Origin of the sequence: Pectobacterium aquaticum, assembly GCF_003382565.3 — a bacterium.
Lineage (GTDB): Bacteria > Pseudomonadota > Gammaproteobacteria > Enterobacterales > Enterobacteriaceae > Pectobacterium > Pectobacterium aquaticum.
The window spans coordinates 2,015,253-2,130,595 of record NZ_CP086253.1; the positions used below are offsets into that span (position 1 = coordinate 2,015,253).

At 52.2% G+C, this 115,343-nt stretch carries 99 protein-coding genes, 2 tRNA genes, 2 pseudogenes and 1 riboswitch (1 of these 104 only partly in view); of the genes and pseudogenes, 59 read left to right on the plus strand and 44 right to left on the minus strand.

Features of this window, described 5'->3' with window-relative positions:
• Window positions 1-298: 298 nt before the first annotated feature.
• From licT to DMB82_RS09355, 4 genes are all read left to right on the plus strand, one after another.
• Window positions 299-1,162, plus strand: coding sequence for a BglG family transcription antiterminator LicT (licT, locus tag DMB82_RS09340; RefSeq protein WP_102116341.1), 864 nt, complete (start codon window positions 299-301; stop codon window positions 1,160-1,162).
• A gap of 506 nt (window positions 1,163-1,668) precedes the next feature.
• Complete coding sequence (gene bglF, locus DMB82_RS09345; RefSeq protein ID WP_116163394.1) at window positions 1,669-3,570, plus strand: PTS beta-glucoside transporter subunit IIABC; 1,902 nt, start codon at window positions 1,669-1,671, stop codon at window positions 3,568-3,570.
• A 35-nt stretch (window positions 3,571-3,605) separates the two neighbouring features.
• Entirely contained in the window at window positions 3,606-5,009 is a 1,404-nt protein-coding gene (locus DMB82_RS09350) for a glycoside hydrolase family 1 protein (protein ID WP_116163392.1), read from the plus strand.
• A 307-nt stretch (window positions 5,010-5,316) separates the two neighbouring features.
• Window positions 5,317-6,954 carry a carbohydrate porin gene (locus DMB82_RS09355; RefSeq protein ID WP_116163390.1) on the plus strand — a complete coding sequence of 546 codons (1,638 nt, stop codon included), beginning with the start codon at window positions 5,317-5,319 and terminating at the stop codon, window positions 6,952-6,954.
• Between the two features lie 104 nt (window positions 6,955-7,058).
• On the opposite strand, the gene DMB82_RS09360 is transcribed toward DMB82_RS09355, so the two are convergent.
• On the minus strand, window positions 7,059-8,282 hold the full coding sequence (locus tag DMB82_RS09360) for an anaerobic sulfatase maturase (protein WP_116163526.1): 1,224 nt from the start codon (window positions 8,280-8,282) through the stop codon (window positions 7,059-7,061).
• A 508-nt stretch (window positions 8,283-8,790) separates the two neighbouring features.
• Here DMB82_RS09360 and DMB82_RS09365 point away from each other — a divergent pair.
• Together DMB82_RS09365 and DMB82_RS09370 are read left to right on the plus strand one after the other, a co-directional pair.
• Window positions 8,791-10,485 carry a sulfatase family protein gene (locus DMB82_RS09365; RefSeq protein WP_116163387.1) on the plus strand — a complete coding sequence of 565 codons (1,695 nt, stop codon included), beginning with the start codon at window positions 8,791-8,793 and terminating at the stop codon, window positions 10,483-10,485.
• 194 nt (window positions 10,486-10,679) lie between these two features.
• Window positions 10,680-11,846 (plus strand): alpha/beta hydrolase, encoded by a 1,167-nt coding sequence (locus tag DMB82_RS09370; protein ID WP_116163385.1) that lies wholly within the window; start codon window positions 10,680-10,682, stop codon window positions 11,844-11,846.
• Window positions 11,847-11,976: 130 nt separating this feature from the next.
• On the opposite strand, the gene DMB82_RS09375 is transcribed toward DMB82_RS09370, so the two are convergent.
• Genes DMB82_RS09375 through DMB82_RS09395 form a run of 5 tightly spaced genes read right to left on the minus strand, consistent with a single transcriptional unit; the run spans window position 11,977 to window position 16,134 of the window.
• The gene (locus DMB82_RS09375) at window positions 11,977-12,603 is read right to left on the minus strand and encodes a tetratricopeptide repeat protein (RefSeq protein ID WP_116163383.1); all 627 of its coding nucleotides are present in this window, start codon (window positions 12,601-12,603) and stop codon (window positions 11,977-11,979) included.
• Complete coding sequence (locus DMB82_RS09380; protein WP_102116347.1) at window positions 12,600-13,406, minus strand: SDR family oxidoreductase; 807 nt, start codon at window positions 13,404-13,406, stop codon at window positions 12,600-12,602. Before DMB82_RS09380 ends, DMB82_RS09375 begins: the two co-directional genes overlap by 4 nt.
• Complete coding sequence (locus DMB82_RS09385) at window positions 13,393-14,058, minus strand: iron-containing redox enzyme family protein (RefSeq protein WP_102116348.1); 666 nt, start codon at window positions 14,056-14,058, stop codon at window positions 13,393-13,395. The genes DMB82_RS09380 and DMB82_RS09385 overlap by 14 nt, the downstream gene beginning before the upstream one ends.
• A gap of 2 nt (window positions 14,059-14,060) precedes the next feature.
• A complete protein-coding gene (locus tag DMB82_RS09390) occupies window positions 14,061-15,497 on the minus strand; it encodes an AMP-binding protein (protein ID WP_102116349.1) in 1,437 nt (478 codons plus the stop codon).
• The gene (locus tag DMB82_RS09395; protein WP_102116350.1) at window positions 15,478-16,134 is read right to left on the minus strand and encodes a thermostable hemolysin; all 657 of its coding nucleotides are present in this window, start codon (window positions 16,132-16,134) and stop codon (window positions 15,478-15,480) included. The genes DMB82_RS09390 and DMB82_RS09395 overlap by 20 nt, the downstream gene beginning before the upstream one ends.
• A 154-nt stretch (window positions 16,135-16,288) precedes the next feature.
• Here DMB82_RS09395 and cybB point away from each other — a divergent pair, with 154 nt between their 5' ends.
• Window positions 16,289-16,837 carry a cytochrome b561 gene (gene cybB / locus DMB82_RS09400; protein ID WP_102116351.1) on the plus strand — a complete coding sequence of 183 codons (549 nt, stop codon included), beginning with the start codon at window positions 16,289-16,291 and terminating at the stop codon, window positions 16,835-16,837.
• A 111-nt stretch (window positions 16,838-16,948) separates the two neighbouring features.
• Here cybB and DMB82_RS09405 read toward each other — a convergent pair whose 3' ends face one another.
• From DMB82_RS09405 to DMB82_RS09430, 6 genes are all read right to left on the minus strand, one after another.
• Window positions 16,949-18,583 carry a S53 family peptidase gene (locus DMB82_RS09405; RefSeq protein ID WP_102116352.1) on the minus strand — a complete coding sequence of 545 codons (1,635 nt, stop codon included), beginning with the start codon at window positions 18,581-18,583 and terminating at the stop codon, window positions 16,949-16,951.
• A gap of 24 nt (window positions 18,584-18,607) precedes the next feature.
• A complete protein-coding gene (locus DMB82_RS09410) occupies window positions 18,608-19,849 on the minus strand; it encodes a lanthionine synthetase LanC family protein (RefSeq protein WP_102116353.1) in 1,242 nt (413 codons plus the stop codon).
• Window positions 19,846-20,922: a T3SS effector HopA1 family protein gene (locus tag DMB82_RS09415; RefSeq protein WP_116163381.1), complete on the minus strand. Its 1,077-nt coding sequence runs from the start codon at window positions 20,920-20,922 to the stop codon at window positions 19,846-19,848. Before DMB82_RS09415 ends, DMB82_RS09410 begins: the two co-directional genes overlap by 4 nt.
• On the minus strand, window positions 20,912-22,033 hold the full coding sequence (locus DMB82_RS09420; RefSeq protein WP_116155593.1) for a phosphotransferase family protein: 1,122 nt from the start codon (window positions 22,031-22,033) through the stop codon (window positions 20,912-20,914). Before DMB82_RS09420 ends, DMB82_RS09415 begins: the two co-directional genes overlap by 11 nt.
• A 96-nt stretch (window positions 22,034-22,129) precedes the next feature.
• Window positions 22,130-23,347 carry a hypothetical protein gene (locus DMB82_RS09425; protein WP_228400061.1) on the minus strand — a complete coding sequence of 406 codons (1,218 nt, stop codon included), beginning with the start codon at window positions 23,345-23,347 and terminating at the stop codon, window positions 22,130-22,132.
• Window positions 23,348-24,118: 771 nt separating this feature from the next.
• A complete protein-coding gene (locus DMB82_RS09430) occupies window positions 24,119-25,159 on the minus strand; it encodes an FHA domain-containing protein (protein WP_102116357.1) in 1,041 nt (346 codons plus the stop codon).
• A 709-nt stretch (window positions 25,160-25,868) separates the two neighbouring features.
• On the opposite strand from DMB82_RS09430, the gene nrfA reads away from it, so the two are divergent.
• From nrfA to ccmI, 16 genes are all read left to right on the plus strand, one after another.
• Window positions 25,869-27,242 (plus strand): ammonia-forming nitrite reductase cytochrome c552 subunit, encoded by a 1,374-nt coding sequence (nrfA, locus tag DMB82_RS09435; protein ID WP_226893094.1) that lies wholly within the window; start codon window positions 25,869-25,871, stop codon window positions 27,240-27,242.
• A 48-nt stretch (window positions 27,243-27,290) separates the two neighbouring features.
• Window positions 27,291-27,860 carry a cytochrome c nitrite reductase pentaheme subunit gene (gene nrfB, locus DMB82_RS09440; protein WP_010276443.1) on the plus strand — a complete coding sequence of 190 codons (570 nt, stop codon included), beginning with the start codon at window positions 27,291-27,293 and terminating at the stop codon, window positions 27,858-27,860.
• Entirely contained in the window at window positions 27,857-28,528 is a 672-nt protein-coding gene (nrfC, locus tag DMB82_RS09445; RefSeq protein WP_116163377.1) for a cytochrome c nitrite reductase Fe-S protein, read from the plus strand. Before nrfB ends, nrfC begins: the two co-directional genes overlap by 4 nt.
• The gene (nrfD, locus tag DMB82_RS09450) at window positions 28,525-29,487 is read left to right on the plus strand and encodes a cytochrome c nitrite reductase subunit NrfD (RefSeq protein WP_116163375.1); all 963 of its coding nucleotides are present in this window, start codon (window positions 28,525-28,527) and stop codon (window positions 29,485-29,487) included. The genes nrfC and nrfD overlap by 4 nt, the downstream gene beginning before the upstream one ends.
• Before the next feature lie 21 nt (window positions 29,488-29,508).
• Window positions 29,509-31,383 carry a heme lyase CcmF/NrfE family subunit gene (locus DMB82_RS09455; protein ID WP_116163373.1) on the plus strand — a complete coding sequence of 625 codons (1,875 nt, stop codon included), beginning with the start codon at window positions 29,509-29,511 and terminating at the stop codon, window positions 31,381-31,383.
• Window positions 31,376-31,777 (plus strand): heme lyase NrfEFG subunit NrfF, encoded by a 402-nt coding sequence (gene nrfF / locus DMB82_RS09460; RefSeq protein ID WP_116163372.1) that lies wholly within the window; start codon window positions 31,376-31,378, stop codon window positions 31,775-31,777. The genes DMB82_RS09455 and nrfF overlap by 8 nt, the downstream gene beginning before the upstream one ends.
• Entirely contained in the window at window positions 31,774-32,634 is an 861-nt protein-coding gene (gene nrfG, locus DMB82_RS09465; protein ID WP_102116362.1) for a heme lyase NrfEFG subunit NrfG, read from the plus strand. Before nrfF ends, nrfG begins: the two co-directional genes overlap by 4 nt.
• Before the next feature lie 202 nt (window positions 32,635-32,836).
• Window positions 32,837-33,469, plus strand: coding sequence for a cytochrome c biogenesis heme-transporting ATPase CcmA (gene ccmA / locus DMB82_RS09470; RefSeq protein ID WP_116163371.1), 633 nt, complete (start codon window positions 32,837-32,839; stop codon window positions 33,467-33,469).
• Window positions 33,457-34,113, plus strand: coding sequence for a heme exporter protein CcmB (gene ccmB / locus DMB82_RS09475; protein WP_010305762.1), 657 nt, complete (start codon window positions 33,457-33,459; stop codon window positions 34,111-34,113). Before ccmA ends, ccmB begins: the two co-directional genes overlap by 13 nt.
• 68 nt (window positions 34,114-34,181) lie before the next feature.
• On the plus strand, window positions 34,182-34,922 hold the full coding sequence (locus DMB82_RS09480; RefSeq protein ID WP_044205278.1) for a heme ABC transporter permease: 741 nt from the start codon (window positions 34,182-34,184) through the stop codon (window positions 34,920-34,922).
• Complete coding sequence (gene ccmD / locus DMB82_RS09485; protein ID WP_116163370.1) at window positions 34,919-35,140, plus strand: heme exporter protein CcmD; 222 nt, start codon at window positions 34,919-34,921, stop codon at window positions 35,138-35,140. The genes DMB82_RS09480 and ccmD overlap by 4 nt, the downstream gene beginning before the upstream one ends.
• Window positions 35,137-35,619 carry a cytochrome c maturation protein CcmE gene (gene ccmE / locus DMB82_RS09490; protein WP_116163368.1) on the plus strand — a complete coding sequence of 161 codons (483 nt, stop codon included), beginning with the start codon at window positions 35,137-35,139 and terminating at the stop codon, window positions 35,617-35,619. Before ccmD ends, ccmE begins: the two co-directional genes overlap by 4 nt.
• Window positions 35,616-37,571: a heme lyase CcmF/NrfE family subunit gene (locus DMB82_RS09495; RefSeq protein ID WP_116163366.1), complete on the plus strand. Its 1,956-nt coding sequence runs from the start codon at window positions 35,616-35,618 to the stop codon at window positions 37,569-37,571. Before ccmE ends, DMB82_RS09495 begins: the two co-directional genes overlap by 4 nt.
• Entirely contained in the window at window positions 37,568-38,125 is a 558-nt protein-coding gene (locus DMB82_RS09500; RefSeq protein WP_116155580.1) for a DsbE family thiol:disulfide interchange protein, read from the plus strand. The genes DMB82_RS09495 and DMB82_RS09500 overlap by 4 nt, the downstream gene beginning before the upstream one ends.
• Window positions 38,122-38,580, plus strand: a complete 459-nt coding sequence (locus DMB82_RS09505; protein ID WP_116163365.1) for a cytochrome c-type biogenesis protein — start codon at window positions 38,122-38,124, stop codon at window positions 38,578-38,580. The genes DMB82_RS09500 and DMB82_RS09505 overlap by 4 nt, the downstream gene beginning before the upstream one ends.
• Window positions 38,577-39,446: a c-type cytochrome biogenesis protein CcmI gene (gene ccmI, locus DMB82_RS09510; protein ID WP_116163364.1), complete on the plus strand. Its 870-nt coding sequence runs from the start codon at window positions 38,577-38,579 to the stop codon at window positions 39,444-39,446. The genes DMB82_RS09505 and ccmI overlap by 4 nt, the downstream gene beginning before the upstream one ends.
• A gap of 591 nt (window positions 39,447-40,037) precedes the next feature.
• Here the strand turns inward: ccmI and napC are convergent.
• Genes napC through napF form a run of 7 tightly spaced genes read right to left on the minus strand, consistent with a single transcriptional unit; the run spans window position 40,038 to window position 45,967 of the window.
• Complete coding sequence (napC, locus tag DMB82_RS09515) at window positions 40,038-40,640, minus strand: cytochrome c-type protein NapC (protein WP_102116368.1); 603 nt, start codon at window positions 40,638-40,640, stop codon at window positions 40,038-40,040.
• Between the two features lie 8 nt (window positions 40,641-40,648).
• Window positions 40,649-41,086 (minus strand): nitrate reductase cytochrome c-type subunit, encoded by a 438-nt coding sequence (gene napB / locus DMB82_RS09520; RefSeq protein WP_116163362.1) that lies wholly within the window; start codon window positions 41,084-41,086, stop codon window positions 40,649-40,651.
• Entirely contained in the window at window positions 41,083-41,946 is an 864-nt protein-coding gene (gene napH, locus DMB82_RS09525; protein WP_116163360.1) for a quinol dehydrogenase ferredoxin subunit NapH, read from the minus strand. The genes napB and napH overlap by 4 nt, the downstream gene beginning before the upstream one ends.
• Window positions 41,933-42,625, minus strand: a complete 693-nt coding sequence (gene napG / locus DMB82_RS09530; protein ID WP_116163359.1) for a ferredoxin-type protein NapG — start codon at window positions 42,623-42,625, stop codon at window positions 41,933-41,935. Before napG ends, napH begins: the two co-directional genes overlap by 14 nt.
• A gap of 5 nt (window positions 42,626-42,630) precedes the next feature.
• The gene (gene napA / locus DMB82_RS09535; RefSeq protein WP_116163358.1) at window positions 42,631-45,117 is read right to left on the minus strand and encodes a nitrate reductase catalytic subunit NapA; all 2,487 of its coding nucleotides are present in this window, start codon (window positions 45,115-45,117) and stop codon (window positions 42,631-42,633) included.
• Window positions 45,114-45,434: a chaperone NapD gene (gene napD, locus DMB82_RS09540; protein ID WP_039467826.1), complete on the minus strand. Its 321-nt coding sequence runs from the start codon at window positions 45,432-45,434 to the stop codon at window positions 45,114-45,116. The genes napA and napD overlap by 4 nt, the downstream gene beginning before the upstream one ends.
• The gene (gene napF / locus DMB82_RS09545) at window positions 45,431-45,967 is read right to left on the minus strand and encodes a ferredoxin-type protein NapF (RefSeq protein WP_116163356.1); all 537 of its coding nucleotides are present in this window, start codon (window positions 45,965-45,967) and stop codon (window positions 45,431-45,433) included. The genes napD and napF overlap by 4 nt, the downstream gene beginning before the upstream one ends.
• A gap of 250 nt (window positions 45,968-46,217) precedes the next feature.
• Between napF and narQ the strand changes: the two genes are divergently transcribed.
• On the plus strand, window positions 46,218-47,936 hold the full coding sequence (gene narQ / locus DMB82_RS09550) for a nitrate/nitrite two-component system sensor histidine kinase NarQ (RefSeq protein ID WP_116163354.1): 1,719 nt from the start codon (window positions 46,218-46,220) through the stop codon (window positions 47,934-47,936).
• An 87-nt stretch (window positions 47,937-48,023) separates the two neighbouring features.
• Window positions 48,024-48,656 carry a nitrate/nitrite response regulator protein NarP gene (gene narP / locus DMB82_RS09555; protein ID WP_116163353.1) on the plus strand — a complete coding sequence of 211 codons (633 nt, stop codon included), beginning with the start codon at window positions 48,024-48,026 and terminating at the stop codon, window positions 48,654-48,656.
• Between the two features lie 250 nt (window positions 48,657-48,906).
• On the opposite strand, the gene DMB82_RS09560 is transcribed toward narP, so the two are convergent.
• Window positions 48,907-48,983, minus strand: a tRNA-Val gene (locus tag DMB82_RS09560).
• A 618-nt stretch (window positions 48,984-49,601) separates the two neighbouring features.
• On the opposite strand from DMB82_RS09560, the gene katG reads away from it, so the two are divergent.
• Window positions 49,602-51,776, plus strand: a complete 2,175-nt coding sequence (katG, locus tag DMB82_RS09565; protein ID WP_116163351.1) for a catalase/peroxidase HPI — start codon at window positions 49,602-49,604, stop codon at window positions 51,774-51,776.
• A gap of 70 nt (window positions 51,777-51,846) precedes the next feature.
• On the opposite strand, the gene DMB82_RS09570 is transcribed toward katG, so the two are convergent.
• Window positions 51,847-52,110, minus strand: coding sequence for a DUF3861 domain-containing protein (locus DMB82_RS09570; protein ID WP_116163350.1), 264 nt, complete (start codon window positions 52,108-52,110; stop codon window positions 51,847-51,849).
• Window positions 52,111-52,191: 81 nt separating this feature from the next.
• Here DMB82_RS09570 and DMB82_RS09575 point away from each other — a divergent pair, with 81 nt between their 5' ends.
• The 8 genes from DMB82_RS09575 (at window position 52,192) to uca (ending at window position 60,912) form a co-directional block, all read left to right on the plus strand.
• The gene (locus DMB82_RS09575; RefSeq protein ID WP_116163349.1) at window positions 52,192-52,605 is read left to right on the plus strand and encodes a MarR family winged helix-turn-helix transcriptional regulator; all 414 of its coding nucleotides are present in this window, start codon (window positions 52,192-52,194) and stop codon (window positions 52,603-52,605) included.
• Window positions 52,606-52,799: 194 nt separating this feature from the next.
• A riboswitch (guanidine-I (ykkC/yxkD leader) is annotated at window positions 52,800-52,901 on the plus strand.
• Between the two features lie 59 nt (window positions 52,902-52,960).
• The gene (locus DMB82_RS09580) at window positions 52,961-54,019 is read left to right on the plus strand and encodes a putative urea ABC transporter substrate-binding protein (protein WP_103860477.1); all 1,059 of its coding nucleotides are present in this window, start codon (window positions 52,961-52,963) and stop codon (window positions 54,017-54,019) included.
• A 22-nt stretch (window positions 54,020-54,041) separates the two neighbouring features.
• A complete protein-coding gene (locus tag DMB82_RS09585) occupies window positions 54,042-54,857 on the plus strand; it encodes an ABC transporter permease (protein ID WP_102116381.1) in 816 nt (271 codons plus the stop codon).
• Window positions 54,854-55,645, plus strand: a complete 792-nt coding sequence (locus DMB82_RS09590; RefSeq protein ID WP_116163346.1) for an ABC transporter ATP-binding protein — start codon at window positions 54,854-54,856, stop codon at window positions 55,643-55,645. Before DMB82_RS09585 ends, DMB82_RS09590 begins: the two co-directional genes overlap by 4 nt.
• Window positions 55,646-55,658: 13 nt before the next feature.
• Window positions 55,659-56,417, plus strand: coding sequence for an urea amidolyase associated protein UAAP1 (locus tag DMB82_RS09595; RefSeq protein WP_208644327.1), 759 nt, complete (start codon window positions 55,659-55,661; stop codon window positions 56,415-56,417).
• Window positions 56,418-56,428: 11 nt separating this feature from the next.
• Entirely contained in the window at window positions 56,429-57,064 is a 636-nt protein-coding gene (locus tag DMB82_RS09600) for an urea amidolyase associated protein UAAP2 (protein ID WP_116163345.1), read from the plus strand.
• Complete coding sequence (locus DMB82_RS09605) at window positions 57,055-57,198, plus strand: hypothetical protein (RefSeq protein ID WP_165572341.1); 144 nt, start codon at window positions 57,055-57,057, stop codon at window positions 57,196-57,198. The genes DMB82_RS09600 and DMB82_RS09605 overlap by 10 nt, the downstream gene beginning before the upstream one ends.
• A gap of 108 nt (window positions 57,199-57,306) precedes the next feature.
• The gene (gene uca, locus DMB82_RS09610) at window positions 57,307-60,912 is read left to right on the plus strand and encodes an urea carboxylase (protein ID WP_116163343.1); all 3,606 of its coding nucleotides are present in this window, start codon (window positions 57,307-57,309) and stop codon (window positions 60,910-60,912) included.
• A 210-nt stretch (window positions 60,913-61,122) separates the two neighbouring features.
• Here uca and DMB82_RS09615 read toward each other — a convergent pair.
• Both DMB82_RS09615 and DMB82_RS09620 read right to left on the minus strand, forming a co-directional pair.
• Window positions 61,123-61,199, minus strand: a tRNA-Val gene (locus DMB82_RS09615).
• Window positions 61,200-61,359: 160 nt separating this feature from the next.
• Window positions 61,360-62,733, minus strand: coding sequence for an MATE family efflux transporter (locus DMB82_RS09620; RefSeq protein ID WP_116163341.1), 1,374 nt, complete (start codon window positions 62,731-62,733; stop codon window positions 61,360-61,362).
• A gap of 248 nt (window positions 62,734-62,981) precedes the next feature.
• Between DMB82_RS09620 and DMB82_RS09625 the strand changes: the two genes are divergently transcribed.
• The gene (locus DMB82_RS09625) at window positions 62,982-63,617 is read left to right on the plus strand and encodes a riboflavin synthase (RefSeq protein ID WP_039515838.1); all 636 of its coding nucleotides are present in this window, start codon (window positions 62,982-62,984) and stop codon (window positions 63,615-63,617) included.
• Between the two features lie 117 nt (window positions 63,618-63,734).
• Here the strand turns inward: DMB82_RS09625 and purR are convergent, their stop codons facing one another.
• Complete coding sequence (gene purR, locus DMB82_RS09630; RefSeq protein ID WP_039471672.1) at window positions 63,735-64,760, minus strand: HTH-type transcriptional repressor PurR; 1,026 nt, start codon at window positions 64,758-64,760, stop codon at window positions 63,735-63,737.
• Between the two features lie 389 nt (window positions 64,761-65,149).
• On the opposite strand from purR, the gene cydH reads away from it, so the two are divergent.
• A complete protein-coding gene (gene cydH / locus DMB82_RS09635; protein ID WP_102116387.1) occupies window positions 65,150-65,239 on the plus strand; it encodes a cytochrome bd-I oxidase subunit CydH in 90 nt (29 codons plus the stop codon).
• A 217-nt stretch (window positions 65,240-65,456) separates the two neighbouring features.
• Here cydH and DMB82_RS09640 read toward each other — a convergent pair whose 3' ends face one another.
• Entirely contained in the window at window positions 65,457-66,308 is an 852-nt protein-coding gene (locus DMB82_RS09640) for a C40 family peptidase (RefSeq protein WP_102116388.1), read from the minus strand.
• A gap of 341 nt (window positions 66,309-66,649) precedes the next feature.
• Here DMB82_RS09640 and DMB82_RS09645 point away from each other — a divergent pair, with 341 nt between their 5' ends.
• Entirely contained in the window at window positions 66,650-67,000 is a 351-nt protein-coding gene (locus tag DMB82_RS09645) for a Grx4 family monothiol glutaredoxin (protein ID WP_102116389.1), read from the plus strand.
• A 103-nt stretch (window positions 67,001-67,103) separates the two neighbouring features.
• Here DMB82_RS09645 and rnt read toward each other — a convergent pair whose 3' ends face one another.
• Both rnt and gloA read right to left on the minus strand, forming a co-directional pair.
• Complete coding sequence (rnt, locus tag DMB82_RS09650; protein ID WP_102116390.1) at window positions 67,104-67,775, minus strand: ribonuclease T; 672 nt, start codon at window positions 67,773-67,775, stop codon at window positions 67,104-67,106.
• Between the two features lie 148 nt (window positions 67,776-67,923).
• The gene (gene gloA / locus DMB82_RS09655; protein ID WP_010276601.1) at window positions 67,924-68,331 is read right to left on the minus strand and encodes a lactoylglutathione lyase; all 408 of its coding nucleotides are present in this window, start codon (window positions 68,329-68,331) and stop codon (window positions 67,924-67,926) included.
• Window positions 68,332-68,619: 288 nt separating this feature from the next.
• Between gloA and DMB82_RS09660 the strand changes: the two genes are divergently transcribed.
• Together DMB82_RS09660 and slyA are read left to right on the plus strand one after the other, a co-directional pair.
• The gene (locus DMB82_RS09660) at window positions 68,620-68,859 is read left to right on the plus strand and encodes a DUF1289 domain-containing protein (RefSeq protein ID WP_102116391.1); all 240 of its coding nucleotides are present in this window, start codon (window positions 68,620-68,622) and stop codon (window positions 68,857-68,859) included.
• A gap of 228 nt (window positions 68,860-69,087) precedes the next feature.
• Entirely contained in the window at window positions 69,088-69,525 is a 438-nt protein-coding gene (gene slyA, locus DMB82_RS09665; RefSeq protein WP_010276609.1) for a transcriptional regulator SlyA, read from the plus strand.
• A 131-nt stretch (window positions 69,526-69,656) separates the two neighbouring features.
• On the opposite strand, the gene DMB82_RS09670 is transcribed toward slyA, so the two are convergent.
• The gene (locus DMB82_RS09670; RefSeq protein WP_116163340.1) at window positions 69,657-70,124 is read right to left on the minus strand and encodes an outer membrane lipoprotein; all 468 of its coding nucleotides are present in this window, start codon (window positions 70,122-70,124) and stop codon (window positions 69,657-69,659) included.
• Window positions 70,125-70,473: 349 nt separating this feature from the next.
• Here DMB82_RS09670 and anmK point away from each other — a divergent pair, with 349 nt between their 5' ends.
• From anmK to pdxY, 5 genes are all read left to right on the plus strand, one after another.
• Window positions 70,474-71,586, plus strand: a complete 1,113-nt coding sequence (gene anmK, locus DMB82_RS09675) for an anhydro-N-acetylmuramic acid kinase (RefSeq protein ID WP_116163338.1) — start codon at window positions 70,474-70,476, stop codon at window positions 71,584-71,586.
• 98 nt (window positions 71,587-71,684) lie between these two features.
• Window positions 71,685-72,002: an MliC family protein gene (locus DMB82_RS09680; RefSeq protein ID WP_116163337.1), complete on the plus strand. Its 318-nt coding sequence runs from the start codon at window positions 71,685-71,687 to the stop codon at window positions 72,000-72,002.
• A 107-nt stretch (window positions 72,003-72,109) separates the two neighbouring features.
• Window positions 72,110-72,793 carry a pyridoxamine 5'-phosphate oxidase gene (gene pdxH / locus DMB82_RS09685; RefSeq protein ID WP_102116532.1) on the plus strand — a complete coding sequence of 228 codons (684 nt, stop codon included), beginning with the start codon at window positions 72,110-72,112 and terminating at the stop codon, window positions 72,791-72,793.
• A 235-nt stretch (window positions 72,794-73,028) separates the two neighbouring features.
• Window positions 73,029-74,306, plus strand: a complete 1,278-nt coding sequence (gene tyrS / locus DMB82_RS09690; RefSeq protein WP_102116394.1) for a tyrosine--tRNA ligase — start codon at window positions 73,029-73,031, stop codon at window positions 74,304-74,306.
• A gap of 84 nt (window positions 74,307-74,390) precedes the next feature.
• Window positions 74,391-75,251 carry a pyridoxal kinase PdxY gene (gene pdxY, locus DMB82_RS09695; protein ID WP_116163336.1) on the plus strand — a complete coding sequence of 287 codons (861 nt, stop codon included), beginning with the start codon at window positions 74,391-74,393 and terminating at the stop codon, window positions 75,249-75,251.
• 38 nt (window positions 75,252-75,289) lie between these two features.
• Here pdxY and gstA read toward each other — a convergent pair whose 3' ends face one another.
• Entirely contained in the window at window positions 75,290-75,898 is a 609-nt protein-coding gene (gstA, locus tag DMB82_RS09700; RefSeq protein ID WP_116163334.1) for a glutathione transferase GstA, read from the minus strand.
• 814 nt (window positions 75,899-76,712) lie between these two features.
• Here gstA and DMB82_RS09705 point away from each other — a divergent pair.
• From DMB82_RS09705 to DMB82_RS09715, 3 genes are all read left to right on the plus strand, one after another.
• Complete coding sequence (locus tag DMB82_RS09705; RefSeq protein ID WP_228400062.1) at window positions 76,713-78,011, plus strand: dicarboxylate/amino acid:cation symporter; 1,299 nt, start codon at window positions 76,713-76,715, stop codon at window positions 78,009-78,011.
• Window positions 78,012-78,288: 277 nt separating this feature from the next.
• Window positions 78,289-80,961 carry an aconitate hydratase AcnA gene (gene acnA, locus DMB82_RS09710; protein WP_116163332.1) on the plus strand — a complete coding sequence of 891 codons (2,673 nt, stop codon included), beginning with the start codon at window positions 78,289-78,291 and terminating at the stop codon, window positions 80,959-80,961.
• Window positions 80,962-81,264: 303 nt separating this feature from the next.
• Window positions 81,265-82,899 carry an ABC transporter substrate-binding protein gene (locus tag DMB82_RS09715; RefSeq protein WP_102116399.1) on the plus strand — a complete coding sequence of 545 codons (1,635 nt, stop codon included), beginning with the start codon at window positions 81,265-81,267 and terminating at the stop codon, window positions 82,897-82,899.
• A gap of 72 nt (window positions 82,900-82,971) precedes the next feature.
• Here the strand turns inward: DMB82_RS09715 and ribA are convergent, their stop codons facing one another.
• The gene (ribA, locus tag DMB82_RS09720; protein WP_010302319.1) at window positions 82,972-83,565 is read right to left on the minus strand and encodes a GTP cyclohydrolase II; all 594 of its coding nucleotides are present in this window, start codon (window positions 83,563-83,565) and stop codon (window positions 82,972-82,974) included.
• 313 nt (window positions 83,566-83,878) lie between these two features.
• On the opposite strand from ribA, the gene pgpB reads away from it, so the two are divergent.
• The gene (gene pgpB, locus DMB82_RS09725) at window positions 83,879-84,655 is read left to right on the plus strand and encodes a phosphatidylglycerophosphatase B (RefSeq protein WP_102116400.1); all 777 of its coding nucleotides are present in this window, start codon (window positions 83,879-83,881) and stop codon (window positions 84,653-84,655) included.
• Window positions 84,656-84,897: 242 nt separating this feature from the next.
• Here pgpB and DMB82_RS09730 read toward each other — a convergent pair.
• Window positions 84,898-85,074 (minus strand): annotated as a pseudogene (locus tag DMB82_RS09730) (sugar-binding transcriptional regulator); the annotation flags it as partial.
• Window positions 85,075-85,224: 150 nt separating this feature from the next.
• Here DMB82_RS09730 and DMB82_RS09735 point away from each other — a divergent pair.
• The 4 genes from DMB82_RS09735 to yciH all read left to right on the plus strand — a co-directional run bounded on the left by DMB82_RS09735 (window position 85,225) and on the right by yciH (window position 87,970).
• Window positions 85,225-85,530 (plus strand): LapA family protein, encoded by a 306-nt coding sequence (locus DMB82_RS09735; protein ID WP_010276674.1) that lies wholly within the window; start codon window positions 85,225-85,227, stop codon window positions 85,528-85,530.
• 12 nt (window positions 85,531-85,542) lie between these two features.
• Window positions 85,543-86,712 carry a lipopolysaccharide assembly protein LapB gene (gene lapB / locus DMB82_RS09740; RefSeq protein ID WP_116163330.1) on the plus strand — a complete coding sequence of 390 codons (1,170 nt, stop codon included), beginning with the start codon at window positions 85,543-85,545 and terminating at the stop codon, window positions 86,710-86,712.
• A gap of 182 nt (window positions 86,713-86,894) precedes the next feature.
• Window positions 86,895-87,638, plus strand: a complete 744-nt coding sequence (pyrF, locus tag DMB82_RS09745; RefSeq protein ID WP_102116402.1) for an orotidine-5'-phosphate decarboxylase — start codon at window positions 86,895-86,897, stop codon at window positions 87,636-87,638.
• On the plus strand, window positions 87,635-87,970 hold the full coding sequence (gene yciH, locus DMB82_RS09750) for a stress response translation initiation inhibitor YciH (RefSeq protein ID WP_116155563.1): 336 nt from the start codon (window positions 87,635-87,637) through the stop codon (window positions 87,968-87,970). Before pyrF ends, yciH begins: the two co-directional genes overlap by 4 nt.
• A 76-nt stretch (window positions 87,971-88,046) precedes the next feature.
• Here the strand turns inward: yciH and osmB are convergent, their stop codons facing one another.
• Entirely contained in the window at window positions 88,047-88,262 is a 216-nt protein-coding gene (osmB, locus tag DMB82_RS09755; protein ID WP_102116404.1) for an osmotically-inducible lipoprotein OsmB, read from the minus strand.
• Between the two features lie 334 nt (window positions 88,263-88,596).
• On the opposite strand from osmB, the gene araD reads away from it, so the two are divergent.
• Window positions 88,597-89,292: an L-ribulose-5-phosphate 4-epimerase gene (araD, locus tag DMB82_RS09760; protein WP_102116405.1), complete on the plus strand. Its 696-nt coding sequence runs from the start codon at window positions 88,597-88,599 to the stop codon at window positions 89,290-89,292.
• 370 nt (window positions 89,293-89,662) lie between these two features.
• Here the strand turns inward: araD and DMB82_RS09765 are convergent, their stop codons facing one another.
• The 5 genes and pseudogenes from DMB82_RS09765 to DMB82_RS09780 form a co-directional block, all read right to left on the minus strand.
• Window positions 89,663-90,667 (minus strand): IS110 family RNA-guided transposase, encoded by a 1,005-nt coding sequence (locus tag DMB82_RS09765; protein WP_228399994.1) that lies wholly within the window; start codon window positions 90,665-90,667, stop codon window positions 89,663-89,665.
• A 115-nt stretch (window positions 90,668-90,782) separates the two neighbouring features.
• Window positions 90,783-92,846, minus strand: coding sequence for a carbon starvation CstA family protein (locus tag DMB82_RS09770; RefSeq protein ID WP_102116406.1), 2,064 nt, complete (start codon window positions 92,844-92,846; stop codon window positions 90,783-90,785).
• 377 nt (window positions 92,847-93,223) lie between these two features.
• Window positions 93,224-93,354: pseudogene (locus DMB82_RS20790) on the minus strand (aldo/keto reductase); the annotation flags it as partial.
• 43 nt (window positions 93,355-93,397) lie between these two features.
• Window positions 93,398-95,332, minus strand: coding sequence for an exoribonuclease II (locus tag DMB82_RS09775; RefSeq protein ID WP_116162869.1), 1,935 nt, complete (start codon window positions 95,330-95,332; stop codon window positions 93,398-93,400).
• A 339-nt stretch (window positions 95,333-95,671) separates the two neighbouring features.
• The gene (locus DMB82_RS09780) at window positions 95,672-96,742 is read right to left on the minus strand and encodes a LacI family DNA-binding transcriptional regulator (protein WP_116162871.1); all 1,071 of its coding nucleotides are present in this window, start codon (window positions 96,740-96,742) and stop codon (window positions 95,672-95,674) included.
• Between the two features lie 320 nt (window positions 96,743-97,062).
• Between DMB82_RS09780 and DMB82_RS09785 the strand changes: the two genes are divergently transcribed.
• From DMB82_RS09785 to DMB82_RS09800, 4 genes are all read left to right on the plus strand, one after another.
• Window positions 97,063-98,373: an MFS transporter gene (locus DMB82_RS09785; protein WP_102116409.1), complete on the plus strand. Its 1,311-nt coding sequence runs from the start codon at window positions 97,063-97,065 to the stop codon at window positions 98,371-98,373.
• Window positions 98,374-98,407: 34 nt separating this feature from the next.
• Window positions 98,408-100,774, plus strand: a complete 2,367-nt coding sequence (locus DMB82_RS09790; RefSeq protein ID WP_116162873.1) for a glycoside hydrolase family 31 protein — start codon at window positions 98,408-98,410, stop codon at window positions 100,772-100,774.
• A gap of 337 nt (window positions 100,775-101,111) precedes the next feature.
• A complete protein-coding gene (locus tag DMB82_RS09795; RefSeq protein WP_116162875.1) occupies window positions 101,112-103,988 on the plus strand; it encodes a flavocytochrome c in 2,877 nt (958 codons plus the stop codon).
• Between the two features lie 114 nt (window positions 103,989-104,102).
• Window positions 104,103-105,089, plus strand: a complete 987-nt coding sequence (locus tag DMB82_RS09800; RefSeq protein WP_116162877.1) for an FAD:protein FMN transferase — start codon at window positions 104,103-104,105, stop codon at window positions 105,087-105,089.
• 139 nt (window positions 105,090-105,228) lie between these two features.
• Here DMB82_RS09800 and fabI read toward each other — a convergent pair whose 3' ends face one another.
• From fabI to sapA, 6 genes are all read right to left on the minus strand, one after another.
• Entirely contained in the window at window positions 105,229-106,017 is a 789-nt protein-coding gene (gene fabI, locus DMB82_RS09805) for an enoyl-ACP reductase FabI (RefSeq protein ID WP_010276729.1), read from the minus strand.
• A gap of 193 nt (window positions 106,018-106,210) precedes the next feature.
• Window positions 106,211-107,026 (minus strand): putrescine export ABC transporter ATP-binding protein SapF, encoded by an 816-nt coding sequence (gene sapF, locus DMB82_RS09810; protein WP_010276730.1) that lies wholly within the window; start codon window positions 107,024-107,026, stop codon window positions 106,211-106,213.
• Complete coding sequence (gene sapD, locus DMB82_RS09815) at window positions 107,026-108,018, minus strand: putrescine export ABC transporter ATP-binding protein SapD (RefSeq protein ID WP_102116413.1); 993 nt, start codon at window positions 108,016-108,018, stop codon at window positions 107,026-107,028. Before sapD ends, sapF begins: the two co-directional genes overlap by 1 nt.
• Window positions 108,019-108,034: 16 nt before the next feature.
• Complete coding sequence (gene sapC / locus DMB82_RS09820; RefSeq protein WP_102116414.1) at window positions 108,035-108,925, minus strand: putrescine export ABC transporter permease SapC; 891 nt, start codon at window positions 108,923-108,925, stop codon at window positions 108,035-108,037.
• Window positions 108,912-109,877 carry a putrescine export ABC transporter permease SapB gene (sapB, locus tag DMB82_RS09825; protein ID WP_102116415.1) on the minus strand — a complete coding sequence of 322 codons (966 nt, stop codon included), beginning with the start codon at window positions 109,875-109,877 and terminating at the stop codon, window positions 108,912-108,914. Before sapB ends, sapC begins: the two co-directional genes overlap by 14 nt.
• Entirely contained in the window at window positions 109,874-111,562 is a 1,689-nt protein-coding gene (sapA, locus tag DMB82_RS09830) for an ABC transporter substrate-binding protein SapA (RefSeq protein ID WP_116162879.1), read from the minus strand. Before sapA ends, sapB begins: the two co-directional genes overlap by 4 nt.
• Window positions 111,563-112,042: 480 nt before the next feature.
• Here sapA and DMB82_RS09835 point away from each other — a divergent pair, with 480 nt between their 5' ends.
• Window positions 112,043-113,569 carry a cellulase family glycosylhydrolase gene (locus tag DMB82_RS09835; protein WP_116162881.1) on the plus strand — a complete coding sequence of 509 codons (1,527 nt, stop codon included), beginning with the start codon at window positions 112,043-112,045 and terminating at the stop codon, window positions 113,567-113,569.
• 70 nt (window positions 113,570-113,639) lie between these two features.
• Here DMB82_RS09835 and pspF read toward each other — a convergent pair whose 3' ends face one another.
• Window positions 113,640-114,623 carry a phage shock protein operon transcriptional activator gene (gene pspF, locus DMB82_RS09840; protein WP_102116419.1) on the minus strand — a complete coding sequence of 328 codons (984 nt, stop codon included), beginning with the start codon at window positions 114,621-114,623 and terminating at the stop codon, window positions 113,640-113,642.
• 225 nt (window positions 114,624-114,848) lie between these two features.
• On the opposite strand from pspF, the gene pspA reads away from it, so the two are divergent.
• On the plus strand, window positions 114,849-115,343 hold the 5' portion of the coding sequence (gene pspA, locus DMB82_RS09845) for a phage shock protein PspA (RefSeq protein WP_010295838.1). It continues 171 nt past the right edge of the window; 495 of the gene's 666 nt are visible here — the first part of the coding sequence; the start codon lies at window positions 114,849-114,851; its stop codon lies beyond the right edge, outside the window.

Below are 115,343 nucleotides of genomic sequence, written 5' to 3' on the forward strand. Positions count from 1 at the left end.
GTGTTTTTACCTAACTTTGTTGCGCAACTGCCTAAGAAACCCACGGTATAAATCCGGTATTACGGTGGGCGACGGCAAGTGGTTGATTCTTGTAATGGCCGACAATAAATAAGGAAAACACGTGTAAGCAGCATGTTTTTCTGTCGATCCGTATCACGTTTTTGTGTCATGCTCCTTGAGAAGATGAATGCAAATGGTAGTTTACCTGCCATTGCGGATTGTTACTGCGTAAGCAGGCAAAACCAGATGCTCGTTCTTGTTGCGGGTGTCTGGTTTTTTTGTTTCCAGGGTTTTAAAAATGAAGATTGCCAAAATACTCAACAATAATGTCGTCACCGTAATCGACGAAAACAATAATGAGTCGGTTGTCATGGGACGCGGGCTGGGCTTCAAAAAGCATTCTGGCGATCGGCTTGACGAAACGCTGATTGAACGTGTGTTTGTGATGAAATCTGGCGAGCTGACATCGCGCCTGCAGGAACTGCTGTCAGCGATTCCGATGGATGTCATCACGACGGCGGACAAGATCATCCTGCTGGCAAAAGACCGTTTGCCCGGGAAATTGCAAAACAGCGTCTACATATCCTTAACGGATCACTGCCACTTTGCGATAGAGCGCCACAAGCAAGGCGTGGATATTCGTAATGTGTTGTTATGGGAAATAAAACGCCTGTATCCAAAAGAGTTCGCCGTTGGCCTAGAAGCACTGGATATTATTGAGCAGCGTCTGGAGGTGCGATTACCGGAAGATGAAGCTGGGTTTATTGCGCTGCATCTCGTGAACGCGCAGCTCGATAGTGAAATGCCTGAAGTCTTGCAGATTACCAAAATCATGCAGGAAATACTGAATATTGTAAAATATCAGCTGAGTCTGGATTATAACGAGCAGGCGTTAAGCTATCATCGTTTTGTGACGCATTTGAAATTTTTCGCGCAACGGCTAATAGGAAAAAATACGGTCTTTAGTGATGATGAATCATTGCACGATGTGGTGAAAGATCGATATCAGCAGTCATATCGCTGTGCGGAAAAAATACAGGCACACATTATTCAAAAATACCATTACACGTTAACAAAAGAAGAATTAATGTTCTTAACGATTCATATTGAACGCGTACGGACAGAAGGTCAGGATAAAATAGAACTCGGTGATGGAGAATAATTTCTGTTAATTTGCTTTTCGTCACAAAATAACAGTGTGGCAAGGTAAATGTCCTTGCATACGGTGAAAGTGAAAGCATAGAGTAGGTGGAAAGTAAATTATCAGATGAAGTTGGTTTTATTGTCGGCACATAAATCGCGCTGGCACATACCCTAAATAATTCGAGTTTCAGGACAAAACGTTAACGTTTTGAACAACGCGAAGCGTTAGCCCTTTAGGGCGATGCTCAGAGATGAGCATCGTAACGCGGCAAGGGAATGAATCCCGATGAGCTTACACAGGTAAGTGATTCGGGTGAGTGAACGAAGCCAACGCACATGCAACTTGAAGTATGACGGGTAAACAAGCAGGATTGTTACTGTCAGGCTAGTCTCGGCGGGCAGGCAAAACCTAAATCGTTTTCTCAATGCTTATTGGGAAAACGATTTAGGTTTTTTTTTGTCTCAAACAGAGTCGGCAATCTTAAATTATTGATATTTAGGTCTGTTTAGTATTAAGGATAGACAATGGAATACAAAGCATTAGCAACAGATATACTCGATGGTGTCGGCGGACGCGGCAACATCATTAGCGTAATACATTGCGCAACGCGATTGCGTTTTAAATTAAAAGACAACAAAAAAGCGGATGCCGTGGCGCTGAAAAATCATTCAGGCGTGATCATGGTGGTTGAAAGTGGCGGACAATTTCAGGTCGTCGTCGGCAATCATGTCAGTGACGTTTATCGCAGTTTACAGAATATTGCTGGACTGACCGATCAGGCAGACTCATCAAATAATGAAGATGGCGATGAGAAAAAAGGTAATCTTCTTTCTCGCTTCATTGATATTATATCTGGCATATTTACGCCATTAATTGGCGTCATGGTTGCCTCTGGTATTTTAAAGGGATTCTTAGCCCTGAGTTTAGTGTGCGGCTGGATGGTTGAAACCAGCGGAACCTATAAAGTTCTGTTTGCAGCCAGTGACGCATTATTCTTTTTCTTCCCAGTGGTGTTAGGTTATACCGCAGGGAAGAAGTTTGGTGGAAATCCATTTGTTACGATGGTGATTGGTGCGACGCTAGTGCATCCCTCCATGATCACCGAATTTGGTGCGATGCAGAGTGCGAATTATCAGCCGCTTTATTTTCTGGGCATTCCGATCACGTTTATTAATTATGCTTCATCCGTTATTCCGATCATTTTCTCGGCCTGGCTCTCTTCTCGCTTAGAAAAACCGCTGAATGCCATATTGCATATCAACATCCGCAATTTCTTCACGCCGCTACTGTGCCTCTGTATCACGGTCCCCGTTACGTTCCTGCTGATTGGGCCGGCGGCAACCTGGCTTGGGCATATGCTGGCCGGCGGCTACCAACTGATCTACGGGCTGAACTCCACGATTGCAGGCGCACTGATGGGCGCTCTGTGGCAGGTGTTTGTGATTTTTGGTCTGCACTGGGGCTTAACGCCGTTGATGATCAACAACCTCAGCGTGCTGGGACACGACACACTGCTGCCGTTGCTGATTCCTGCGGTGTTAGGGCAGGCAGGCGCAGTGCTCGGTGTGTTGTTGCGTACTCGTGATATGAAACTGAAAGGGATTTCTGGTTCGGCATTCTCGGCAGCCATCTTTGGTATTACCGAACCCGCGGTGTATGGCGTCACGCTGCCGCTGAAGCGTCCTTTCATTTTTGGCTGTTTAGGCGGTGCTATCGGTGCCGGTGTTCTGGGATATTTCAACACCACGATTTACTCCTTCGGTTTCCCAAGCATCTTCACCTTTACTCAGGTCATCCCGCCGACCGGTGTCGATAACACGGTCTGGGCCGCCATTATTGGTACGGCGATTGCCTTTACCTTCGCGGCTGCGGCGACCTGGGCGTTCGGGATTCCCGCGCAAGAAAAAACGACAGAAGTAAATGTACCTGCGGCGGCACCGCAAGCCACGCAGAATCAGAACGATGCAACGCGTAAGCAAGAGATAAACAGCCCGATTGAGGGAACGGTGCTGCCACTTGAGCAGGTCGGTGATGAAACGTTCGCCAGTGGATTAATGGGAAAAGGCATCGCGATTAAACCGCAGGCCGGACGCGTAGTTTCACCGGTGAATGGGACGGTTGCCTCGCTGTTCAAGACCCATCATGCCATCGGACTGGAGTCTGAAGACGGTGCCGAGGTGCTCATTCACGTTGGTATCGATACGGTGAAATTAGATGGCCAGTATTTCACTGCACACATTAAGACCGGCGATGTCGTGAAGCAGGGCGATCTTCTGGTGGAGTTTGATTATCAGGCGATTGAGAAAGCCGGCTATGACACGACAACGCCCGTCATTATCACCAATAGCGAAGATTACGTTGATGTTCTGCCTACCGCCGGAAACACCGTGCAGGAACAGGGCGCGTTGTTGACGTTAATCCGCTGACATTGAAATTTATGACCCAATTGGGAGGAGAAAAGATGAGCCATCAGTTTCCGAAAGAATTCTTGTGGGGCGGCGCGATCGCAGCCAATCAGGTTGAAGGCGCGTATTTAACGGACGGTAAAGGGCTATCAACGTCCGATTTACAGCCACAGGGTATTTTTGGCGAGATCGTCACGCGTACGCCGGGCGACAGCGGCATTAAAGACACGGCGATCGATTTTTATCACCGCTATCCCGAAGATATCGCGCTCTTTGCTGAAATGGGCTTCAAATGCCTGAGAATCTCGATTGCCTGGACGCGCATTTTCCCGCAAGGCGATGAGGCCCAGCCGAATGAGGCAGGACTGGCATTTTACGATAGCCTGTTTGATGAAATGGCAAAGTATGGCATTCAGCCGTTGGTGACGCTGTCCCACTATGAAATGCCATACGGTCTGGTGAAAAATTACGGCGGCTGGGGAAGCCGTGAAACGATTACGTTCTTCGAACGCTACGCCCGCACGGTATTCCAGCGCTATAAAGACAAAGTGAAATACTGGCTGACGTTCAACGAAATTAACTGTGCGCTGCATGCACCGTTTACGGGAGTCGGACTACCCACTGAAAGCGATAAACAGGCGGTTTATCAGGCGATTCACCATCAGTTGGTTGCGAGCGCCAAAGCGGTAAAAGCCTGCCATGAACTTATCCCTGATGCCAAAATCGGCAACATGCTGCTGGGCGCGATGATGTATCCGCTGACCTGTAAGCCGGGCGATGTGTTGGAAACTATGCAGCAGAACCGCGACTGGCTGTTCTTCGGTGATGTACAAACTCGAGGATACTACCCAGCGTACATGAAGCGCTTCTTTGCACAGCACGGTATTACGCTGACGGTAACGGAAGACGATCGTCAGTCGCTGAAAGAAACTATCGATTTCATTTCTTTCAGCTATTACATGACGGGCTGCGTGACGACTGATGAAGAAGTGAACCTGAAAGCCCGCGGCAATATTTTGAATATGGTGCCTAACCCGCATCTGGAAAGCTCCGAGTGGGGCTGGCAGATCGACCCGGAAGGGCTGCGCTATTTACTGAACTATCTGTATGACCGCTACCAAAAGCCGCTGTTCATTGTGGAAAACGGTTTGGGTGCCAAAGACAAACTTGAGAGCGATGGCAGCATTAACGATGACTATCGCATCAAATACCTGAACGATCACCTGTATCAAGTGGGTGAAGCTCTTGAAGATGGCGTTGAGGTTATGGGTTACACCTGCTGGGGCCCTATCGATCTGGTTAGTGCGTCAAAAGCCGAAATGTCGAAACGCTACGGCTTCATTTATGTTGACCGTGATGATGAAGGGAACGGTACGTTAGAACGCCGACGTAAGAAAAGTTTCTACTGGTATAAAGAGGTTATTGCAACACAAGGTCAGGCATTGACATCTTCACTGTAATAAATAGCCGCATGCCGGATAGGTGAAAAGGATTTCGCTTATCCAAATGTTTCATCAATAACCAAGAATGGAAAAAAGAAAAGTCACGCTTTTCTGAAAAATATCGCGCTGAACCATGTAATGGTTATTTACATGACCGTGTCGTTATTATTGAGCAAAAGGAAATGCTCCAGATTGGCTTGAGGGGAGGTCATTGGTTTTTTGAAAATAAATTTATGATTTTCACCTAAATATGATAACCGAAAATGTACCTGTAATTAGTGGTAGGTGTATTTGTTTTTCCACATAGAATGACTTGGGATAGAACATGCGTAAAAAAACATCTTTGAAGTTGATAGTTGTGCTGATTGCCTCAGCGATTGCTTCTAATAGTGCTATTGCAGAAAAATTAACAGTAGAAGAGCGTCTGGCCTTACTGGAAAAAGAGCTGGCAGATAATAAGAAAGAATTGCAATCAACGAAAGCTGAATTGAGAGAATATAAATCGATTGCGCAACAGCAACAGGTGCCGGTAAAAGAAAATCTCAATAAACCAACAGGAAAAGAACGCATTGTCGTTCAGTCTGTTGCAGCATCGCAACTCAACACATCGGATAAGACGCAGTCAGCTGTAGTCGCAAGTACACCTGCCACTGCGACGGAAAATAAATCTATAACGCTGTCTGACATCAGTAAATACGTCAAAGATGATATTGGTTTTACCTATTCTGGATATTTCCGTGCGGGTTACGCTACTGCTTCAAATGGTTCACCTGAGGGATGGGCACCAGGCGGGTTAGGGCGGTTTGGTAACGAACATAACGGCTGGTTTGATTTTATTTTTAAACAGCGCGTTTATCAGCAGGGCGACAAGAGCGCTCACGCGATAGTTAAATTAGATGGTGTTGTTGGACAGCAATATTCCGCAGGCTGGTTTGGTGAAACGCCACAGACAGAAAACAGGCTTCAATTTTCAGATCTTTATGTTACCACTAAAGGTTTCTTACCGGCTTTTCCGGAAGCAGACTTTTGGGTGGGCAAGCACGGTTTACCTGTGTATGAAATCCAAATGCTGGATTGGAAAAGCCACCGTTCTGGCGTTGGCGCGGGTGTCGGTATAGAGAATATTAATGCCGGTGTAGGGAAACTAGATATTGCTCTGACGAGAGAAGACCTTAATCTCAGAAAAGTGTCAGATAATACAACCAAGCAGGCGAACACCAATACAGTAGAAGTTCGCTATAAGAAAATTCCACTTTGGGATAAGGCTGATGTCACATTTACTGCTAAATATATGGCAGCAAATAAAAGCGACTCTCAAAAAAGTGGAGAGAGAAATGGCGAATATTTCAACCTGAAAGATACTTATCTTACCGGTGTTATTCTGAACCAGAAGCTGAGCCAGAAAGGGTTTAATGAATTTACATTCCAGGTTGCGAATAACTCAATTGCCAGCAATCTGTCTCGCTACACTAACTCTAACCCCTTTACAGGCGATGGTGCTTTACCCACTTATTCTGGCGAGCATAGTGGCACAGCATTTCGCTTAATTTCCCAAGGTGAGATGTATCTTGCTGATAATGTCATCATGGCGAATGCCTTGGTGTATACCCAAGGGAGTGATATTTACAGCCCTTACACTGGTGCACACAGTGACTTTAGTAACATCAGTGGGGCAATTCGTCCAGCTTATATCTGGAGCAATTATAACCAGACAGGTGTTGAGCTAGGTTACTTTAATCAGAACAATAAAGATAAATTAGGTGTTAATTACAAACAGTCTGGTGTTAAAACAACGCTATTCCATACCATTAAAGTTGACACCAGTATGTTATCATCTCGGCCGGAAATTCGTTTCTATGGTACATGGTTGCGTGTATTGGATAATGAGTTAGATAAATTCACATTTAGAGATGATAAACAAGATCAGCTAAGTGTAGGGGTTCAGGCCGAAGTGTGGTGGTAATTTATACTTCTCACCATCTTTAACGTGGCTCATTAAGCTAATAAAAAGCACAGTACGCTAAAAAATATTACGTACTGTGTTTTATTTTTTTAAATTGATTTTTACTAGTAATGCGTTGATTTTATTACTTTACGCATTTTGGTTGGGGTTGCACGATGGTTCAGCATGTCTAGTATTGTTTTCATTTTTGGCAATACGTGTGTGAGATGTGTTGAAAATCCGCTGCATAGATAGTGTTTATTTGGCCGGCCATCGATGGATAATTCGAAACGATGCTTGGGACAGCCACCATTACAGACTGGTTTAACTGGGCAATTGAGACAATCTCTACTGATATTGGTCAATTTTTTTTCGCCGAAAGCGATATTTTGGGGAGAGTTGACTAGTGTCAGAAGATCATCATCGTTCACATTCCCCAACTTATTTTCTGGGTAAACGAAATGATCGCAGGAATAAACATCGCCGTTCGATTCCACAATCAAATTTCCACCACATACTTCGTTGATGACACAAGAGCTTGGCATTCCGGCCATTTTTGCCATTGTCTGCTCAAAATTCATGACAAAAACGCTACCAAGATCTTTTTGTACCCATTCATCGAAAATGACATTGAGAAAACGCCCCCAGGCAGTCGGGGGAACGGACCAGGATTCGACACTGCATTGACCGGAAAAATCAGGTTGGATCAGTGTCAGCCCATTATCATCGGGTTGTGAAGCGCGTCGTTCTACCAATGGAATGAATTGCATATAACGGCTGCCGATACGTTTCAAGAAACGGTAAACATCGAGCGGACGTCTGACATTTTCTGAATTGACGACGGTTAACGTATTAAATTCGACATGGCGACGTTGCAACGCTTCTAAGCCTTTTATGACATCATCAAATGTACTTTTCCCTGACCGAGTCAAGCGATGTGCATCATTGCTGATACGATCGCCATCAATGGATAAGCCGACCAGAAAGTTATTCTCTTTCAAGAAGCGGGCCCAGTCGTCATTGATGTTTGTTCCATTGGTCTGGAAGTAGTTGTTAATTTGTTTATTGCCACGATAGCGATTTTGTAGCCGAACTGCCTCACGAAAAAAATCGATACCTAACATTGTGGGTTCTCCACCTTGCCAGAGAAAGTCAACCACATCCGCTTTTTGCCCTGCGATATTTTTTTTGACGTAATTTTCGAGGGTAGTGTTATCCATTTTCCAGTGACTTTTTCGTTCCGGATAGAGGTGTTCTTTCTCCAGATAGAAGCAATACGAGCAGTCAATATTACACACTGAGCCTGAAGGTTTTGCCATCAGTTGGAAATTTTGTATTTTCATACTCATACTGCCCTCATATAAATCTTGTTCTACGTAACGTGACATATCATGGACTGAAAATAAAAAAACCTGGCAGGTATTGGTTTGATTATAACCAACATCTGCCAGGTTTCGCCCAATATTATCGGTAACGATCTCAACTGGCATCATATCAAAAATATGACACATATCAATATTGCTGACGGATGAGTGCGAGCCTTTTCACATAATGCCAGAGAATGATTACTACGTTATTGATAGTTACAGGAAAATAACAGAGCGCTAGAGCGATATATATGGAGAGGATGTTAATTTTCAACCATTAGCGATGTCCTGTTGCAGTTTTTATATCTTTGAAAGTGATCAATCTCACAGATGTGCCGTAGCCATATTGAATTTAAAAAAAATCACGTCATCCTATAAATTCAAACAGGGCGTAACGCTGCATGAACGTGACCTGACGCAGGTTGAATATCAATTATTCAACCTGCGTCAGGTTTTTTTTTGATCTTCATCCGGGAAAGAGGAGTTAACTATGAATACCTTTGCACGTAGCGCAATCGCGTTATGTTGTTTACAGGCACTAAGCAGCCCAGTGCTTGCCGCAGACAATACGGCAGTTAACAAAGCCGGTAATAATGCCGAGTCACAACGTCCAAATATTGTTTACATTTTGCTGGACGACCAACGTTATGATGCATTTGGCTTTATCAATGAGCGTATTAAAACGCCACATATGGATGAAATTGCACACAACGGAACATGGTTTAAAAATGCGTTTGTTACGACGTCCCTTTGCTCACCGAGTCGAGCCAGTATTCTGACGGGGATGTATGTACATAACCACGGTGTGTCAGATAACAATCCGACAGATTTGTCAAAATTGAATTATTTTCCAGAAAAATTGAAAGAAAGTGGCTATCAAACCGGTTTCTTTGGGAAATGGCACTTTGGTGGTGCAGACTATACTGCTAAAGCGGGTTTTGCTGGTTTTGATCGCTGGGTTGGATTATTGGGTCAGGGTGATTACTACCCAATAAATATGTTCGGTGAACAGGCAAAACTGAATATCGATGGGAAAATGGTCCCACAAAAAGGCTATATCACCGACGAATTAACCGATTATGCTGTCAACTGGTTAGATGGTATTGATAAGAAAAAGCCTTTTATGATGTATTTGTCACATAAAGGTGTGCATTCGGACTTTTATCCGGCGATTCGACATAAAGGATCTATGGATAAAGTCACGTTCCCACTGCCGGATACGTATGCCGACACGCCAGAAAATTATGAAGGCAAACCCATGTGGGTTAAAAACCAACGTAATAGTTGGCATGGTGTAGATTACCCCTATAATAAAAAAATGGATATGCAGCAATTCCAGCGTGATTATTATGAAACGCTGCGCTCTGTTGATGATAGTGTCGGCCGTGTTCAGGAATGGTTGAAGAAAAATGGGCTGGATAAAAATACTATCGTAATGGTGATGGGAGATAATGGTTTCTCATTTGGCGAACATGGTCTGACTGATAAACGCTCTGCTTATGAGACCTCTATGCGTGTGCCACTTATTGCCTCGGGCCCTGGTTTTGGTAAGGGTGAAGTCGTCGAAGATTTGGTCGCTAATATTGATATTGCCCCGACATTCCTGGAAGCCGCAGGAGTAGAAAAGCCGAAGAACTATGATGGGAATAGCTTCCTGAATATGACGGCAGATAAAGAAAAACAAGAAAAACGCAAAGACTACTTTGCCTATGAATACTTCTGGGAGTATGACTTCCCTTATACTCCAACAACATTTGCCATTCGTACACCAGAATATAAATATATTCAGTACTATGGAATTTGGGATAAGGAAGAGCTGTATGACATGAAGAACGATCCAGATGAGAAGAAAAATCTGATTGATTCTAAAGATAAAAAATTGATTGAGACTAAGCTCGCTCTCCGTAAGAAATTGTATATGGAGTTGAAAGATCATGATGGCAGAAACGTTATCCCTTACAACCAACGGACAAAAGAAGGGCAAGTTTTCCGCTATCAAGAGACAGGCAAGAAAATGGCAGACTTCCCTGATGAGTGGTTGCGCGGTGATAACCCTCGTGACAAGTATTCAGGCATCATCCCAGAAACAGTAAATAAAGATGCTGAAGGGGAGAAAGTGTTTGCTTCATTTGAAAAAGCTGACCAAATGGTTAAGGAATTGATGAATAAAAAGGCTGATAAATAACTAGCAGAGCATAGTATGTTGCTAATATAGAGGCCTTAAAGATAGCCATTTCATATGGCTATCTTTTTTTCTAATTTACCCCGTGTATTTAGAGATTTCCGGTCTGTGAAAAGAAAAACCAGGTAATTACTCTCGACGAATCAAAAATATTATCCTGCTTTCCAGTTAAGTCTAGATAGTGAAAGGAGCTCAGAATGAAAATGAAATATTTCGCATGTTTGGTTTCTTTGGTGTCGGTGAATGCATTCGCATTACCTGCCGATTTTCCGGTTATGCCCGCGGCAACTGTCCCCGTGAGCCAGTATGTCACGGCGGTGAATGCCGATAGCAGTATTACTTTCCGCCTGTTTGCGCCAACGGCGAAGCAGGTCAGTGTTTTTACTGGTTCGACGCCCGATAGCATTGTATCCCATGCGATGACGAAAGATGACTCTGGCGTATGGTCGTTCAAAACGCCAGCGCTGGCACCGAACCTGTATGAGTATTTTTTCAGCGTGGATGGTTTTCGCACCATTGATACCGGCACGGCGTTTACCAAACCGCAGCGTCAGGTGAATACCAGCCTGATTCTGGTGCCGGGAAGTATTCTGGACGTGCGTCAGGTGCCACACGGTGAGCTGAGAACGCTGACCTATCACTCGAAAGCATTGAAATCAGAGCGTCAGGTGTATGTCTGGACGCCGCCGGGCTATAGCGAATCGTCAAAACCGCTGCCGGTGCTGTACTTCTATCATGGCTTTGGCGATACGGGCGCATCGGCCGTGGTGCAGGGACGGATACCGCAGATGATGGATAACCTGCTGGCGGAGAAAAAGATTGAGCCGATGCTGGTCGTCATTCCTGATACGGAAACGGACGTTCCCGGCATCATCCCTGAAGACTATCCGCCGCAGGAGCGCCGCAAGGTGTTCTATCCGCGCAATGCGCTAGCGGCGGACAAGGAACTCATCCATGACATTATCCCCGAGATCGGCAAACGCTTTAACGTCCGTCAGGATGCAAACGGCAGGGCGCTGGCTGGGCTGTCTCAGGGCGGTTATCAGGCATTGGTATCCGGCATGAGCCACCTGGATCACTTCGGCTGGCTGGCAACGTTCAGCGGCGTGACCACCGAAACGGTGCCGAACACGGCCGTTGCTGCACAGCTTGAACGACCGGAGCAGATCAATCAGCAACTGAAGAACTTCACGGTGGTGATTGGTGAAACCGACAACATCACGGGTAAGGATATTGCGGGCCTGAAAACGGCACTGGAACAGAAGAATATCCGGTTTGATTATCGCCATTATCCGAATCTCGGCCACGAAATGGATGTTTGGCGGCCAGCCTACAGCGAATTTGTTCAGAAACTGTTTAAATAGCGTCTTCGGAAGCGGGCTTGAGAAATCATGCCCGCTTCCTATCAGCCCCTGAAGAGAGCCGGCCGATTCCCTTACGACAGAAACTGGCTGGTACGTGCTCGTGGTTTAACGCTATCTGCCAGCAGGAGCGTTATTGAATGCTTGCCAGCGCGTTTCCTATCTCTCGACGACGACCATTATCGGCAATGTCACGCCCTTGCCGAGCCGGAGCGTGAAGTGCTTTTTCCAGATAACGTTTCGCCTCATCGACTTTTCCTTCTTTCAGCAGAAAGTCACCATAAAAATAATTGGCATCAATGCCATTAGGATTCAGCGTCAGCGCTTTTTTTAGCATCTCGTCGGCTTTTTTCTTGTCACCAAAACCGACGGGCCAGCCAGGAACCTGGTAATAAAGAACACCGAAGCTGGTCCAAGCCGAACCATCAAGCGCGTTGGGGTCAATAGCGATCGCTTTTTCAAGCGAGGTGCGAGCCTGTTTAACCAAGCTGAGCGCGCCCAGACCACCTTTTGCGCCAGCCCAACTGCTATCGATAATCCCTGACCAAATCAATAACGTTGCATCATCATCGTTTCTGGCATGACTCGCGTCATGGGCCCGCTGGCTTAACGTGCTAAAACAATTCTCCTTGTTAGCTTCTAATGTCTGGTACTGACAGACAGACCAGTCGTGTTGTAAATCTGCCAGAGGCGTATTTGCCAGCACGGACAAGGGTACAACCCCTGCCAAGACCACGATAAGCGCTTTGAGTGTTCTCATTGATTTTCTCCTCTGACCGTGCGTCGAGCGAACGCCTGAATGATCGGTAATTTCTTGTTTAACGCGCCGTCAACGACGGAGGGAAACCAGGCATTAATTTTGACAAACAGGCGTTCCATAACGCCGAAGCGGTATCGCTTTTGTTCCGTTTCGAGTAGTCGGACAATCCGAGTGGCCACAACGGTGGGGGTATCACTACCATTACCGAGTTTGCGGTTCAGGGCATAGACGGTTTCGCTGTTGAGTGCGGTTTCCGTCGAACGAGGAGCAACATACAGTACGGAAATACCGCTGCCCCGTAACTCACGATGTAGTGCTTCGGAAAAACGGTGCATAGCGGCTTTCGTCGCGCTGTAGACGCTCCAGGCAGGATGACCAATTTCCCCGAGAATGGAACCAACATTGAGAACAATGCCCGGCTGATTAACGGTGTGTAGCAATGCTCGAGTGAGTAATGTCGGTATTTCAATATTACTACGGATCTGTTCGCGAATATCATCAAACGATTGCTGCTCAAGCAGCGCAAAGTGGCTGCATCCTGCGTTATTAATCAGGATGTCCAGCTTTCCGCTTTCGTTAAGCTGAGCGGCAAGTGCGCTAATTTCAGCATCTGAGTAGGTTTTCATCAGAGCGATACAGTGCCGTTCTGGGTGGGGCAATTGCTGTTGCAGGCGTTGCATCGCCTGTTCGTTACGCCCCACCAGGTAGAGGTTTGCGCCTTTTCTCGCCAATGCGTGTGCCAGCGCCTGGCCAATTCCGCCACTGGCGCCGGTAAGCAGGACCGTCTTGCTATTCAGATTCACGTGCGTTATTCCCCAGTTGGTTGAGCATCTGTGTATACAGGTGATAAACGCGGCGGGCGGAGTGGATAATGGCGTCCTGATCTCGCTTGTCAGTGATGGTATCCATCAGCAAAGCAAAAAATTTCAGATGATCCTGGTCAAGTTCGCCATGTGAACGCAGATAGGTGGTTGCCTTTTTTGGCAGCCCCAGTCTCTGTTCAACCTGCGCGGCAATCGACGAGGCGATCGAGACGCTGGTGCCTTCCAGAACCAGCACCATGCCAAAGAGGCTCATCGGGTTGACTCGTTCAATTCGGTAGTAGAGAAAGGCAATCATCATTTCAATCGGCAGGCTGGGCGTGCCTAGTCTGACCTTTTCTGCATCCCCACCACAAGCGCGAATATCGTTCAGGATCCACTCCTGATGGCCATATTCTTCTTCGATATACTCGGTAATTGCGCCGCGTACTGACTCATGCGATGAAGGAAGTCGGCTGCCTGCGCACATCAGTAATGGGACGGTGTGGCTGACATGATAGTAAGCCTGAGTCAAAAACTCGATATACATCTCGCGTGAGATATCACCTTCACGGCAGCGGGTGATGGCCGTAGATGAGAGCAAACTCTGGCGTTCAGCGGTGGTCTTATTTTGTAATTGCTGATAAAAACTCATTATTACTCCTCCTCACTACATGTGAGAATCTGATGTTGTAGGGCTTGCCATATGGCATTTCGGCGAGGACGGCCATTGGCCGTTAACATATCGGGTGATGAAATCGTATGGGTAAACAGTAATCGGTGCAGTTGCGCGTAATCTGGCAACTGTGCAGAAAGAGCCATCAGTTGTTCCCGTGCCTGCTCCTGTTGCCCGTCAAACGCGTCGACCAGTGCCACATTACGCACTAATCCTTCACCGAAAATCACGATGCGGCGCACTGCCGGGCATGCCATTGCTTCTGCTTCTGGCCATTCTGGGGAAAAATTGCGGCCAAAGGCGTTAATTTGCACATTTTTTATTCGCCCCAGAATATGAACGAATCCGTCGTCATCGATTCTGCCGAGATCGCCAGTCGCTACCGTCAATGAGGGAGACTCTCCCCCCAGATAGCCCAGCGCGTTGGCTGGGCTAACGACGACCAGTTGCTGATTATCATCAACCGATATTTGGATGCCCGGTAATGGCCTGCCGACGCTGCCCTGATTTGTGACCCCAGGTAGGTTGAGTGCCACGACGGAACCACATTCTGATAGTCCATAACCTTCAAAAATAGGGAGCCCGCTGCAAGCCGCAAGCTCAAGCAACTGAGCAGCGATTTTGCCACCCCCCGCCGCGATAAAACGGAGTGACTGTGTGCTGTCCTGAACGTGCTGGTGCAAATGTAACAGCACCCGTAATAACTCAGGCACCAGCACCAGACTTTCTGGATGCCAGCGCACAAGTGCCTGCGAAAACTGAACAGCATTGAAGCGGCTAGAGCCTTCAAAACCTATGTGTGAAGGTGGCAACACCACGGTTTCAGCCCCCAGCAGCAGCGGGATGTAAATGCCACACAGATTCTCAAGCAGAATACTGAGCGGTAATGTCACCAAATGCTTTTGTAAGTGAAGGGGTTGCAGCGCTGTAGCAAGCGCTTGTGCCGTCCATACCATGCCGCTCAGACTCAGGCAGACACCTTTAGGCTCACCCGTAGTGCCAGAGGTATAGGTGATTTTGGCCGTACCGGAAGGTAAGGGAATGGGGTCATCGACCGTTCTGGTTTGCAGTCTGCCTAGTGGGAAATCGCACGTATGCCACTCTTCCAACGCGTCGCCGCCGATTCGCGCATCAATCGATGCCGACGACAGCACCCAGGCTTTTTGTCCGTCGGTGAAGAACGGGGGGACCGGTACGATCACAATCCCGCTAACGAGACAGGCAAGGTCGATGATGGCCCATTCAGGACTATTTTCTGACTCGAGCGCTAACCGTTTTACGCCGAGTGACGTTAATTGCCTGGCGACATCCATGACCGACTCATGGTATTGCTTCCAGCTCCATGCTCGGGCTTCACCATGCAGGGCGACAGCATCGGGATGACGTTGTGCTTGCTGTTCAAGCATGTCCAGAAACATAGGGTTCTCCCGTAGTTGCAATCCAGGGGGCGTCAGGCAACGCGGTGAATAGGCTAAGCAGTATGCTTGTCTGACTTAACGTGGTTTTCCCGCCAACGAGTTCACCGGCCATGACCTGTGGATCGTGCAGGTAATATTCCCCCCATTCCTGTGCGGCATCACCCAGTCTTTCCGCGCTGGCAGGGGTGAGTAGGGTTGGTTGCAGATTCAGTCGATGAAAGATGTTGCGGATCTTCTTGGTGCCGGTAAACACAATCCACGAGTAATGGTATTGATTAAGCAACAAGCAGAGAGCGGCATACATGACGCGTGCAGAAGCACCGTCACTGGCGGAAAAATTTCCCACTTCGACAATCCCCTCCCGTGAAACAGGCAGGTTAAGCCGCGAGGACAATACCGTTTCAACGGGAGCATCGAGATACTGCTCTAGGTAAAATACGCCTTGCGAAGCTGTCTGGACGCCACAGGCTGCTCTCAGTTCACCACCGGCATCGTACATGCCGAGAAGCCAAGGCATACAGTGGGAAAGTGAGGCGTTGTAAATCTGATGATAGCTGTCACGTATTGACGCTGAGATATCATTCTGTTCGTATCCGCCATGTAACCATTTTAATGTGTAGGGTGACATTATTCGCATGATATAACCTCTGATGGAATAAACGCATTCTGGCAGAGGATTATTATGTCAACCTTAAGATCGTAGCGTGGGACTAAAAAATTTATATTAATTTATGCTTAAGATTTTCATTCTATAACCGTTAGACGATCTATTTATTCTCTGGTATTTGAAAATGAAAAAAACTTATGCGTCCAGCCAAATTATTTTTCACTGGCTTGTGTTTATCATGGTTGTTATTACCTATTCTGCAATGGAGTTTAAAGGATTGACACCAAAGGGAAGTTCTGCACGTGCTATGATGGCTCTGGTTCACTATACGGCGGGTTTGGGGGTGTTATTACTTATGATGGTAAGGATAGTATTGAAATATATCCATAGCACCCCCGAGATTGTTCCAATGCCGCCACGTTGGCAAATTGTAGTGGCGAAAACAGTACATATTATTTTATACATTGTTTTTCTCGCCTTGCCGCTCCTCGGTCTATTTTCGCTTTATTTCGGTCAGGTAGAGTGGTCTTTTTTGGGAATAACAATGCCCGTTGCTGGCGTACTGAATAAAGATATTCAGCACAATCTGAAAGAGTTGCATGAATTGATAGCCAATACCGGCTATTTTATCATTGGTCTTCATGCCGCGGCGGCGTTATTTCACCATTATATCGTGCGTGATAATACGCTGGACAGAATGTTACCCCTTCGCAAGGGCAGGATGCCTGAGTAGCGTCAGGCGTTTGCCCACTATCGGGTGGGGGAGGGTCAGTACGCTCGCACATATTTTGGCAAGCGTACCGAGACATCACCATGGTGCTGGCTAATGTGGTACATGGGATGACTATTCCCAGTAACTTTCCGCCTGTTTTATCAAACCCAATAGATTGACGCCATTTGGCGATCCCAAACCAGTACAGGGATCCCATCCGGCAGCAGCGGGCAACCCGTTGGTGCCTGGAATGTTACTGTTAAAGGCGTTCGACCCTATAAGCTGGTACAGAAAGCTGTTGATATTGCCAACTCGGTATGAAAGCGCCGTATTTAAGCGTGCAATCAGGCCAGCAATAATCGGGGTGGCGGCGCTGGTTCCTGCGGCTGGAAACACTTTGCCATTGAAAATCATGGTCGTGTAATTCACTCCGCTGGCATTGACTGAGAGATCGGGCGTAGCGCAGGCGTTTTTTGTATACACTGGATATTGGCGGAAATAGTTTGACAGTGCGCTGTACTGGTATGCTGGTGCAGGTGAAATGACGCTGAACCCTCCTCCGGAAGCATTGGTATTTTCATGCCAAACCTGTTCATTTCCATTGCGAAACAGGTCTGTGCCGCCACAGGCAATTACGGAATCATAGGCTGCGGGAAGATTAACCCCTACGACTTTATTATTAGAACCTACCTGATAAACACCATAATCTCCCGATGCGGCGAGAACCGTGATGCCACGTTGGCTAAGTTGCTGAAGCAGCATAGCGGACTGTACTTTTTCTGCCTGAGAAACATTGCTTTCGCCATTAGCCCAACTGGTGCTGATGACGCTCACCTCATTTTCCGTGTCATTCAATACAGCGCGGAATCCGTCTGGAAAGGATCTGGCGTAATACACGACGATTTTTGCTTTAGGCACGATCCCGGCCACCATTTGTACATCCATGTTAATTTCTAAATTGTTGATGAGTTTCGATTGAGGTGGCTGCCAGGGTTCGGTCCCTATGATTTGCACTTCGGGTTTTTCAAGCTGAAATTGGGTACAGAAGGCGGCGAGATCGCTGGGGTTAAAGGTGCCCCCTAACGCAATAATCCCCACCGTTTGTCCTTCTCCCTGATTGTTGGGAAAATGATAGAGCGCCGTCAGCTCTTGCGGTGAATATCCTGCTAATGGCTGCTGTTGTTCCTGGAGATCGCCTAAATCAGTCAGACTTTTTGGTTTTTGGATAAAAAGCTTTACGGGGGAGTCATCCTCCACCGTCGGCAGCGTTTTTAAGCGTTTGGAGGGAACGTATCCAGCCTGTAAGCCCACATTTAATCCATCAATGCCGGTAACTCTGGCCCGCAAATCGTCGGGCAGTTGGATATGTCCATGATAGGCCAGGAATGGGTTGCCGTTCTCATCCTGATAGATATGGAAAGAGACGCCAAACAATTGAGAAAACTGCAGTATGGTGCCAGTGACCGTCACGTCAAGGTTGTCGGCGTTGCTGCTGACCTTTTTCCCTCCAGCTTGTTCTGTAAGCGTAATAACTCGCTCGATAGCATTGTCATTCGTCTCAGAGCGCGGTTTCAGGTCGGAAGCAGCAAGATATTGGCGCTTTTTCGGATGGATATTACTGAGATCGCCAGTAAACTGCAGCGCATTTTCAGTGGCATCAGGCGCAAGATGAAAGGTTAACGTTAGCTCAGCATCACCATCCGCATCAGTCTGATAAACCGCGGTAGGAGGGAGTGTTTGAAAGAAATCATCGGTATAGGTATTCATCGTTTTATTCCTCTTTATCACGCATTAACGAATGTGCAGCACGGTTTCCACTCTTTCGGGGTCGAATAAACGCAGGTAATACAGCCCTGTTCCCGCCAGACCTAACATCAATCCCGGCGTTTCTTTACCGGATTCACCTACACCGCTGGGATCAAAAACGCCGCTTGGCCAGGGAGTTTGCGTTAGCTGATATTTTTGAATGCCAAATGAGGCAATGCGATGGGCCAGTTCGGCAAAATCTGCTCGCTGCAAGCATGCCGCGCCCATGAGAAGAATTTCACCATTACCCGCTCCGCCGTGGCAGAGGCTAAAATTCATTTGATCTGGCTGTGTGCTGAGCTGTTGCAGCAATTGCTGAGACGTTGTCGTCAGCCCCACTAACGCTTCCTGCAATAATGTCGGTTCGTTTAATAGTTGCCAGGCGCGTAAGCGAGAGAGTGCGATACCGGGTGCACCATGGCACCACATGGCATTGAACTGCGGTGTGCGATACATCGAGCGTAAATCGGGCCAGTTCTGATGTTGAGGGCTGAAGTTCTCACGCTCATAGTTAAAAGCCTTCAGGCCAGCATCAATATAAACGTCCCGGCGTGTCACTATGCCTAGTTCAAGCAATGCCAATCCAAAACCAGCAGTGCCATGAGAGTAGCCTGTTAAACCGCGTTCATTACCTTGAGTAAGCCAAAAGTATGCTGTGGTTTTTTTTTGCGCTTTGCTTAATAAAAAATCGCCCAACCTAACGGCACAGCTCAGCCAACGGTCATCATCTTCCGCCTGATAGATTTTAAGTAAGGCAGGAATAGCCCCTGCGGCACCGTTAATCACATCCAGTTCATTATCGGGAATGGGCAGCGTATGAAGGTGTTGCAGTAAGTTAAGCCCTTGTGCTTTCCACTCCGGCTGGTCAACTATCGAGCCGATTTTCCACATTGCCCAGGCAACGCCTAATTGCCCAGCATGAAGGCTAAATGTGCTAAGCCGATGAGGCTGTCCCTGCATATGCTGGATGCTGTTAATGGTTGACGTAAGCGTTTCGAACAAAATGGGGTCTGGCTTTTGTCGGTGCAATTCGGCCAGAAATAGCGCAATACCAGACAGACCATTGTATAACGACGCATCAAAAGTACGTGTGACGACCTGAAATTGACCATTAACGGCATCAACAACAGAGCCCTGCCAATTACTCCGGTTGTCAAAACGGAAACATTCCCGTTGGAGATGCTTACCGATACTCTCCGCTGCATTTAGGTATTGCTCATTTTTCATGATGCAGACTCCCTATTTTTCTCATTAAAATCAATGGGCAAGCTCAACGTGTCGGGGTTGAGATGCAGACGGTTGATCGCAATGCCTTTGCTGGTGAATACCTCAATGATGCAAGCCTGGTTGATCTGGCCTGTTGAGATAGAGGAGGTGTGCGTCTGCTGTTTTTCATAAGCGTTCAGCAACCCTTTGGCGATGAGTTGGCAGCGGTGCATACCGAAACTCTGGCCATTACCCGGATCTTCTGCAAAAGAAACACCTTTGGTTATGGGGTGGGTAAATAAAGGATGAATATTGAGGGAATATTTATCTAACGCCGGAATATGGGGTTTTAATACCCGCAACGTGTAATCAAAATAGCGTTTTTCGAGATACAGTACGGCACTGTCTGCTCGGTGATATAAATCAGCGTGATTCAGACATTTAAAATTAAAAGCAATATTATGCGCATTTAATACTTCAGTAATTAGCGCGACAAGTTTAGCCGCCCCCTCTGGTATAATACTCCAATAAATTCGCACCTGTGGTGCATCATGCTCCATATATTGATTACTATGCACATAATAAAACACCTGCTGAATATGGCGATTTTCTTTTTGTCGAAGAAAGTGAATATATTGATTAACCACCAGTGGCGAATTGGGAATGGCTGGAATGAAACTATTTGGATAAGCTTGTCGCAATTTTCCGTTTTTTTCTGTCCATATACTCTGAGCATCGGAATGATAAATTTTCCAGTTTTGATCGGGCGTATCCTGAGTGCGATTGGCAGCACTTAATGTCTGCATGAACATTTCACGTTCATTACGTTTAGGCAAATTTAAAATTTTTTTGTCGTCTGGAATTCCACAATAAAATTTGCTATAGAGAACCATGCTAAGCTGTGATTCCAATAATTGTTTTTGCTGCTGAATATCATGGTTCTGGTTATGTCCAAACAGGTTTAAAGGGCCACTATATTCGCTCCATGCATAGTTATGGAATACCGAATAGGCTTTACCATCAATCCGGTAACTCGTAGTACTTGTTATTTCGACGCGTTCTGAGAGTTCTTTCAGCTGTTGTTCAAAGTTCATAAGATGGTGCTCCCAGAATTTGCATGGCCCAAGCCTGTGGAGAAGCAATCATTTGTATCACTATTTGTACAATACGATTACTTGAGGGCTGTAGTTCTGCCTTGGAAATATTAGATTCAAACGCGGTTTGCAGCATTCTGGCGGCAGTGTAATGAATAATTTTTTGCCTATTTTCTTGACTGTTAAGAGCAGAGTCTGGGTTGACGATACCGCGAGCCTTGCAGTAGCTAAGCCAAAAGGATTGGCACGCGAACAGGGTATGCTCCCAGGTTAAAAATTCCATGCCAGGCTGAGGCTGGTTTTGCAACATCGGGTTAGGATTCTGAGAAAAGACCCACAGCGTTAAAAAGCTCTGCAAAAGGCCGGCAACATCCCACAATGGATCGCCGAGATCGGCAATTTCCCAGTCGATCAGTTTCAATGTGCTGGTACTATTTTGGTCTACGCGAATGAAATTGATCAATTTAACGTCACCGTGAACCAGAGTATTACCGGACCAGTTATAACGTAGATCTTCCAGAAGTTGCAGAATATCCGGCTGCTGTCGAATGAGTGAGTCAATAGGACCGAGCTGCTGTTGCGAATTTTTTACTTGGGGGTTATCTCTGTCGCCAAATAGCATAATCCACGGTGGCTGACGGTTAAAAAAATTCAGACTTGGGTTATCTTCTATTTCTTCACTGAGATCTTTATGCAAACTAGCAAGGATGGTAGCCATTTGCGAAAGTTCATCCTGATTGATGGACTTTCTTTGCGTAATGAACTCATGAAGGCTAATCGCACCGGGGAAAAATTCGGTGACAAAAACATGGTTACCTAATTCATAACCATAATAGTTAGGGGTGAAGGCACGCATTTTCGGCAATATATCAGTTTGTTGAATCAGGTAATGTACCGTTGCGTCTTTCTGCATTAAATACGCATTTTGCTGATCTAAAGACAACAGTTGCTTAATGAACAATCCGCTCGGATTGTTATCTAAAAAAACCTGAAAAATACTATTCCGGCTTTGACGCTGAATAACTTTATAGTGGCCATTAACTAAAGATTCTGGGTGTAAAAAGCCCTTATCAACCAGAAAATGAGCGAGATTGTGTAGTGTTAAGCGCATGATGGCTTCCTTTCAGGTATAAAAATCACCGACGATAATTCGCCGGTGATGAGATCACAGCCACAATTAACTAAGACCAATGAGTGGAAAACACATTTACGCCTTAGGCGGTTTCGTCGCGCAGTTCCAGCTCACACCGCAATCCTGAGGATGAGTAATGGGTGGCGTTTGAGCCTGAGCAGCAGCACAGTGGCCGATGGATGGGAAGTAAGTTTGCGCCTGAGCGGCACCACTACAGCCAGCAACCTGCGTCAGTATGCCCGTGGTGACCTGCAGGCACTGCATGCTCAGGGTTGGGAATTGCGCCTGCGCCGGAGCTTGTGCCGCAGCACAGTGGCCGATGGATGGGAAGTAAGTTTGCGCCTGCGCGCCACCATTACAGCCAACAACCTGCGTCAGCAGACCTGTTGTCACCTGCGCACACTGCATACTCAATGTCGGGAATTGCGCCTGCGCTGGAGCTTGTGCCGCAGCACAGTGGCCGATGGATGGGAAGTAAGTTTGCGCCTGAGCGGCACCACTACAGCCAGCAACCTGGGTCAGTATGCCCGTGGTGACCTGCAGGCACTGCATGCTCAGGGTTGGGAATTGCGCCTGCGCCGGAGCTTGTGCCGCAGCACAGTGGCCGATGGATGGGAAGTAAGTTTGCGCCTGCGCGCCACCATTACAGCCAACAACCTGCGTCAGCAGACCTGTTGTCACCTGCGCACACTGCATACTCAATGTTGGAAACTGCGCCTGCGCGGCCTCATTACTGCAACAGGCGGTTTGCCCTGTGTGCACACAACCGGGGAGGCTGAGGAACGTTTGTGCCTGAGCAGGAGCCTGCGCTTGTGCCGCACCACTACAGCCAGCAACCTGCGTCAGTATGCCCGTGGTGACCTGCAGGCACTGCATGCTCAGGGTTGGGAATTGCGCCTGCGCGGCCTCATTACTGCAACAGGCGGTTTGCCCTGTGTGCACACAACCGGGGAGGCTGAGGAACGTTTGTGCCTGAGCAGGAGCCTGCGCTTGTGCCGCACCACTACAGCCAGCAACCTGGGTCAGTATGCCCGTGGTGACCTGCAGGCACTGCATACTCAGGGTTGGAAACTGCGCCTGCGCGGCCTCATTACTGCAACAGGCGGTTTGCCCTGTGTGCACACAACCGGGGAGGCTGAGGAACGTTTGTGCCTGAGCAGGAGCCTGCGCTTGTGCCGCACCACTACAGCCAGCAACCTGGGTCAGTATGCCCGTGGTGACCTGCAGGCACTGCATACTCAGGGTTGGAAACTGCGCCTGCGCCCCATTACAGCCAATAACTTGTGTTAGCACACGAGTTGTCATTCCTAGCGTTGGGAAGACAGTTTGTGCCTGTGCTTGAACGGGAGCCTGAGCAGCGCCAGCGGCTTGTCCGGTATATACACAGCCAGGAAGACTGACAAACGTGGGAGTACAGGTTGTTCGGGTCACGAATGTTGTCGGTGCGACACAACCTGGGAGACTGAGAAATGTTTGAGCTTGGTCTGCCTGATTATTCGGTGCGTTAGCTGGACAAACTGGCGGAAAATAAGTAAACATTGATTGGTTCCTCATGCGTTTTGTGAGTAACACAAACCACTTACTGTTGTTGTTTGGCGACAGGCAGTAAGTGGTTTTTTTTCGCTGGATAACATGGAATATGTATATTGCTATTTCACATATGGGCAGCGCATGCTCATCTTAGTAGCAATATTTCATACCGCTATTACACGTGATTACACAAAACGATGTCATAATAATTAACTCTTTGTTTTTAATTGAAATGACATTCCTAAAAAGAGTCGTAAATTTAAAACCCTCACTTCTTCATGTTTAATGTTTTGATTTTTTTGTTCCATTCGAGAGTGGTGATTACATAGAGAGGTAACTATTTATTTTTTCGCATTTTAATGATAAGGATAAGAAAGTAATTATTCATTTTACTGTTGTGATATTGTCATAAATTGCTGTTATGGCTAACCATTGCCTGTCAATTATTTATTTTTCATGGTAAAGAACGGAAGCATTGACTGAAGAAAATTAAAAACTCAACCGCTTCCGTGGCATAACGTTATCTCGACTTACTTACTCTATTTCCCCTCCCTTTATAATGGTTATTTTTGATGAGTAAATACGCACGGAGGCATCTTTTATTTGTAATATTTGGCAAGCGTCAATTCCAGTGAAATTGACTGCATCACATAAGCGATGGCGCAATCTATGTACCCGAATTCGCGTGTTATTGGGTTTTATACCAAGAGCTTTAGATAATGAATTTAAATCACACCATCCGCGATGAGATTGGGCATAGCCTTGTAAATGGTCTGCCATCGATTTTCTCGCCAGATGAAGTAGAAGGTACAGTTGGTTCTGAAGACGTTCTCCTTTCAATGTTATGGATTGTTCAATATCGGTAATCTGGAGTTGGATATCTTCTTCATCCTCGGATACATAAAAGCAAAACGTCAGCTCATCAATTGAACGTGAAACAACACGCTTTTCCTGACCACACCTCTCTTGTGCGTATTGCAGGTAATAATGATTATCGAACAATTTTATGACTTCACCATCATGAATTTCATGGCTTTTTTCTTGGTTATTCTCTGAGGTATTGACGTTCCAGCCATTCAGGTCATAGAGAAAAAAACAATGCTCGGAGAGGGGGGTGACCGGCTTTTTTAAATAGATAGGGCAGATATCTGGGGCAAGGCTTATGAGTATGTCACAAGGCGGAAGATCGTTAGTCATAACGAATTGCTCTTCAGCATTTAATGATAATGTGATGATGTCTGCTTTCTTAATGAGATAGGGTTTGTCTTTTACCAGTCTTTTTTTATTAAGCCATGTTCCCTGTTTGCTTACGTCGAGAATATACCAGTTTTCTTTTTTCCAAAAAATAGTAAAGTGCATGTGATTACTGTCGGGAGAGATAAGAACGGTATGGCAATTTATTGAGCGACCAAATGTATGAGAATAGCGCAGACAAATCCAATATCCATTCGATGACCGGATGACGCCACCATGTTCATTTATTTCTTTAAAAAATAAAGGAGGGGGTAAAGACATGTATTTTTTTAAAAAAAGAGTTGGTTTATTTCCATTGGATGGGCTAATTAAGTCATTCATGATAGTCAATCTCAATCATCAGCTAATACTATAATCGGTATTTTCAATGTGATTCACGAAAAACCTATGAAGGAATTTAAAAGATATAATAAGGTGTCAATAAGTTATACCTTTGTTTGCTTTTTGCTACGGAAGTATAACAGTTTTAGTGGAGTGTTGTTAAGTTATTTTGGTCTATGCGGTAATTATAAATAGTAATATCAAGTTGCTGATAATAATTAACAGGATAATTATTCATTATTTTTATCAACGCATTAGATTTTTTCCCTTTTGTCAGCTCAACGTCATGTTCTTAAGATGAGAGATAAACGAGAGGGATATTAAAGTCTGAGACATGGAATGCATTGACTCATCATTATTTTAAAGAAAATTTATTCTCATGCTAATTATGTTTACTGTTGCAAAATACTGACTCTGTGAATGAATATCATTCTGATATTTTCGTTAGGCCTGCGTATGGAAGTGGAACAAGGATCAAGAAATTTTCGATACGATTCATTACTTTTCTTTACCTTTGATCAAAAAAAATATTTTAAATGCATCTTTTTGTTATTCATAGTGCGAGTAATGTCACGACAGTTGTTGTGGTTTCTGTCAAATAGATAACGAAAATGACCGCCAGTAGGCGGCTTAATGTGGACACAAACGCATGGTCAGGATAAGCACGTCAATCTCCTATCTGTGGGGCATGGTAGCCAGTCTCTTTCTAATGATGCCAGCCTATTCCGCTGATGCTCCGGTGTCACCACCACCCGCCCCGATAGAAGCAAGAAACGCCGTATTCACCAATCAACACCCCGATCAGTTCAACTCGTGGAAAGCGACCACTGAACAGTCTGAACGTCATGATGCGTTGGCAGAAGACCCCATGATGGTGGTCCTCTGGGCGGGTTATCCCTTCTCCAGAGACTATAACAAGCCGCGCGGCCATGCCTACGCCATAACGGACGTGCGTGAAACGCTGCGTACCGGTGCACCCAAGACGGCAGAAGATGGCCCTCTGCCGATGGCGTGCTGGAGTTGTAAAAGCCCGGATGTCGCCCGCTTGATCCAACAGGAAGGCGAGGACGGCTACTTCAAAGGCAAGTGGGCGCGAGGCGGGCCGGAGATGACTAACGATCTCGGCTGTGCGGACTGCCATGATACTGCGTCCCCAGATTTTGCTCAGGGCAAACCGGCGCTGACGCTGTCCCGTCCTTACGCAGAGCGTGCGATGGAAGCCATTGGCAAACCGTTTGATCAAGCCAGTCGATTCGGGCAGCAGTCTATGGTCTGTGGACAATGCCACGTTGAGTACTATTTCTCCGGTAAAGACAAAGCGGTGAAATTCCCATGGGATAACGGCACGAAAGTCGAAGACATGGAAAAATACTATGACGCCATTTCCTTCTCCGACTGGACCAATTCCCTTTCCCGCGCGCCGATGCTGAAAGCCCAACATCCAGAATATGAAACTTGGAGCATTGGTATTCACGGTAAAAACAACGTGACCTGTATCGACTGCCATATGCCGAAAGTGAAAAACGCGGACGGCAAATTGTATACCGATCACAAGATCGGCAACCCTTTCGACAATTACGGCGAAACCTGCACCAATTGCCACACGCAGGATAAAGCGGCGATGCAGAAGGTGGTTGCTGAACGCAAAACGGCCATTCAGGACTTAAAACTGAAAGCAGAAGAGCAATTGGTTCACGCGCACTTTGAGGCCAAAGCGGCCTGGGATGCCGGTGCGACCGAAGCAGAAATGCAGCCGATTCTGATGGATATTCGCCATGCGCAATGGCGCTGGGATCTGGCGGTTGCCTCTCACGGTATCCACATGCATGCGCCGGATGAAGGCTTACGGATGCTCGGCACCTCGCTGAGTAAATCCGCCGAGGCGAGAACCAAACTGGTGCGTCTGTTGGCACAAAAAGGGGTGACAGGGGAAGTCAAGCTGCCGGATATCTCGACAAAAGAGAAAGCGCAGCAGGCGATTGGGCTCAACATGCAGCAAATCAAAGCCGAAAAACAGGATTTCCTGAATACGGTAGTGCCGCAGTGGGATGAGCAAGCGCGCAAAGCTGGGCGACTGAACTAATAACCCCTCATCGCCCGTGGACGCGGGCGATCATAAAGTGGAGTGGATATGAGCGTATTACGTTCGTTATTGACTGCCGGGGTGCTGGTATCAGGCCTGCTTTGGGCATTGCCAGGGCTGACGCAGCCCGCACCTCAGGCGGAAAAAGGAGAGCGCTGGGAGGTCATGCCGCAGCGCAATCCCGATGAGGCTTGTCTACAGTGCCATAAACCGGAAGAGGATGGCATGCAGGGCAAGCATGCCTCCGCCGTCAACCCGCATAATCAAAAACAACTGACCTGCACCAACTGTCACGGCAAGCCATCGCCGATGCACCGCGAAGGCGTTAGAGATGTCATGCGCTTTAACTTCCCGATGTACAAAGTGGAAGAGCAAAACAGCGTCTGTATGTCATGCCATACGCCGGAACAGCTGCAAAAATCGTTTTGGCCACACGATGTGCACGTCGCGAAAGTGGCCTGTGCCAGCTGCCATCAACTGCATCCCACGCAGGATAGTATGCAGACGCTGAACGACAAGAGTCGCATCAAACTGTGTGTGGATTGCCATAGCGATCAGCGCAATAACCCAGACTTCAACCCAGCCTCAGTTCATCTGGGTAATAAGAGGCAGCCATGAGTTGCTCTCGTCGTCAATTTCTTGCCCGTATAGGGGGGCTGATTGCCATCACCAGTACGGCGGGGCAGGTCGTCGCACAGACGCTGAATATCAACGGCGTCCGCTACGGCATGATCCACGATGAATCGCGCTGTATCGGCTGTACAGCGTGTATGGATGCCTGCCGGGAAGTCAATCAGGTGCCGGAGGGGGTCTCGCGCCTGACGATCGTTCGCAGCGAACCAATCGGGACCTTCCCAGACGTGAAATATCGCTTTTTCCGTCACTCTTGTCAGCACTGTGATCATGCACCTTGTGTTGATGTGTGTCCTACCGGCGCGTCGTATCGCGATGCGGCAAGCGGCATTGTAGATGTGAATCCCGATCTGTGCGTAGGGTGCCAATACTGTATTGCTGCCTGTCCTTATCAGGTGCGCTTTATTCATCCGAAGACAAAAACGGCCGACAAGTGCGATTTTTGCCGCAAGACCAACCTGAAAGCCGGAAAACTGCCCGCCTGTGTGTTGTCTTGCCCGACGAACGCGCTGACGTTCGGCAACCTTGACGATCCTGATAGCGAGATTTCTCGCCTGCTCCGTCAACAGCCGACGTATCGCTACAAAATCGCGCTCGGCACTCGTCCTAAGGTTTATCGCGTACCGTTTAAATACGGGGAGGTTCATCAATGACGCCCGTGTCTTCAAGCGCATTCCATTTTGCTTCGTTAGTCTGGGACTGGCCGATTGCGATTTACCTGTTTTTGGTGGGCATTTCTGCGGGGCTGGTGACGCTGGCGGCCCTGCTGCGGCGCTACCACCCCGAGCAGGCAACCGCCGACAGTACGCTCATGCGCACCACGCTGATTCTTGCACCGTGCACCATTATCTTTGGATTGCTGATTCTGGTTTTCCACCTGACGCGCCCCTGGACGTTCTGGAAGCTGATGTTCCATTACAGCTTTACCTCGGTGATGTCGGTTGGGGTCATGCTGTTTCAGGTCTATATGGCGGCGCTGGCGGTCTGGCTGGTCAACATTTTCAGCGAGCAGGTTATCGTGCTGCAACAGCGCTGGCTACCGAAGCTGACCCTCGTTCCCAAGGTGCTAGGCTGGCTGGCACCGCTGCAGAAATCGCTGGATATCGTGATGTTGCTGCTGGCGGTGATGTTAGGGGCTTACACCGGATTTCTACTCTCCGCGCTGAAAACCTATCCGCTGCTGAATAACCCGATCTTACCGGCTTTATTCCTGTTTTCGGGGGTGTCCTCCGGTGCAGCCGTGGCGCTGATCGCCATGGCCTGCCGCTATCGCCGCAATCCGCATAGTGAAGAAGCGCACTTTGTACACCGTGTCGAAACGCCAGTCGTGTGGCTAGAAATCTTCTTGCTGTTTGCGTTCTTTATCGGCCTTGCTTTAGGGGACGATGGGAAGCAGCGGGCGCTGGTGGCCGCCGTGGGCGGGGGATTCTGGGCCGTGTGGTTCTGGCTGGGCGTGGTAGGGATTGGATTAGTTATTCCCTTGCTGCTCAAGTCATGGGCTAGCCGACAGCATTCACCTTATGGCGTGTTGGCGGTGTGCGGCCTGAGTCTGGTGGGCGTTTTGCTACTGCGTTTCTTTATCCTCTATGCGGGGCAGTTAACCGTTGTCTAATTCCCAGCAAGAGGCCCGTTGATGTTGTTATTGCCAGAATTTGGGTATGTCGCGCTGTCGCTGGCGGTTTGCGTCGGTGTGGCGATGGCGTTGCTGACATTTTCAGGCTACTCCCTGCGCTGGTCGGGCACTTACCGGCTGGCGCGGTGCTGGACGTTAGTCCTGTTTGGTCTTGTGCTGTTCGCGTTTATCGCGTTGACGCTGAGCGTGGTGCAGGATGATTTCTCTGTGAATTACGTCGCCCAGCATAGCCATCGTGATTTACCGCTGGGGCTAAAAATTGCGGCGGTCTGGGGCGGGCATGAAGGATCGCTGCTGCTGTGGCTATTATGTTTGACTGGCTGGAGTGCCGCGTTTGCCTGCCGCTATCGCAAGGCGACGAGCGATCTGTTTCCGCTGACGCTGGCGATGCTGGCCGTGATTTCGACCGCGATGCTGGTGTTCATTCTGTTTTTTTCCGATCCTTTTGTGCGTCTCTTTCCGCCAGTGGTGGCGGGTAGGGATCTCAACCCGATGCTGCAACATATTGGCCTTATCCTTCATCCGCCGTTGCTCTATCTGGGCTATGGCGGGTTAACCGTGAGTGCGGCTCTGGCGCTAGCCGCACTGATTCACGGTGCGTTTACGGCACCAGCCGCCTGGATTTGCTGGCGCTGGACGCTGCCCGCCTGGAGCCTGTTGACGCTAGGAATCATCCTCGGATCGTGGTGGGCCTATAACGAACTGGGCTGGGGGGGATGGTGGTTCTGGGATCCGGTAGAGAACGCCTCGCTGCTCCCGTGGCTCACAGCCAGCGCATTACTGCACAGCCTGTCTGTCACCCGCATGCGCGGCATCTTCCGCCATTGGTCGCTGATATTGGCGTTGCTGACGTTCATTTTATGCCTGTTGGGCACGCTGATTGTGCGCTCCGGGATATTGGTGTCGGTTCATGCATTCGCTCTCGAACATGACCGTGCGGTACCTCTATTTATTCTGTTTGCCTGCTTGAGTATGGCTGCGCTAGCGGTTTATGGCTGGCGGGCTCAGCTTGTCCATTCTGCTGCCCGCTTCTCCGGCTGGTCGCGGGAAATAGCGATACTGCTGGTGCTGCTGTTATTCAGTGCCGTCGCGCTGGTGGTATTACTTGGCACGCTTTACCCGATGATCTATGGGCTGGCGGGCTGGGGAAAAATCTCCGTGGGCGCACCCTATTTTAACCGTGTGCTCTTACCCTTCGGTGGCCTGATGCTGTTGCTCATCGGGGTAGCAGCGGGAGGCTACTGGAAACGCAGTGCACGATGGCCTGTCCGGCGTTTCGAAGTGACGCTGGCTGTCGGTGTCATCACCGCGCTGGTCTTATGGCCGCATGGGTACGCCGTCGCACTGGCTGCGGGTCTGATCGGCTGGGTTATGGCCGCGCAGTGGTTACAGCCGCTGTCGGCGATACGTCAGCAGCTTCCTGCACTGTTGGCGCATACGGGCGTGGCGCTCTTTGCCCTGGGGATCGCGTTCTCTGCGGGTAGCAAGCAGGAAATCAGTGCCAATGTGGGTCAGGGAGAACAGGTCACGCTGGGCGACTACCATTTCCGATTTTTACAACTGGAGTTAGTGGCGGAGCAGAATTACACCGCCGAGCAGGCCGTGATTGCGATTTATCGTGGCGACTCATCGATCGCCCGCATCATGCCGGAACGTCGTTATTACAACGCACGTAAACAGCAGATGGTTGAGCCGGGCATTGCCTGGGGGCCGATCAGAGAATGGTATGCCGTGATGGGAGAGAAAACCGGCGAAAACCGCTATGCCATGCGTTTCTATGTGCAAACCGGTGTTCGCTGGGTGTGGGGCGGCGGCCTACTGATGGTCGCGGGCGCGCTGCTGGGGTGGTTCAGAGGGAGAAGGGCCTATGAATAAATACATTGCGCTCCTTTTCATGCTGCTGGCTTTTTCTGTACAGGCTCAGGTGGTCGATACCTGGGCGTTTTCCAGTCAGGCGCAGCGTCAGGCTGCGATGGCGATTGCGGGCGAATTACGCTGCCCACAATGCCAGAACCAGAGTCTGCTGGAATCGAATTCGCCCGTGGCGGTGAGTATGCGTCATGAGGTCTTTTCCATGGTGGAGCAGGGCAAGGGCAAGTCAGAAATTATGGCGTTTATGAATCAACGCTATGGCGACTTTGTTCAGTACAACCCACCGATGAAAATGCAAACCGGCATCCTTTGGCTCACGCCGCTGCTTTTGCTGTTAGCGATTGCGGTTATCGCGTGGCGGGTGATGCGGCGGCAAAATCGAGGGGCGCGCTCATGAGCCTGTTAAGCGTGAACCTGTTGGACCTGAACGTATTAAGTATGGTGTTCGTCGCTGTCGCGATTGTCGTTCTGGCGGCCGGGCTGCTATGGCCGCTACTGCCTCTGCGTCAGTCGGAGGGGGATGGCAAGCTACAGCGTTTAGCGGAGCACATCTGGCATTTTCAGTGTGAACAGGCAGGGAAGCATCTGTCCGAGCATGAGGCAAAGATGCTGGGTCGAGAGCTGTCCCACGATCTGCCGTTAGCCTCTCCTTCTTCTTTTACACAGCGCCCAATGCCCGCCATCGCCGTTGTGGCTGCGGTCATCGTTATTTTATTGGGCAGTGTGACGTTCTACATGCTAAGCCCGCGTGCTGAGCTGGTTCAGACGGAACGCCAGCGACTTGCCGATCCGCTCCACGATTTTAGCGACGCGCAACAGCAGGAAAAACAGCTTACTGCCTTGCAGGACAACATTCGTAAAACGCCGGGCAACAGCGTCCTCTGGGCTGAGCTGGGCGAATATTATCTTTACCGCAACGCGTATGACAACGCGTTACGCGCTTATCGGCAGGCGATTGGGCTGAAGGGTGACAGTGCTGAGCTGTATTCGGCACTGGCAACGGTGCTGTATTACCAGTCCGGTCAGGCCGTCACGCCGCCGATGCAAGAGATGGTTGATAAAGCGCTGGCGCTGGATGCCAATGAAGTGACAGCGCTGATGCTGCTGGCGTCTGATGCGTTCCTGAAAGCGGACTATGCGCGCGCGATTACGATTTGGCAGCGCTTGCTGGATACGTACAGCCCACGGGTTAACCGCGTTCAGTTGATCGAAGCGATCAACACGGCAACGTTGCTAAAGAACAGCCAGAAATAGTGCGCGATACCCCTTGAATCAGAGGGACAAGCACGACTTTTTGCACCGTCATAATGACGAGGATAACCGGAATCACCGGTTTTATTGATCTCAATAAAAAAGATTAACTCTTTAGGGTTACGGTCCCCAAGAGGGGGAGTAAAGGCACCATGTTATTCTATACCCAAGGGTATATGGCATTAGAAAGTAGGAGTACACCCCGATGTTAGAAGCGCGCGATGTGGTTTGCATACGCGATGAGCATGTGCTGTTCAGCGCGTTGTCGTTTACGGCCAGCGCGGGAGAAATGGTGCAAATTGCCGGTGCCAACGGAGTGGGCAAAACATCGCTGTTGCGCATTTTAAGCGGTCTGGCGACGCCTGAATCGGGGGAGATCTGCTGGCAAGGGCAACGCATCAACCGTATGCGCGAGCAGTTTAATCAGCAGCTTCTGTGGTTAGGCCATCAGCCGGGCATCAAGAGTGTCCTGACGGGTGAAGAGAACCTGCGCTTTTTCTATCCGCAACAGGATCAGGATGCACTCTGGCAAGCGCTGGCCGCCGTCGGGCTGGCTGGCTATGAAGACGTGCCCGTGGCGCGTCTTTCGGCGGGACAACAGCGTCGTGTCGCGCTGGCGCGTTTGTGGCTCACCGACATCCCGCTGTGGATTCTGGATGAGCCGCTGACCGCGCTTGACGTGGCGGGCGTCGACATGCTGACACAGCGTATGGAACACCATATTGCGCGTGGCGGCATCATCATTTTAACCACTCACCAGCCGCTGCGTCCGTTCGCTCAGGATATTCGCTGTATCCAGCTTACGCCGAGTGAGGGAACCCCATCATGCGGCGTCTGATTGCCCGAGAACTGCGCGTTGCGTTGCGCAATAACGCGGAAATTCTTAACCCTCTGTGGTTCTTCCTGATCGTCATCATTTTGTTCCCTCTGGCTATTGGACCAGAGCCGCAGCTATTGATGCGCGTGGCACCCGGCGTGGTGTGGGTGGCGGCGCTGCTCGCTTCGCTGCTGGGGATGGATCGCCTTTTCCGCGATGACTATCAGGACGGTTCACTGGAACAGCTGACGCTGTTGCCCTTGCCGCTGCCGTTAGTGGTGTTGGCGAAAGTGGTGGTGCACTGGATGGTCAGTGGGCTGCCGCTGTTACTGCTTTCTCCGCTGGCGGCGCTGTTGTTTGGGCTGGACAGCCACGGCTGGTGGGTGATGGCGCTAACGTTGTTGCTCTGCACGCCAACGCTCAGTTTTCTGGGGGCTATTGGCGCGGGGTTAACGGTCGGGCTGCGCCGCAGCGGTGTGCTGTTAAGCCTGCTGGTCTTGCCGCTCACCATACCGCTGTTGATTTTTGCGACGGCGGCGGTCGAGGCCGCGATGATGCAACTGCCAGTCGGTGGGTATCTGGCGATCCTCGGTGCCTTTCTGGCGGGCAGCGCCACCCTGAGCCCGTTTGCCACGGCGGCGGCGTTGCGGGTGAGCATACAATAATTTTCCGATCTCAGGATCGCCTTCATCGTCCCGTTGGGATGAGTTTTACGCAAAGTGAGCACACGATTATGTTGAAAAAAAACTATCAGCTTACGCAGCCGGATCGCCTTTATGGCCTTTGCGGCAGGCTTATCCCCTGGGTTGCCTTGATCAGCGCCGCGTTGCTGATTGGCGGTTGTCTGCTGGGATTTGGGTTTGCGCCTGCGGATTATCAGCAAGGGCAAGGGTATCGCATTATGTACCTGCACGTGCCAGCGGCCGTGTGGTCGATGGGCGTCTATGCGGTGATGGCGATATGTGCGCTTATCGGGATGATTCGGCAGTCAAAAACGGCGGAGCTTGCCGTGGCGGCGATGGCACCGGTCGGCGCGGTGTTTACCTTTATTGCGCTGACGACGGGCGCCACCTGGGGGAAACCGATGTGGGGAACCTGGTGGGTGTGGGATGCGCGTCTGACGTCGGAACTCGTTCTGCTGTTTCTGTACGTGGGCATCATCGCGCTCTACAACGCGTTTGACGATCGCCGTCTTGCCGGTCGTGCGGCGGCCATTCTGGTGCTGGTTGGCGTGGTGAATTTACCCATCATCCATTTCTCGGTCGAGTGGTGGAATACCCTGCATCAGGGATCGACAAAAATGCAGAAAACGATCGATCCCGCTATGCGTCTCCCGCTGCGGATCATGATGTTAGGATTTATGAGCTTATTCGTGACGTTGTCACTCATGCGCTTGCGTAACTTGATACTGGTGCAGCAGCGCCGCGCGCCCTGGGTGGCTGCACTGCTTAATAAAGGAGGAATAGCACGATGAACATCGCTTTCACGAGTTGGCAAGATTTCTTTGCGATGGGCGGCTATGCCTTTTACGTGTGGCTGGCTGTGGTGCTAACGCTGTTACCGCTGAGCGTATTGGTCGGTCATACCCTGTTGAGTCGCCGCGCATTGCTGAGTGATATCCGCCGCCAGCAGGCGCGCGAGCAGCGTAAGAATACGGCCCGCCAGTCGGAAACGATAGAGGTGGTGCAATGAGTACACCGCGTAAAACTCGCCTCTATGCCATCGTGGCCGTGGTCTGCGGTGCGGTAGTGACGATAGCGCTGACGCTCTATGCGTTGAGCTCAAATATCGATCTCTTTTATACGCCCAGTGAAATTCTTTACGGCAAGAACGAAACGCAGGAAAAACCGGCGATCGGGCAGCGTTTGCGCGTCGGCGGCATGGTGATGCCGGGCAGCGTGCGCCGCGACAGCCAAAGTCTGGAAGTCCGCTTCACCGTTTATGATGCGCAGGGCTCCGTGGAGGTGACCTATAACGGGATGCTGCCGGATCTGTTCCGCGAGGGGCAAGGGGTGGTGGCGCAGGGCATTCTGGATACCGACGATCATATTATGGCGAAAGAAGTGCTTGCCCGACATGATGAAAACTACACGCCACCGGAAATTAAGGCGGCGATGGAAGGGCAAAACGGTCATGCAACGGCAGCGGCCACAGAGGGTAAACGGTTATGATGCCTGAAGTAGGCAATTATCTGCTCTGTCTGGCGCTGGGCGTCGCGCTGTTGCTCAGCGTGTATCCGCTTTGGGGCGCGTCGCGTCAGGATACGCGTCTGATGGCGCTGGCGCGTCCTCTTGCCTGGGCGCTGTTTGCATGCATTTTGGCTTCCTTCCTCGTGTTGGTGTATGCGCTGGTGATCAATGATTTCACCGTCCTCTACGTAGCCAACAACTCGAACCGCGCGCTGCCAGTATGGTATCGCGTGGCAGCCGCGTGGGGCGCACATGAAGGATCGCTGCTGCTCTGGGTGCTGCTGATGAGCGGCTGGACCTTCGCCGTGGCGGTATTCAGTCGGGGGATGTCGCTGGATGCGGTCGCCCGCGTGCTGGCCGTCATGGGGATGATTAATGTCGGCTTCTTGCTGTTCATCATCCTGACGTCGAATCCCTTTACGCGCACGCTACCGGACTATCCGATTGACGGACGCGATCTCAACCCGCTGTTGCAGGATGTCGGGTTAATTTTCCACCCTCCGCTGCTTTACATGGGCTATGTCGGGTTTTCCGTGGCGTTTGCGTTTGCGGTCGCCTCGCTGCTGGCTGAGCGACTGGACAGTGCATGGGCGCGCTGGTCCCGACCGTGGACGCAGGCGGCCTGGTCGTTCCTGACGCTGGGTATCGTGCTCGGTTCGGGCTGGGCGTATTACGAACTCGGCTGGGGCGGCTGGTGGTTCTGGGATCCGGTGGAGAATGCGTCATTGATGCCGTGGCTGGTGGGCACGGCGCTGCTGCATTCGCTATCGGTCACCGAAAAACGCGGCAGTTTCAAGGCCTGGACGGTGTTGCTGGCCATCGGGGCGTTCTCGCTCTGCCTGTTGGGGACGTTTTTGGTGCGTTCCGGTGTATTGGTGTCGGTGCATGCGTTTGCCTCCGATCCGGCGCGCGGTATGTTTATTCTCGCGTTTCTGGTCATTGTCATCGGCGGTTCTTTGCTGCTGTTTGCCATCAAAGGCAACCGGGTACGGGCGCGGGTCACGAATTCGCTCTGGTCGCGTGAGACTTTCTTGCTCGGCAATAACCTGATCCTGATGGCGGCCACGCTCGTCGTGCTGCTGGGAACGCTGCTGCCGCTGGTGCATAAGCAACTGGGCTTGGGCAGCATTTCGATTGGTGCGCCGTTCTTCAACACCATGTTCACCCTGCTAATGGCACCGTTTGCCTTACTGCTGGGCGTGGGGCCGCTGGTTCGCTGGCGGCGCGACGAGCCGCAAAAGCTGCGTAAGCTGCTGCTGATTGCGCTGGCCGTGACCGCCGCGCTGTCGCTGCTACTGCCGTGGCTGTTACAGGATTCCCTTGTTGCCATGACGATGGTTGGCCTGTCGATGGCGCTGTGGGTGTTCTTCTTAACGGTGTACGAGCTGCATACCAGCTCCACCCGTCGTCATGGTTTGCTGCGCGGTTTGACCACACTTTCACTGAGCCAGTGGGGCATGGTGTGCGGTCATATTGGGCTGGCGGTGACGGTGGTAGGCATCGCCTTCAGCCAGAATTATAGCGTTGAGCGCGATGTGCGGATGCGGGCAGGCGACAGCATCGAGATCCACGATTACCGTTTTACGTTTCAAGGCGTGCGTGATGTCGTGGGGCCGAACTGGCAAAGCGCGAAAGGGACGGTTGAGGTGACGCACAACGGTAAGCCGGAAGCGATCTTGAAGGCGGAAAAACGCTTCTACAACACCAGTGGCGCGATCATGACGGAAGCCGCCATTGATGCGGGTGTGACGCGCGATCTCTATGCGGCTTTGGGTGAAAAGCTCGATGACGGTAGCTGGGCGGTGCGGTTGTATTACAAACCGTTTATCCGCTGGATTTGGTACGGCGGGGGGCTGATGGCGTTAGGCGGCATCCTGTGCATGTTTGACCCGCGCTATCGCCTGCGTCGCGCCGTTCGGGGGACAGCATCATGAGCCGTAAGATTTTGTTAATCCCGCTCGTCCTGTTTTTACTGCTGGCCGTTGCCCTGCTGTGGCAATTGGTGCGCAACAGCGACGGTGACGATCCGATGCGGCTGGAGTCGGCCCTGATCGGTAAACCGATTCCCGCGTTTCGTCTGGAATCACTGGATCAGCCGGGAAAGGTTTATAGCCAATCTGAGCTGAGCGATGGCAAACCGCTGCTGCTGAACGTCTGGGCGACCTGGTGCCCGACGTGCCGTGCGGAGCACCAGTTTCTCAACACGCTGGCGGCGCAGGGAATCCGCGTCGTGGGCATGAATTATAAAGATGAACGCCCCAAAGCCGTCGAATGGCTGAAGACGCTAGGCAACCCCTATGCGATGAGCTTATTTGATGGCGACGGTATGCTGGGTCTGGATTTGGGCGTGTATGGCGCGCCGGAAACGTTCCTGATCGACGGGAAAGGCATCATTCGCTATCGCCATGCGGGCGATCTCAACATGCAGGTATGGCAAGAAACGCTGCAACCGCTGTGGGACAAATACAGCAAGGAGGGCGGCGCATGAGAGTGCTGAGTTTCCTTAGCGCACTGCTGCTGTCGTTCAGCGTGCTGGCGTCTTCCGAGGTATTGCGTTTTGACAATGCTACGCAGGAGCAACAGTTTCGTGAGTTGACGATGCAGTTGCGCTGCCCGAAATGCCAGAACAACAGCATTGCCGATTCCAATTCGATGATTGCTTCGGATATGCGGCAGAAAGTGTATGACCTGATGCAGCAGGGACAAACGAAAGAGCAGGTTGTCGATTATATGGTGGATCGTTACGGCTATTTTGTGACGTATGAACCGCCGATCACGCCTTTTACGATTCTGCTGTGGTTCCTGCCCGCGCTGTTTCTGGCTGTGGGATCGTGGGTGATTATTCGGCGTGCCCGCCGCATCAGAAGTGCCAAAGAACCGATGAGCGAACAGGATAAGAAGCGCTTGCAGACGCTGTTGGAACGTGGGGGGAAATCCGAATGATGCTACTGACCGCAACCATTGTGCTATCGCTGATTGCGCTTTCCGCGCTGCTGCTTGCGCCGTGGTCGTCACGAGGCGAATACGATCGCGATGCGATCAATCAGGCGCTGTATCGCGATCGTCTGCGTGAGCTTACTGTGGACGTCGCCAATGAGCAGGAACGTGCTCAACTGGTTGAGGAACTCCAGCATACGCTATTGCAGGACATTCCCAGTGATGTGAAGGCACAACAGCGCCCACTAAACCGCTGGGTTTTGCTGCCGGGCGTGCTGTTACTGGTTATCGTCAGCCTCGGCGTGTTTTGGAAGACTTCTGCGGTTAATCGGGTGCAGGAGTTACAGCAGATTGTGGCGTTAACGCCGGACTTGATGAAGCGAGCGCTGGATCCTGACGCCGAGCCACTGACCATTGAAGACGTCGCGCGTCTCGGTCTGGGATTGCGTAGCCAGTTGGAAACGCAGCCAGACAATCCACAAGACTGGTGGATGCTGGGGCGTATTGCAGGCTTGCTGAATAACTACGACATGTCCGTGCAGGCGTTTGCCAAGGCGTTCCAACTCGATCCGAAGAATACAGATCTAGCGCTGGACTATGCCGATCTGCTGTCGCGATCTACCGACCCGCGTGATAGCCAACGCGGTGGAGACATGTTGCGTGAACTGATGAATTCCGGCTCGACCAATGTGCGTGTATTGAGCCTGCTGGCTTTCAATGCCTATGAAGCCCAGCGCTATCAGGACGCGATTAACGCCTGGGAAGCCATGTTGCAGCTGTTACCGCAAAACGACACGCGCCGAGCAGTCATTGAACGCAGCGTGGCACAGGCGAAAGCGTCACTGTCGGTGCAGGCGACCACGGGGAAATAATCCTTTTTTATTTTCATCACCAATAGCAGAAGGGCGATATATCGCCCTTTTGTTGTTTCTGTTGTTTCTGTTGTTACGGTGAAGGTTTCGTGCGCATTACCCACGGTTTTTTCTGCAACCGTTGCAGCACGCGCCCGACACGGGGCGGCTCAGTTGCCGTCGCCCCGTGACCCCTGGCTTTTCGCGTTAAATCGCGCCGCTTCGCGGTGCCGTCGGTGTTTATGCCCGCTGTTCGGACCGCCTGCGACGCGCTCCCGACGCGGCGCAGGCTTTCGCGGCGTCCATGCCGCTCATCCGGCGGTCATGTACACCTCTGCGCGATTTTTTTACGCGAGCCAACCCCATAAAATCAAAAGACTGAACTGAGTACATTGTTATTTTGGGGCGGTTTTTTCCGGCTGTGCTGAGAGCGGCCTTAGCCACACCCGCGTCGGGCGCGTGCGACGCGAGTTGCAGAAGATCGCACTACTTATTGCGCACGAAACCCTAACGGTATTTATAAGAATACGATAGACAGAATTGGGAAGGGCGGATGTTTCCGCTTGTGTTGAGGACGGCATACGCCGTCCCAAGTGTGACGAAGGGGGCGGGTTATAACCCGCTTTTGACGCTGTGCATGTCCGGCAGTTTGTGGGCGATGCCTTTGTGGCAATCGATACAGGTTTGACCGAGTTTTATCGCTTCGCTGTGTTTTTCTGCCGCAGCCGTTTTTTGCCCAGAGAAGTCCATATAGTCAACGTTGTGGCAGTTGCGGCATTCCTGAGAATTGTTATTTTTCATGCGCCGCCATTCGCTCTGCGCCATCGTCAGCCGATGTGCTTCAAACTTTTGTGGCGTATCAATCGTGCCCATTATTTTGCCGTACAGCTCTTTACTGGCCTGAATTTTACGCACCATTTTCGGCACAAACTCATGCGGAACGTGGCAGTCCGGGCAGGTGGCGCGTACGCCGCTGCGGTTGCTGTAGTGCGCGGTTTCCATATATTCCTGATAGACGGTATTGCGCATTTCATGACAGCTGATGCAGAACGCCTCGCTGTTGCTCATTTCCATGCCTTTCTGGGATGTTGCCAGAAAGAAAATACCGCCCGCGAAGCCGATAATGAGCAACGTTCCCAGCGCCAGCCGACTTGGGCGACGCCACCATTGCCACAACTGGCGCAACAACCGTCCCACTTTTCCTGGTTGTTTCATAGCAAACCTCACTGACCAAAGCCTTTAGAAGGGGTGAACGTGTTACCAGTAATTGGCGAACTGTCCGCCTGCGGCACGTGGCACTGCAGACAGAAATGGCGCGCAGGGGCGACATTGCTCAGCACTTTGCCGTCTCTGTCGACAAAATGGGTCGGGCTGACGCGCGGGGCGCTGGTGGAACGATAGCTCTCGACGCCGTGACACTGTAGACAACGGTTAAAGGTCGGGGTGACCTGATAGCCATCCACGCTATGCGGGATCATCGGTGGCTGGTTGACATAGTTGAGCGCCATACGCTCCTGCTGCTTCGGCATCCGGCTATTTCCCGGCTGTGTCGCAGCGACTTCTGGCGATTGGCTTAAATCGACCTGTGCAGTGGCTATCGCACTGCCCAGTATCGCCAAGGCGGTGATCCAGCGAAACCATCCCATTCTCAGGCTTTTCATGACTTTGCTCCCGATTTCCATCTAAGGGTTATTTTAAAAACGTCTTCAGCGCAGACATCAATACAGCGTCCGCATGTTATGCAGTCTCGGTCAGTAACCTGTGCCGGACTGTGTTTATCAAGCAAGGGGGCGCGCAGCACCTGTGGCTCTGGACAGACATGAAAGCAGTCCATACAACGCGTACAGCGTTCACGCTCAGTGGCATCCACAGCCAGCGCGCCTTTACCGCCAAGCGCACCATACAGCGCGCCGGTTGGACAAAGGTGTCCGCACCAGCCGTGTTCCACGACCCACAAATCAAACAGAAATAGCGCCAGCAGCAGCCAGATACCTGCACCAAACCCGAAAATCAGCCCGCGACCCATCAGTGAAACCGGGTTGACCCATTCCCACAGCAGCCCGCCCGTCAGCGCACTTCCTGCAAGAATGAGGATCAGCAGCAGATAGCGCAGATTGCGGGGGATCGTCGCCGAGGCAGTGATGCCGAAACGACGACGTAGCCAGGCGGCTAAATCGGTAAGCGGATTAACTGGGCAGACCCAGCTACAGAACAGGCGCTTGCCTGCCAGCGCATAGCTCAGCGCGATAATCAGCGCACCGACCAGCGCGAGCGTGGCGGGCAGATGACCGCTAGCCAGACTTTGCAGCACCATCAGCGGATCGCTGAGCGTTACGGTGTCGAGCAAGCGGCTGGCGCTGTAGTTACCGTGTAGGATCCAAAATCCGAAGATCGGACCGCTGAGGAACATGAGCAGCACCAGAGACTGGGTCAAGCGGCGTAAGACCAGCCAGCGGTGACTGCGCCACCAGCCTTTTTTCGCTCGGGCTTCTCGTCCGGCGTCCTGCTTACGATTTGCCATCGCGTGCCTCCAGCCAACTGAAACGGTAGTGATGTCCGAGTTCGCCTTTTGCCAGCGCGCGCGGTAAGACCTTGATCGCTGGCTGTTCCAGCACGCAGGCTTTTTCACACTTGCCGCAGCCAGTACAGACATCGCTATGCACGATAGGTAGAAAGCGAGCATGCTTTCCGGTGCGGGTATTGCGCTCTGGCTCCAGTGTGATAGCGCTATCGATGAGAGGACAGACGCGATAGCAGACATCGCAACGCAACCCCTGATAGTTCAGGCAGTTTTCCTGATCGAGCAGTACCGCTAATCCCATGCGGGCGTCATCAATAGCCTCCAGCGGCTGTAACGCTCCGCTAGGGCATGCAACCACGCAGGGAATGTCCTCACACATCTCGCACGGGATATCGCGCGCGACAAAGTAAGGGCTACCGGCTGCGGAACCGGAGACCAGCGTTGCCAGCTTCAGCGTGTCGTACGGACAGGCCTGAACACATTGTCCACAGCGTATGCAGGCACCGGAAAACGCCGCCTCAGACAGCGCACCCGGTGGCCGCAGCCGGAGTTCGTCGGCCTGAGCGCGCCGCTGCTGAATGCCGAGAACCGTCACCGCTGCTGATAAGCCAGCAACGGCACGGACGGCGTCACGCAGAAAGCGACGGCGAGCGGGTGATGGATTCTCCGGGCGTGCCATGCGCGTTACACCTTAGCCAGCTTGACGGCACATTTCTTAAAGTCCGTTTCTTTCGACAGCGGATCGGTCGCATCCAGCGTCAGGACGTTAGTCATCTGCGCGGCGTCGAAGAACGGCATATACACCAGACCGCGCGGTGGCTTATTGCGGCCACGTGTCTCAACAATCGAGACGACTTCACCACGGCGCGAGATAATGCGGACTTTCTCACCACGACGCAGATCGCGCGCTTTGGCATCCTGCGGGTGCATAAACAGCACGGCTTCGGGGAAGGCGCGGTGCAGTTCCGGTACGCGACGCGTCATGCTGCCGGTGTGCCAGTGCTCCAGAACACGACCGGTGGAGAGCCAGAGATCGTATTCGTCGTCTGGCGCTTCGGCGGCAGGCTCGTACGGCAGCGCAAAAATCACCGCTTTGCCATCCGGTTTACCGTAAAAACGGTAGACTTCTCCCGCTTTGACGTAAGGATCGTGCCCTTCGCTGTAGCGCCACTGCGTTTCTTTACCGTTAACCACCGGCCAGCGTAGCCCGCGCACTTTGTGGTAGTCATCGAACGGTGCCAGGTCGTGACCGTGCCCACGGCCAAACGCGGCGTATTCTTCAAACAGGCCTTTTTGCAGGTAAAAACCGAAGTCACGGGATTCGTCGTTCAGCTGATTTTCCGCTAATTCACTGAGCGGGAAGCGCGTGGTGACATCGTTCGCAAACAGCACGTCGTAGAGCGTTTTGCCACGGTAGGCGGGTTTCTGCGCCAGAAGTTCTTCCGGCCATACTTCCTCTACGGCGAAGCGCTTGGCAAAGCTCACCACCTGCCACAGATCTGATTTTGACTCGCCCGGGGCTTTAACCTGCTGACGCCAGAACTGCGTCCGGCGCTCGGCGTTGCCGTAGGCACCTTCTTTTTCCACCCACATCGCAGTAGGCAAAATCAGGTCAGCGGACAATGCGCTGATCGTCGGGTAGGGGTCGGATACGACGATGAAGTTACGCGGATCGCGCCAGCCCGGCATACGCTCTTGATTGATGTTTGGGCCGGCCTGCATGTTGTTGTTACACATCACCCAATAGGCATTCAGCGTGCCGTCTTTCAGCGCCCGATCTTGTGCGACGGCGTGCAAACCGATCTTTTCAGGAATGGTACCAGTCGGTAACTGCCACAGTTTTTCCGCTATCGCGCGGTGTTTCTCGTTGGTTACCACCATATCCGCAGGCAGGCGGTGGGCGAACGTGCCGACTTCACGCGCGGTGCCGCAGGCAGACGGTTGACCGGTTAACGAGAACGGTCCGCAGCCCGGCTGAGAGATCTTGCCCGTCAGCAGGTGGATGTTATAAACCAGATTGTTCGCCCAGACGCCGCGCGTGTGTTGGTTAAAGCCCATCGTCCAGTAGGAGATCACTTTCTTCTTCGGATCGGCGTAGAGTTTTGCCAGCGCTTCCAACTGATCGGCGGGAACGCCGCTGAGCGCGACCGTTTTTTCCAGCGTATAGTCGACGACAAAGGCTTTGTATTCTTCAAAACTCATCGGCTCAGACGCATCGGAACCCGGATTTTTCGCCGCTTTTTCCAACGGATGCGTCGGACGTAGCCCGTAGCCGATATCGGTCACGCCTCGGCGCAGGTTCACGTGGCGAGTAAAGAAAGCCTCGTTCACCGCATTGTTTTGGATAATGTAGTTGGCGATGTAGTTGAGAATGGCCAGATCGGTTTGTGGCGTAAACACCATGCCGTTATCCGCCAGCTCAAAACTGCGGTGCTGATAGGTGGACAGCACGGCGACCGTGACATTGCTGTTCGACAGGCGGCGGTCGGTGATGCGCGACCAGAGAATCGGGTGCATCTCCGCCATGTTAGAACCCCATAGGACAAACGCATCGGTTTGCTCGATATCGTCGTAGCAGCCCATCGGTTCATCCATCCCGAAGGTACGCATAAAGCCGACGACCGCTGATGCCATACAGTGGCGCGCGTTGGGGTCAATATTGTTGGAACGGAAGCCCGCTTTGAACAGTTTGGCGGCCGCATAGCCTTCCCAAATGGTTGATTGTCCAGAGCCAAACATTCCTATCGCGTTCGGGCCTTTTTCCTTCAGTGCGGTTTTGAATTTCTCCGCCATGATGTCAAACGCCTGATCCCAGGAGATCGGAGTAAATTCGCCTTCTTTATCGAATTTTCCGTCACGCATGCGCAGCAAAGGTTGGGTCAGGCGATCCTGCCCGTACATGATTTTTGGCAGGAAATAGCCCTTGATGCAGTTTAATCCGCGGTTAACCGGTGCTTCGGGATCGCCCTGACTGGCGACGATGCGGCCATTTTGCGTTCCCACCAGCACACCGCACCCTACGCCACAGAAGCGGCAAGGTGCTTTATCCCAGTGGATAGCATCGGACTGTTCGGTCACGGCACGAACCGCGGTGGGTATGGTGATGCCTGCGACCGCGGCTGCCGCTGCGACCGCGTTCGCCTTCATAAAGTGTCGTCGACTGAGTTTCATGGTATTTCCTCACCCTGAGCTTGTTGATCAAGAGGTTGTTCATCGAAAGCAAAAGATTGTTCATCACAAGACGGTTCATCGAGCTGGTGATAAACCAGCGAAACCGCCAGTACGCCCGTAAGCTCGCGCATTGACGCTATTTGTTTTAACAGTGCGTCCTCTGAATCTGACTCCAGCACCACGACCATTTTTCCGGTATCGCTATCGCTGGCACCCACTTCTACATTGGGCAGCGTCGCTAACGCCTCGCCAACGGCTGCCATCTGCGCCGTGTTGACGTGAACCACTACACTGCAAACATGCCAGACTGTGCTCATCGGTTTTCCTGTTGCGTCGGGAGACGCGCTGGCGCGGTGTGATATCCCGCGGTGATTTTTTTCATCGACATGGCGCCGACAGGGCACCCGGAAATGCATGCACCACAGGTGGTACAGGCGTCGTCATCGATGGACGGTGCAGCAACGCGCCCAATGGCGGGCCGGAATCGTATCGCGCCTGTTTCACAGGCATCCTGACAGCTGCGGCATTCCACCTGATGCAGTGATAAACAGGCATCTTGAATCGTCAGGTGGTATTCCCACGGCGTGGTGTGGCTCTCCGCGAACAGCGCTTGTGGACAGGCATGTGCGCAGTCGTAGCAAAACGTACATTCGCCGCGCTGAAAATCGATGGTGGGAAAACCGCCCGAACCGCGCTGGATAATCCCTGAGCCGCAGGCATCTACGCAGACGTTGCAGCGCGTGCACTGGCTCAGGAACTGGCTTTCTGCACCGCTCCACGGCGGACGCAACGCGTTGTCTGCCCGCTGTAGGCCACCAGTCAGTAGGGAACGCCGGGAGAGGTTAGTCATGGCAGTTTTTCGCTCTGGCACGCAATGAAATATCCAATAAAAAACACGCTGTTTTTGTAGGGGTTACACTATTCCTCTTAGGCTGTATGCGATAATCACCCTTTAGAGGTAAATGGTGGTGCCGGATCAAGCTTATGTGGGATTCGCGTCTCATTGGCTTGCGGGAGCCTGTGGGGATCGTGATAGTACGCTGAAATGCTGAGCTACTTATTTAGAGTAGGTATGATGCCAAAGAGGATTATTCGTTGTGATGGTTAAACGTCCTGTTTCTACCAGCCTGGCTCGCGCGTTTTTTTATATCGCGTTGCTTTCATTTCTGACGACGGGCATTGCGCTACTGACGTTAGCCAGCGGTTTACGCGATGCAGAAGCGATCAACGTTGCCGGTTCCATGCGCATGCAAAGCTATCGCATGGGGTATGACCTACAGGGCGATCGTGCAGAATTAGCATCGCATCGCCGCCTCTATGCGCAAACGCTGGATTCCCCTGTTTTTCACCTGCTGGATCGCTGGTATGTGCCGCGCGATGTGCGCGATCATTATGCGGCGCTATTGCAGAGCTGGAAAACAATGGATGAGCGTCTGAACGCGGGGGATCGCGTGTGGTATCAGGACAATATTGTCGGCTACGTCACGCAGATCGATCGCTTTGTACTGGCGTTGCAGCATTATTCCGAACGCAAGATGATGATAGTCGTTGTGACATCAATAATTGGCTCGATCACTATCTATATACTGATCTTCTTTACGCTGCGTCGCATTCGCCGCCAGGTGGTGGTGCCGTTGAATAAGCTGATGGCGGCCTGTACGTCCATTGAGAAGGGGCGTTTTACCCATTCGCGGCTGGACGTCAATCTGCCTAACGAATTGGGATTACTGGCACAAACCTTCAGTAGCATGACGGACGAACTGCAAAAGCTCTATCGTTCTCTGGAAGACAAAGTCCGGCAGAAAACGCTGCGCTTGCAGGAAGTGAACCGCATGCTGAAGGTGCTGTACAACTGTTCTCAGGCGATGAACGTCAGCACGATCGACAGACATTGTTTTCAGCAGATTCTGCAAATTGTTCGCCGCTATGAAACGGTCGGCTGTCTGGAAATGCGGGTCGGGGAGAACTGGCGGTTATGTGAAGGCCAGCCAGATGAACAGACGGCGTGGCAGGCCTTGCCCATCTGTTTGCAAGACGTTGAGTTTGGGCAACTACGGTGGCAGGCATCAACGCAGCAGCCGTCGGCGCAACTGATGGAAAGCGTCGCGAATATGCTGGGTCGCGGCCTCTATTTCAATCAGGCACAAAAGCACTACCAGCAGTTGTTACTGATGGAAGAGCGTGCCACGATTGCGCGTGAACTGCATGATTCGCTGGCTCAGGTGCTTTCGTATCTGAATATCCAGATGGCGTTATTAAAGCGTGCGGTAGCGGAAGAAAATGCGCAGGCTCGGCAGATCATCACTGATTTCGAGCAGGCGCTCAGCGATGCGTATCGTCAGCTACGTGAACTGCTGGGCACATTCCGGCTGACGCTACAACAGGCCGATTTGCCGGCGGCGATGCAGGAAATGATTGAGCCGTTGCGTGCGCAGACCCCGGCGACCATCGCGATTGATTGCCGGGTTCCTACGCAGGCGTTGGATGCATCACAGCAGGTTCACCTGCTGCAAATCATCCGTGAAGCGGTGCTGAACGCCATTAAACATGCGCAGGCGACGGTGATTACCGTCAACTGCCGTACGCAGCCCGATGGTCGTCATTGTGTTGATATTCGTGATGACGGCTGTGGCATTATCAATCAGGAGGAACCTGCGGGACATTACGGCTTAAATATTATGCAGGAACGCGCCGAACGGTTAGGCGGAAAGCTCTCTATTGGCCTTCACCCTGAAGGGGGGACGCAGGTTAGCGTCTGTTTTTCGACGCCGACGACCGCGCGTGAACGCGACAACACGAACAATCTCTACCCTGAATAAGTCGAGTGGGAAGCAGGCCACTTGCAGTATGACGGGGATATATTCTAAATAAAAAATAATAAGATCCATATTACATTGGGGCTGGGCATGTCAGAAAAACCATCTTATCGTGTGCTGATCGTTGACGATCATCCGCTTATGCGCCGAGGAATCCGTCAGCTACTGGCAACCGATGCCATTTTTGATGTGATCGGGGAGGCCAGTAATGGCATGGAGGCGCTGAGCCTCGCGAATCGGGATTCACCCGATATTATCTTGCTCGATCTCAACATGAAAGGATTGAGCGGGTTGGATACGCTCCACGCGCTGCGGCACGATGGGATCTGCGCCCGCGTGATTGTGTTGACGGTCTCCGATGCGCCCAGCGATATTTATGCGTTGATGGATGCGGGTGCCGATGGCTATCTGCTTAAAGACAGCGCCCCGGAACATTTGCTGGATGCCATTCGTAACGGTGATGCCTTCAGCGAACAGGTGCGGGAGGTGCTGCGCCACCGTATCGCCATACAGGATACGCCGTCGCCCTTTACCGTATTGACGGAGCGCGAACTGGATGTGTTGCAGGAAGTAGCCTCAGGGCTATCCAACAAGCAAATCGCGAGTGTACTGTATATCTCAGAAGAGACGGTAAAAGTGCATATCCGCAACATGCTGCGCAAACTCAACGTACGCTCCCGCGTCGCCGCCACGGTGCTGTATCTGGAAACGCGCGGCCAGTAGGGCCGCTGTGTCGCTGAAGGGTAAGGCGCTACTTTAGATTAGCAGGAGATTGCCTCAAAAAAGCGGGATGCTTTCTCTCATAAATTGCGATTGAATGTCGCAATCCAAACCAACCAACATGTAAAAAACAGAGGCTAGAACAGGGAACTCAGTTTCAGTTTGATGAATTGAATAGGACACAAGTAGGGGATAAATTTCAATTCATGTTCATTAGCCTACGGGCGCAGGGTAATATTTATAGAACATGAATTGGTACGACCGAGTGGACTCGAACCACCGACCCCCACCATGTCAAGGTGGTGCTCTAACCAACTGAGCTACGGTCGTACAGTAGACAACATCTTAATCAGTAACGTTTTGATTAGAATGCTTTTCTTCATTCCAGCGTTTGGAATGGGCGCTATTATGGACGGCTCCGATGCTTGTGGCAAGTGCTTTGTTTATCATGTTCTTCCAAGTGTCGAATGTTTAGCCGAATTCGTCGAATGCCGCCACCGTATCAGCAAAATCTGAACGTGAGTTTCATCCTACGTCGGCTTCATTTGAACCGCTAACGTAAATGGTTGTCCGATCCGCTTAGGGAAACGTGCCGAACTTACCCAGTTCATACTCCGTTCGCCATCGCTGTAGTTTTAGGGTAGCAGAAGAGTCAGCGGTCTCTTAAAAGAGGTTGCCATGATAAGCAGGCTCATTATCACAAGCGGTTCTATCGGCGAGATTATTGATGCAGATAGGAAAAATGTGCGATTGAACCGCTTTTCATCAGGTTAAGCTATCGCAGAAGTTAGCATATACAATTATAAATTATAGGGAGACTCTGGCACTGTCTTGCATCAAGAAGAAGGAATCGGTGAAGCGCTCCGTTGCTATAAGGCAAGGCTATCGGGGAACAACCCCGCCTTCTGGCGTAGCGATTAAGGCAATGCAACATACTGGGAGATAACGATGGACGAGAATAAAACGAAACCAGCCGGCAAGTGTCCGGTTATGCACGGCGGAAACACTTCTACTGGCTCATCAAACACCGACTGGTGGCCAAATACCCTCAATCTCGACATTCTGCATCAGCATGATACCAAGACCAACCCGTTAGGCAGCGATTTCAGCTACCGCGACGCCCTCAAAACCCTCGATGTCGATGCCCTCAAAAAAGATCTGCACGCACTGATGACCGATAGCCAGGAGTGGTGGCCAGCGGACTGGGGTCACTATGGCGGCCTGATGATTCGTATGGCCTGGCACTCGGCGGGCTCTTACCGTACGACCGACGGTCGCGGCGGCGGCGGAACCGGTAACCAGCGCTTTGCACCGCTTAACTCCTGGCCGGATAACGTCAGTCTCGATAAAGCGCGCCGCTTACTGTGGCCCATCAAAAGAAAATACGGCAATAAACTCAGTTGGGCGGACTTGATTATTCTGGCGGGTAATATCGCGTATGAATCCATGGGGCTGAAAACATTTGGCTTCGCCTTTGGCCGTGAAGACATCTGGCACCCGGAAAAAGACACCTACTGGGGCTCGGAAAAAGAGTGGCTGGCGAAGAGCACCGGACGCTATGGCAGCGACGATCGTACCTCGCTGGAAAACCCGCTGGCGGCCGTACAAATGGGGCTGATTTACGTTAACCCAGAAGGCGTCGACGGCAATCCCGATCCGCTGCGTACTGCACAGGATATGCGCGTGACGTTCTCCCGTATGGCGATGAATGATGAAGAAACCGTTGCCCTGACGGCGGGTGGGCACACGGTGGGTAAAACCCACGGTAACGGCGATGCCAGCCTGCTGGGTGCGGCACCAGAAAGTGCGGATGTTGAGGAGCAAGGTCTCGGTTGGCATAACCCCACGGGATCGGGCAAAGGGCGCTATACCGTCACCAGCGGTCTGGAAGGCGCCTGGACAACGCATCCGACGCAATGGGATAACGGCTTCTTCCACATGCTGTTGAATCACGAATGGGAACTGAGAAAGAGCCCGGCTGGTGCATCGCAGTGGGAGCCCGTTAATATTAAAGAAGAAGACAAACCGGTTGACGTTGAAGACCCGTCTATTCGCTACAACCCAATGATGACTGATGCCGACATGGCGCTGAAAGTTGACCCGGAATATCGCAAGATTTCCGAGCGTTTCTATCAGGATCAGGCGTACTTCTCCGAAGTGTTTGCCCGAGCATGGTTCAAACTGACGCACCGCGATATGGGGCCGAAAGCGCGCTACGTGGGTCCAGATGTGCCGCAGGAAGACTTACTGTGGCAGGATCCGATTCCGGCTGGTCGTACCGACTATGATGTTGATGTTGTCAAAGCACGCATTGCAGAAAGTAGCCTTTCCATCAGTGAACTGGTCGCAACCGCCTGGGACAGCGCCCGTACATTCCGTGGTTCCGATATGCGCGGCGGTGCCAACGGCGCGCGTATTCGCCTCGCTCCGCAGAAAGACTGGGTAGGTAACGAACCTGAGCGTCTGGCGCGTGTGTTAGTCGTGCTGGAAAGCATTGCCGCTGCAACAGGGGCCAGCGTGGCCGATACCATTGTGCTGGCGGGTAATGTGGGGATTGAGAAAGCGGCGAAAGCGGCTGGCGTACAGGTGACTGTGCCGTTTGCTCCGGGACGTGGCGACACCACCGATGCCCTGACCGACGCCGAGTCTTTTGACGTCCTTGAACCTATCCACGATGGCTACCGTAACTGGCTGAAGAAAGATTATGCCGTGAGCGTGGAAGAGCTGATGCTCGATCGCACCCAACTGATGGGGCTGACGGCGAAAGAGATGACGGTACTGGTTGGCGGCCTGCGTGTGTTGGGGACCAACTACGGTGGCACCAAACACGGCGTATTTACTAATCGTGAAGGCGCGCTGACGAATGATTTCTTCGTCAACCTGACCGATATGAAATACACGTGGAAGCCATACCGTAAAGAGCTGTATGAAATCCGCGACCGTAAAACGGGTGAAGTCAAATGGACAGCAACGCGTCTGGATCTGGTCTTTGGTTCCAATTCCATTCTGCGCGCCTACGCCGAGGTTTACGCACAGGACGACAGCAAAGAGAAGTTTGTGAATGACTTTGTTGCTGCCTGGGTGAAAGTGATGAATGCGGATCGCTTCGATCTGGCAGAGTAAGACGTCACGCTCCCCACGTCGGTGTTTTCACGGCGCGGGGAGCATCATTTTTGCTGCGCGACCTTCTCTATCACTGCTTCTTGAGATTAAGCATGAATTCTCTGAACGGGGCGGCGAATTCCTTAAACAGCGGGTGCTTTCTATTCTGCATCATCACTTCACTAAATAGTTTCAACCCCACAATAAAGGCCTGAGTCTGTTCCGGCGTCATGTCCATCTTGCCATCGACTTTTTCCAGAATCTTGAACAAATCATCGTGAATTGAGCATTCAAACGACAGCATGCGCTGCTGCTCGGCATTTTCTTCCACCGTAATCTGATAGACGTTTCCCATTGTGGCCTCGGTAAGTTGAACGTGTGATGGATAATTGATAAAATCAACTATATGATCATTGGTTGACTGAGTCAATAAAATATGATGAAACCCCTTTTTGCCTTATTAGAAAGCTATAAGGCACAGATGCAGGAACAGATGAAAGCGCATGACATTAGTCTGGATGTGGTGCATGTCCGGTTATGTAAGATCATCGCGATGGAAGGGCGCATTACGCCCCAGTCGCTGGCGAAAAGGGTCTGTCGGGATAAAGCACAGATCACCCGTATGGTCGCGGAGTTGGTCAAACGCGATTATGTCCGCAAGATCGATAACCCGGATGACGGCCGCAGCGTGTGGCTCAGTTTGTCCGATAAAGGCGTCGCGTTTACGCAGGTTTTTCTGCATCAGGAAAAGCAGATTGAGGCGCAGATGCTTCAGGCGTTATCCCCTGAAGAACAAGCCACGTTTAGTGCGCTGCTGGAAAAAATAGCGGCCAGCCGTTCTGCACACTAAGCTCCGCTTCCGCCAACTTCCGCTGCACTGCCGTGAGGCGTACTCGCTGTGCTACTGCACCGAGATAGCGCGATAGCGGCGGGCTTCCCCGCATCATGCTCCCTATAAACGACAGCCGGACTGGCACTTTCTGTGCTGGCACGCCTTTTGCTTTTCTCTATTCGGGACAGCACCACGCATGGCGCTGAACAACCTGAATAGCTGGCTAGGGTTCCGATCCATATCCTATGGATGTCTGGTCCGAGAGCTGGCGACCTCCAGTTGAGGTTACACGGCGGGACAAAAGCCCGGGAGACAGCAACACCCATGGTGTCGCGCTGTTCCCGCTTTTTTCCTACTCAACCGGAGGTCTGGCATGAACCTATCTCGTTTACTGGGCGTTTGCGTCCTCAGTCTCTCAGCGCTGCTGAGTTTCCCTTCTCAGGCTGCGCCTAAAACGCAATTCAACGTGTGCTGGACGATTTATGCCGGATGGATGCCGTGGGGCTTCATCGGCACGCAGGGCATTATCGATAAATGGGCCGACAAGTACGGCATCAAGATTAAGGTCACCCAGCTTAACGACTACGTCGAATCGATCAACCAATACACCGCTGGGCAGTTTGACGGCTGCACGATGACCAACATGGATGCGCTGACCATTCCGGCCGCGGGCGGTGTGGATACCACGGCGCTGCTGCTCGGCAGTTTCTCCGCAGGCAACGATGGCATCGTGCTCAAAGGCAAAGGGAAAACGCTGAGCGATTTGCGCGGGATGAAGGTTAACCTGCCTGAACTCTCTGTCTCCCATTACCTGCTGGTACGCGGTCTGGAGACGGCCGGATTGCGGGAGCGCGATGTCACCGTCGTTAACACGTCGGATGCCGATATTGTCGCTGCCTTTGCCACCCGCAGCGTGCAGGCTGCCGTCGCCTGGAACCCTCAGCTCTCTGCCATCAAAAGCCAGCCGGACACCACGGAAGTCTTCCAGTCTGGTCAGATCCCCGGTGAATTGATCGACATGATGGTCGTGAATACGCAAACGTTACAGGACAATCCGGCGTTGGGCAAAGCGCTGGCCGGTGCCTGGTTTGAAATGATGACGCTGATGAAGGCAGGCGATAAACCCGCGCTGGAGTCAATGGCTGCCGCCTCTGGCACCGATTTAGCAGGCTATCAGGCGCAGTTAAAAACCACCCATCTGTTTTATTCCCCACAGGACAATTTGGCGTTTCTGACCAGCTCGGATCTCCCTAACACCATGAAGCGCGTCGCGGATTTCTCCTTCGACAAAGGGCTACTCGGCACCGGCGCGCAGAGCGCAGATTTTATCGGTATGACGTTCCCCGGTCAGGTCACGCAGGGTGACAGCGCCAATGTGAAACTGCGCTTTGACGACACCTTCGTGCGTCTGGCCGCAGAGAACAAACTCTGATCCGCAAACTGGAGAGACTATCGTGCGCTTGATCAATCGCTACCCCAGCAGGGGCGGACGGCTGTTGCTGGTTCTGCTGCCGTTTGTCGTGCTGCTGGTGCTGTACCTCATCGGGTCGGCATTGCGGCTGGAGGCTAACCCCAACGACAAACTTCTGCCGAGCCTCGGGCAAATGGCCGAGGCTATTCAGCGCATGGCATTGACCGAGGACAAACGCAGCGGCGATTACCTGTTCTGGCTGGATACGCAGGCCAGTCTGGTGCGTCTCGCGCTGGGGCTGGGGATCGCCAGCCTGTTGAGCCTGCTGTTCGGGATTGCGGCCGGGGCTTTCCCGCTGTTTCGCGCATCGCTCTCGCCGCTGATGACCGTACTGTCGATGATCCCGCCGCTGGCGATTTTACCCATTCTCTTCATCGTTTTCGGGCTGGATGAACTCTCGAAAGTGATGCTGATCGTGATTGGAGTTACACCGATGCTGGCGCGCGACCTCGAACAGCGCGCTCGCAACATACCGCAGGAAACGTTGATTAAAGCGCAGACGCTGGGGGCGAACAGTTGGGTCGTGGTGCTGCGCGTCATCCTACCGCAGCTGCTGTCGCGGCTGTTGATTTCACTGCGGCTGCTGCTGGGCGCGGCGTGGCTGTTTCTGATTTCTGCCGAAGCGATTTCGGCAACGGCAGGGCTCGGTTACCGCATCTTTCTGGTACGCCGCTATCTGGCGATGGACGTGATTCTGCCTTACGTCGTGTGGATCACGCTGCTGGCATGGCTCATGGATATGGCGCTGCGGTGGCTGCATCGCCGCGGGTTCCCGTGGTCAGAGGAAAGCAAAGCATGAGTTTTATCGAGATCGATAACATCTGGCAGGAATACGGCGACCACGTCGTGCTGGAACGGCTCAACCTGAACGTTGAGGAAGGGGAGTTTTGCACGATGGTTGGGGCATCCGGCTGCGGTAAATCCACCTTTCTGCGCCTGCTGCTGGGGCAAGAAACGCCCAGCCGTGGTGACGTGCGGCTCGAAGGGAAGCGGCTGCCCGCTGAACCGGATGCCAGCCGCGGCGTGGTGTTTCAGCGCTATTCGGTTTTCCCACATTTAACCGTGCTGGAAAACGTGGTGATTGGGCTGGAGATCCCGCGTTCCCCTTGGCTCGGCAGGCTGTTTGGGGCGCGTAAGCAGGAGGCGCGAGACAATGCCGCGCGGATGCTGGAGCGCGTCGGACTGGGACATTCCATGCACAAATACCCCAACCAGCTTTCTGGCGGCATGCAGCAACGGCTTGCGATTGCGCAGGCGTTTATTGTCCAGCCGCGCATCCTGCTGCTCGATGAACCCTTTGGGGCGCTGGACCCGGGTATTCGCGGCGATATGCACACGCTGCTGCTGGAGCTGTGGCGAGAAACCCGCTTAACGGTCTTTATGGTCACCCACGATTTGCCGGAAGGTTTCCATCTCAGCACGCGTTTGCTGGTGTTCGACAAAGTGCGCGTCGATCCCCATGCGCCGGAAGCCTATGGCGCACGTATTACCTATGACATCCCGCTTAATCAGGATCGTCTCGCTACGCGCCAGCGTGCGCTGACGCTAGTGCCTCCTGTAGTCAGCGCGGCGACATCCCCCATTTAAGGTGCTTTCGGTTATGACAGCGATACAGACATCGACAAACACATCGACAAACACATCGACAGGCCGAACAACGTTTGATGAAGAAATCGTGCCGGGCGGAGGACATACCTCTTTCATTCTCAAGCGCGGACAGATTCTGCGTATTGAAGATGTGGAAGGTGGTGGCAATGTGGGCCTGCTGCTGTTTAACGCGCACCAGACCAGCGAACGCCTGAACTTGCCGGATACTCTGAAAGGGCAGCACACCGCCAAATTAACGGCTGGGCACTGTCTCTATTCCGATATGGGACGCGTGCTGGCGGCAATCATTACCGACACCTGCGGCTGGCACGACAGCTTCGGCGGCGTGCTTAATGCGCAGGAGGTGCAGGAGAAATACGGGCAGGGACGCTATCAGGAATTGCGCAACGGTTTTTTCCGTAACGGCATGGATAACCTGCTGGTCGAGATGGGGAAATGGAATCTCAATCTGCAAGATCTGCTGATGACCATCAACCTGTTCAGCAAAATCACCGTGGATGCGCAAGGGCAATTCCATTTTCATACTAATCATTCTCAGGCGGGAAACTACATCGAGCTGTATGCGCCGATGGATACGCTGGTGGTGCTGACCGCCTTGCAACACCCGATGGATCCTAACCCGACCTATGCGCCGCGCCCGATTGCGCTCACCTGGAGTCGGGCGGAAGGCGAGGATGTCGCTGCGTACTGCCGTGCGTTCCGTGAGGAAAATGCACGCGCGTTTCACAATACCGAACGCTTTTGCCTGTAAGGAGGCCGGACATGACATTAATTGCCAGCAATAAAACGGCCGAGGACGCGGTATTCCGCCATGTGATTCCTGCCGGAGAACCCTATCTGTTTGAGGTGAAGCAGGGGCAGACGCTGCGACTGCTGGATCTGGAAGGCAATCAGGCGGTGGATACGCTGTTTTATCGCGTCAATGATCCGCGTGAACGCTACGATCCACAACGTACGCTGCGCCGCCAGAATAGCGTCTACCTGACGACGGGCAGCGTGCTGTACTCCAATCTTGGCAATCCGCTGCTGACGATTGTCGCCGACACCTGCGGTCGCCATGACACGCTGGGCGGAGCCTGTGCACAGGAAAGCAACACCGTGCGCTATGCGCTCGACCGGCGCTACATGCATAGCTGCCGCGACAACTTTCTCTGCGCCTGCCTGCACGATGGTCGCCTGAACAAAAAGGACATCGGCGCGAACATCAACTTCTTCATGAACGTGCCGGTGACGGCAGAAGGTGAGCTGACCTTTGAGGACGGTATTTCCGCACCGGGGAAATACGTGGAGCTGCGCGCCGAAGCGGATGTCATTGTGCTGATTTCCAACTGTCCGCAGCTGAATAACCCGTGCAACGGCTGGAACCCGACGCCCGCGGAGGTGCTGATATGGAATTGATGCCAGATCGAGGCGATGAAAAACGTACGCGCTGGCAGCGGGTGAAAGCGTGGCTGGTGAGCGCGCTGGAGGCAAGGGCAAATCGCTATTTCCTGTCGTCGCCGCGCCGCGTTCAGTCTGACAAAACCCCGTGATTCTAGCGTGGTAGCAGGCCTTTGCACCCTATGACATTTACCGCGATGGACGACCATCATGCGGATCGCATTTTGGCGGGACGACCCGCCCTTGCATGAGTCTAGCGTATGTTCGACAAACTTCTGATTGCCAACCGTGGCGCGATTGCGTGCCGTATTCTACGTTCGTTGCGAGAGATGAACGTCCGTGGCGTCGCGGTTTATTCTGATGCCGATATCAGTAGCCTGCATATTCAGGACGCCGATGAAGCCCTTAGTCTGGGAGAGGGCGCGGCGGCTCATACCTATCTGGATGTAGAAAAAATTCTCTCTGCGGCGCAGCGCAGCGGCGCACAAGCGATTCATCCCGGCTATGGTTTTCTGTCCGAGAATGCGGCGTTTGCCGAAGCCTGCGAAGCGGCACAGATTGCCTTTGTTGGGCCGACGCCGCAGCAGCTACGGGTATTCGGCTTAAAACATACGGCGCGCGCGTTGGCGAAGCAGCACAACGTGCCGCTGCTGGAAGGCACCGAGCTGCTGGAAAATAGTGATGCAGCCCTTCGGGCGGCGGAAGCGATCGGCTATCCTGTCATGCTTAAAAGCACGGCGGGTGGCGGTGGAATCGGGATGCGTGTCTGCTATAGCGCCATGGAACTGTCCGACGCGTTTGAAACGGTAAAGCGTCTGGGGCAGAACAACTTCAGCGACGCAGGCGTTTTCATCGAAAAGTATATCGAACGCGCCCGGCATCTGGAGGTACAGATTTTTGGTGACGGGCAGGGCGACGTGTTGGCGCTGGGGGTTCGGGACTGTTCGGTACAGCGCCGTAACCAGAAAGTGATTGAAGAAACGCCCGCGCCCAATCTGCCAGATGGCGTTGCCGATGCGCTGTGTGCGGCGGCAGTCAGTCTGGCACAGGCGGTGAATTACCGCAGTGCCGGAACGGTGGAATTCGTGTATGACAGCGCGACGGACCGTTTTTACTTTCTTGAAGTCAATACGCGCCTACAGGTTGAGCACGGCGTAACGGAACAGGTCTGGGGTGTGGATCTGGTGCGCTGGATGATCGAACTGGCGGCAGGCGATCTGCCGCCGCTGCACGAGTTGGCAGCCGGACTGAACCCTCAGGGTCATGCGATTCAGGCGCGCCTGTACGCGGAAGATCCGGGCAAGCAGTTCCAGCCGTCACCGGGATTATTGACGGAAGTTGCGTTTCCCATGTCAGAGGGACAGAGCCTGCGCATCGATACGTGGGTGACGGCCGGGTGCGAGATTCCCCCGTTTTTCGACCCGATGCTGGCTAAGATCATCGCCTGCGCGCCAACCCGTGAGCAGGCGATAGTCGGATTGGATCGAGCGCTGGCGGACACGCGACTCTATGGCGTTGAACACAACCGTGACTATTTGCGTCAGATTTTGGCGGCAGAGCCGTTTGCCAGCGGTCAGCCGTGGACACGCTGTCTGGATACGTTGGTCTACAATGCGACAACCTGCGAAGTGGTGAGTGCTGGCACGCAGACCACCGTACAGGATTATCCCGGCCGTCTCGGCTACTGGGCGGTCGGTGTGCCGCCGTCGGGGCCGATGGACGATCGCGCGCTGCGTTTAGGCAACCGTCTGGTGGGGAATCCAGCAGGAATGGCCGCGCTGGAGATCACGATGAACGGGCCGACACTGCGTTTTAATACGGACGCCGTGGCGGCAGTCACCGGTGCGGCTATGGCTATCGAACTGGACGGTCAACCTGTGCTGATGGATAGCGTATTTGCGATACCGGCGGGTGCTACGCTGCGGTTAGGTGCGGCGAATGCGCAGGGAGTACGCAGCTATCTTTGCCTGCGTGGCGGGTTCGATGTGCCGGATTATCTCGGCAGTAAAAGCACCTTCACGCTGGGGCAGTTTGGCGGCCACGCGGGCAGGGCGCTGCGGGCGGGGGACGTCTTGCACCTTGCGCCGCTATCTGACCGACGTATTGGAGACAGCCTGCCGGACGCCTTGCGCACCACATTGTCTACGGTGCGTGAACTACGTGTGATTTACGGCCCGCATGCGGCACCGGACTATTTTACGCCTGCCTATATGGAAACGTTCCTCACCACCGAGTGGGAAGTCCATTTTAACTCCAGCCGCACGGGTGTGCGCCTGATTGGGCCGAAACCAGAGTGGGTTCGTGATAGCGGTGGAGAAGCTGGACTGCACCCTTCGAATATTCACGACAACCCGTATGCCATCGGTGCGGTGGATTTCACCGGTGATATGCCAGTTATTCTGGGGCCAGATGGCCCGAGTCTCGGTGGATTCGTCTGTCCGGTGACGATAATCGAAGCCGACCTGTGGGCGCTGGGGCAACTTACTGCAGGCGACCGCGTGCGCTTTATTCCTGTCGATCACCCGACGGCACGCGCACTGGCGCAGGCACGTCATACTGAGGTGGAACAACTTGCCCCGATCGCTGTCGACTGGTCGCCTGCCGCGCTGATTTCTCCGGTGGTGTTGGATAGCGGTGAGGCGGATAAAAGGCTGGTTGCGCGGCTGTCCGGTGATACCCATTTGCTGCTGGAAGTAGGCGCGGCGGAGCTGGATGTCGCGCTACGTTTCCGCGTCCATGCGCTGATGCTGGCGCTGGAGAAACAGACGCTCGATGGCATTATTGATGTGACGCCGGGCATTCGTTCGTTGCAGGTGCACTATCGCCCTGAAGTGCTTTCGTTACAGCATTTGTTGGATGTACTTTCCACGCTATGGCAGGACGTTTGCACCCAGCAGAATCTGACAGTGCCATCACGGGTGGTTTATCTGCCGCTGTCCTGGGACGATCCCGCCTGCCAGTTGGCGATTCAAAAATACATGACCACGGTACGCAGCGATGCGCCCTGGTGCCCGAGCAACCTTGAGTTTATCCGCCGTATTAACGAATTGGATAATCTCGATGAAGTTTACCGTACCGTCTTTGACGCCAGCTATCTGGTGATGGGATTGGGCGACGTTTACCTCGGCGCACCGGTGGCAACGCCGCTGGATCCACGCCACCGTTTAGTCACCACCAAATATAATCCTGCTCGTACCTGGACGGCGGAAAACTCAGTGGGCATCGGCGGCGCTTACCTGTGCGTTTACGGCATGGAAGGGCCGGGCGGCTACCAGTTTGTTGGACGCACGTTGCAAATGTGGGATCGCTATCGCGGCGTTGGCGCATTTGACGGTAAGCCGTGGCTGCTGCGCTTCTTTGACCAAATTCGCTTTTATCCGGTGTCGGCCGACGAGTTGTTATCGATCCGACGGGATTTCCCGCTAGGGCGCTACCCGTTACGGATCGAGCAAAGCGAACTGGCGCTAAACGCCTATCAGGATTTCCTGTCGCGGGAAGCGGAAGCGATCGAGGCATTCCGCGTGCGTCAGCGGGCTGCGTTTGAGGCAGAGCGCGAGCGCTGGCGCATTGCCGGTCAATCGGTGACGGATAGCGTGGACGTGGTGATTGAAGAGGCGAGTGAAGCACCGATCCTGCCGGGACAGGTCGGCGTTGAAAGCCCGATTTCCGGCAATCTCTGGCAGGTGACGACGGAAGTCGGCAAAACGGTGGCCGAGGGAGAAACGCTGATGATTCTCGAATCGATGAAAATGGAAATCCCGATTGTGTCGCCGCAGCGCGGCACGGTGCGGGAGATTCGCTGCCAGCCCGGCGCATCTGTGCGTGCAGGGCAGTGCGTGGTGGTGATCGAATCGCAGACGGAATAACAGTGCCTTGTTGTATAGATTCAACAATGAGGTGATTGGCGAATCAACGATTCTGAAAATGCAGGCTGGAGGAATAAATAGCCTCTGGCCTGTTAATACAGACGCGGCGCTAATTGGCTGATATAGGATGCTAGCTACCCTGATAATGGCAGTACTTATCGGGTATAAAGGACAACAAGGAAGAATGAATTAGAAGGGTAAAACAAGGAATGGTGCGTTCAATTGGACTCGAACCAACGACCCCCACCATGTCAAGGTGGTGCTCTAACCAACTGAGCTATGAACGCATTGAGATACCGTGCTGCCTGTCTGACAGCGAGGCGAATAGTAGCGAGCAAGGGGAAAACTGGCAAGAGGAAAAATGCAATTTTGTGCTCTTGCCAGTGCGATTGCTGGGCTTATATCCATTCCGTCGTTTTTTTCGACGTAAACAGGATGAAACGTTATCTAGCGGGCGGCGCGCGCTAAAATCCGTGCGGCGGGTTGGCGCTGGAGAAAACGAATTCGCGTGACCATCATCACTGCCGCTGCCGTCAGACCAATGATAAAACCACACCAGAAACCCGCAGGCCCCATGCGCGGCACGATAATATTCGTCAACGCCAGCAGATAGCCGCTCGGTAGACCCAAGACCCAGTACGCCGTGAACGTAATATAGAAAATTGACCGAGTATCTTTATAACCGCGCAGAACACCACTGCCTATCACCTGAACGGCATCGGAAATTTGATAAACTGCTGCCAGCAGCATGAGCTGAGAGGCCATCGCTACAACCAGCGGATCCTGATTGTAGAGCAGAGCGATAGGCTCACGCAGCAGTGTGGTGAAAATAGCCGTACAGCTGGCTAACGCCACGCCGGCCATGATACCGGTGTGTGCGGCGATACGGGCGTTTTCAACCGAACCTTCCCCTAAGCGATGCCCGACGCGAATGGTGGTCGCAACGCCAACCGAGAGCGGAAGAACGAACATCAGCGAGCTGAAGTTCAGGGCAATCTGGTGACCTGCCACATCGACGACGCCCAGCGGCAACACCAACAGCGCCACCACGGCAAAGAGTGTCACTTCAAAAAGCAGCGCTAGCGCGATGGGTAAACCGAGGCCAAACAGGCGCTTCAGCACGGTAAAATCTGGCCGGAATGCTGGGCGATGAAGACGGATATCGTGTAGCCAGGAAGCGCGTCGGGTATAGAGCATCATCAATAGCATCATAATCCAGTAAACCGAGGCGGTAGCCACGCCGCAGCCAACGCCGCCCAGTTCGGGCATGCCAAATTTACCGTGGATAAAGATGTCGTTGATCGGGATGTTGATTAACAGCCCGATGAATCCAATCATCATGCCGGGGTAGGTTTTGGACAGCCCTTCACACTGGCAGCGCAAAACCTGATAGAACAGATAGCCGGGAACGCCCCACAGCAGCGCATGCAGATAGTCGATGGCTTTCGCCGCCAGCTCAGGCGAATTGTCGCTCATCAGGTTAATGGCGTATTCCCCCTGATACAGTACCAGCATCGTCAGCACAGAAATGATGGCGGCGAGGAAGAAGGACTGTCGCACCTGATAAGATATGCGATCGCGTCGGCCGGAACCGTTGAGCTGTGCGACAATGGGCGTCAGCGCCAACAGCAGACCATGGCCAAAAAGAATGGCGGGTAGCCAGATAGAGGTTCCCACGGCGACGGCGGCCATATCGGTGGCGCTATAAGCACCGGCCATGACGGTGTCAACCACACCCATCGACGTTTGGGACACTTGCGCAATAATGACAGGAACAGCAAGCGCCGATAATTTACGCGCTTCTGTCAGATACTGTTGCACGGATACCTTCCTTGAATGACTTAATTTTGCTAGCGGGATGAATAATCTGGATATGAAAAACGTCAAGAATAAAACGAGAACGTTATTGTAACGACTTAATAAAAGTAAACCAGCTTGCAAGAGAATATATTCTTTTTGTTACGCTGCGGTTTCGATAACGTCTGACGTACCATATTCCGGTTTGGTTTTCCGCGGAATATCGGGCACACTGCACAACGTCATTTCTTTGTTTTTAAGAGGCAAACCGCATGTTTACCGGTATTGTTCAGGGCACCGCGCCGGTGGTGTCGATTGAAGAAAAATCCAACTTTCGCACGCACGTTGTCCAGCTCCCGCCCGAGTTGCTGCCAGGGCTCGTGCCCGGTGCATCGGTGGCGCACAATGGCTGCTGCCTGACGGTAACCGCCATTGACGGCGATCGTGTCAGTTTTGATCTCATGAAGGAGACGCTGCGGTTAACGAATCTGGGCGATATTCATGAAGGCGATGTCGTCAATATTGAGCGAGCCGCGAAATTCGGTGACGAGATTGGTGGGCACGTCATGTCAGGCCACATCATGTGTACGGCGGAAGTGGTGAAGATTCAGGTGTCAGAGAATAACCATCAGATTTGGTTCCGTCTGGCAGATGAAGCACTGATGAAATACGTGCTGCATAAAGGCTTCGTTGGGATTGATGGCATCAGCCTGACGGTAGGAGAAGTGACCCGTGGACGTTTCTGCGTGCATTTAATTCCAGAAACGCTGAATCGCACCACGCTGGGGCAGAAGCGTCTGGGAAATCGCATTAATATCGAAATCGACCCGCAGACACAGGCCGTGGTCGATACGGTTGAGCGCGTGTTGGCTAGCAAGCAGGCGAGCGAATTGGGCAAGGAAGAGTAATTCCTACGTTGCACATTCTGGGAAACCGGACGGCGTTGCTACCGTCCGGTTTCCCTTTCCTTTCCGCGCGAAACGCACCATCCACTTCAATTTTATTTGTGCTCAGACTTGCCACAGTTAGCGGCGATAGTCGAGGTAGGGGCCGTCTGCCACCGAGCGGCGCTCAATCAACGTCGGGTGCACTTCAATGACGTGCGCATCTTCCCGTTTACTAGTGATTCGATCCAGTAGCATAGAGAACGCGGATTGACCCAGACGCTCCTTTGGCTGGTGGATGGTGGTCAGCGCAGGCGTAAAGAAGCGTGCGTGGCGCACGTTGTCATAACCGATCACCGAAATGTCCTGCGGTACGCGCAGACCCAGCTCGTCAGCCGCACAGATGGCCCCCATCGCCATAATATCGCCGCCGCAGAATACGGCCGTTGGACGCTGTTTCTGTGCGAGGATCTGGTGCATGGCTTTATAGCCGGATTCCGGTTCAAAATCGCCCCGAACCACCCATTCGTCGCGTACGGTGATGTCGGCTTCCTTCAGTGCTTTTAAAAAACCGAGGTAGCGTCCACTGCCGGTGTTGCGTTCTTGAGTGCCGGGGATGGCGCCGATATCGCGATGGCCGCGTTCAATCAGGTAGCGACCTGCCATATAACCGCCTTCAAAGGCGTTATCGATAATCGTATCGGTAAAATCGCTGTGCATCTGTCCCCAGTCCATCACGACCATCGGAATGCTGCGATAATCTTCCAACATCGACAACAGCTCTGGTGGATATTCGGCGCACATTACCAGCAGGCCGTCGACGCGTTTTTGCGCCAGCATGGAAAGATAAGCGCGCTGCTTGCCGATGTCGTTATGCGAATTACACAGCACCAGCGTGTAGCCTTTGGCGTAGCAGCTATTTTCAACGGCTTCAATGATCTCGGCGAAATAGGGTGCTTCACTGGAAGTGGCCAGCAAGCCGATAGATTTAGTGTGATTAACTTTGAGGCTGCGGGCGACGGCGCTGGGTGAATAGTGCAATTCTTTGATTGCTGCCCTGACGGCTGCCTTAGTCTCTTCGGCGACGAAACGTGTTTTATTGATCACGTGCGATACGGTTGTGGTGGAAACGCCAGCACGTTTTGCCACATCTTTAATCGTTGCCATCTAAAAATGACTCCTGAACTTACCTGTTATAGACGTAAGTATATTGTTAATCGTTTGCCTACGTTTAATGTTCTTCTTCTAAGCTAAAAAACAGGATTTCAGAAGGAGAATGCCGAATGTTATACCGAAGGGATCTGGGTTGACGTTTTTCGACTGATACGTAGCGCTTTCATAAACAGCGGATTGTGTCCGATTTATCATGAAAGTGAAAGGGCTAATTTATATTATTAGTGATGCATTCGTCCGAGATTTTTCGCTACAATTATGAAAGAATCGTAATAACCCTATTATTTGTGGCTTTTACTACCTAAACGGGTTTGGCTGTGAACGGTGGTGTCTTTTCATATGAAGCTTTCAGATAAAATTCGTTCGTTAATAAGGAGTAATTTATGGATACAGATCTGAAGATGTCTTTGCTGACAACCATTGGTTCGCTGGCTGTGATCATCGTGTTTAGTTTTACTGCGGTGCTGAACTAACCGAACGGTGCCTCTGGGCGGGTTAGGCATTCAGACACGTTGATGTTACATAAACGTGTCTGAATCGTTTTATACCCGTCATACTTCAAGTTGTATGTGCGTTGGCTTCGTTCACTCACCCGAATCACTTACCTGAGTAAGCTCATCGGGATTCCCTCTCTTGCCGCCTTCCTACAACTCGAATTATTTAGGGTATACCAGATGGTATAATCTGCTCTTAACGAATCGTCTGCGGCGTCACTACACGACGCGCGCCAACGTAGTGCTCCTGCCAATAATCTTCACTCAGCTTGCTGATACGAATATCTGAGCCTGTCCGTGGCGACTGAATAAATTTTCCTTCACCCAGATAAACCCCGACGTGATCGGCTGCCCCACGATTATTGATGCGGAAGAAGACCAGATCGCCACTTTCCAGCTCACTCTTTTTAATCGGAGCAGCATCACGCAGGTGATACATTTCGTTTGCGGTGCGTGGAATTTGGATCTTAACGACATCTTTGTAGGCGTAATAAACCAGTCCGCTACAGTCGAATCCGGTAAAAGGAGAGGAACCGCCCCAGTGGTAAGGCTTACCTATCTGACTCATCAATTTATTCATTGCGGTCGTTTTGGCATGCTGATAGCGTTTTTTATGTGCGGCGCTTAGCGCCATACCTTTTTCTGTTGGCGCTGGATTTTTATCCGCTTTCCCCTTGAGTGCGGTCTTCTTCAGTCCGGTTTTGACTCTGGCTTGGGCGGTTGTTTGTTCCTCTTCTTCAGACTTCAGCTTTTTAAGATTTTTTTTCACTAGCGCGGGCGTGCTACTTTGCGTTCTTGACGGTTTTTTTTCTGTCATTTTGCTCGCGGTGCGGGATTTGGTTTTATTGCTGACTGTAGTAGGTTCTGGTTTTTTGCTTTTGATCGGCGTCGGTGATTTAGCATTACCCTTGGTTTGGCGATTTTTCTTATTCGTTTCTGCCACGGCGTTTTTCTTCGGCGCAGAATGCGGGGTAGGCGGCGCAGCCTGAACCACGTTCAGGGATAGGTTACTGAAAAATAATATAAAAAGAGTAATAAATAAGCGCATAATAACAGTGACCGAACATAATCCTTAACTCGCTCAATCCTCACAGTATTCCTGAAAACGGCGCCATAAAAAAGTGGGCACAGTCGCTTTATTCATACAGAATAGTGAAAAAACGTTAATAGTTATTTTTTCGATTGATTTATCAGCGTTTTCTGGCGTTGATTTCATCAATGACAAATTCCTCCAAGAGAAAATAACCCCACAAAAAATGTCGTTTTTTTGTGGGCAGTGGCATCGGTACAATATCACTGAGTCAATGTCGCTGTCGTAGCACTTCTGACGGCGGCTCATGGCTAGCGTTTTGGACGTTAGCCATCCTATAGAATTAAGGAAGCAAGAAGATGACGACACCGACAATTGAAAAAATTCAGCGCCAAATTGCTGAAAACCCGATTCTGCTGTACATGAAAGGCTCCCCGAAATTGCCAAGCTGCGGCTTTTCCGCGCAGACGGTTCAGGCGTTATCTGCCTGTGGCGAACGTTTTGCGTATGTTGATATTTTGCAGAATCCAGACATTCGTGCTGAACTGCCGAAATACGCGAACTGGCCGACATTCCCGCAGCTGTGGGTTGATGGTGAGCTGGTTGGCGGTTGTGATATCGTGGTAGAAATGTTTCAGCGTGGTGAACTGCAACCGCTGATCAAAGAAACGGCAGACAAATATAAAGCGCAGCAGGCCGAGCAAGAGTAATGCTTTCGTCCTGCGTAATGACGATGTCAAATGTTATTACGATGCGTGCGTGAATCCTTCCAACGGGTGCTTTTATGGCACCCGTTTTTTGATCTCAATCTTTTCAGTCTTCGCCTGATGCGTCTTCCCGCGAATTTTCTTCCAGTGCGATCGGCCATCCGCCCAGACGTTTCCAGCGGTTCACCAACTCACAGAACAGCAATGCCGTCTGGTTGGTGTCATACAGCGCGGAGTGGGCCTGGCTGGAGTCAAACGCTATTCCTGCGGTAATACAAGCTTTAGCAAGAACCGTTTGGCCTAACACCAGTCCGCTGAGAGCCGCGGTATCAAAAGTGGCGAAAGGATGGAATGGATTACGTTTCAGGCTACAGCGCTCGGCTGCTGCAGCCATAAAGCTATGATCGAACGTGGCATTATGCGCCACGATAATCGCGCGGTTGCAGCCTTGATCTTTGATCCCTTTACGCACGACTTTGAAAATTTCATGCAGCGCGTCATATTCGCTTACTGCGCCACGTAGCGGATTGGTAGGGTCAATACCGTTAAACGCCAGTGCGGCGGGTTCCAGAATCGCACCCTCAAATGGCTCGACATGAAAATGTAGCGTTTCATCTGGCTGTAACCAACCGTCTTGATCCATTTTTAAGGTTACCGCCGCAACTTCCAGCAAGGCATCGGTTTTCGCATTAAATCCGGCGGTTTCAACATCAATCACTACCGGGTAAAATCCACGAAAACGGCCGCTCAGGGCGTTCAGATCACTTTTATCAGCCATTTTTCTCTTAATTGTTAGCAAAACGCAGCGCGCATTATTGCAAATTTTGGCCGGAGATGCAGCATGCCCGTTGCGGTTTCAAAGGGTGGAGATAGCAGAAGAAGAGGGAGAACAGGTGCCGATGCAGCACCTGTAGAATGCGAGGGAATTAGTGACCGATGCCGTTACCGGCGTGTGCGTTCTCGATCAATTCGATTTTATAACCGTCTGGATCTTCGATGAACGCGATCACGGTCGTACCGCCTTTGACCGGGCCCGCTTCGCGCGTGACATTGCCACCTGCTTTGCGGATACGCTCACAGGTTGCGGCAACATCGTCAACGCCCAGCGCGATATGACCATAGGCGTTGCCCAAATCATAGCTGTCGACGCCCCAGTTGTAGGTCAATTCGATAACCGCACCTTCGCTCTCTTCGGTATAACCGACGAAAGCCAACGTATATTTGTATTCGGTATTCTCGCTGGTGCGCAGCACGCGCATGCCCAGGATTTGGGTATAGAAATCGATAGAACGTTGTAAATCGCCAACACGCAGCATGGTGTGAAGTAAGCGCATAGTGTCCTCGTTAAAAGTGCAACAAAGAGGGAAGTATAGCGTTGTGACTCTACCGAGTCCAAGCTGTTGGGATGATGCTAAAAATGCGACACTTCGGTAAGGTTTGTGTTAAAACGTACTCTCAGGAGGGGTAAATAGCGCGTTGGGTCAATTTTAGGCTGCCTGACGTGTAAAAAAATCGTCAGTTATTACAATGGTTACCTAATTATTTTCATTGTGACTGTCCGTTTGGGCTTGCCAGCGGTAAAGAACAGGGCTTCAATAAATAGAGTTGTCGCAGGAGGTGTTGTGCCAGAGCAACTTGAACTCTTTGTTGTCCCTAATCCATGCCGTGGCATTTGTCAGACGGATGAAGGCGGATATTGTCGCGGTTGCTTTCGCAGTCGTAATGAGCGCTTTAGTTGGGGCCAAATGAGTGATGCGCAGAAACAGGATGTGCTGCGTTTGTGTCGGCAGAGAATGAAACGGTCACAGCGTTCAGAGAAACCCGATACACCAGCAGAGTCCCGTCAGCCATCGTTGTTCTAAGTTATCTTGTCTTAGATGATCTATTTACGTGAAATTTTGTTTAAGCAACGCAGGCGCGTTCGGATTGAATAAAATAAGCCTGAGATCATTTTTAAAAGACGTTTATTTGATAGAATCCATTTCATATGGAGCTATTTTTACAACAATAAAGTCATTTTTTATTTTTATAAATCAGAGTTGATTGCAATCCAGGGATATAACTTAGCGTGCTAACAATAAGGAGAGGTGATGGAATTGCCATTAGGATCTGATTTAGCCCGTCTGGTGCGCGTATGGCGTGCACTGGTCGATCATCGATTAAAACCACTTGAACTGACTCAAACGCATTGGGTCACGTTGCATAACATATACCATCTACCCCCTGGGCAGTCGCAGATTCAACTCGCCAAAGCGATAGGTATTGAGCAACCCTCATTAGTCCGAACACTGGATCAGCTTGAGGAAAAAGGGTTAATCACTCGCCACGTTTGTGCACACGATCGTCGGGCAAAACGTATTATGCTGACCGAATCAGCAGAGCCAATCATACAGGCAGTCAATGGTGTAATTAGCCATACACGTAGTGAAGTCTTATTTGGAATTACGCCGGAGCAGGTGGATGAATTAGCGCTACTGGTTTCGCGTCTTGAGAAAAATATATTGGCATTACATGAAAATCAAGCGTAGCTAAATTTAGGTTACGCAGAGGGAGAATTAAATCCCGGCAATATCACCAGTATCGATTATTGGTTATTTATTCCGGGAGTTGATTATTCGTTGTGACGATCGCCACACTCTGCGGCGATCGTCACACAGCATTAGCGTGGGGAGACGGTAATACTGCGGCCATTGCTGGCCATGGCAACGCGTTGGCCCGCGCTGAATTTCGTATCACCTTGCTTCTGTACCACCATAATGGTACTGCCGTCATCACGACGAATTTCCAATTCTACACCCTGTGTGCGGTTCAGCGCACTCGTAGCGCTTTGACCCGCTACACCACCGGCTACTGCCCCTGCCGCCGTCGCCAGGCTACGACCAGAACCACCGCCGATAGTGTTGCCCAAGAAACCACCCAGCACCGCACCGCCCAGTGCGCCGATCACGTTAGAATCTTCTCCCGCCTGAATTTGAACCGGACGCATAGAAACAATCGTACCGTAGGTCACGGTCTGCACTTGTTTAGCTTCGGATGCGCTGTAAACATCACCTGAAAGCGTACTGGTATTAGCACAACCAGCCAGCGTGATACCAGCAAGGGTAACCACAAGTAAACGCTTCATCATAATACGAACTCCTTAATCGCGAATATGTCGGGCTGGCTCAGCCGCGGCCGACGCAGTGTTATACCAATAAATTATGGTCTGGCTCAGTGTAGCATGCCACTCTTTTTACTCTTTTTTTCAGAATATAATAGTGCGCATAAATTGCATATAAACAGAAGGATAAATCGCATGAAAAATGGTTTTTTTTGTAGCAAATATTATCAACATTCCACTTTTGGTTAAAACCTAACCCGTGTGGAAAAAACGTAAAAATTTTAATAATTCAGCGTGTTAACGTGCTACTTTTATTCTCAACGTAACGGTTCTTATCGGTGTTCTCTTTTTATCCCACAGGGGCAAAGGCTATACAATGAGATCAGGCAGATATATTGGCGTAATGTCCGGCACCAGCCTTGATGGTGTGGATGTTGTGCTAGCCGCGATTGATGAACATACGGTTGCTCAGCAGGCCAGCTACTGTCACCCGATACCGCAGGACATCAAAATGGCCATTCTGGGGATGTGTCAGGGGCAGGCGATAACGCTGTCGGCGCTGGGGCAGTTGGATACGCGTCTGGGCATCTTGTTTGCCGAAGCCGTGCTGACGCTGCTTAAAGAGACGGAACTGAGTGCGGAGGACATCACCGCGATTGGCTGCCACGGGCAGACGGTCTGGCATGAACCCACGGGCGATGCGCCTTGCACGTTGCAGATCGGCGATAATAATCGTGTTGCCGCCTTGACTGGCATCACGACCGTGGGGGATTTTCGCCGCCGCGATTTGGCTTATGGCGGGCAGGGCGCTCCGCTGGTGCCATCGTTCCACCATGCGTTGCTGTTGCATCCTGTCGAACGACGTATCGTACTCAACATTGGTGGCATCGCCAATCTGTCGCTGTTGGTGCCGGGGGCGCCCGTGCGTGGCTACGACACCGGTCCCGGGAATATGCTGTTGGATGCCTGGATCTGGCGGCACTGCGCGCAGCCGTATGATAAAGACGCCGTGTGGGCGATGAGCGGTCAGGTAAATCCGCTATTGCTACGCCGCATGTTGACCGACCCTTATTTTGCGTTGCGAGCGCCTAAAAGCACTGGCCGTGAGTATTTCAATCTGGGCTGGCTGGAAAGAATGCTGGCTGGCCTGTCGCCGATAGCGCCGCAGGATGTTCAGGCTACGCTGGTTGAGTTAACGGCTATGAGCATCGCTGAACAGGTGCTGTTGGTCGGTGGATGTGAACGCTTACTGGTTTGCGGCGGTGGCGCACGTAATCCGCTCATTATGGCGCGTCTCTCGGCGCTGCTGCCGGGCATTGAAGTCAGCACGACGGATGAATGTGGCGTGAGCGGCGATGATATGGAAGCGCTGGCATTTGCCTGGCTGGCGTCCCGCACGCTATCAGGGTTGCCGGGCAATCTGCCGTCTGTCACGGGAGCGAGTCAGGAAACGGTGTTAGGCGCGATTTATCCAGTCAATGCGGATTAATCAGATTTTGCCGAGAGGTTCATCGTTATCCTCTTGTTAAACTTAAATGCGCGGCAGCGTCAGTTGCCGTCATCGACAAGAATGACAGGAGAAAAATAATGAAACGATTGCTGACAGGGACAGTGCTGATTCTGCTGAGTGGATGCAGTTATTTTGGTCATAAACAGACGGTGGAAACGCTGCATTATCAATGTGGGACAATGCCGCTAACCGTGACGTTACAGCAGGGCGGTGAAGCGGCTCCGCAGGTGAGTTTCTTGCTGGATGGCGAACGTCTCACGCTACCTCAAGTGGTGTCCGCGTCTGGCGTCAGATACAGCAATGACACCTACACCTTCTGGAGCAAAGGCGATCGTGCATTTATCCAACGGGGTGAACGGGTTATCATAGACGACTGTGTGTTGGCACCGAGGTAACTGACGCCGCACGGTCGCGGTGTCGCTGCTGATTGCGATTTTTCGGGTACGGGAGCAGAATGGGATTTTCGCCCGCTTCTGGCCCGACATTGCGACAGCAGGATATTATGACTCAGGAACGCTCCCCTTCTGACGGTACGCCTCTTATTCAACCCGCCGATATTGCTGATATCCGCCGTGAATACACGCGTGGAGGACTTCGCCGTAGCGATCTTCCCGCGAACCCGCTGGATTTATTTGAACGCTGGCTAAAGCAGGCCTGCGACGCAAAACTGGCCGATCCTACCGCGATGTCCGTTGCGACCGTGGATGAGCACGGGCAGCCTTACCAGCGTATCGTTCTGCTGAAACACTATGATGAGAAAGGCATGGTGTTTTATACCAATATGGGCAGCCGCAAAGCCCATCATCTGGAAAACAATCCACGTATCAGCCTGCTGTTCCCTTGGCATATGCTAGAGCGGCAGGTCATGGTGCTGGGACGCGTAGAGAAGCTGCCGGCGCTTGAGGTGCTGAAATATTTCCACAGCCGCCCGAAAGACAGCCAGATTGGCGCGTGGGTATCCAAGCAATCCAGCCGGATTTCAGCGCGTGGCGTGCTGGAAAGCAAATTTTTGGAATTGAAGCAAAAATTCCAGAATGGCGAGGTGCCTTTGCCGAGCTTCTGGGGTGGCTTCCGCGTTGTTATCGATTCTGTCGAGTTTTGGCAGGGCGGTGAACACCGTCTGCATGACCGATTTTTCTACCAGCGGCAGGACGAGGGCTGGCAGATCGATCGTTTAGCGCCCTAATCGCGAAATATCCGTGTTAAACGCTGGCGCTCCTACCATCAGCACTTTATCCTATGAAGTTTCGCGCTGACTGGGCATTGCGCGGCGATATGGCGTTCATAACCTGTTGCATAAAGTTATGTAGCAGCGAAATCATCATGCGACAGCAGGCAGGTATGCTGCGCATCTCTCACGGCGTGGTGCGTAAACCCAACGGGAACGTAACAGCCTGTTTTTTCTAAAAATGGAGTTATCGATGGCGAGTAGTAACCTGATTAAACAATTGCAAGAGCGGGGCTTGATTGCCCAGGTGACGGATGAGGAAGCGTTAGCAGAGCGGCTGGCGCAAGGGCCAATTGCACTGTATTGCGGCTTTGATCCCACCGCCGACAGCTTGCATTTGGGGCATCTGGTGCCGCTGCTCTGCCTGAAACGCTTCCAACTGTCCGGCCACAAGCCGGTGGCGCTGGTTGGCGGTGCCACGGGGCTGATCGGTGACCCAAGCTTTAAAGCCACAGAACGTAAGCTAAACACGGCTGAAACCGTGGGTGAGTGGGTAGAGAAGATTCGTCGTCAGGTTTCCCCATTCCTGGATTTTGATTGCGGCAAAAACAGCGCTATTGCGGCTAATAATTACGATTGGTTCGGCAGTATGAACGTGCTGGATTTTCTGCGTGATATCGGCAAGCACTTCTCCGTTAATCAGATGATTAGCAAAGAAGCCGTCAAACAGCGTTTAAACCGTGATGACGTCGGCATTTCGTTCACCGAGTTTTCTTACAACCTGTTGCAGGGATACGACTTTGCCTCGCTGAACAAGCAGCATGATGTCGAGCTGCAAATCGGTGGTTCTGACCAGTGGGGCAACATCACATCCGGTATCGACTTGACGCGCCGCATGAATCAGAAACAGGTTTACGGTTTGACTGTGCCGTTGATCACCAAGTCAGATGGGACGAAATTCGGTAAAACGGAAGGCGGCGCGATCTGGTTAGATGCCAGCAAGACCAGCCCTTACAAATTCTACCAATTCTGGATCAACACGGCAGATGCTGATGTGTATCGCTTCCTGAAATTCTTCACGTTCATGAGCCTCGAAGACATCGATGCGCTGGAAGAAGAAGACAAAAACAGCGGCAAGGCTCCACGCGCGCAGTACGTGCTGGCGGAAGAAGTGACCCGTATGGTTCACGGTGAAGCCGGTCTGGAAGCGGCTCGTCGTATTACACAAAGCCTGTTCTCTGGCGCATTGCAGCATATGACGCAGGACGACTTTGCGCAGTTGGCGCAAGATGGTATGCCGATTATCGAACTGGAAAACGGTGCGGATTTGCAACAGGCGTTGGTCAGCGCTGAGCTCGTGCCGTCACGCGGTCAGGCTCGTACGATGATCGCTTCGAATGCGGTAACCATTAACGGCGAAAAACAGGCCGATCCTGAATATACCTTCAGCGATTCCGACCGCCTGTTTGATCGCTACACCTTGCTGCGTCGCGGCAAAAAGCACTACTGCCTGATCTGCTGGAAAGCATAAGCATTACCGATAAGGGAGCGTTAGCTCCCTTTCTTCTTGTAAGTTGAGGCGCACAGGCGCTGGCAAGGATCTGAGTCATAGCTAATGAAAAATATACTTTCCATCCAATCACATGTCGTTTTTGGTCATGCCGGTAACAGTGCGGCAGAGTTTCCGATGCGTCGGATGGGCGCAAACGTTTGGCCGTTGAATACGGTGCAGTTCTCGAACCATACCCAATATGGTCACTGGACGGGGTGTGTGATGCCCGCCAGCCACCTGACCGACGTGGTGCAGGGAATGGCGAACATCGACAAACTGAAGACCTGTAATGCGGTGTTGAGCGGCTATATCGGCTCCGCCGAGCAAGGGGAACATATTCTGGGTATTGTTCGTCAGGTGAAAGCGGCCAACCCTGATGCGCTGTACTTCTGCGATCCGGTGATGGGTACGCCGGAGAAAGGCTGTATCGTCGCGCCCGGTGTGTCTGATTTCCACTGCCAGCAGTCGCTGCTCGCGGCTGACATTATCGCGCCGAATCTGCCTGAACTGGAGCTACTGGGTGGACGTACCGTGCATAACGTGGTGGAAGCCGTAGAGACCGCACGTGCGCTGTGTGAAAAAGGGCCAAAAATCGTTCTGGTTAAGCACCTTAGCCGAGCGGCCACGCGTGAAGACAGCTTTGAAATGCTGCTGGTAACGCCGACGGATGCCTGGCACATCAGCCGCCCGCTGGTAGAGTTTGAACGCCAACCTGTCGGCGTGGGCGATTTGACCAGTGGATTACTGCTGGTGAATTTGCTGAAGGGCGTGGCGTTGGATAAAGCGCTGGAGCACACGACGGCGGCGGTCTATGAAGTCATGCTGGTGACGAAAGAGATGAATGAGTATGAGCTACAGCTGGTTGCGGCTCAGGATGGGATTGCCAATCCGCGTCATCACTTCCAGGCGATTCGCCTGTCGTAAAACGTATAACGCCCCGAATATCGGGGCGTTATTGCATGTTAACCTTTCAACCTTTCAACCTTAAGCGCGGTAACGACGGAAGGGCGTTCGGCAATATGGTCAAGGTAAGCCGCCAGTGCAGGGTAGCGGAACATATCCAGTTTTAGCGACTGCGCCCAGCGCATCACGGTAAACAGATACGCATCGGCGATACCGAAGCGGTTGGCGACCAGGTAGCTCTGTTCACTCAATACCATATTGATATAACGTAATTTAACCTGCAAGTATTCAACTAACAGTTCTTTATACGTTTCCGGCGTACCGGGGCGAAAGATCGGTGCAAACGTTTTGTGCAGCTCCGCAGAAATATAATTCAGCCATTCAACCGTATGGTAGCGTGCTATACCCCCGGTAGGCGCGATAAGGTTACAGTGCGGAACCAGATCGGCGATGTATACGGCGATAGCGACACCTTCAGTCAGGACAGACCCATCATCCAACTCTAACGCGGGCACCATCCCTTTCGGGTTGATGAACGTATAGTCGGTTCCACGCTCTGTCTTTTTCGTGCGCAGATTGACCTTCTCCAGCTTGAATTCCAGTTTGGATTCGATCAAAACAATGTGTGTAAAAAGAGAACTGCTTTCAGCTTTGTAAAACAGTTTCATGGAAAACGCTTCCTATTCTTCTTCCATCAACACATGCGCTGATGATTGTTGAACAACAACATGTCGTTTTTTACAACAAAACGTAACGGGAGACTGTGAGGCCTCTTGCAAAATACGCCTTATGTATGTTTTTTGCGTGAAGTCTGAGCGATTTTGGCGGCACAGAATCAAACTTTCATACGTTATTCTGGGTCGTTCTCATGGGTTCTAACGGCGGCATTCGGTAAAGCCATATAGCGTGTGACTGATGCTGCTTTTGGCTGGAGCAAAAAAAGCAGCATTACGGATTGTGAAGGTGACGTCTGGGAAGCTGTTTTCGACGCATGATTTATAGTAGTTAATTAATCATTACTACATCTCTTGATAAGAAAAATTTCATTAGTGACAGGTTTCGTATTTTTCATGACACCGTCGATTTAAGTTATTTCCCATGGTGGACGTCTAATGGATATTTAAAAATAAAAATAGGAAAAGGTATGAAGAGGAACTATTTCAAAGTGAAGTTGATTACACTACCCCTTTATTTACCGCATATAATAAAAAGAGGGGTAATCATGTCCAATGGTTTTTGTAGAACGTGCGCAATAGCAATGGATGCGACGTTTCCAATTATACGTTACATCTCGTCGATATTTTTTATCAGTGATAGAAAAATAAATAGACTTCCCGATTAACTATTATCACCACATCAAGACACAGAGAATACGCCGACAAAAATCGAATAAGCCGTAGGTTACTTACGCCTATGCGTTAGGCGGATCATGTTTGCTAATAATACGTATTGTCTGATTTTATTCATTATCATGAGGTTACTATGAAAAAGAACAGGTTATTGTTTTTTATAGCCTTGGCTATTCTTCTCGGGATTATTGTCGGCGGAGCCTGTCATGCTTTATTAACGGAGCAGGAAGCCAAAGAGGTCGTATCCTACTTTAATTTAGTGACCGATGTTTTTCTTCGCCTGATAAAAATGATTATTGCGCCATTGGTATTCGCCACATTGGTCTCTGGTCTTGCTAGTATGGGAAACTCTTCTTCCGTCGGCCGAATAGGGCTGAAGGCGATGCTATGGTTTATTTGTTCTTCCGTAGTTTCCCTTTTTATTGGCATGATGTTAGCAAACATCTTCGAGCCCGGAGTTGGAATGAACCTCACTATTCCAAGTACGCCAATAGCGGTAGAGACGGGCGTAAGTACCGGCGGTTTTACACTGAAAAGCTTCATTGCCCATATATTCCCACGTAGCATCGTCGAAGCGATGGCGAATAACGAAATATTGCAGATTCTGGTGTTCTCCATATTCTTCGGTTCCGCGCTGGCTTTTGTGAAAGGCCAGCATAAACATGCTGTCACGATGGAATCGATGATCGAGGAATTGGCGAAAGTGATGTTCCGAGTGACAGACTATGTCATGCGGTTAGCGCCTCTGGCCGTATTTTCCTCGCTGGCGTCGTCTATTACGACCGAAGGGCTGGGGCTTCTCCTCGATTTTGGCAAAGTGATTGGTGAGTTCTACCTTGGTCTGGCGCTGCTATGGGGGCTTATGTTCGGGGCTGGTGCACTGTTCCTCGGCAAGAAAGCAACCTGGGGTCTGATCAAACTGCTGCGTGAACCCAGTATGCTGGCGTTTGCCACCGCGAGCAGCGAAGCGGCCTATCCGAAAACGATGGAAGCGCTGAGCGAATTCGGTGTTTCCAAAAAAATCACCAGCTTTGTACTCCCGTTGGGGTATTCCTTTAACCTTGTCGGCTCCATGATCTATCAGGCTTTTGCCATTCTGTTTATCGCACAGGCTTACAATATTCACCTAAGCCTGACGCAGCAGACCCTGATTCTGCTGACGCTGATGATCACCAGTAAAGGTATGGCTGGCGTGGCACGTGCCGCGGTCGTGGTGGTCGCTGCCACCTTGCCGATGTTCAGCTTACCCGAAGCGGGCATTTTGCTGATTATTGGTATCGATCAGTTTCTGGATATGGGCCGCACGGCGACTAATGTGATTGGTAACGGTATGGCGACCGCGGTTGTGGCCAAACTGGAACGAAACCATGATCTGGAAGAACAAGACCATGCCGACGAAGAACCACCCGTGATGGTAACTGAAAATGTCTAAATTAACGTCAGTTTAATGCACTGATACAGACGGCTTTCGGGCCGTTTTTCTCTTCCCTCTCCTCTGCTTGCGGCCCTTACTGTTCTCCATACCACTCACGTTTATTCCGATTTTCCTCTTTTCAATAGCTAACGGCTATCGCTGCGTTCATATCGTGTTGTTACAAAAACGTTATTTTTTGTTTGTGTTATCTTTAAATAAGACCGCAAGCTCAGGCTGGTTATCGATTAATCGCCCGATGCAGGATAACGAATAGCAAGTTAATTTGGGAGGAAGCATGTCATCACACCTTCGCGACACTTGTCTGGACACACTGACGGTACAGAAGCAGATTTACCATTACTACAGCCTGCCGAAGGCGGCGAAAACACTTGGGAACATCGATAAATTACCGAAATCGCTCAAGGTGCTGCTGGAGAATTTGTTGCGTCATCAGGACGGCGACACGGTCGAGCAGGACGATCTTCAGGCGGTCGTTGACTGGTTGAAAACGGGTCACGTTGACTGGGAAGTTGCCTATCGTCCCGCGCGCGTCTTGATGCAGGACTTTACCGGCGTGCCCGCCGTGGTCGATCTGGCGGCAATGCGAGCGGCGGTGAAACGACTGGGCGGCGATGTGAATAAGGTTAATCCGCTGTCGCCGGTCGATCTGGTGATTGACCACTCGGTGACGGTTGACCACTTCGGCGATCGTCAGGCTCTCGTGGATAACACGCAGTTGGAAATGGTGCGTAACCGTGAGCGCTATGAGTTTTTACGCTGGGGGCAAAATGCCTTTAGCTACTTCAGCGTCGTGCCGCCGGGAACCGGGATTTGCCATCAGGTGAATCTGGAGTATCTCGCCAAGGCTATCTGGTATGAAACACAGGGCGACAAGCAGTTTGCTTATCCCGATACGCTGGTGGGAACCGATTCGCATACCACGATGATTAACGGTTTAGGCGTGCTCGGCTGGGGCGTCGGCGGGATAGAGGCCGAGGCCGCGATGCTGGGGCAGCCTGTTTCGATGCTGATCCCTGACGTGGTCGGCGTCAAGCTAAGCGGCAAGATGCGCGAAGGGATCACGGCAACCGATCTGGTCCTGACGGTCACGCAGATGTTGCGTAAACACGGCGTGGTAGGCAAATTTGTGGAATTTTACGGCGATGGACTCGATTCGCTGCCATTGGCGGATCGCGCGACCATCGCCAATATGGCACCGGAGTATGGTGCAACCTGTGGCTTCTTCCCCATCGACCAAATCACGTTGGACTACATGCGGTTGACCAACCGTGCGGAAGAACAGATCGCGCTGGTGGAAGCCTACAGTAAGCAGCAGGGGCTGTGGCGCAATACGGGTGATGAACCGGTATTCACCAGCCAACTTGCGCTGGATTTGTCGACGGTGGAAACCAGTCTGGCAGGGCCGAAACGCCCGCAGGATCGTGTGCCTTTAGCGGGCGTGCCGGAAGCCTTTAAAGCCAGCCGGGAGTTGGAAATCAGCACGGTGAAGAACCGTTCTGACTATGAGGAATTCACGCTGGAAGGCGAAACGCACCGTTTACAGCAGGGGGCCGTCGTGATCGCCGCGATCACGTCCTGCACCAATACCTCTAACCCGAGCGTGCTGATGACGGCCGGACTGCTGGCGAAAAATGCCGTCGAGCGCGGTCTGAAAACCAAGCCGTGGGTTAAGACCTCGCTGGCTCCGGGCTCGCGAGTTGTAACGGATTACTATGCTAAAGCGGGATTGACGCCGTTCCTCGACGAGCTGGGATTCAATCTGGTGGGCTACGGCTGTACCACCTGTATTGGTAACTCCGGCCCGCTGCCGGATGCAATTGAGGCGGCGATAAAAGCAGGCGATCTGACGGTTGGCGCCGTGCTGTCAGGCAACCGCAACTTTGAAGGCCGAATTCATCCGCTGGTGAAGACAAACTGGCTGGCCTCACCGCCGCTGGTGGTCGCGTATGCGCTGGCGGGAAATATGAATGTCGATCTGACGCAAGAACCGCTGGGGGAAGATCGTGACGGCAAAGCGGTCTATCTGAAGGACATCTGGCCGTCGGCCAAAGCGGTGGCGGAGGCAGTATTGAACGTCAGCGCAGACATGTTCCACAAACAGTATGCCGCCGTGTTTGAAGGCACGCAGGAGTGGCAAGATATAGAGGTCGACGACAATCCTACCTATCAATGGCCGGAAGAATCGACCTATATTCGCCAAACGCCTTTCTTTCTGGATATGGGGAAAGAACCTGAGCCCGTTCAGGATATCCACAACGCGCGCATTCTGGCGATGCTAGGCGATTCGGTGACAACTGACCATATCTCACCAGCAGGTAACATCAAGCGCAATAGCCCAGCAGGGAAATATTTGCTGGAGCGTGGCGTCGAAACGGCGGAGTTCAACTCTTACGGTTCACGGCGTGGTAACCACGAAGTGATGATGCGCGGGACGTTTGCCAACATCCGTATTCGTAATGAGATGGTGCCAGGTAAAGAGGGCGGCTATACCCGTCACATCCCGTCGCAGAATGAGATGACAATCTATGACGCGGCGATACGCTACAAGGACGACAATGTCCCGCTGGCGCTGTTCGCAGGGAAAGAGTACGGTTCCGGTTCCAGCCGGGACTGGGCAGCGAAAGGCCCGCGCTTACTGGGTGTCCGCGTCGTGATTGCCGAATCGTTCGAACGTATTCACCGTTCTAACCTGATCGGGATGGGGATTCTGCCGCTGGAATTCTCCGACGGTGTGACGCGTAAAACGCTGAAACTCACCGGGGACGAGCAGATTTCGATTACGGGATTAGATCATCTGACGCCGAGTGCCACGGTTGAGGTCAACATCACGGATACCAACGGTAACACGCAGACCATCAGCACTCGCTGCCGCATCGATACCCGTAACGAACTGACCTACTACCAGCACGATGGCATTCTGCACTACGTTATCCGCAATATGCTGTAGGACGACTTTCTCTCTGAGCCCTGCCGCGCTGGTGCATGCTTTCCTCCGCAACAGCGCACGTTTTTCCACATTAAACTCTCGTATCCTCAGGCGAATTATGGTTATGTTGTAGTGATACTAACTACATGGGGAATAAGTAAAAATTATTGCCCATCCATGTCCTCATCGTTCAGGTTGCAAGACAACACGCTGTCGTCTTTACTCGGTGCTGCGTGGATTTTCCATGGGCAGCCCCAGACGAGACGAGCGAGGCACTATTGCCAATGTAGCTTGAAAGATGACAGGGATATAACAGGAGGTTATATGAATGAGTTGATCAAAAAACGCTGTAAACATTCGCTGCTGTTTCTCTCGCTGTGTGCAACAGGGGCGATGACATCGGCTTTTGCGGCACAGGTCCCTGCTGGGACGGCGCTGGCGGAAAAGCAAGAGCTGGTGCGAGGCAATGGGTCAGAACCTGCCTCGTTGGACCCGCATAAGGTGGAAAGCGATGTCGAAGGCCACATTATCAATGACTTCTTCGATAATTTGGTACGCGTGGGCGATGACGGCACCATTCAGCCGCGATTGGCCGAACGCTGGGATAATAAAGACAATACGGTGTGGACATTCCACCTACGGTCTGATGCCAAATGGTCCGATGGTTCACCGATTACTGCTGACGATGTGGTTTACAGTTGGCGACGTCTTAGCGATCCTAAAACGCTGTCGCCTTACGGCACCTACGTCGCCAGTATGTATGTGAAGAACGCGGCGGATATTCTGGCGGGCAAGAAAGCGCCGGATTCGCTGGGCGTGAAAGCGCTGGATAGCCACACGGTTGAGGTCACGCTGGAACACCCGCTGTCGTATTTCCTGGAAATGTCGGCGTACCATATTCTGGTCCCGCTGCCGAAAGCGGTTCTCGAAAAACACCCTGATAACTGGACGCAGGTCGGAAATTTCGTCAGCAGCGGCCCCTATACGCTCAGCGAATGGGTGGTTAACGAACGTATCGTCGGCAAGCGCAATAGCCAGTATTGGGATAATGCGCATACCGTCATTAACAAAGTGACGTATCTGCCGATCAGCTCGCAGGCGGCGGAGCTGAATCGCTATAAATCCGGCGAGATTGACATCACGGGGCTGCTGTCGCCAGTTCAATTTGCATCGCTGAAAAAAGAGTATCCACAGGAGGTGAAAGTCTCGCCGCTGCTGGCTACCTATTTCTATCGCTTCAATATGAAAAAAGCCCCTTTTGACGACCCACGTGTCCGCCGCGCACTGGATCTCAGTTTGGATAAAAATATCATCGCAAACAACGTACTCGGTATGGGGCAGACACCCGCTTACAGCTTGATTCCCAAAAATGTAAGCGGCTTCCAGCGCAAGGAGCCTGAGTGGGCAAACTGGACACAGCAACAGCGTAATGAGGAAGCGAAGAAACTGTTGAAAGAGGCTGGGTTTGATGACAAGCATCCGCTGAAACTCAACCTGCTTTACAACACCTCCGAATCGCATTTACGCGTGGCGATTGCCGCCAGTTCAATGTGGAAAAAGAATCTTGGGTTGGAAGTGACGCTGCAAAATCAGGAATGGAAAACGATGCTGGATACCGTACGTACCGGTAACTTTGAGGTGGTCAGACAGTCCTGGACGGGGGATTACAATGAAGCCAGTACGTTCTTGAATACGCTGGAAACGAATGACAGCAACAACAACGGTAAATTCAGTAATGCACAGTATGATGCGTTGTTGAAAAAAGCGCTGACGGTGAAGGATAAGCAGGAGAAAGAGGCGATTTATCAACAGGCCTCGGATATTTTAGATAGCAATGTTCCATTACTGCCCATCTACTACTATGTCCAGCCGCAGATGGTTAAGACCTACATCGGTGGTTTTTCCCCCAACGTGCGTGGTGATTATTACACGCAAGATATGTACATCCTCAAGCACTGATCCCAATAAAACAGCCGGTTAAAAACCGGCTGTGAGCATTGAAAGAAACGATCCTGACGCGAAACGGGATCGTTACTTCATATCCAGCAGGTGCCCCATTTTGGCGGCTTTGGTCGCCAGATAGTTCTCATTCTTCGGGTTGCGCCCGACGATTAATGGCACGCGCTCAACGATATTAATGCCTGCTTCGTTGAGTATTTTCACTTTCTGCGGGTTATTGGTCAGCAGGCGAACTTCATCAACATCCAGCAGCTTGAACATGTCAGCGCACAGCGTGAAATCACGCTCGTCGGCGGCGAACCCAAGCTGATGGTTAGCTTCTACCGTATCGGCACCCAGGTCCTGCAACGCATAAGCGCGGATTTTATTGAGCAACCCGATATTACGGCCTTCCTGACGATGGTATAACAGCACGCCGCGACCTTCTTCGGCGATGTGGCCCAAGGCGGCCTCAAGCTGGAAACCACAGTCACAGCGCAGGCTAAACAAGGCATCTCCTGTCAGGCACTCGGAATGCACGCGAGCAAGTACGGGAACTGAACCGGAAATATCACCATAGACCAATGCAAGGTGATCGTGACCCGTGGCGATCTCTTCAAAACCTACCATCAGAAAATCGCCCCACGGGGTGGGTAACTTGGCTTCCGCCACCCGTTTTAGCTGCATACTTTTCTCCAAAAAATCTTTATCCAAAAAGCTGTGTCCAAAAACGCTGTGTCCCAAAACAAAAGTGCTGAGGCGAATCCTACTGCTGCCTATCGCGCTTGACCAGCAAAAAAGCCTGCTTAAGAACATCACAAAAATTGAATTACAACGTGGCCTTACCGCCGTCTGGTTTCAGGTTCGTTGACAGAACTGAGCGCTATTTTACGCCATACTGACAGTCAGTGTCGGATTTTTTGATAGAATTGTGAAAGTTTTGTTGCAAAGCATCATACTGAATTATGGGAAGAAACTATCTGCATTATGGGAAGAGACTATGTACGAAATTGCCAAACGAACTACCATTGGTGCCGCGCTATTACTGATTATGCCCATGATTATCTGGATGAGCGGTTGGCAGTGGCAACCGGAGTATGACGGGCTCTGGTTACGCGTACACTTCTGGATTACAGAAACGGTGACATCGCCGTGGGGCATTCTGACCAGCATCGTGCTAAGTCTCTGGTTTCTCTGGTGCCTGCGTTTTCGTCTTAAGCCCGCGCTCGGTCTGCTGGCCATTATGGCGATTACAGTGCTGATTGGGCAGGGAATAAAATCGGTGATTAAAGAGTGGGTGCAGGAATCACGGCCCTATGTCGTCTGGCTGGAGAAAAATCATCAGGTGGACGACAGCTATTTCTATTCGCTGCCGCGTAAGGAGCGTTCGGAACTGGTGAAAACACAGTTGCGGGACCAAACGCAGATTCCACAATGGCTGCGCAGCCACTGGCAGTTTGAAACGGGCTTTGCTTTCCCCTCCGGGCACACCCTATTTGCTGCAACCTGGGCGCTGCTGGGCGTCGGGCTGCTGTGGGCACGTCGACATTATAAAACAGTGGTGATCCTGATGCTGTGGGCCAGCGGCGTGATGGGCAGCCGTTTGGTACTCGGCATGCATTGGCCGCAGGATTTGGTGGTGGCGACGTTAATTAGCTGGCTGCTGGTAGTGGTCGCCTGTTGGTTGGCGCAGCGCTGGTGCGGCCCGCTCTCGCTACAATATGAAGAAATCAAAGAACAGGCGGAGGAGGATGCCGCCGAAAATAAATCCTCGTAGCCCTTGAGTCGTCGTTCCTGTTGCAGGTTGTACGCCTAGATAATCCCCTGTAGTGCGTACCGATGGCGTGACTTTTATGACAACGTATACCTAGCCTGAATTTGGTGCCGGCTTGCGGCATTTTGCGAACTATATTGACCGCTACGCGGTGGACGGCTACGGCCCGGTATTGAGCACGATCGATCAGATCAAAGCGGCGAAAGAGTTTGGTGGAACAACTGAGCTGATTGGCTAAGGTCTGCGTCAGGGCGGAGGCTGGCTTGGGCATAGTGTGCGGCAGTAGAGCCAATCGCCTGCTTGATTTGCGCCAGCGTGGCGTTATCGGCGACATCCACCACAATAGCTTGATCGATGCCGTAGCGCTTCTGAATTGCCGCTTCCAGCCCCATGAACATGTTCGGGGGTTGAATTACGCTGATTTATTCAGTACAGAATAAATCACAAGTGCAGACGGCAGTGGAGTGCGGTTCTTGATTTCCCTGTCTGCGACGGACATGGTAATTTAATGGGGTTTGTCGCCAAAATTTGGCATAATTCATCCGGTTACTGGATATCACAGGAAGGACAATGTGAAATATTTGCTGATTTTTTTACTCGTGCTGGCGATATTCATCATTTCTGTCACACTGGGTGCGCACAACGATCAGGTTGTGACATTTAACTACCTGCTGGCACAGGGGGAATATCGTATATCCACACTGCTTGCCACGCTGTTTGCCCTGGGTTTTGCCCTTGGCTGGGTTATCTGCGGTCTGTTTTATCTGCGTCAGCGCATTGCGCTTGGCCGTGCACAACGTAAAATTAAGCGTCTGGAACAACAGCTTTCTACCTCCACCGAGGAGAACGTGGCGCCAGTGCAGACGGTCACCCACTAAGGAATTCTCTCTATGTTAGAACTGCTGTTTCTGTTGCTGCCTGTGGCCGCCGCGTACGGTTGGTACATGGGTCGCAGAAGTGCGCAGCAGGACAAAGAGCAGGAGTCCAACCGCCTGTCACGTGACTATGTCACTGGGGTTAACTTTCTGTTGTCCAATCAGCAGGATAAGGCGGTTGAGCTATTCCTCGACATGCTCAAGGATGACAGCAACACCTTTGAAGCCCACCTCACGCTCGGTAACCTGTTTCGTTCGCGTGGCGAAGTTGACCGTGCGATTCGTATCCATCAGTCGCTGACTGAAAGCGCATCGTTAACCTTTGAACAGCGCCTGTTGGCGGTGCAACAACTGGGCCGTGACTACATGGCCGCTGGGCTGTATGACCGTGCTGAAGAAAGTTTCAACCAACTGGTGGATGAAGAAGATTTTCGACGCAGTGCCTTGCAGCAGCTCTTGCAGATCTATCAGGCGACCAGCGATTGGCCGACGGCAATCGATGTGGCGGAAAAGCTGGTCAAGATGGGAAAAGACCAGCTTCGTGTGGACATCGCGCATTTTTACTGTGAATTGGCGCTGTTGGCGATGGGCAGCGACGATCTAGATAAAGCGCTAGCGCTCCTGAAAAAAGGGGCGGCGGCGGACAGTCAATGTGCCCGTGCGTCTATCATGATGGGGCGCATCTACATGGCGCAGCAGGATTATTCACGCGCCGTGGAAGCCTTGCGACAGGTTCTCGACCAGGATAAAGAGCTGGTCAGTGAAACGCTGCCGATGCTGCAAGAGTGCTATCAGCATTTAGATAAGCCTTTGGATTGGGCAAATTTCCTCAGACGCTGCGTAGAAGAAAATACCGGTGCAACGGCTGAATTGATGCTGGCCGATATCCTCGAAAGAGAAGAGGGCGCTGAGGTTGCACAGACTTATATTAACCGTCAGCTTCAACGTCACCCCACAATGCGCGTGTTCCATCGCCTGATGGATTTTCACCTGCATGAAGCGGAAGACGGACGAACAAAAGAAAATCTTCAGGGATTGCGCGACATGGTGGGCGAACAGATTCGCACCAAACCCCGCTATAGCTGCCGCAAATGTGGCTTCACGTCACAATCACTCTATTGGCAATGTCCTTCCTGCCGCACCTGGGCCAGCGTAAAGCCAATCCGTGGATTAGACGGGCAATAACCTCTTACGATATCGAGTGGGTTTTTTTTAATGCGATTTAGTTACAACATACTAATGACTACATGTGATTTCGGTTCCAGCTAGCTTCTTTAATCGCATTGGTCTTCAGGCGGCTGGGATTTCAGGGGCGGGGCATGTAGAATGCGGCGGGAATTTTGGCTTCGCAAGAGACTGGGTGACGAATGAAAAACGAGAATCTACAGCAAAAGAATCAAACGGTATCCTCCCCGATTGTGGTCGCGCTGGACTATGCCAGTCAGCAGGCCGCGCTGTCGTTTGTTGACCGTATCGATCCGCAGGATTGCCGTTTGAAGGTAGGCAAAGAGATGTTTACCTTATTCGGCCCACAGTTCGTGCAGACGCTACAACAGCGCGGTTTTGACGTGTTTCTCGATCTGAAATTCCACGATATTCCGAACACCGTCGCTCACGCCGTTGCGGCCGCGGCCGATCTTGGCGTCTGGATGGTCAATGTCCACGCCAGCGGCGGTTCGCGCATGATGACGGCAGCGAAAGAAGCGCTGGTGCCGTTTGGTAACAATGCGCCGCTACTGATTGCCGTGACCGTGTTAACCAGCATGGATGAAGACGATCTGCGCGGGCTTGGCATTACCGTCAGTCCGGCGGAGCAGGCTGAACGACTGGCGGTGTTAACGCACAACAGCGGGCTAGATGGCGTGGTGTGTTCCGCACATGAAGCGCATCGGTTGAAGCAGGTGTGCGGACAGGCATTTAAGCTGGTCACACCGGGAATTCGTCCCGCTGGCAGCGACGTTGGCGATCAGCGCCGCATCATGACGCCGGTTCAGGCGCAGCAGGCTGGCGTCGATTATATGGTGATTGGGCGTCCGATCACCCAATCAGCGGACCCCGCACAAACACTGCGTGAGATCCGCGCCTCATTGTTAAACGGTGCGGCATCATGAACATGCGTCGCGACGAGAATAGCCAACTGGTTTACTCCACGGAAACCGGGCGAATTAAGCCGGAAGAAGAGAAGGTGGTTAGGCCGAAAGGCGATGGGATTGTGCGCATCCAGCGTCAGACCAGTGGACGTAAAGGAAAGGGCGTATGCCTGATTAGCGGCCTCGATCTTGACGATGCTGCGCTGGATAAGCTGGCGGCTGAATTGAAGAAAAAATGCGGATGTGGCGGTTCAGTGAAAGATGGTGTGATCGAAATTCAGGGAGATAAACGCGATCTGCTAAAACAGCTGCTGGAAGCGAAAGGAATGAAAGTTAAGCTGGCTGGCGGCTAAAGCACATGCGGCTTGAAGTATGACGAGTATAAAAAGCAGCAGGTTTACTCCCGTGAACCTGCTGCCCACAAATTCGTTATTTATCGACCTGACGGCCAATCAGCCCGCCGATAGCCGCACCGCCCAGCGTTCCTAATGTTCCACCATTTGTTAAGATCGCCCCACCGACTGCACCGGCACCGGCACCAATCGCGGTATTACGGTCACGTTTGGACATGTTTGAACAGCCTGCAAGCGTTACAGCAAGTGTAATTGCCAGTGTGGCTGTTGCAAAACGTTTGTTTAATTTCATTTTCTTCCCCTTTCTGCTCTTTGTCTCACGTTTCTTGTGAGGAAAATATCGAACGGCGTGCTTTTTACGGTATTAAATAAAGAAATCGGCCTTCTGCTGCTTGATGACAAGTATAATCATCGGGAAAAACGGCAACAGGTAAAAACTCTTAATTCCCCTGCGTTATGTTAACGATGGCAATAATTGATAGGAATGGTTGTTTTTAGCTCAATCCTGCGGGGTGTCTCTTTCTTTTTTCCATAGCAGAACACCGCTAGGTCTTTAGCGATTTAGCCCATAGCGACGATCTCGTCAGGCCGCGAGAATGGTGTTATCGCGTCGAGGGGAGGCTGTTATGTTAGAAACGCTAAAAAAACAGGTATTGAAAGCCAATCTGGCCTTGCCGCAGCACAATCTGGTGACGTTTACCTGGGGAAATGTCAGTGCGGTGGATCGACAGCGCGGCCTGATGGTGATCAAACCTTCCGGCGTGGAGTATTCGGCCATGACGCTGGAGGACATGGTTGTCGTTGAACTGGAAAGCGGCAACGTGGTGGAGGGGACGAAGAAACCGTCGTCAGATACCGATACCCACCGCGTGCTGTATCTGGAATTTGCCGAGATCGGCGGCATTGTGCATACCCATTCCCGCCATGCCACGATCTGGGCGCAAGCGGGCAAAGATATCCCCGCTTGGGGAACGACGCACGCGGACTATTTTTATGGTCCTATACCCTGTACACGCCTGATGACGGATGAAGAAATCAACGGGCGCTATGAGTGGGAAACCGGGCAAGTGATCGTCGAAACGTTCCAGCAGCGTGGCATTTCTCCGGTAGATGTCCCTGCCGTATTAGTTAACTCGCACGGCCCCTTTGCATGGGGGAAAGATGCAGATAACGCGGTGCACAATGCTGTTGTTCTGGAAGAACTTGCCTACATGGGAATTTTCTCGCGCCAGCTAACGCCTCAATTGGGCGAGATGCAGCAAACCTTACTGGATAAACACTATTTGCGTAAGCACGGTAAGAACGCCTATTACGGACAATAAACCGCAGCGGTTACTTTCACTTTCCATTTAAGTTACATAGCGCCGCATTTGCGGCGCTATTGTTATTATAGCGGCCAGGGCGACGCCATAAAAATCTATGGTCACCCCCGTTTTTGCAACACCGATTTTGATTTATGATGGGCTTGCTTAAATCTATACGGCGTCTGATGGGTAACTCTGCGTTGCCCGCGCCACGATGAAGTCCGCACCTGCTGAACCTTAAAAATCCGGCGGCTTCAAAGAGCCATTTTTTATGTCAGGTTCATCCGCAGGTCGCTGTGCCGTTCATGTCATCAATAATCAGTCTTCGCAAAACCAGATGGTAACCCGGTAATACCTCAGAGCTAACAGCCGCTAACTGTTAGCTCTTTTAGTGACTAAAGGCGGTGCGGTGCACCGTCACTGCCCAGGCTATTCGGGCCAGTTTATTGGCTAGTCCGCATGCCACTACGTTCGAGTGATGCCGCGTCTGCTGCACCTTCACCCACTCAGCCAGTCGCCCCGGATTATGCTCGAGCCGCTGCATAAAAACCCGTGCGCACTGGACTAACAGCCGTCGCATATTTTTATCCCCCCGCTTACTTATCCCCATCAGCGTCGTTTTTCCGCCCGTGCTGTACTGTCGTGGGACCAATCCCGTCGAAGCGGCAAAGTCCCGACTGCTGGCGTAGTTTTTCCCATCGCCCAGCTTCGTTGCCAGAAGACTCGCCGTTATCATTCCGACGCCGGGAATGGTCAGCAAACGCTGCGCGGTATCATCATCCGCCATGTGCGTTTTTAGCTCCTGTTCGAGCCCTTCAATCTGTTCGCTGAGATAAGAATAATGCTGATGAAGCCGGAGAAGCAGGCGGGTTAAATAAGGGGGAAGTTGATGTTCTTCAAGCACCGCGGTCAGACGCCGGATAACGGCAATGCCGCGCGGCATACTTATCCCGAACTCCAGCAGGAAAGCGTGCATCTGGTTAGTGGCTTTGACGCGCTCCCTGACGAGGGCATCACGAACGCGATGCAATGCAGACATCGCCTGCTGGTCTTCCGTTCGTGGCGTAACGAAGCGCATAGAGGGCCGCGATGCCGCTTCACAGATAGCTTCTGCATCAATAAAATCATTCTTGTTACTTTTAACAAAAGGCCGAACAAACTGCGGTGAAATGAGTTTAACCTGATGGCCGAGTTGGCTGATGTGTCGGGCCATAAAGTGCGCACCGGCGCAGGATTCCATCACAACGGTGGCGGCAGAACAGGTGGAAAGAAAGGCGGTTAACTGGGTGCGAGAAAACTTCTTACGTAGCAATGCATGGCCGCTTTTATCCTGAGCGTGGACATGGAACGAATGCTTGCCGAGGTCGATACCGATGAGCGTAACGTTTTGCATGATGATCCCCTTCAGAAAGAAAAACACCCTGTCAGCGTACCGCTCACAGGGTGGGGGTGACCATCTCATTAATCCCTCCGCGAGGGAGGGATTGGAGAAGATGTGTCGATGATGCTTAAGGCTGAGCGTCGTCTCGTAAGACAATCGGGCTCTCTTTTGCCGTTGGGACATCGCTATTCATCGCACGACGAATGACGAAGAAGGCGGAAATCAGCATCGTCACCGCCACCAGCATGAAGAACCCACACAGCGCGGCGTTGATCTGGTTACTGAAGACGATGGTTTCCATGTCTTTAATCGATTTGGCCGGTGCGATCAGCGTATTCTGTTCAATACCCGTCGTGAAGCGTTTCGCCTGAGCCAGAAAGCCGATGCTCGGTTTTTCATGGAAGATTTTCTGCCAACCCGCCGTCATCGACGTGATAAACAGCCAGACGGTAGGCACGATAGTCACCCACGCATAGCGCTGCTTCTTCATCTTAAACAACACCACGGTGCCGAGAATCAACGCCATCGAGGCCAGCATCTGGTTACCGATACCGAACAGCGGCCAGAGTGTATTGATCCCGCCCAGTGGATCGATCACGCCCTGATACACGAAGAATCCCCAGCCGGAAACGGCAACGGTCGTACCGGCCAGATTCCCAAGCCAGGAATGGCTGTTCGCTAATCTGGGAATCGCAATACCGACCAGATCCTGCACCATAAAGCGACAGGCGCGCGTCCCAGCGTCAACGGCGGTCAGAATGAACAGGGCTTCAAACAGAATCGCGAAGTGATACCAGAATGCCATCATCGCTCGGCTGTTAAAGATTTCCGTGATGATGTAGGCCATACCGACCGCGAAGGTCGGTGCGCCACCGGCGCGCGAAAGAATAGAGGCTTCGCCAACGTCATTGGCAATGGCACTCAATTCCTGCGGGGTAATCACAAATCCCCAGTTGTTGATGGCTAACGAGGCGCTCTCAACCGTGGTGCCGATCAAGGCGGCGGGTGAGTTCATGGCGAAGTAGATACCTGGTTCGATAACCGAGGCACAAATCAGCGCCATAATCGCCACGAAGGATTCCATCAGCATGGCACCATAACCGATGAAGCGGATATGACTTTCTCGTTCAATCAACTTCGGCGTGGTGCCGCTGGAAACCAGTGCGTGGAAGCCGGAAATCGCGCCGCAGGCGATGGTGATAAACAGGAAGGGGAACAGCGTACCCGAGAAGACTGGGCCGCTGCCGTCAATAAAACGAGAAACGGCAGGCATTTTCATTTCCGGCATCGCGAATACAATACCGAAGGCCAGCCCGACAATCACCCCGATTTTCAGGAACGTAGAGAGATAATCACGCGGTGCCAGCAGCAACCAGACGGGCAGGACGGATGCCACGAAGCCGTAAATCACCAGTACCCAGGTGAGTGACGTCCCTTTCAGCGTGAAGAACGGCCCCCAGTAAGGGTGTGCGGCGATGTTACCGCCATACACAATCGCCAGCATCATCAGCACAAAACCGATGATAGACACTTCAGCGATTTTGCCCGGACGTAAAAAGCGCATGTAAACGCCCATGAAGAGTGCGATAGGGATGGTGGCGGCAATCGTGAACAATCCCCACGGACTTTCTGCCAGCGCCTTAACGACGACCAGCGCCAGCGCCGAGAGAATGATGATCATCACGCCCAGCGCGCCGAGCATCGTGATAATACCCGCGAACGTGCCTAGCTCCTGTTTTGCCATCTCACCCAGAGAACGACCGTCCCGGCGGGTTGAGATAAACAGCACCAGAAAATCCTGCACAGCACCTGCCAGCATCACGCCGACCAAAATCCAGATCGTACCGGGTAGGAAGCCCATCTGTGCGGCGAGAATCGGCCCGACCAGCGGCCCGGCCCCGGCGATGGCGGCGAAGTGGTGGCCGAACAGTACCCATTTATTGGTGGGGACGTAATCCAGACCGTCGTTATGACGCTCCGCCGGTGTCAGTCGGCGATCGTCGAGCTCAAACACTTTTTTGGCGATAAACAGGCTGTAAAACCGATAGGCGATGCTGTAACACGATACCGCAGCGATAACCAACCACACGGCATTGACGTGTTCACCGCGGCTTAGCGCCAGCGTGGCGAACGAAAAGGCGCCCGCCAGGCCGACTAGCAGCCAGATCACAATGCTCTTTACGTTATTCATAACAACGGCTCCTTCGTTATTCAGAAAAGGCATACCGTAATACTTCAAGCTGCATGTGCGTTGGCAATACTCGGCTCATTTCTGAGCCTCGTCCTGAAGGGCCGCGGCAACCCGAATTATTTGAGGTATATAGCGCAGGTGTTAATGCAATTTAACAATAGTGGGTTTAATGGCGAAGAGAAGGGAATGGATGAGAAAATGTGAGCGAACGTGAATTTTTGTAAAGAAACTTAAAGCGTAAACAAGGGTTAACGTGAGAGTACGATAAAAATAACTACGGTAAAAACAAGATGGCCCTGCCGAGGAAAATTTATAGAGTGGCGGTGCCGATTCGCTTAAGGCAGAACGTTCTAGGCGGCGCAGCAGGAGCGTATCGAGAGCGTATCGAGATAGTCCGTTTTTAAACGCTGCAAACTACCTTCGACGGACGCGATGATATGCGCTAGCCCTGACGAATGCCGCATGTGGATTGCAGAAAAATGGATTCCCGGCGGATGGTGGTCTTCTGGTGAGGGTTGCACGTCCGCCGAGATGGCTCGGCGGCATGGCACTTACGCGGCAGGTTTTGCCACGATGCTGCGGGTTTCCAGACGAACCTCAGCGATAACGACGTCCAGCGTATCTCCTTGGCGATAAACGACTTCGCCTTTCACTGACAGGGTGCCCATTTCCTGACTGCATACCAGCTCATCACGCACGGCATGGATAAAGGAGGACGGGATAAACGCCACCGCGCCGTTGTCCAGCAGGCGAACGCGCAGGCCACCGCGTGTGATGTCTATGATTTCCGCATTGAAGCGACTATCCGTACCGGCTTTATCTTTGAGGTAGCGGGCGTACAGCCAGTCGCCGACGTCGCGCTCAGCCATACGATTAAGGCGGCGGCGTTCTGCCAACTGGACCGTGACGTCGTCCTGCGGTTTTTCCGCTGCCTGTCCGGTGATAACCGCTTTCAACAAACGGTGGTTCACCATATCGCCGTATTTACGGATCGGCGATGTCCAGGTGGCGTAGGCTTCCAGCCCCAGACCAAAGTGCGGCCCCGGCGTGGTGCTCACTTCTGCGAAAGACTGGAAGCGGCGAATGCGGCTGTCCAGGAACTGCGTCGGTTGGGCATCCAGCTCGCGGCGCAACGTGCAGAAGCCCTCCAGCGTCAACAGCGCTTGCGCGTCAGCTTGAACGCCGTGGGTATCCAATACGGCAACCGCCTGTTCAATAGACGCAGGATCGAAGCCGTTGTGCACGTTATAGATGCCGAAACCCAGCTTATCGCGCAGCACAATGGCCGCACAGACGTTGGCCGCAATCATGGATTCTTCAACGATACGGTTAGCGATGCGGCGATGTTCAACCACGATATCCAACACATCGCCTTTATCACCCAGCAGGAAGCGGTAATCCGGGCGATCTTTAAATACCAGCGCGTGGGTGGTGCGCCATTCGCTACGAGCCAGACAGAGGCGGTGCAGCAAACGAATTTGTTCGGCAATCGCGTCATTTTGCGGCTGCCATTCGCCTTGATTTTCCAGCCAGTCAGAGACGTTGTCATACGCTAACTTGGCTTTGGATTCGATCCAGGCGGCAAAGAAGTGAATGTCGTCACCCAACGCACCGTCGGCGGCAATCGTCACGCGGCAGGCAAGAACAGGGCGACGCTCGTCCGGGCGCAGGGAACAGATGTCGTCCGACAGCGGGCGCGGCAGCATCGGGATGTTGAAGCCGGGCAGATAGTTGGTGAAGGCGCGCTGGCGTGCAATGTTGTCCAACTCGCTACCCGCAGCGACATACGCGGTCGGATCGGCAATCGCGATGGTCAATTGCAGTGAACCATCACCGTTGTCCTGCACATACAGCGCATCGTCCATATCTTCAGTGCTGGCGCTGTCGATAGTGACAAAGCTCAGCGCGGTGAGATCGTCACGGACGAGTTCGCTGTCATGGCGCTCAGTCGTTTCAACCTCTGGGGCTGAGCGCTCCAGATTATGGCGTGACAATGTCACCCACCACGGTACCAGCGGGTCATCACCCGTGGTGATGTACTGCGTCAGTTCAGCATGAAATCCACGGTCGCCCTTCAACGGGTGACGGCGCATTTCGGCTACGGCCCAATCGCCTTCTTGAAAATCGTGCGTGACATCGCGCGCGGCGCGGCAAGGAATGGCATCTTTCAGCAGCGGGTGATCAGGTGTAATGGATAAGCGGTCGTCTTTTTTATGGATGCGCCCAACAAATCGGGTCAGGAAGGGTTCGATCAGCGTTTCTGGCTCGACAATTTCCCGCTCTTTTTCCGTATGCAGGGTGGCGGTAATCCGGTCACCGTGCATCACTTTTTTCATGTGCGGAGGGGGAATGAAATAGCTTTTTTGTCCGTCAGCTTCAAGAAAGCCAAATCCTTTATCGGTGCCTTTGACGACACCTTCAACACGCGGTGTCTGAGAGTGAAGTTGCTGTTTTAGCTGTGCAAGCAGCGGATTATCTTGAAACATAGCGTCCAGAAATACGGTTGTGAGTAGCTCAATTAGCCATTCACAGTTTTACTCGAATCGGGTGCTGGCGGCAAGAATAATCGGGGGAAGTGTGGTCGCAGAACGACGGCAGAAGCGCGGATAAACCCGAGTAAAGTCAACGCTGATGTGAACGTGTTCACCTGCCGTGCACGTGATTGGTTGCCCGCACGCTGGCGATGGAATTTCTGCGCCGGGTCATCCCCATCGCCCAGGTCCAAATCACGCGCGGCGACTGCTGATAAATCGCGGCCATGTGGCGCAACTGTACTTCGCTGAGGCGCAGAACTTCTTTGATGCGGCACTGCAGTGGTTGTAAGCTCAGTCGTAAAGGCTTTCGTCCTGTACCGGTACAACCGATTTACTGGCACGCAATCGCCTGACGGACTGGTGAACCACCAGCGTACCGTTTAGTAGCAGGTTGCCAACTGGGGCTTCGGGGCGGATCAGGCGATATTGCAGCAGCCTTATCGCCTCTTCGCCCAGCGCCTCACGCGGCACATGTACCGATGTGAGCGGCACGTCGTGAATGGCTGAGAGATTGAATCCATCCATGCTCATCACCGAGACATCTTGCGGCACGTGCAATCCTGCTTTGGTCAAAGCATTGACCACCCCAACCGCGATGAAATCACCACCTGCCAAAATCGCTGTAGGTCGCTTATCCTGCGGACAGCGGGCTAAAAAGGCCGTCATCGTCTGTTCGGCATCCGTCGTGCTGAAATTATCTAATGTCAGCAAGTTATCCTCGGGGGAAAACGGCAGATTATGGTGCTGATAGGCATCCCGAATCCCGTCCAGACGTAACTCCATCGTGTAGCGACGCAGGCACAGCAGAGTCAATACGTTATGGTGACCTTGTTCAAAGAGATAGTGGGCGGAGAACTCGCCAATCAGTCGGTGCGCGGGCGCCACACCCGGTAATCGCATCTTGCGGTCGATGCAGTTAATCAATATGCAGGGTTTACCGCTGTCTGCCGCCAGCGCGTGAATATAGGGATCGTCGATGCCGATCAGCAGCGCCGCCTCCGTAGCCGGATCGCGCATTTTGTCTAAAAATAGCGCCGCATCGCTGTCATTTTCCTCCAGCCCGCAGTAGCGCACTCGCACATCGTGTGGCTTCAGGGCATCAATGATGCTCTGTACCACCTTGTGATAGAAGATGTCGGACCGAATATCAAACGCGCGCGGCGGGGCGAAAATAGTGAGTCCATTCAAGAGCAGGCGGCCGTTGGCGAGATCGGCCAGTACGCCGCACTGGCGTGCGCAGTTGAGAATGTCCATTTTTGCCTGCTCGCTGGTATTGGACTGACCAGACAGCACGCGTGAGACCGTACTGATCGAGTAGCCCGTCCGCTGCGCAATTTCGCGTATTTTCAGGTTTCCTTTCATTTTGTGATCCCGTTCACCTTCGAAAATGACAAAGTTTTCATTGCTATCTATTACCTATTTTCAGGCGCTATAGACCGTTTTTTGTCTTGATTTTGACCATAGCATGAAAATGTTTTCAAAAAAGTGAGTGTTTCACGATTTTCAATTGTTCTACTCTCATTTTGGTAAACCAATTTCAGTGATTAGATGCAATAAAAAAGAATTTAACTCAATAAATACAATGATATGAAAATGGTTTGATTACTCGATAGGCTATAAATACAAAAATGCCGTCGAGATATCAGACCAATGTAACCCTACTTTCCTGTAAAGGAGTCACCATGAGTCTCGACATCAATTCGTCCTCCATCGCTACCAAAGGTAAACGGACATTCAGAAATCTGCGCTGGTGGGTGCTGAGCCTGTTCCTGCTCGGCGTTACCGTGAATTACATCACCCGTAATTCGCTGGGCATTCTGGCACCAGAACTGAAAACCAGTATGGGCATCACCACCGAGCAATATTCCTGGATCGTCGGTGCATTCCAGCTGGCGTATACCCTTTTTCAGCCGATTTGCGGCTGGCTGATTGATGTTATCGGTCTGAAAATTGGCTTTATGATCTGCGCGGTGATCTGGGCGCTGATGTGCATCTTCCACGCGGGCGCGGGAAGCTGGCTGCATCTGGCGATCTTGCGTTTCTTTATGGGCGCGTCCGAAGCGGCGGCGACACCGGCGAATGCCAAAACGCTGGGCGAGTGGTTCCCTAAAAAGGAACGCCCGATTGCGGCAGGCTGGGCTGGTGTTGGTTTCTCTATCGGCGCGATGCTGGCACCGCCGATTATCGTTGTGGCGCATGCCTATCTGGGCTGGCAGGGCGCGTTTATGTTCAGCGGTGGGCTGGCGCTACTGTGGGTGATTCTGTGGTGGCTGTTCTATCACAACCCCGAAGATCACCCGAATTTAAGCCGCGAGGAGCTGGATTTCATCCGTCAGGACAATGAGGCACCTCCGGTCAAACTGCCTTTCTTCACTGCGCTGAAAACGGTCTCAAAAAACAAACGCTTTTACGGTATCGCGATTCCAGCCTTTATGGCGGAGCCCGCGTGGGCCGTGCTCAGTTTTTGGGTACCGCTCTATCTGGCGAATGAACGCGGTATGGATCTGAAGCAAATTGCGATGTTTGCGTGGTTGCCGTTTCTTGCCGCCGATCTTGGCAGTATTGCCAGTGGCTATCTCACCCGACTGTATACCCGCTGGTTCGGCTGCTCGCGCGTTAACTCGATTGTGGCGAGTTCGGTCACGGGCGCGTTTTTGATGCTGTCGCTGGCGCTGGTCGCCGTCAGTAAAGATCCGTGGGTGGCGATTCTACTGATTTCCATCGGTGGATTTGGCCATCAGGTGATTTCCTGCATGTTGAGCGCACTGGTGGTGGAGTCGTTCGATAAAGGGCAGATGGCAACGGTGAACGGGATGCGTGGTTCATTTGCCTGGATTGCCAGCTTCCTGTTCTCGCTGTTGATTGGCGTCACCGCCGACAAAATCGGGTTCAACCCGCTGTTTGTCGCGATGGGCTTCTTCGATCTGATCGGTGCCATCTTCCTGATCGCATTTATTGCTGAACGTCGTGGGAAAACGCGGTCGCAGGCATAACGGCTCATTTATTTTTTCCTGAAAAGGACGCTGTATGAAAACGTTGAAAAATTGGGTGTTCCGTCATCAGAGCGCCGACCATGTTGAGCTGCTGGTGGACGACAAACATGTGTTTCGCCTGTATGTGCTGGAACCGATGTTGGCCCGCGTGCTGGTTAAACAGCATGGCGAGCTGAAGCTCAATCGCACCTGGAGCATCGCGCCGCAGCAGGATGTCCCCTGGCAGGGACGCAGCCGTGAAAGCAGCGACGGTTTCAGCCTGCCGGGGTTTTCACTGGAAACGCTGGACGATGCGCTGCGTATTAGCACCGCGCGGATGCGCATTACGATTCATCAGCCTCTATGGCTGGCGTGGGAATACCGCGATGAACAGGGTGAATGGCAGCCGTTTGCCGCCGATCGCCCCACCAGCGCCTATCTGCTCAACTCACACGGTGATGGTGTGGCGCACTATCAGCGCCGTTTCCCGACGGAGCGCTATTACGGGCTGGGTGAGAAGGCTGGCGATCTTGAACGCACCGGACGCCGGTTTGAGTTCCGCAATCTGGACGCGATGGGCTACAACGCGGCGAGCACCGATCCGCTGTATAAGCATGTTCCCTTTACCATTACCCGGCGCGACGATGTCAGTTTCGGCCTGTTTTACGATAACCTGAGCACGACCTGGCTCGATCTCGGCAATGAGATCGATAACTATCATCTGGCTTATCGGCGCTATCAGGCGGAGGCGGGCGATCTCGACTATTACCTGTTCATCGGGCCGCGGGTGTTGGATGTCACGAAAGCGTTCGTGCGCCTGACGGGGAAAACGCTCTTTGGGCCAAAATGGAGCTTGGGCTACAGCGGTTCCACTATGCATTACACCGATGCGCCCGATGCGCAGCAGCAACTGATGAAATTTATCGCGCTGTGCCGAGAACATCATATCCCGTGTGATTCGTTCCAACTCTCATCGGGCTACACGTCGATCAACAATAAGCGCTATGTGTTTAACTGGAATAACGACAAAGTCCCCCAACCGGAAGTGATGTCGCAGGCTTTCCACGAGGCGGGTCTCAAACTGGCGGCCAATATCAAACCTTGTTTACTGCAAGATCACCCGAAATATGAAGAAGTGTCGGCGCAGGGGCTGTTTATCCGTGATTCTGAGTCCGATGTGCCAGAGCGCTCCAGCTTTTGGGACGATGAAGGTTCGCACCTTGATTTCACCAATCCGGCAACGGTGGCATGGTGGCAGGAAAACGTCACCCGGCAGTTGTTGGAGAAAGGGATTGATTCAACGTGGAATGACAATAACGAGTATGAAGTCTGGGATGGTGAAGCCCGCTGTCACGGATTCGGCGAAACGATGGCGATCAAACACATTCGCCCGCTGATGCCACTGTTGATGATGCGCGCCTCGCTGGAGGCGCAGCAGCGCTTTGCCCCGACGCTGCGGCCTTATCTGATCTCGCGTTCCGGCTGTGCGGGAATGCAGCGCTATGTGCAGACCTGGAGCGGCGATAATCGCACCAACTGGCAGACGCTGCGTTACAACACGCGGATGGGTATCGGGATGAGCCTATCCGGTCTGTTTAATGTCGGACACGACGTCGGCGGGTTTTCGGGCGACAAGCCGGACGCCGAACTTTTTGTGCGCTGGGTTCAAAACGGTGTGATGCACCCGCGTTTCACCATTCACTCCTGGAATGACGATCAGACGGTAAACGAACCGTGGATGTATCCCGCGGTAACGCCCGCGATACGCAGTGCCATTGCGCTGCGCTACCGTTTACTACCGTATTTTTATACCTTGCTGTGGCAGGCCAGTGCGGACGATGAGCCGATGCTGCGCCCGACGTTCCTCGACCACGAGCAGGACAGCGCGACGCTGGCAGAAACCGACGATTTCATGCTGGGACGAGACATTCTGGTTGCCAGCGTGGTTGAAGCGGGGCAGCGCCAGCGCACGGTGTACCTGCCGGCGAATACGTCAGGCTGGTACGATTTTCATTCCGGCCAGTGGTTCAGCGGCGGACAGACGATTGTGCTGGATGCGCCGTTGGAACGTCTGCCGCTTTTGGTTCGCGCGGGCGCGATGATCCCGCTGTCGGGGCGAACGGCACACGTCAGCCCGCATGAAGATGACCAGCGTGAATTCCTGCTTTTTCCGCCTGTCGCGGGCGGTACGGATCGCGGGCTGCTGTTTGAAGATGATGGTGAAACATGGCAATGGCGTGAAGGACACGCGCTGTGGCTGCGCTGGGAAATCCGTGCGGATAGCCAGCGCATTGACGTGACGTTCACCTCGGAAGGGCGATATCTGCCCGCCTGGCGGCATGCGACACTACGACTGCCGGCGGGCGAGCAGCGCCAGCTGTACATTAACGGTGTCCGCACGGCGACCTATCAACACCAATAATCATTTTATTTCTTCCTGTTGCGCCCCGATCTTATTTGTTTACCGGGGCGTTTTTTTTGTTATGCAGAATATAAGTAATATCCGATTGGTTATTTTAAAGATAAAGAGATGTTAATAAGGTGAATGGAATATTAAATATAAAAAAGAGTTGTGCGAATACCCTTAATAAAAGCGGATCTATAAAATAGTTTAAATACTAAGAAAACATTTTATAACATCAAAAAAAATAGATACTTGGTAAGTAATAAGTTCGCAAATTATCAGCCAGAAGAATTAATGATTAAAAGAAAAACATGGCCTTTTCGAACAGGATTTTATTTTAAGTGGAGTATTCATTATGAAGAATAGTCACCATGATTTATTTGCTGCTTTTACTCTCCCCAACGGCGCGACGCTGAAAAACCGGGTACTAATGGCACCGATGACCACCTGTAGCGGTTTCTACGATGGGAGCGTAACCAAAGAGCTGGTGGAATATTATCAGGCCAGAGCAGGCAGCATCGGCACCGTGATTGTGGAGTGCTGTTTTATTGATGACAAAGGGTTGGCTTTTCCCGGTGCGATAGGAATCGACAACGACAACAAAATTGCCGGATTGGCCAAAATAGCGACGGCGATTAAAGAAAAGGGGTCGACGGCGATCCTGCAAATTTATCACGGCGGCCGGATGGTCGAACCGCGTTTTATCGGTGGTGCGACGCCCGTTGCCCCGAGTGCCATTGCTGCGCCGCGCGCGGGTGCCATCGTTCCTGTGGCGCTGTCAGGCGATGAGGTTGACGCCATGATCGGCAAGTTTGGCGCTGCCGTCCACCGCGCCATTCAGGCGGGCTTCGATGGCGTGGAAATTCACGGTGCGAACACTTACCTGATTCAGCAATTCTATTCTCCCCACTCTAATCAGCGTTCAGATAAATGGGGTGGCAGCCGTGACAAACGTGCTGCCTTCCCGCTGGCGGTGTTGGATATCGTTCATGAGGTCGCGGATAAATACGCCGATCCTGCATTTATTATCGGCTATCGTTTCTCGCCGGAAGAGATCGAAGAACCCGGCATTCATTTTGATGATTCGCTCTATCTGTTGGAAAAATTAGCGGCACGCGGGCTGGATTACGTTCATTTCTCTATGGGCAATATTCTGCGCGCGTCCATTGTCGAAACAGATGACCCGACGCCGCTGATTAAGAAATATGTTGCCCGCCGTTCCGCGACATTAGCCGCGATTCCGGTTATTGGTGTAGGAGATATTGTCAATCAGGCAGACGCCGATGCGGCGCTGGAAAATGGTTATGACCTGATTGCCGTCGGCAGAGCCTGTATTGCTTATCCAGACTGGACGGATCGTATTGCCGAACAGGAAAAGCTCGAACTCTATATTGCCAGCGATAAACGTGAAGCATTAATGATCCCTGAACCGCTGTGGCGCTTTTCATTGGTTGAAGCCATGATTCGGGACGTGAATTTAACCGGCAAAAAATTTAAATCCGGGGTTTATCAGGAAAACGTTCAGGATGAAGGTGGCGAGCTGCGAATTCATGTTCATTTTGAGCAGAATCGTGTCGCCGACATTGCGCTGGAGAATAGCGATATTGATGATTCACTGAAAATCAGTTTTGAGATTATCCGCGAACGCATTCTGGATACCAATAGCCCACACGTCGATGCGGTAACGGGCGCAACGGCGCAGAGTGAGGCGATTAAAAAGGCGGTCACCAAGGCGATGGTGAAATCCAACAAAGACGCGATTATTGCCGATGGCGGTAACCCAGATGCGCGTCGCGAGGCAGATGTGGTGGTGATTGGCAGCGGCGGCGCAGGGCTGGCGGCGGCGATTCAGGCCAGCGAAGAGGGCGCGCGCGTTATCGTCATTGAAAAGATGCCAGTCATTGGTGGCAATACCATCAAGGCTTCTGCTGGTATGAACGCAGCGGGAACCGTCTTCCAACAAAACAGGGGCATCGAAGATAGCCAGGTGCTGTTCTATAACGAAACGCTGAAAAGCGGAAAGCAGAAAAATAACCCAGCGCTGGTGCAATACTTCGTCGATCATGCGTCTGATGCGATTAACTGGCTGGCGCAGCACGACATCGAACTGAGCGACATCACCACGACGGGCGGCATGAGCGTCGACAGAACGCATCGCCCTGCCAATGGCGCAGCGGTGGGCGGCTATTTGGTCAGCGGGCTGATTAAGAATCTCAATAAATACAATATTGAGGTGCTGCTGGAAACGTCGGTGACCGAAATTGTGCAGGAGAAGGGCAAGGTTACCGCCGTCAGAGTCGTCAATGATGAGCAGGAAGATAGCCTGATTGCGACAAAAGCGGTGATTGTTGCCACAGGTGGTTTTAGTGCCAATCAGGCGATGGTGGAGTCATACCGCCCAGACCTGAAAGGCTTCGTCACCACCAACCATAAAGGCGCTACGGGTGGTGGCATTCGCCTGCTGGAACAGATCGGCGCGGATACGGTGGACATGGGCGAAATTCAAACCCATCCGACGGTTGAGCAGACCACCTCTTATCTGATCTCCGAATCTATTCGCGGCGGCGGAGCCATTCTGGTATCGCAGCGCGGGGAACGCTTCTTTAACGAAATGGAGACGCGGGATAACGTCTCGTCTGCCATCGTCAACCTGCCGGAAGAGTACGCGTACATCCTGTTCGATGAGCAGGTAAGAAATCGCAATCGGGCAGTTGAAGAGTATGTCGCACAAGGGTTGACCGTCAGCGCGCACAGTATCGCTGAACTGGCCGACACGCTCGACATACCACAGGCGGCGCTGCACGCCTCGCTCGAACGCTACAATGGCTTTATTGTCGACAAACACGATGCAGACTTTGGCCGAACCACGGGGATGCGCGATCCGCTGAATCAGGCACCTTACTACGCGATTAAGGTGGCACCGGGCGTGCATCATACGATGGGCGGGGTGACCATTAATGAAAAAGCGGAAGTGCTGAATCGCCATAAAGAGACGATCTCCGGGGCTTATGCCGCAGGGGAAGTGGTTGGCGGTATTCACGGGGCGAACCGCATTGGTGGCAACGCTGTCGCGGATATTATTATCTTCGGTATTCAGGCGGGGATTCAGGCAGCGGCCTATGCGCGGGCACCGCGTCATTCTGGCGCATTCCCGACAAAGGCGCGCAAGGCAAAGTTCGCGAAAGCTGTGGTGAAAACGGCTGAAAATCAACCCATGCTGGTAGAAGAGTAAGTGATAGAAGAGAACGTGATAAAAGGGTAAGGCTGATGGCAGCGTCTGAAAGGGCGCTCGCCATTGTCTGGCCGTTTCCTCTCTGTACCGCCATTCGATCATAGGAGTCACCGTATGCCTTCTGTCGATAACGCTTATGTCTATTCTGTTCATCTGATGGGCAGCCCCATCCTGCTCAAACTGTTTGCCCATGATAAAATCGCGGTCAGGCAGGTTTTCCAACGCATCAAGCAGCTTGAAGATCGGCTAACCGTTAATCGGGCGCAGTCGGAAGTCATGAGCATCAACCACGCGGCGGGGAAAGAGTACGTTTCGGTCAGCCCGGTTGTCTTTGAACTGATTAAGCGCGCCAAAGCGGTCAGTCTGATTGAAAACAGCAGCTTTAACGTGGCGATTGGTCCCGTCGTCAAGCTATGGAAAATCGGTTTTAGCGGCAGCACAGTGCCTGATCAGGCATCGATACAGCGGTCGCTGGCATTAACGCATCCCGAGCGCATTATTCTCAGAGAGCAGGATTGCGCCGTGATGCTAGAAAGCGCCGGAATGGAGATCGACCTGGGGGCGATTGCGAAAGGTTATATTGCCGATATCGTCCGGAACGTTCTGTATCAACATGCGATTCAGGATGCGCTGATCAATCTGGGGGGAAACGTGCTCGCTATCGGCAGTGCGTTGACGGATGAAGAAGGGCTGTGGAGCATCGGGTTACAGAAGCCTTTCGCGGATCGCGATAGCCTGCTTGGCATCATTAAGGTGAAGAACAAGTCTGTGGTGACATCCGGCGTCTATGAACGCTTTTTTACCGTGGACGATCGTATCTATCATCATATTATCGATCCCAAAACGGGTTATCCGCTGGATAATGAATTGCACAGCGTCACGGTTATCTCGAATGATTCTCTCGACGGCGATATCTACACCACATTGCTCTATGGCATGGGGGTGAACGCGGGTATTGAGTTTCTACAACATCAGCCGGACATTGAAACCATCTTTGTGACGAAAAACCGAGAGATTATTTTTTCTTCTCAGCGAGATTATAGGTTTGAACTATTGGATAAGGATTATTCGGTAAAGGTTGGAATTGAAAAGCAAGAGTAAGAATCTGTTTATTAAAGGGTATTTATTCAGAGAGGCGTAACGGGCGTATTGTTTTACCCGATTTAACCGAGTTGCACCATTTAGGTGTGATAGCTGAAGGAGGAAAGTAGCCTATCAGGGATAGGCTACTTTTGAGAACTTACTTCAGTTCCAACTCGTTCATTGCGGCGATGCTGAAACCGCCGTCAACGTGCAGGACTTCACCGGAGATGCCGGCTGCCAGATCGGAACACAGGAACGCGGCAGAGTTGCCCACATCTTCAATGGTAACGACACGGCGGATTGGCGTAACGGCTTCGCAATGCGACAGCATTTTCTTGAAGTCTTTGATGCCGGATGCAGCCAGTGTACGAATCGGGCCCGCAGAAATGGCGTTAACGCGCACGCCCTGAGCACCCATGGCGTTCGCCATGTAACGTACGTTCGCTTCCAGAGACGCTTTTGCCAGACCCATCACGTTGTAGTTAGGGATAGCACGCTCAGCACCCAGGTAGGACAGGGTAACCAGCGCAGAGTTCGGGTTCAGCATCTTACGGCAGGCTTTCGCCATCGCGACGAAGCTGTAAGAGCTGATATCGTGAGAAATGCTGAAACCTTCACGGGTAACGGCATCCACGTAGTCACCGTCCAGTTGGTCGCCCGGTGCGTAAGCAATGGAGTGCACGAAGCCATCAAAGTTCGGCCATACGTTAGCCAGTTCGGTAAACAGTGCTTCGATGCTGGCATCTTCAGCGACATCACACGGCAGAACGATGCTGGAACCCAGTTCGCTGGCAAAGCCTTCAACGCGTGCTTTCAATTTGTCGTTCTGATACGTGAAGGCCAGTTCGGCACCTTCGCGCTGCATTGCTTGTGCAATACCGTAGGCAATAGAACGGTTGCTGGCAACACCTGTTACCAGAATGCGCTTACCGGTAAGAAAACCCATAGCAGTAATCCTTGTGATCATTGTTGCTGCGATCGCCACTTCTGTGCCCGTAAACGTACGCGGCAAGTGACGACCCAGATGAATAAACCGCGCGATTCTACCATGTTGGGGACGGTAGGGGTACTCCGAGCAGTATCCCCCTTTTTCCACAGCCCAGTGGCCGTCGCGGGGATGCTGCCGTGGTGCGCGGAGATTAACGTTGTGCGCCGTCGCGTCGCCAGGCGTCGGCGCTGAGCGCTTCGCCGAAGTGGCTGGCAATCAACCGTTTCGTCAGGTCATGTAGCGGGGCGGACAACACATCGGCGGTACTGCCGCGTTCGACCACTTCGCCTGCCTGCATCACCAGAATCTGGTCGCTGATGTGCTTCATCATGCCCAGATGCTGCGTCACGTAAATATAAGAGATACCGTGCTTTTCCTGTAACTCCAGCATCAGATTGATAATCTGTGACCGCATAGACATATCCAGTGACGCCAGTGCCTCATCGGCGACAATCACTTTCGGTTGCAGGATTAATGCACGCGCCAGGCCGACGCGCTGTTTTTGCCCCGGCGCGAGCGCATGCGGATAGTAATAGGCGTGATCGGGACGTAGCCCAACCTGATGCAGCGCCTGATTAATCGCTCTTTCACGCGCTTCGGCGCTGAGATCGGTATTCAGTCGCAGCGGGACATCCAGCAGTTGCCCGATGCGTTGACGCGGATTAAGCGCATTGCTCGCATCCTGAAAGATCATGCGGATGCGCTGGCTGCGATAGCGGTAATCGCCGTAGTGCAGCGGATGGTCATCGATAACCAGCTCGCCGGACGTCGGCGCGATCATGCCCGACAGCATTTTGGCCAGCGTCGATTTCCCTGAACCGTTCTCGCCGATGATGGCGAGCGTTTGCCGTTCACGCAGCGTAAAGCTGACGGATTTTACCGCCTCAACATGCTGACGACGGAACAGCCCGGTCCGATAGCGGAACGTCTTGGTCAGGTTGCGGGCTTCAAGCAGCATCTCAACCATCACGGTTCCTCCATGTTGAGCGGAAAGTGGCAAGCATATAAGTGGTTCTTAACGGAGAGCAGCGGCGGCGTTTGCATACACTGCTTTTGTGAATAAGGGCAGCGCGGGCCAAGCCGACAGCCAATCGGCAGATGTTCCAGCGAGGGGATCGCCCCGTTCAGGGTGTTTAACCGGCTTTTGTGCGGCAGCGAACGGCCGAAATCGGGCATGGCGCGAATCAGCGCCTGCGTATAAGGATGATGCGGCGCTGTGATCAAATCTTCACTGGTGGCGCTTTCCACCGTTTGACCGCAATAGAGTACGTTGATCCGGTCAGCCCATTTGCTCATGGTTTGCAGGTCGTGGCTGATGAGCAGAATCGTGGTGTTATTGTTCTGGTTCAGGCGCGACAGCAGGCGGAAAATCTGCGCCTGCGTAGTGGATTCCATCGCGTTGGTTGGTTCATCGGCAATCAGCAGGCGCGGCTGGTTCGCCAGCGCAATGGCAATCATCACCTTCTGACACTCGCCGTCGCTCAGCTCATAAGGATAGCTACCCATAATATCTTTGTGATCTTTAATCCCGACGCGGTGCAGCAGTTCGATCGCGCGGCGCTTGCGCCAGTGAAATCGCTGCCACCAGCGGCCTTTATATGTCCAGCCAGGAATGGCCTGCATTAGCTGCCTACCGATACTCTCGGACGGATCGAGACAGGATTGCGGCTCCTGGAAAATCATGGAGACGTTATGGCCGACCAGTTTACGCCGCTCGCGCGACGACAGTTGCAGCAGGTCGATGTCATCGAAACGGAAGCGATCGGCGGTTACGCGCCAGTTCTCTTTGGTGAGCCCGCAGATTGCTTTGGCGATCAGGCTTTTACCGGATCCGGATTCGCCCACTAGCCCGCGAATTTCCCCCTCGCTCAGCGTCATACTGACGCGGTCAACGGCTTTTACGGCGCCGTCGGCGGTCAGAAATTCAATCGTCAGGTTACGGATATCAAGTAATGGCATAGGGAGTCGTCGCCTCTTATTCCGTTTCCGCTACCAGCGCACGGCGAATGCCGTCGCCCAGCAGATTGACGATTAACACACTCAGTGCGATGGTAGCGCCGGGCAGCATTACGGTCCACGGTGCGGCATACACCAGCTCCAGCGAGTTGCCAAGCAGGGCACCCCATTCGGTTGTCGGCAACTGCGCGCCCAAATCGAGAAAGCCCAGCGCGGCGATATCCAGAATGGCGATCGACAACGCGCGGGTAAATTCGGAGACCAGCAGCGCGGCGATGTTTGGCAACACGACATACCAGACAAGGTAAAACGTGGAAGCCCCGTCAAGGCGGGCGGCGATCACGTACTCTTTGTCCATTTCATCGTGTACGGCGTTGTAGATGGTTCGCACCATGCGCGGCAACAGTGCTAGCCAGACGGCGAGCATCGCGTGTTCGAGCTTAGGGCCGATAAAGGCAATCACCACAATCGCCAGCAACAGCGACGGAATCGACAGCAGCGTATCCAGAATGTGGTTGATCATCGCAGAGCGCAGTCCGCGCGTGACGCCAGCAAAGACGCCCAACACGATGCCGCACAGTGCCGCCGCGTAGGTGACGATGAGCGACGCACCGACGGTGGGAGCGGCACCGCTCAATAAGCGGCTTAACTGGTCACGCCCTAAATCGTCGGTGCCGAGGAAGAACGAGACTTCACCATAGTGTGACCAGGAAGGGGGCAACAGTTGATAGCCTAGGAATTGTTGGTCAACTTCATAAGGTGCGAGAAATTTGCCGAACAGACACAGGCCGATCAGGATCAGAAAACCGTACAGCCCGATCATCGCCAGCATATCCTGATGGAATACCCGCCAAGTATCGCCTAGTCGGCTAGGCAACCGCTTTTCGCTATACACGTTATCGTAGGGCATACCATTCCTTGTGTTTCAACGGATTTGCCATAGCACCCCAAATATCGGACAGAATATTGACCGTAATGACCATTGCGCCGACCACCATTACGCCCGCAGAAATCGCGGCGTAATCCTGTTGGCGAATGGCATTTACCAGCCAGCGACCGATGCCCGGCCAGTTAAAGACCACTTCGGTAATCATCGTCAGCGTCAGCATGGTGGAAAATTGTAACCCCAGTTTGGGAATAATCGGCGGCAGTGCGTTATGAATCAGGTAGCGACGAATGATCGTAAAGCGCGATAGCCCGCGGGTTGCCGCCGCTTTAATGTAGTTTTTGCTGATAATTTCCGTAGTGCTGACGCGCATCAGGCGAATCACTTCGGTAGTCGGCCCGACGGCCAGCACGGTAATCGGCAGAATCAGGTGGCGGATGGCGCTGACGATCATATCACCGCGATGTGGCGAATCTGACAGCCAAGCGTCAATCAGCGCAAATCCGGTGACGGTTTTTACCTGATAGAGCAGGTCGAAACGACCTGAAACCGGCAGCCAGCCGAGGTGCAGCGAGAAGAAGAGCGTCAGCAGTAGCGCCAGCCAGAACACCGGTAGGGAAAAGCCGATGAGCGCCAGCGTGCTAATTACAATGTCCGCGCCGCGATTCCGCATCATGCCGGCGGTAATGCCCAGTGGAATACCGACCAGCAGTGAGAGCACAAATGCCAAAAGACAAAGTTCAATCGTGGCGGGGAACACCTCTTTCAGCAATTCACTGATGGCCTGTCCGTTAATGCTGGAGCGACCGAAATCACCCTGAAGCAGACTGGTGAGGTAAAAGTGGTAGGCATCAAACAGCGCCGCACCGTTGAGCGGGGCGTTAGGCGTGTAGTAGCTGAGGCTAAAGCCAACCAGCGACAGTAGTGACAATGTCACTATCAGTAACACCAGGCGTCGTAAGGTAAAGATAATCACGGCTGTGTTTCCTCCACGGTTTCCGGTGCAGAGGGTTTCTGCTGCGCTTGTTGATCCTCGCGGAAGACGCCCGCGAACGAGGCATTGCCGAATGGACTCAAGACCAGCCCTTTCATGTCATAGCGGTAGGCCAGCAGTCGTAATGACGACGCCAGCGGCAGAACGGGTAACTGTTCTGCCAGAATACGCTGTGCCTGCTGATAATAGTCAATCCGCTTAGAAAGCTGCTGTGACGAGAGCGCGCTTTGCAGCACTTCATCAAAAGTGGGATCGCACCAGTGCGCGTAGTTGCTCTGGGAGCGAATAGCCGCGCAGCTTAACAGCGGTCGGAAAAAGCTGTCCGGGTCGTTACTGTCCGTTGCCCATCCCGCCAGCGTTAAATCGTGGCTGAGTTCCATCAGTCGGGCTTCCTGAAAACGGCCTTCCACCGGCACGATGGTCACGGTGACGCCAATTTGCGCCAGATCGGCCTGTATCAGTTCAGCCGTTTTCAGCGGACTGGGGTTGTAGGACTGTGAAGCGCTGGGCACCCACAGACGCAGATTTAGGTTAGTCAACCCCAGTTCCTGCAAGATTTGTTGCGCTTTCTGCGGGTTATATTCGGTTACCTGTGATTCATTGTCGTACGCCCACGATGCTCGGGGCAGAATCGACGCTGCCGTTTCCGCCGTGCCGTAATAGATCGACTGCATTAACCTGTCGTTATTGATCGCCAGTGCGATGGCTTCCCGCACGCGGCGGTCGTCCAACGGCGGTTTTCGCACGTTGAAGGCCAGATAAGCGACATTCATACCGGGACGCAGTGAGAGACGCAGACGCGGGTCGTTACGCAAGATCGTTAACTGACTGGCCGCCGGATAGGCGAGGACATCACATTCACCGGTTAGCAGCTTGGATAAGCGGCCCGTACCGCCGGAGCCAAGATCGACAACCACCTGCCGCATGCGTGGCAGGCCGCGCCAATAATCGCCGTTGCGCGTCAGGCGAATATATTGCCCGCTGCGGTATTCATCGAGCAGATAAGGGCCAGTGCCGACGGGGTCGCGATCCAGCAGCTCCTTTTTGTCCTCTTTTGCCAGACGCTGCGCGTATTCTGCGGACAGAATCGGCGCGTAGTGCGTGGCCAGATGCCAGAGGAAAGAGGCGTCTGGGCTGTTGAGCCGGATTTCAATGCTGTATTCGCCCAACTTGCGGATGTGTTGTACCGAATCGGCGAATTGTAGACTGTCGAAATAGGGATATTCACCGCCGTTAACATCATGATACGGGTGCTTTTCGTCCAGCATGCGTTGGAAGCTGAATATCACGTCGTCGGCGTTCATATTACGGGTTGGGCTGAACTTAGCGGTGTGCTGAAATGGCACATCGCGGCGCAGGTAGAAACGGTATGTCGAACCGTTGTCCAAGACTTCCCAGCGCTGAGCCAGTTCTGGCATCAGACGATAGGTATAAGGATCGACATCCAACAGGCGATCGTAGAGCTGGGCCGCCAGCGTATCAATCGTGATACCGCTGCGCGCCATCTGCGGGTTAAACGTGTTCAGGACATCATTGACGCAATAGACAAAACCGCTCTGGCGAATATTTTCCAGCGGAGCAGGCGGCGTTAGCACGGACGGTGAGGCTGCCAGTGCAGGCAACGCCAGCCAGGTGAGTGCCAGTGCGAAACAGGTTTTTCCGAACATACGGGATTTTTCAGTCAAGATGGTTATACACAGAGTGTATCGCACTCTTGGCATCCTCCCCACTCTTGTTATGCGCGTCTGGCGACTTTCCAACCGATTGCGCCTGCGGATGAACACGATGGGCGGTTAGGAACCCCATAATCAGCATGGTAATGAGAAAAATTCTCAACAAAGTGCTTTACAAATGATACTGATAACTATTATCATCATTTTCGCACTTCGGCAGTTGCTTCTCGCAGGCACTGAAGGAGAGCACGACATTGCTCACATTGCTTCCAGTATTATTTTAGCCAGCCGACGTGCTGGCTTTTTTTTGCCTGAAAAATGACCTCACCAGATACTTATCTTGCTTTCTATTTCTCTGTAAATAATTAATAAAATCAATATGGTTGGGATATGTCCTAAATTGTTTGCGGGAACATAAATCTCCCTTATCATGCCTATACCCAAGATCATGGGTTCACAATGGAGATAAGGAATATGTGGATGAGAAGGAATCAAATCGTCAGGAAATTGGCGTTAGGTGTGGTAACAACGGTGCTGGGGATGTCGCTCAGCTTTTCAGCACTATCCGCCACGCCGGTAGAAACGCATGGTCAGTTGTCCATCGAAAATGGGCGACTGGTGGATGAACAGGGGAAAAGGGTGCAACTGAGAGGGGTCAGTTCGCACGGTTTGCAGTGGTTTGGCGATTATGTCAACAAAGACTCGATGAAGTGGCTGCGTGATGACTGGGGGATTAATGTATTCCGCGTCGCCATGTACACGGCGGCGGATGGTTATATTTCGAATCCTTCCCTCGCCAATAAGGTAAAAGAGGCCGTTGCGGCGGCGCAAAGCCTCGGCGTTTACATCATCATCGACTGGCATATCTTGTCGGATAACGATCCTAATATTTATAAAGCACAGGCAAAAACCTTCTTTGCCGAAATGGCGGGGCTGTATGGCAGCTCACCGAACGTGATTTATGAAATCGCCAATGAGCCAAACGGTGGCGTGACATGGAACGGACAGATTCGGCCTTATGCGCTGGAAGTGACTGACACCATCCGTAGCAAAGATCCCGATAACCTCATTATCGTTGGTACGGGCACCTGGAGTCAGGATATCCACGATGCAGCGGATAACCAACTGCCCGATCCGAATACGATGTACGCGCTGCATTTCTATGCGGGTACGCACGGGCAGTTCCTGCGCGACCGCATTGATTATGCACAAAGTCGCGGCGCGGCGATTTTCGTCAGCGAGTGGGGCACCAGCGATGCATCCGGTAACGGCGGACCGTTCCTGCCAGAATCGCAGACCTGGATCGATTTCCTGAATAACCGTGGCGTAAGCTGGGTGAACTGGTCGCTTACCGATAAGTCAGAGGCGTCCGCCGCGCTGGCACCGGGGGCGAGCAAATCAGGCGGCTGGGCGGAGCAAAATCTGTCTACGTCAGGGAAATTTGTCAGAGAGCAGATTCGTGCAGGTGCGGATCTGAGTAATGGCGATACGCCGACTACCCCGACCACGCCAACGGAGCCGACTAACCCAGGTAATGGAACAACGGGTGACGTCGTGCTGCAATATCGTAATGTGGATAACAACCCGTCCGATGATGCGATTCGTATGGCCGTCAACATCAAAAATACCGGCAGTACGCCGATCAAACTGAGCGATCTGCAAGTGCGTTACTACTTCCATGATGATGGCAAACCTGGCGCGAACCTCTTTGTTGACTGGGCAAACGTCGGCCCTAACAACATCGTGACCAGCACGGGGACGCCAGCCGCCAGCACCGATAAGGCTAATCGCTATGTTCTGGTGACCTTCAGCAGCGGAGCCGGTTCCCTTCAGCCGGGCGCGGAAACCGGTGAAGTGCAGGTGCGTATCCACGCCGGTGACTGGAGCAATGTGAATGAAACCAACGACTATTCATACGGCGCTAACGTCACGAGCTACGCTAACTGGGATAAGATCACCGTGCACGATAAAGGCACGCTGGTATGGGGAACTGAGCCGTAATCGAGCCTGTTAACCTATTAATCCATTTCCTCTGCGGGCGTGAATTCGCCCGCATTTTCTTTCCCGTTTCTTACTCATTTACCACAATATCGTGTTTCTTCAGCAATCCACGTAGCTGGTGATAGGTTAATCCCAGTAGCTCAGCGGCTTTGCGCTGGTTAAATTTTGCCTGATTCAATGCCCGATCGATCAAGCTTTTCTCCTGCTCCAACAGCCACGGTTTCATCTCCAGCGGTAAATCTGGCTGATTGATCGCTGTACGTGTTTCCTGAACAGTTGGAGTTCGGCGGAAGGGGTTCAGAATGATGGCATCGAGAGGTTGCTCGCTGTCGCCGTGGCGATACACCGAGCGTTCAACCACGTTTTTCAGCTCACGAATATTGCCCGGCCAGTCGTAATTCAGCAGCGTCTCGCGCGCGGCTGGCGTAAAACCGGGAAAGAGCGGCAGATGCAATTCGCGGCACATCTGAATCGCAAAGTTATCTGCCAGCAACATGATGTCCTGCTGGCGTTCCCGCAGAGGCGGGAGCTGGACAACGTCAAAGGCCAAACGGTCGAGCAGGTCCGCGCGGAATTTACCGCTGGCGGCAAGCGCAGGCAGATCGTCGTTGGTTGCACATACCAGACGCACATCAACCTGTAGCTGATCTCTGCCGCCGACGCGCTCCAGCATGCCGTATTCGATCACTCGCAGTAATTTTTCCTGCACCAGCATCGGAGCAGTAGCCAGTTCATCCAAAAACAGCGTTCCGCCGTCGGCGCGTTCGAAGCGTCCTAGATGGCGCTTCTGCGCCCCGGTAAAAGCACCGGCTTCATGACCAAATAGCTCGGAGTCGAGCAGGTTCTCGTTGAGCGCCGCACAGTTGAGGGAAACGAACGGCCCTTGCCAACGCGGGGAAAGATAATGCAGACGGCTGGCGATCAGCTCTTTACCGGTACCGCGTTCGCCAATCACCAGCACGGGCTTATTTAACTGGGCCAACTGCGACACCTGTTCCAGTACCTCCAGAAAGCTGTTGGCTTCGCCGAGCAGGTTCTCTTTTTCCTGAAGCATGATGTTCCACCGTGTTATTTTTACTAACTGTTAGCGTATTTGACTAATCTAACGGAAAGGGAAAAATAGTCAAAATTATCTATTCTTTTATTTTCAGTGAGTTAAATAGAATTAAACGTTGGCATGCTTATTGATATACCTATAGGGAGATCGAGACTGGCTCGGCTAGTCCCGGTGATAAATCAGGCGTAATCAGACGCTGGAAATCATGAAGAGGATGTAATTATGGGTATTTTTTCTCGTTTTGCCGACATCGTGAACGCCAACATCAATTCATTGCTGGATAAAGCTGAAGATCCGCAGAAATTGGTGCGGCTGATGATTCAGGAAATGGAAGATACGCTGGTTGAAGTGCGTTCAACCTCGGCGCGGGCGTTGGCAGAAAAGAAACAGATTGCCCGTCGTATTGAACAAGCGCACGGTCAGCAGGAGCAGTGGCAGGAAAAAGCCGAGTTGGCGCTGCGTAAAGATAAAGACGATCTGGCCCGTGCGGCGCTGATTGAAAAGCAGAAGCTAACCGACCTGATCGCGGTGTTGCAGCATGAAGCTGAAAGCGTGGATGAAACGCTGGAGCGCATGAAGCGTGAAATCGGCGAGCTGGAAAACAAATTGAGCGAAACCCGTGCTCGCCAGCAGGCGCTGACGCTGCGCCATCAGGCGGCGGCATCGTCGCGTGATGTGCGTCGCCAGTTGGATAGCGGTAAGCTGGATGAAGCGATG

What these genes read in the sequence shown, in the direction of transcription:
- licT (WP_102116341.1), top strand. Translation starts at nt 299, where the DNA reads ATGAAGATTGCCAAAATACTCAACAATAATGTCGTCACCGTAATCGAC.
- bglF (WP_116163394.1), top strand. Translation starts at nt 1,669, where the DNA reads ATGGAATACAAAGCATTAGCAACAGATATACTCGATGGTGTCGGCGGA.
- DMB82_RS09350 (WP_116163392.1), top strand. Translation starts at nt 3,606, where the DNA reads ATGAGCCATCAGTTTCCGAAAGAATTCTTGTGGGGCGGCGCGATCGCA.
- DMB82_RS09355 (WP_116163390.1), top strand. Translation starts at nt 5,317, where the DNA reads ATGCGTAAAAAAACATCTTTGAAGTTGATAGTTGTGCTGATTGCCTCA.
- DMB82_RS09360 (WP_116163526.1), bottom strand. Translation starts at nt 8,282, where the DNA reads ATGAGTATGAAAATACAAAATTTCCAACTGATGGCAAAACCTTCAGGC.
- DMB82_RS09365 (WP_116163387.1), top strand. Translation starts at nt 8,791, where the DNA reads ATGAATACCTTTGCACGTAGCGCAATCGCGTTATGTTGTTTACAGGCA.
- DMB82_RS09370 (WP_116163385.1), top strand. Translation starts at nt 10,680, where the DNA reads ATGAAAATGAAATATTTCGCATGTTTGGTTTCTTTGGTGTCGGTGAAT.
- DMB82_RS09375 (WP_116163383.1), bottom strand. Translation starts at nt 12,603, where the DNA reads ATGAGAACACTCAAAGCGCTTATCGTGGTCTTGGCAGGGGTTGTACCC.
- DMB82_RS09385 (WP_102116348.1), bottom strand. Translation starts at nt 14,058, where the DNA reads ATGAGTTTTTATCAGCAATTACAAAATAAGACCACCGCTGAACGCCAG.
- DMB82_RS09390 (WP_102116349.1), bottom strand. Translation starts at nt 15,497, where the DNA reads ATGTTTCTGGACATGCTTGAACAGCAAGCACAACGTCATCCCGATGCT.
- DMB82_RS09395 (WP_102116350.1), bottom strand. Translation starts at nt 16,134, where the DNA reads ATGCGAATAATGTCACCCTACACATTAAAATGGTTACATGGCGGATAC.
- cybB (WP_102116351.1), top strand. Translation starts at nt 16,289, where the DNA reads ATGAAAAAAACTTATGCGTCCAGCCAAATTATTTTTCACTGGCTTGTG.
- DMB82_RS09405 (WP_102116352.1), bottom strand. Translation starts at nt 18,583, where the DNA reads ATGAATACCTATACCGATGATTTCTTTCAAACACTCCCTCCTACCGCG.
- DMB82_RS09410 (WP_102116353.1), bottom strand. Translation starts at nt 19,849, where the DNA reads ATGAAAAATGAGCAATACCTAAATGCAGCGGAGAGTATCGGTAAGCAT.
- DMB82_RS09415 (WP_116163381.1), bottom strand. Translation starts at nt 20,922, where the DNA reads ATGAACTTTGAACAACAGCTGAAAGAACTCTCAGAACGCGTCGAAATA.
- DMB82_RS09420 (WP_116155593.1), bottom strand. Translation starts at nt 22,033, where the DNA reads ATGCGCTTAACACTACACAATCTCGCTCATTTTCTGGTTGATAAGGGC.
- DMB82_RS09430 (WP_102116357.1), bottom strand. Translation starts at nt 25,159, where the DNA reads ATGAATGACTTAATTAGCCCATCCAATGGAAATAAACCAACTCTTTTT.
- nrfA (WP_226893094.1), top strand. Translation starts at nt 25,869, where the DNA reads ATGATGCCAGCCTATTCCGCTGATGCTCCGGTGTCACCACCACCCGCC.
- nrfB (WP_010276443.1), top strand. Translation starts at nt 27,291, where the DNA reads ATGAGCGTATTACGTTCGTTATTGACTGCCGGGGTGCTGGTATCAGGC.
- nrfC (WP_116163377.1), top strand. Translation starts at nt 27,857, where the DNA reads ATGAGTTGCTCTCGTCGTCAATTTCTTGCCCGTATAGGGGGGCTGATT.
- nrfD (WP_116163375.1), top strand. Translation starts at nt 28,525, where the DNA reads ATGACGCCCGTGTCTTCAAGCGCATTCCATTTTGCTTCGTTAGTCTGG.
- DMB82_RS09455 (WP_116163373.1), top strand. Translation starts at nt 29,509, where the DNA reads ATGTTGTTATTGCCAGAATTTGGGTATGTCGCGCTGTCGCTGGCGGTT.
- nrfF (WP_116163372.1), top strand. Translation starts at nt 31,376, where the DNA reads ATGAATAAATACATTGCGCTCCTTTTCATGCTGCTGGCTTTTTCTGTA.
- nrfG (WP_102116362.1), top strand. Translation starts at nt 31,774, where the DNA reads ATGAGCCTGTTAAGCGTGAACCTGTTGGACCTGAACGTATTAAGTATG.
- ccmA (WP_116163371.1), top strand. Translation starts at nt 32,837, where the DNA reads ATGTTAGAAGCGCGCGATGTGGTTTGCATACGCGATGAGCATGTGCTG.
- ccmB (WP_010305762.1), top strand. Translation starts at nt 33,457, where the DNA reads ATGCGGCGTCTGATTGCCCGAGAACTGCGCGTTGCGTTGCGCAATAAC.
- DMB82_RS09480 (WP_044205278.1), top strand. Translation starts at nt 34,182, where the DNA reads ATGTTGAAAAAAAACTATCAGCTTACGCAGCCGGATCGCCTTTATGGC.
- ccmD (WP_116163370.1), top strand. Translation starts at nt 34,919, where the DNA reads ATGAACATCGCTTTCACGAGTTGGCAAGATTTCTTTGCGATGGGCGGC.
- ccmE (WP_116163368.1), top strand. Translation starts at nt 35,137, where the DNA reads ATGAGTACACCGCGTAAAACTCGCCTCTATGCCATCGTGGCCGTGGTC.
- DMB82_RS09495 (WP_116163366.1), top strand. Translation starts at nt 35,616, where the DNA reads ATGATGCCTGAAGTAGGCAATTATCTGCTCTGTCTGGCGCTGGGCGTC.
- DMB82_RS09500 (WP_116155580.1), top strand. Translation starts at nt 37,568, where the DNA reads ATGAGCCGTAAGATTTTGTTAATCCCGCTCGTCCTGTTTTTACTGCTG.
- DMB82_RS09505 (WP_116163365.1), top strand. Translation starts at nt 38,122, where the DNA reads ATGAGAGTGCTGAGTTTCCTTAGCGCACTGCTGCTGTCGTTCAGCGTG.
- ccmI (WP_116163364.1), top strand. Translation starts at nt 38,577, where the DNA reads ATGATGCTACTGACCGCAACCATTGTGCTATCGCTGATTGCGCTTTCC.
- napC (WP_102116368.1), bottom strand. Translation starts at nt 40,640, where the DNA reads ATGAAACAACCAGGAAAAGTGGGACGGTTGTTGCGCCAGTTGTGGCAA.
- napB (WP_116163362.1), bottom strand. Translation starts at nt 41,086, where the DNA reads ATGAAAAGCCTGAGAATGGGATGGTTTCGCTGGATCACCGCCTTGGCG.
- napH (WP_116163360.1), bottom strand. Translation starts at nt 41,946, where the DNA reads ATGGCAAATCGTAAGCAGGACGCCGGACGAGAAGCCCGAGCGAAAAAA.
- napG (WP_116163359.1), bottom strand. Translation starts at nt 42,625, where the DNA reads ATGGCACGCCCGGAGAATCCATCACCCGCTCGCCGTCGCTTTCTGCGT.
- napA (WP_116163358.1), bottom strand. Translation starts at nt 45,117, where the DNA reads ATGAAACTCAGTCGACGACACTTTATGAAGGCGAACGCGGTCGCAGCG.
- napD (WP_039467826.1), bottom strand. Translation starts at nt 45,434, where the DNA reads ATGAGCACAGTCTGGCATGTTTGCAGTGTAGTGGTTCACGTCAACACG.
- napF (WP_116163356.1), bottom strand. Translation starts at nt 45,967, where the DNA reads ATGACTAACCTCTCCCGGCGTTCCCTACTGACTGGTGGCCTACAGCGG.
- narQ (WP_116163354.1), top strand. Translation starts at nt 46,218, where the DNA reads ATGGTTAAACGTCCTGTTTCTACCAGCCTGGCTCGCGCGTTTTTTTAT.
- narP (WP_116163353.1), top strand. Translation starts at nt 48,024, where the DNA reads ATGTCAGAAAAACCATCTTATCGTGTGCTGATCGTTGACGATCATCCG.
- katG (WP_116163351.1), top strand. Translation starts at nt 49,602, where the DNA reads ATGGACGAGAATAAAACGAAACCAGCCGGCAAGTGTCCGGTTATGCAC.
- DMB82_RS09570 (WP_116163350.1), bottom strand. Translation starts at nt 52,110, where the DNA reads ATGGGAAACGTCTATCAGATTACGGTGGAAGAAAATGCCGAGCAGCAG.
- DMB82_RS09575 (WP_116163349.1), top strand. Translation starts at nt 52,192, where the DNA reads ATGATGAAACCCCTTTTTGCCTTATTAGAAAGCTATAAGGCACAGATG.
- DMB82_RS09580 (WP_103860477.1), top strand. Translation starts at nt 52,961, where the DNA reads ATGAACCTATCTCGTTTACTGGGCGTTTGCGTCCTCAGTCTCTCAGCG.
- DMB82_RS09590 (WP_116163346.1), top strand. Translation starts at nt 54,854, where the DNA reads ATGAGTTTTATCGAGATCGATAACATCTGGCAGGAATACGGCGACCAC.
- DMB82_RS09595 (WP_208644327.1), top strand. Translation starts at nt 55,659, where the DNA reads ATGACAGCGATACAGACATCGACAAACACATCGACAAACACATCGACA.
- DMB82_RS09600 (WP_116163345.1), top strand. Translation starts at nt 56,429, where the DNA reads ATGACATTAATTGCCAGCAATAAAACGGCCGAGGACGCGGTATTCCGC.
- DMB82_RS09605 (WP_165572341.1), top strand. Translation starts at nt 57,055, where the DNA reads ATGGAATTGATGCCAGATCGAGGCGATGAAAAACGTACGCGCTGGCAG.
- uca (WP_116163343.1), top strand. Translation starts at nt 57,307, where the DNA reads ATGTTCGACAAACTTCTGATTGCCAACCGTGGCGCGATTGCGTGCCGT.
- DMB82_RS09625 (WP_039515838.1), top strand. Translation starts at nt 62,982, where the DNA reads ATGTTTACCGGTATTGTTCAGGGCACCGCGCCGGTGGTGTCGATTGAA.
- purR (WP_039471672.1), bottom strand. Translation starts at nt 64,760, where the DNA reads ATGGCAACGATTAAAGATGTGGCAAAACGTGCTGGCGTTTCCACCACA.
- cydH (WP_102116387.1), top strand. Translation starts at nt 65,150, where the DNA reads ATGGATACAGATCTGAAGATGTCTTTGCTGACAACCATTGGTTCGCTG.
- DMB82_RS09640 (WP_102116388.1), bottom strand. Translation starts at nt 66,308, where the DNA reads ATGCGCTTATTTATTACTCTTTTTATATTATTTTTCAGTAACCTATCC.
- DMB82_RS09645 (WP_102116389.1), top strand. Translation starts at nt 66,650, where the DNA reads ATGACGACACCGACAATTGAAAAAATTCAGCGCCAAATTGCTGAAAAC.
- rnt (WP_102116390.1), bottom strand. Translation starts at nt 67,775, where the DNA reads ATGGCTGATAAAAGTGATCTGAACGCCCTGAGCGGCCGTTTTCGTGGA.
- gloA (WP_010276601.1), bottom strand. Translation starts at nt 68,331, where the DNA reads ATGCGCTTACTTCACACCATGCTGCGTGTTGGCGATTTACAACGTTCT.
- slyA (WP_010276609.1), top strand. Translation starts at nt 69,088, where the DNA reads ATGGAATTGCCATTAGGATCTGATTTAGCCCGTCTGGTGCGCGTATGG.
- DMB82_RS09670 (WP_116163340.1), bottom strand. Translation starts at nt 70,124, where the DNA reads ATGATGAAGCGTTTACTTGTGGTTACCCTTGCTGGTATCACGCTGGCT.
- anmK (WP_116163338.1), top strand. Translation starts at nt 70,474, where the DNA reads ATGAGATCAGGCAGATATATTGGCGTAATGTCCGGCACCAGCCTTGAT.
- DMB82_RS09680 (WP_116163337.1), top strand. Translation starts at nt 71,685, where the DNA reads ATGAAACGATTGCTGACAGGGACAGTGCTGATTCTGCTGAGTGGATGC.
- pdxH (WP_102116532.1), top strand. Translation starts at nt 72,110, where the DNA reads ATGACTCAGGAACGCTCCCCTTCTGACGGTACGCCTCTTATTCAACCC.
- tyrS (WP_102116394.1), top strand. Translation starts at nt 73,029, where the DNA reads ATGGCGAGTAGTAACCTGATTAAACAATTGCAAGAGCGGGGCTTGATT.
- pdxY (WP_116163336.1), top strand. Translation starts at nt 74,391, where the DNA reads ATGAAAAATATACTTTCCATCCAATCACATGTCGTTTTTGGTCATGCC.
- gstA (WP_116163334.1), bottom strand. Translation starts at nt 75,898, where the DNA reads ATGAAACTGTTTTACAAAGCTGAAAGCAGTTCTCTTTTTACACACATT.
- DMB82_RS09705 (WP_228400062.1), top strand. Translation starts at nt 76,713, where the DNA reads ATGAAAAAGAACAGGTTATTGTTTTTTATAGCCTTGGCTATTCTTCTC.
- acnA (WP_116163332.1), top strand. Translation starts at nt 78,289, where the DNA reads ATGTCATCACACCTTCGCGACACTTGTCTGGACACACTGACGGTACAG.
- DMB82_RS09715 (WP_102116399.1), top strand. Translation starts at nt 81,265, where the DNA reads ATGAATGAGTTGATCAAAAAACGCTGTAAACATTCGCTGCTGTTTCTC.
- ribA (WP_010302319.1), bottom strand. Translation starts at nt 83,565, where the DNA reads ATGCAGCTAAAACGGGTGGCGGAAGCCAAGTTACCCACCCCGTGGGGC.
- pgpB (WP_102116400.1), top strand. Translation starts at nt 83,879, where the DNA reads ATGTACGAAATTGCCAAACGAACTACCATTGGTGCCGCGCTATTACTG.
- lapB (WP_116163330.1), top strand. Translation starts at nt 85,543, where the DNA reads ATGTTAGAACTGCTGTTTCTGTTGCTGCCTGTGGCCGCCGCGTACGGT.
- pyrF (WP_102116402.1), top strand. Translation starts at nt 86,895, where the DNA reads ATGAAAAACGAGAATCTACAGCAAAAGAATCAAACGGTATCCTCCCCG.
- yciH (WP_116155563.1), top strand. Translation starts at nt 87,635, where the DNA reads ATGAACATGCGTCGCGACGAGAATAGCCAACTGGTTTACTCCACGGAA.
- osmB (WP_102116404.1), bottom strand. Translation starts at nt 88,262, where the DNA reads ATGAAATTAAACAAACGTTTTGCAACAGCCACACTGGCAATTACACTT.
- araD (WP_102116405.1), top strand. Translation starts at nt 88,597, where the DNA reads ATGTTAGAAACGCTAAAAAAACAGGTATTGAAAGCCAATCTGGCCTTG.
- DMB82_RS09765 (WP_228399994.1), bottom strand. Translation starts at nt 90,667, where the DNA reads ATGCAAAACGTTACGCTCATCGGTATCGACCTCGGCAAGCATTCGTTC.
- DMB82_RS09770 (WP_102116406.1), bottom strand. Translation starts at nt 92,846, where the DNA reads ATGAATAACGTAAAGAGCATTGTGATCTGGCTGCTAGTCGGCCTGGCG.
- DMB82_RS09775 (WP_116162869.1), bottom strand. Translation starts at nt 95,332, where the DNA reads ATGTTTCAAGATAATCCGCTGCTTGCACAGCTAAAACAGCAACTTCAC.
- DMB82_RS09780 (WP_116162871.1), bottom strand. Translation starts at nt 96,742, where the DNA reads ATGAAAGGAAACCTGAAAATACGCGAAATTGCGCAGCGGACGGGCTAC.
- DMB82_RS09785 (WP_102116409.1), top strand. Translation starts at nt 97,063, where the DNA reads ATGAGTCTCGACATCAATTCGTCCTCCATCGCTACCAAAGGTAAACGG.
- DMB82_RS09790 (WP_116162873.1), top strand. Translation starts at nt 98,408, where the DNA reads ATGAAAACGTTGAAAAATTGGGTGTTCCGTCATCAGAGCGCCGACCAT.
- DMB82_RS09795 (WP_116162875.1), top strand. Translation starts at nt 101,112, where the DNA reads ATGAAGAATAGTCACCATGATTTATTTGCTGCTTTTACTCTCCCCAAC.
- DMB82_RS09800 (WP_116162877.1), top strand. Translation starts at nt 104,103, where the DNA reads ATGCCTTCTGTCGATAACGCTTATGTCTATTCTGTTCATCTGATGGGC.
- fabI (WP_010276729.1), bottom strand. Translation starts at nt 106,017, where the DNA reads ATGGGTTTTCTTACCGGTAAGCGCATTCTGGTAACAGGTGTTGCCAGC.
- sapF (WP_010276730.1), bottom strand. Translation starts at nt 107,026, where the DNA reads ATGGTTGAGATGCTGCTTGAAGCCCGCAACCTGACCAAGACGTTCCGC.
- sapD (WP_102116413.1), bottom strand. Translation starts at nt 108,018, where the DNA reads ATGCCATTACTTGATATCCGTAACCTGACGATTGAATTTCTGACCGCC.
- sapC (WP_102116414.1), bottom strand. Translation starts at nt 108,925, where the DNA reads ATGCCCTACGATAACGTGTATAGCGAAAAGCGGTTGCCTAGCCGACTA.
- sapA (WP_116162879.1), bottom strand. Translation starts at nt 111,562, where the DNA reads ATGTTCGGAAAAACCTGTTTCGCACTGGCACTCACCTGGCTGGCGTTG.
- DMB82_RS09835 (WP_116162881.1), top strand. Translation starts at nt 112,043, where the DNA reads ATGTGGATGAGAAGGAATCAAATCGTCAGGAAATTGGCGTTAGGTGTG.
- pspF (WP_102116419.1), bottom strand. Translation starts at nt 114,623, where the DNA reads ATGCTTCAGGAAAAAGAGAACCTGCTCGGCGAAGCCAACAGCTTTCTG.